The organism is Nocardioides sp. CPCC 205120 (assembly GCF_048654585.1).
GTDB lineage: Bacteria > Actinomycetota > Actinomycetes > Propionibacteriales > Nocardioidaceae > Nocardioides.
This window is the reverse complement of record NZ_JBMCYY010000003.1, coordinates 224921-332137: the sequence shown is the minus strand read 5'-3', so window position 1 is coordinate 332137 and position 107217 is coordinate 224921. Positions and strand designations below refer to the sequence as shown.

Annotated in this window: 126 protein-coding genes, 3 tRNA genes and 1 riboswitch (2 of these 130 only partly in view); of the genes, 76 read left to right on the top strand and 53 right to left on the bottom strand. The window is 74.1% G+C overall.

The window, feature by feature from the left end; translation table 11 throughout:
* From ACOACO_RS17530 to ACOACO_RS17505, 6 genes are all read left to right on the top strand, one after another.
* On the top strand, positions 1–12 hold the 3' portion of the coding sequence (locus tag ACOACO_RS17530; RefSeq protein ID WP_420297575.1) for a DUF1508 domain-containing protein. It extends 183 nt beyond the left edge of the window; 12 of the gene's 195 nt are visible here — the last part of the coding sequence; its start codon lies off the left edge, out of view; the stop codon is at positions 10–12.
* A gap of 203 nt (positions 13–215) precedes the next feature.
* A complete protein-coding gene (locus ACOACO_RS17525) occupies positions 216–524 on the top strand; it encodes a hypothetical protein (RefSeq protein WP_420297574.1) in 309 nt (102 codons plus the stop codon).
* Positions 517–771 (top strand): hypothetical protein, encoded by a 255-nt coding sequence (locus tag ACOACO_RS17520; protein WP_420297573.1) that lies wholly within the window; start codon positions 517–519, stop codon positions 769–771. The genes ACOACO_RS17525 and ACOACO_RS17520 overlap by 8 nt, the downstream gene beginning before the upstream one ends.
* Positions 768–2072: a DNA methyltransferase gene (locus ACOACO_RS17515; protein ID WP_420297572.1), complete on the top strand. Its 1305-nt coding sequence runs from the start codon at positions 768–770 to the stop codon at positions 2070–2072. Before ACOACO_RS17520 ends, ACOACO_RS17515 begins: the two co-directional genes overlap by 4 nt.
* Positions 2069–2743, top strand: coding sequence for a hypothetical protein (locus ACOACO_RS17510; protein WP_420297571.1), 675 nt, complete (start codon positions 2069–2071; stop codon positions 2741–2743). The genes ACOACO_RS17515 and ACOACO_RS17510 overlap by 4 nt, the downstream gene beginning before the upstream one ends.
* Entirely contained in the window at positions 2740–4314 is a 1575-nt protein-coding gene (locus ACOACO_RS17505; RefSeq protein WP_420297570.1) for a hypothetical protein, read from the top strand. The genes ACOACO_RS17510 and ACOACO_RS17505 overlap by 4 nt, the downstream gene beginning before the upstream one ends.
* On the opposite strand, the gene ACOACO_RS17500 is transcribed toward ACOACO_RS17505, so the two are convergent.
* On the bottom strand, positions 4270–4464 hold the full coding sequence (locus tag ACOACO_RS17500) for a hypothetical protein (RefSeq protein WP_420297569.1): 195 nt from the start codon (positions 4462–4464) through the stop codon (positions 4270–4272). The two genes, ACOACO_RS17505 and ACOACO_RS17500, sit on opposite strands and share 45 nt — an antisense overlap.
* Positions 4465–4474: 10 nt before the next feature.
* Complete coding sequence (locus ACOACO_RS17495) at positions 4475–4729, bottom strand: hypothetical protein (RefSeq protein ID WP_420297568.1); 255 nt, start codon at positions 4727–4729, stop codon at positions 4475–4477.
* Positions 4730–4793: 64 nt separating this feature from the next.
* Between ACOACO_RS17495 and ACOACO_RS17490 the strand changes: the two genes are divergently transcribed.
* The 27 genes from ACOACO_RS17490 to ACOACO_RS17360 all read left to right on the top strand — a co-directional run bounded on the left by ACOACO_RS17490 (position 4794) and on the right by ACOACO_RS17360 (position 25679).
* The gene (locus ACOACO_RS17490) at positions 4794–6080 is read left to right on the top strand and encodes a phage portal protein family protein (protein WP_420297567.1); all 1287 of its coding nucleotides are present in this window, start codon (positions 4794–4796) and stop codon (positions 6078–6080) included.
* On the top strand, positions 6077–7423 hold the full coding sequence (locus tag ACOACO_RS17485) for a head maturation protease, ClpP-related (RefSeq protein ID WP_420297566.1): 1347 nt from the start codon (positions 6077–6079) through the stop codon (positions 7421–7423). Before ACOACO_RS17490 ends, ACOACO_RS17485 begins: the two co-directional genes overlap by 4 nt.
* A 1-nt stretch (position 7424) precedes the next feature.
* Complete coding sequence (locus ACOACO_RS17480) at positions 7425–7862, top strand: hypothetical protein (RefSeq protein ID WP_420297565.1); 438 nt, start codon at positions 7425–7427, stop codon at positions 7860–7862.
* A 13-nt stretch (positions 7863–7875) separates the two neighbouring features.
* Positions 7876–8808 (top strand): hypothetical protein, encoded by a 933-nt coding sequence (locus ACOACO_RS17475; protein WP_420297564.1) that lies wholly within the window; start codon positions 7876–7878, stop codon positions 8806–8808.
* Positions 8805–9371 carry a hypothetical protein gene (locus ACOACO_RS17470; RefSeq protein WP_420297563.1) on the top strand — a complete coding sequence of 189 codons (567 nt, stop codon included), beginning with the start codon at positions 8805–8807 and terminating at the stop codon, positions 9369–9371. The genes ACOACO_RS17475 and ACOACO_RS17470 overlap by 4 nt, the downstream gene beginning before the upstream one ends.
* On the top strand, positions 9368–9601 hold the full coding sequence (locus ACOACO_RS17465) for a hypothetical protein (RefSeq protein WP_420297562.1): 234 nt from the start codon (positions 9368–9370) through the stop codon (positions 9599–9601). Before ACOACO_RS17470 ends, ACOACO_RS17465 begins: the two co-directional genes overlap by 4 nt.
* Positions 9594–10061 (top strand): hypothetical protein, encoded by a 468-nt coding sequence (locus tag ACOACO_RS17460; RefSeq protein ID WP_420297561.1) that lies wholly within the window; start codon positions 9594–9596, stop codon positions 10059–10061. Before ACOACO_RS17465 ends, ACOACO_RS17460 begins: the two co-directional genes overlap by 8 nt.
* Positions 10058–10489 carry a hypothetical protein gene (locus ACOACO_RS17455; protein ID WP_420297560.1) on the top strand — a complete coding sequence of 144 codons (432 nt, stop codon included), beginning with the start codon at positions 10058–10060 and terminating at the stop codon, positions 10487–10489. Before ACOACO_RS17460 ends, ACOACO_RS17455 begins: the two co-directional genes overlap by 4 nt.
* Positions 10489–11055: a hypothetical protein gene (locus ACOACO_RS17450; RefSeq protein WP_420297559.1), complete on the top strand. Its 567-nt coding sequence runs from the start codon at positions 10489–10491 to the stop codon at positions 11053–11055. Before ACOACO_RS17455 ends, ACOACO_RS17450 begins: the two co-directional genes overlap by 1 nt.
* Positions 11055–12164 (top strand): hypothetical protein, encoded by a 1110-nt coding sequence (locus ACOACO_RS17445; protein ID WP_420297558.1) that lies wholly within the window; start codon positions 11055–11057, stop codon positions 12162–12164. The genes ACOACO_RS17450 and ACOACO_RS17445 overlap by 1 nt, the downstream gene beginning before the upstream one ends.
* Positions 12165–12166: 2 nt before the next feature.
* Positions 12167–12574: a hypothetical protein gene (locus tag ACOACO_RS17440; RefSeq protein ID WP_420297557.1), complete on the top strand. Its 408-nt coding sequence runs from the start codon at positions 12167–12169 to the stop codon at positions 12572–12574.
* A 2-nt stretch (positions 12575–12576) separates the two neighbouring features.
* Entirely contained in the window at positions 12577–13113 is a 537-nt protein-coding gene (locus tag ACOACO_RS17435; protein WP_420297556.1) for a hypothetical protein, read from the top strand.
* A gap of 17 nt (positions 13114–13130) precedes the next feature.
* Entirely contained in the window at positions 13131–13391 is a 261-nt protein-coding gene (locus tag ACOACO_RS17430; RefSeq protein ID WP_420297555.1) for a hypothetical protein, read from the top strand.
* Positions 13392–13406: 15 nt separating this feature from the next.
* A complete protein-coding gene (locus ACOACO_RS17425) occupies positions 13407–15635 on the top strand; it encodes a hypothetical protein (RefSeq protein ID WP_420297554.1) in 2229 nt (742 codons plus the stop codon).
* Entirely contained in the window at positions 15632–16135 is a 504-nt protein-coding gene (locus tag ACOACO_RS17420) for a hypothetical protein (RefSeq protein WP_420297553.1), read from the top strand. Before ACOACO_RS17425 ends, ACOACO_RS17420 begins: the two co-directional genes overlap by 4 nt.
* The gene (locus ACOACO_RS17415) at positions 16132–17433 is read left to right on the top strand and encodes a C40 family peptidase (protein WP_420297552.1); all 1302 of its coding nucleotides are present in this window, start codon (positions 16132–16134) and stop codon (positions 17431–17433) included. The genes ACOACO_RS17420 and ACOACO_RS17415 overlap by 4 nt, the downstream gene beginning before the upstream one ends.
* Positions 17430–17705, top strand: coding sequence for a hypothetical protein (locus ACOACO_RS17410; protein WP_420297551.1), 276 nt, complete (start codon positions 17430–17432; stop codon positions 17703–17705). Before ACOACO_RS17415 ends, ACOACO_RS17410 begins: the two co-directional genes overlap by 4 nt.
* A gap of 13 nt (positions 17706–17718) precedes the next feature.
* Complete coding sequence (locus tag ACOACO_RS17405; RefSeq protein WP_420297550.1) at positions 17719–18057, top strand: GPW/gp25 family protein; 339 nt, start codon at positions 17719–17721, stop codon at positions 18055–18057.
* 1 nt (position 18058) lies between these two features.
* On the top strand, positions 18059–19228 hold the full coding sequence (locus ACOACO_RS17400) for a baseplate J/gp47 family protein (protein ID WP_420297549.1): 1170 nt from the start codon (positions 18059–18061) through the stop codon (positions 19226–19228).
* A complete protein-coding gene (locus ACOACO_RS17395) occupies positions 19225–19848 on the top strand; it encodes a hypothetical protein (protein WP_420297548.1) in 624 nt (207 codons plus the stop codon). Before ACOACO_RS17400 ends, ACOACO_RS17395 begins: the two co-directional genes overlap by 4 nt.
* Complete coding sequence (locus ACOACO_RS17390; protein WP_420297547.1) at positions 19848–22166, top strand: hypothetical protein; 2319 nt, start codon at positions 19848–19850, stop codon at positions 22164–22166. Before ACOACO_RS17395 ends, ACOACO_RS17390 begins: the two co-directional genes overlap by 1 nt.
* A 26-nt stretch (positions 22167–22192) precedes the next feature.
* Positions 22193–22687 carry an acyltransferase gene (locus ACOACO_RS17385; protein ID WP_420297546.1) on the top strand — a complete coding sequence of 165 codons (495 nt, stop codon included), beginning with the start codon at positions 22193–22195 and terminating at the stop codon, positions 22685–22687.
* A 185-nt stretch (positions 22688–22872) separates the two neighbouring features.
* The gene (locus ACOACO_RS17380) at positions 22873–23373 is read left to right on the top strand and encodes a hypothetical protein (RefSeq protein ID WP_420297545.1); all 501 of its coding nucleotides are present in this window, start codon (positions 22873–22875) and stop codon (positions 23371–23373) included.
* Positions 23357–23812 (top strand): hypothetical protein, encoded by a 456-nt coding sequence (locus tag ACOACO_RS17375; protein ID WP_420297544.1) that lies wholly within the window; start codon positions 23357–23359, stop codon positions 23810–23812. Before ACOACO_RS17380 ends, ACOACO_RS17375 begins: the two co-directional genes overlap by 17 nt.
* Before the next feature lie 75 nt (positions 23813–23887).
* Complete coding sequence (locus ACOACO_RS17370; protein WP_420297543.1) at positions 23888–24685, top strand: peptidoglycan recognition family protein; 798 nt, start codon at positions 23888–23890, stop codon at positions 24683–24685.
* A gap of 5 nt (positions 24686–24690) precedes the next feature.
* Complete coding sequence (locus ACOACO_RS17365; protein WP_420297542.1) at positions 24691–24945, top strand: hypothetical protein; 255 nt, start codon at positions 24691–24693, stop codon at positions 24943–24945.
* Between the two features lie 104 nt (positions 24946–25049).
* Positions 25050–25679 carry an SEC-C metal-binding domain-containing protein gene (locus ACOACO_RS17360; RefSeq protein WP_420297541.1) on the top strand — a complete coding sequence of 210 codons (630 nt, stop codon included), beginning with the start codon at positions 25050–25052 and terminating at the stop codon, positions 25677–25679.
* On the opposite strand, the gene ACOACO_RS17355 is transcribed toward ACOACO_RS17360, so the two are convergent.
* A complete protein-coding gene (locus ACOACO_RS17355) occupies positions 25659–25943 on the bottom strand; it encodes a hypothetical protein (RefSeq protein ID WP_420297540.1) in 285 nt (94 codons plus the stop codon). The two genes, ACOACO_RS17360 and ACOACO_RS17355, sit on opposite strands and share 21 nt — an antisense overlap.
* A 52-nt stretch (positions 25944–25995) precedes the next feature.
* Between ACOACO_RS17355 and ACOACO_RS17350 the strand changes: the two genes are divergently transcribed.
* Positions 25996–26271: a DUF3263 domain-containing protein gene (locus ACOACO_RS17350; protein ID WP_420297539.1), complete on the top strand. Its 276-nt coding sequence runs from the start codon at positions 25996–25998 to the stop codon at positions 26269–26271.
* A gap of 11 nt (positions 26272–26282) precedes the next feature.
* Here the strand turns inward: ACOACO_RS17350 and ACOACO_RS17345 are convergent, their stop codons facing one another.
* Together ACOACO_RS17345 and ACOACO_RS17340 are read right to left on the bottom strand one after the other, a co-directional pair.
* Complete coding sequence (locus ACOACO_RS17345; RefSeq protein WP_420297538.1) at positions 26283–26516, bottom strand: hypothetical protein; 234 nt, start codon at positions 26514–26516, stop codon at positions 26283–26285.
* Between the two features lie 74 nt (positions 26517–26590).
* Positions 26591–27844, bottom strand: a complete 1254-nt coding sequence (locus ACOACO_RS17340; protein WP_420297537.1) for a tyrosine-type recombinase/integrase — start codon at positions 27842–27844, stop codon at positions 26591–26593.
* Positions 27845–28134: 290 nt separating this feature from the next.
* On the opposite strand from ACOACO_RS17340, the gene ACOACO_RS17335 reads away from it, so the two are divergent.
* Together ACOACO_RS17335 and ACOACO_RS17330 are read left to right on the top strand one after the other, a co-directional pair.
* The gene (locus tag ACOACO_RS17335) at positions 28135–28647 is read left to right on the top strand and encodes a hypothetical protein (RefSeq protein WP_420297536.1); all 513 of its coding nucleotides are present in this window, start codon (positions 28135–28137) and stop codon (positions 28645–28647) included.
* Between the two features lie 207 nt (positions 28648–28854).
* Positions 28855–29403, top strand: coding sequence for a hypothetical protein (locus ACOACO_RS17330; protein WP_420297535.1), 549 nt, complete (start codon positions 28855–28857; stop codon positions 29401–29403).
* Here the strand turns inward: ACOACO_RS17330 and ACOACO_RS17325 are convergent.
* Genes ACOACO_RS17325 through ACOACO_RS17315 form a run of 3 tightly spaced genes read right to left on the bottom strand, consistent with a single transcriptional unit; the run spans position 29393 to position 30509 of the window.
* Complete coding sequence (locus ACOACO_RS17325; protein ID WP_420297534.1) at positions 29393–29779, bottom strand: hypothetical protein; 387 nt, start codon at positions 29777–29779, stop codon at positions 29393–29395. The two genes, ACOACO_RS17330 and ACOACO_RS17325, sit on opposite strands and share 11 nt — an antisense overlap.
* Positions 29776–30195: an ATP-binding protein gene (locus ACOACO_RS17320; RefSeq protein ID WP_420297533.1), complete on the bottom strand. Its 420-nt coding sequence runs from the start codon at positions 30193–30195 to the stop codon at positions 29776–29778. The genes ACOACO_RS17325 and ACOACO_RS17320 overlap by 4 nt, the downstream gene beginning before the upstream one ends.
* Positions 30196–30203: 8 nt before the next feature.
* Positions 30204–30509 carry an STAS domain-containing protein gene (locus tag ACOACO_RS17315; RefSeq protein ID WP_420297532.1) on the bottom strand — a complete coding sequence of 102 codons (306 nt, stop codon included), beginning with the start codon at positions 30507–30509 and terminating at the stop codon, positions 30204–30206.
* 413 nt (positions 30510–30922) lie between these two features.
* Here ACOACO_RS17315 and ACOACO_RS17310 point away from each other — a divergent pair, with 413 nt between their 5' ends.
* From ACOACO_RS17310 to ACOACO_RS17290, 5 genes are all read left to right on the top strand, one after another.
* The gene (locus tag ACOACO_RS17310) at positions 30923–31429 is read left to right on the top strand and encodes a hypothetical protein (RefSeq protein WP_420297531.1); all 507 of its coding nucleotides are present in this window, start codon (positions 30923–30925) and stop codon (positions 31427–31429) included.
* Between the two features lie 119 nt (positions 31430–31548).
* A complete protein-coding gene (locus tag ACOACO_RS17305) occupies positions 31549–32229 on the top strand; it encodes a hypothetical protein (protein ID WP_420297530.1) in 681 nt (226 codons plus the stop codon).
* A 103-nt stretch (positions 32230–32332) separates the two neighbouring features.
* Positions 32333–32749 carry a hypothetical protein gene (locus ACOACO_RS17300; RefSeq protein WP_420297529.1) on the top strand — a complete coding sequence of 139 codons (417 nt, stop codon included), beginning with the start codon at positions 32333–32335 and terminating at the stop codon, positions 32747–32749.
* Positions 32750–32790: 41 nt separating this feature from the next.
* Positions 32791–33162, top strand: coding sequence for a hypothetical protein (locus ACOACO_RS17295; protein WP_420297785.1), 372 nt, complete (start codon positions 32791–32793; stop codon positions 33160–33162).
* The gene (locus ACOACO_RS17290) at positions 33159–34760 is read left to right on the top strand and encodes a class I SAM-dependent methyltransferase (RefSeq protein ID WP_420297528.1); all 1602 of its coding nucleotides are present in this window, start codon (positions 33159–33161) and stop codon (positions 34758–34760) included. Before ACOACO_RS17295 ends, ACOACO_RS17290 begins: the two co-directional genes overlap by 4 nt.
* 127 nt (positions 34761–34887) lie before the next feature.
* On the opposite strand, the gene ACOACO_RS17285 is transcribed toward ACOACO_RS17290, so the two are convergent.
* Positions 34888–34963, bottom strand: a tRNA-Lys gene (locus ACOACO_RS17285).
* A gap of 212 nt (positions 34964–35175) precedes the next feature.
* On the opposite strand from ACOACO_RS17285, the gene ACOACO_RS17280 reads away from it, so the two are divergent.
* Both ACOACO_RS17280 and ACOACO_RS17275 read left to right on the top strand, forming a co-directional pair.
* On the top strand, positions 35176–37293 hold the full coding sequence (locus ACOACO_RS17280) for a PAS domain-containing sensor histidine kinase (RefSeq protein WP_420297527.1): 2118 nt from the start codon (positions 35176–35178) through the stop codon (positions 37291–37293).
* Between the two features lie 53 nt (positions 37294–37346).
* Complete coding sequence (locus ACOACO_RS17275; RefSeq protein WP_420297526.1) at positions 37347–40118, top strand: GNAT family N-acetyltransferase; 2772 nt, start codon at positions 37347–37349, stop codon at positions 40116–40118.
* Positions 40119–40186: 68 nt separating this feature from the next.
* On the opposite strand, the gene ACOACO_RS17270 is transcribed toward ACOACO_RS17275, so the two are convergent.
* Both ACOACO_RS17270 and orn read right to left on the bottom strand, forming a co-directional pair.
* Positions 40187–40262 (bottom strand) — tRNA-His (locus ACOACO_RS17270).
* A gap of 55 nt (positions 40263–40317) precedes the next feature.
* A complete protein-coding gene (gene orn, locus ACOACO_RS17265) occupies positions 40318–40965 on the bottom strand; it encodes an oligoribonuclease (RefSeq protein ID WP_420297525.1) in 648 nt (215 codons plus the stop codon).
* Positions 40966–41097: 132 nt separating this feature from the next.
* On the opposite strand from orn, the gene ACOACO_RS17260 reads away from it, so the two are divergent.
* The gene (locus tag ACOACO_RS17260) at positions 41098–41949 is read left to right on the top strand and encodes a DsbA family protein (protein ID WP_420297524.1); all 852 of its coding nucleotides are present in this window, start codon (positions 41098–41100) and stop codon (positions 41947–41949) included.
* A 60-nt stretch (positions 41950–42009) separates the two neighbouring features.
* On the opposite strand, the gene ACOACO_RS17255 is transcribed toward ACOACO_RS17260, so the two are convergent.
* The 5 genes from ACOACO_RS17255 to ACOACO_RS17235 are packed head-to-tail and all read right to left on the bottom strand — an operon-like array spanning position 42010 to position 45639.
* Complete coding sequence (locus ACOACO_RS17255) at positions 42010–42510, bottom strand: aminoacyl-tRNA deacylase (protein ID WP_420297523.1); 501 nt, start codon at positions 42508–42510, stop codon at positions 42010–42012.
* Positions 42507–43571: an LLM class flavin-dependent oxidoreductase gene (locus tag ACOACO_RS17250; protein WP_420297522.1), complete on the bottom strand. Its 1065-nt coding sequence runs from the start codon at positions 43569–43571 to the stop codon at positions 42507–42509. The genes ACOACO_RS17255 and ACOACO_RS17250 overlap by 4 nt, the downstream gene beginning before the upstream one ends.
* A 3-nt stretch (positions 43572–43574) precedes the next feature.
* Positions 43575–44438, bottom strand: coding sequence for an aldo/keto reductase (locus tag ACOACO_RS17245; protein ID WP_420297521.1), 864 nt, complete (start codon positions 44436–44438; stop codon positions 43575–43577).
* 32 nt (positions 44439–44470) lie between these two features.
* Complete coding sequence (locus tag ACOACO_RS17240; protein ID WP_420297520.1) at positions 44471–44764, bottom strand: hypothetical protein; 294 nt, start codon at positions 44762–44764, stop codon at positions 44471–44473.
* On the bottom strand, positions 44761–45639 hold the full coding sequence (locus tag ACOACO_RS17235) for a hypothetical protein (protein ID WP_420297519.1): 879 nt from the start codon (positions 45637–45639) through the stop codon (positions 44761–44763). The genes ACOACO_RS17240 and ACOACO_RS17235 overlap by 4 nt, the downstream gene beginning before the upstream one ends.
* Positions 45640–45642: 3 nt before the next feature.
* Here ACOACO_RS17235 and ACOACO_RS17230 point away from each other — a divergent pair, with 3 nt between their 5' ends.
* Positions 45643–45930 (top strand): PqqD family protein, encoded by a 288-nt coding sequence (locus ACOACO_RS17230; protein ID WP_420297518.1) that lies wholly within the window; start codon positions 45643–45645, stop codon positions 45928–45930.
* A gap of 40 nt (positions 45931–45970) precedes the next feature.
* On the opposite strand, the gene ACOACO_RS17225 is transcribed toward ACOACO_RS17230, so the two are convergent.
* A complete protein-coding gene (locus ACOACO_RS17225) occupies positions 45971–46534 on the bottom strand; it encodes a hypothetical protein (RefSeq protein ID WP_420297517.1) in 564 nt (187 codons plus the stop codon).
* Positions 46535–46647: 113 nt separating this feature from the next.
* Here ACOACO_RS17225 and ACOACO_RS17220 point away from each other — a divergent pair, with 113 nt between their 5' ends.
* A complete protein-coding gene (locus ACOACO_RS17220) occupies positions 46648–48105 on the top strand; it encodes a polysaccharide biosynthesis tyrosine autokinase (RefSeq protein ID WP_420297516.1) in 1458 nt (485 codons plus the stop codon).
* 24 nt (positions 48106–48129) lie between these two features.
* On the opposite strand, the gene ACOACO_RS17215 is transcribed toward ACOACO_RS17220, so the two are convergent.
* Positions 48130–48429 (bottom strand): GroES family chaperonin, encoded by a 300-nt coding sequence (locus tag ACOACO_RS17215; RefSeq protein WP_420297784.1) that lies wholly within the window; start codon positions 48427–48429, stop codon positions 48130–48132.
* 47 nt (positions 48430–48476) lie between these two features.
* On the bottom strand, positions 48477–48725 hold the full coding sequence (locus ACOACO_RS17210; RefSeq protein WP_420297515.1) for a DUF3618 domain-containing protein: 249 nt from the start codon (positions 48723–48725) through the stop codon (positions 48477–48479).
* A 140-nt stretch (positions 48726–48865) separates the two neighbouring features.
* On the opposite strand from ACOACO_RS17210, the gene bcp reads away from it, so the two are divergent.
* Entirely contained in the window at positions 48866–49348 is a 483-nt protein-coding gene (bcp, locus tag ACOACO_RS17205) for a thioredoxin-dependent thiol peroxidase (protein ID WP_420297514.1), read from the top strand.
* A 56-nt stretch (positions 49349–49404) separates the two neighbouring features.
* A tRNA-Leu gene (locus ACOACO_RS17200) sits at positions 49405–49486 on the top strand.
* Positions 49487–49489: 3 nt separating this feature from the next.
* Here ACOACO_RS17200 and ACOACO_RS17195 read toward each other — a convergent pair.
* A complete protein-coding gene (locus ACOACO_RS17195; protein WP_420297783.1) occupies positions 49490–50044 on the bottom strand; it encodes a non-canonical purine NTP pyrophosphatase in 555 nt (184 codons plus the stop codon).
* 50 nt (positions 50045–50094) lie between these two features.
* Positions 50095–50841 carry a ribonuclease PH gene (gene rph / locus ACOACO_RS17190; protein ID WP_420297513.1) on the bottom strand — a complete coding sequence of 249 codons (747 nt, stop codon included), beginning with the start codon at positions 50839–50841 and terminating at the stop codon, positions 50095–50097.
* A 65-nt stretch (positions 50842–50906) separates the two neighbouring features.
* Between rph and ACOACO_RS17185 the strand changes: the two genes are divergently transcribed.
* Both ACOACO_RS17185 and map read left to right on the top strand, forming a co-directional pair.
* Positions 50907–51356 carry a hypothetical protein gene (locus ACOACO_RS17185; protein ID WP_420297512.1) on the top strand — a complete coding sequence of 150 codons (450 nt, stop codon included), beginning with the start codon at positions 50907–50909 and terminating at the stop codon, positions 51354–51356.
* On the top strand, positions 51353–52120 hold the full coding sequence (map, locus tag ACOACO_RS17180) for a type I methionyl aminopeptidase (RefSeq protein ID WP_420297511.1): 768 nt from the start codon (positions 51353–51355) through the stop codon (positions 52118–52120). The genes ACOACO_RS17185 and map overlap by 4 nt, the downstream gene beginning before the upstream one ends.
* On the opposite strand, the gene ACOACO_RS17175 is transcribed toward map, so the two are convergent.
* From ACOACO_RS17175 to ACOACO_RS17165, 3 genes are all read right to left on the bottom strand, one after another.
* Positions 52046–52966: an SGNH/GDSL hydrolase family protein gene (locus ACOACO_RS17175; RefSeq protein ID WP_420297510.1), complete on the bottom strand. Its 921-nt coding sequence runs from the start codon at positions 52964–52966 to the stop codon at positions 52046–52048. The two genes, map and ACOACO_RS17175, sit on opposite strands and share 75 nt — an antisense overlap.
* Before the next feature lie 123 nt (positions 52967–53089).
* The gene (locus ACOACO_RS17170) at positions 53090–53881 is read right to left on the bottom strand and encodes an ABC transporter permease (protein WP_420297509.1); all 792 of its coding nucleotides are present in this window, start codon (positions 53879–53881) and stop codon (positions 53090–53092) included.
* A complete protein-coding gene (locus tag ACOACO_RS17165; RefSeq protein WP_420297508.1) occupies positions 53878–54792 on the bottom strand; it encodes an ABC transporter ATP-binding protein in 915 nt (304 codons plus the stop codon). Before ACOACO_RS17165 ends, ACOACO_RS17170 begins: the two co-directional genes overlap by 4 nt.
* A 130-nt stretch (positions 54793–54922) precedes the next feature.
* On the opposite strand from ACOACO_RS17165, the gene ACOACO_RS17160 reads away from it, so the two are divergent.
* The 4 genes from ACOACO_RS17160 (at position 54923) to ACOACO_RS17145 (ending at position 57488) form a co-directional block, all read left to right on the top strand.
* Entirely contained in the window at positions 54923–56074 is a 1152-nt protein-coding gene (locus ACOACO_RS17160) for a sensor histidine kinase (protein WP_420297507.1), read from the top strand.
* The gene (locus tag ACOACO_RS17155) at positions 56053–56727 is read left to right on the top strand and encodes a response regulator (RefSeq protein WP_420297506.1); all 675 of its coding nucleotides are present in this window, start codon (positions 56053–56055) and stop codon (positions 56725–56727) included. Before ACOACO_RS17160 ends, ACOACO_RS17155 begins: the two co-directional genes overlap by 22 nt.
* A 138-nt stretch (positions 56728–56865) precedes the next feature.
* Positions 56866–57240, top strand: a complete 375-nt coding sequence (locus tag ACOACO_RS17150) for a DUF1622 domain-containing protein (RefSeq protein ID WP_420297505.1) — start codon at positions 56866–56868, stop codon at positions 57238–57240.
* Positions 57237–57488 carry a hypothetical protein gene (locus tag ACOACO_RS17145; RefSeq protein WP_420297504.1) on the top strand — a complete coding sequence of 84 codons (252 nt, stop codon included), beginning with the start codon at positions 57237–57239 and terminating at the stop codon, positions 57486–57488. Before ACOACO_RS17150 ends, ACOACO_RS17145 begins: the two co-directional genes overlap by 4 nt.
* A gap of 77 nt (positions 57489–57565) precedes the next feature.
* Here ACOACO_RS17145 and ACOACO_RS17140 read toward each other — a convergent pair whose 3' ends face one another.
* The 5 genes from ACOACO_RS17140 to ACOACO_RS17120 all read right to left on the bottom strand — a co-directional run bounded on the left by ACOACO_RS17140 (position 57566) and on the right by ACOACO_RS17120 (position 61711).
* Positions 57566–58345, bottom strand: a complete 780-nt coding sequence (locus ACOACO_RS17140; protein WP_420297503.1) for an MBL fold metallo-hydrolase — start codon at positions 58343–58345, stop codon at positions 57566–57568.
* The gene (gene murI, locus ACOACO_RS17135; RefSeq protein WP_420297502.1) at positions 58342–59154 is read right to left on the bottom strand and encodes a glutamate racemase; all 813 of its coding nucleotides are present in this window, start codon (positions 59152–59154) and stop codon (positions 58342–58344) included. Before murI ends, ACOACO_RS17140 begins: the two co-directional genes overlap by 4 nt.
* Before the next feature lie 106 nt (positions 59155–59260).
* Entirely contained in the window at positions 59261–60121 is an 861-nt protein-coding gene (locus tag ACOACO_RS17130) for a DUF3152 domain-containing protein (RefSeq protein ID WP_420297501.1), read from the bottom strand.
* A 53-nt stretch (positions 60122–60174) separates the two neighbouring features.
* Positions 60175–61122 (bottom strand): PLP-dependent cysteine synthase family protein, encoded by a 948-nt coding sequence (locus ACOACO_RS17125; RefSeq protein WP_420297500.1) that lies wholly within the window; start codon positions 61120–61122, stop codon positions 60175–60177.
* A gap of 16 nt (positions 61123–61138) precedes the next feature.
* Positions 61139–61711: a nuclease gene (locus tag ACOACO_RS17120; protein ID WP_420297499.1), complete on the bottom strand. Its 573-nt coding sequence runs from the start codon at positions 61709–61711 to the stop codon at positions 61139–61141.
* Between the two features lie 115 nt (positions 61712–61826).
* Here ACOACO_RS17120 and ACOACO_RS17115 point away from each other — a divergent pair, with 115 nt between their 5' ends.
* From ACOACO_RS17115 to ACOACO_RS17100, 4 genes are read left to right on the top strand one after another with little or no spacing between them, the layout of a single operon-like run.
* Positions 61827–62852 (top strand): ABC transporter ATP-binding protein, encoded by a 1026-nt coding sequence (locus ACOACO_RS17115; protein WP_420297498.1) that lies wholly within the window; start codon positions 61827–61829, stop codon positions 62850–62852.
* Positions 62849–63634: an ABC transporter permease gene (locus ACOACO_RS17110; RefSeq protein WP_420297497.1), complete on the top strand. Its 786-nt coding sequence runs from the start codon at positions 62849–62851 to the stop codon at positions 63632–63634. Before ACOACO_RS17115 ends, ACOACO_RS17110 begins: the two co-directional genes overlap by 4 nt.
* Positions 63635–63683: 49 nt before the next feature.
* Entirely contained in the window at positions 63684–64985 is a 1302-nt protein-coding gene (locus ACOACO_RS17105) for a sensor histidine kinase (protein WP_420297496.1), read from the top strand.
* Positions 64982–65605 (top strand): response regulator, encoded by a 624-nt coding sequence (locus ACOACO_RS17100; protein ID WP_420297495.1) that lies wholly within the window; start codon positions 64982–64984, stop codon positions 65603–65605. Before ACOACO_RS17105 ends, ACOACO_RS17100 begins: the two co-directional genes overlap by 4 nt.
* 75 nt (positions 65606–65680) lie before the next feature.
* Here the strand turns inward: ACOACO_RS17100 and ACOACO_RS17095 are convergent, their stop codons facing one another.
* Both ACOACO_RS17095 and ACOACO_RS17090 read right to left on the bottom strand, forming a co-directional pair.
* Entirely contained in the window at positions 65681–65968 is a 288-nt protein-coding gene (locus tag ACOACO_RS17095) for a MoaD/ThiS family protein (protein WP_277500587.1), read from the bottom strand.
* On the bottom strand, positions 65968–66429 hold the full coding sequence (locus tag ACOACO_RS17090; RefSeq protein ID WP_420297494.1) for a Mov34/MPN/PAD-1 family protein: 462 nt from the start codon (positions 66427–66429) through the stop codon (positions 65968–65970). Before ACOACO_RS17090 ends, ACOACO_RS17095 begins: the two co-directional genes overlap by 1 nt.
* 86 nt (positions 66430–66515) lie before the next feature.
* Between ACOACO_RS17090 and ACOACO_RS17085 the strand changes: the two genes are divergently transcribed.
* Entirely contained in the window at positions 66516–67415 is a 900-nt protein-coding gene (locus tag ACOACO_RS17085; protein WP_420297493.1) for a dihydrodipicolinate synthase family protein, read from the top strand.
* 296 nt (positions 67416–67711) lie between these two features.
* A riboswitch (guanidine-III (ykkC-III) riboswitch) is annotated at positions 67712–67781 on the top strand.
* A gap of 10 nt (positions 67782–67791) precedes the next feature.
* Entirely contained in the window at positions 67792–68106 is a 315-nt protein-coding gene (locus ACOACO_RS17080; RefSeq protein WP_420297492.1) for a DMT family transporter, read from the top strand.
* Between the two features lie 5 nt (positions 68107–68111).
* Here the strand turns inward: ACOACO_RS17080 and ACOACO_RS17075 are convergent, their stop codons facing one another.
* The 5 genes from ACOACO_RS17075 to clpS all read right to left on the bottom strand — a co-directional run bounded on the left by ACOACO_RS17075 (position 68112) and on the right by clpS (position 70749).
* Positions 68112–68630: a GNAT family N-acetyltransferase gene (locus tag ACOACO_RS17075; RefSeq protein ID WP_420297491.1), complete on the bottom strand. Its 519-nt coding sequence runs from the start codon at positions 68628–68630 to the stop codon at positions 68112–68114.
* Positions 68630–69121 (bottom strand): NUDIX hydrolase, encoded by a 492-nt coding sequence (locus tag ACOACO_RS17070; RefSeq protein ID WP_420297490.1) that lies wholly within the window; start codon positions 69119–69121, stop codon positions 68630–68632. The genes ACOACO_RS17075 and ACOACO_RS17070 overlap by 1 nt, the downstream gene beginning before the upstream one ends.
* A 139-nt stretch (positions 69122–69260) precedes the next feature.
* Entirely contained in the window at positions 69261–69824 is a 564-nt protein-coding gene (locus tag ACOACO_RS17065) for a hypothetical protein (protein WP_420297489.1), read from the bottom strand.
* Between the two features lie 47 nt (positions 69825–69871).
* Positions 69872–70456 (bottom strand): DUF2017 domain-containing protein, encoded by a 585-nt coding sequence (locus ACOACO_RS17060; RefSeq protein WP_420297488.1) that lies wholly within the window; start codon positions 70454–70456, stop codon positions 69872–69874.
* The gene (clpS, locus tag ACOACO_RS17055; protein ID WP_420297487.1) at positions 70453–70749 is read right to left on the bottom strand and encodes an ATP-dependent Clp protease adapter ClpS; all 297 of its coding nucleotides are present in this window, start codon (positions 70747–70749) and stop codon (positions 70453–70455) included. The genes ACOACO_RS17060 and clpS overlap by 4 nt, the downstream gene beginning before the upstream one ends.
* 92 nt (positions 70750–70841) lie before the next feature.
* On the opposite strand from clpS, the gene ACOACO_RS17050 reads away from it, so the two are divergent.
* From ACOACO_RS17050 to ACOACO_RS17040, 3 genes are read left to right on the top strand one after another with little or no spacing between them, the layout of a single operon-like run.
* Entirely contained in the window at positions 70842–72149 is a 1308-nt protein-coding gene (locus ACOACO_RS17050; protein ID WP_420297782.1) for a nicotinate phosphoribosyltransferase, read from the top strand.
* Positions 72150–72188: 39 nt separating this feature from the next.
* Entirely contained in the window at positions 72189–72743 is a 555-nt protein-coding gene (locus ACOACO_RS17045; protein WP_420297486.1) for an isochorismatase family protein, read from the top strand.
* Positions 72736–73536, top strand: coding sequence for an enoyl-CoA hydratase-related protein (locus ACOACO_RS17040; RefSeq protein ID WP_420297485.1), 801 nt, complete (start codon positions 72736–72738; stop codon positions 73534–73536). Before ACOACO_RS17045 ends, ACOACO_RS17040 begins: the two co-directional genes overlap by 8 nt.
* Positions 73537–73809: 273 nt before the next feature.
* Here ACOACO_RS17040 and ACOACO_RS17035 read toward each other — a convergent pair whose 3' ends face one another.
* Both ACOACO_RS17035 and ACOACO_RS17030 read right to left on the bottom strand, forming a co-directional pair.
* Positions 73810–74661 carry a hypothetical protein gene (locus ACOACO_RS17035; protein WP_420297484.1) on the bottom strand — a complete coding sequence of 284 codons (852 nt, stop codon included), beginning with the start codon at positions 74659–74661 and terminating at the stop codon, positions 73810–73812.
* Between the two features lie 160 nt (positions 74662–74821).
* Entirely contained in the window at positions 74822–79798 is a 4977-nt protein-coding gene (locus ACOACO_RS17030; protein ID WP_420297483.1) for an NAD-glutamate dehydrogenase, read from the bottom strand.
* 145 nt (positions 79799–79943) lie between these two features.
* Here ACOACO_RS17030 and ACOACO_RS17025 point away from each other — a divergent pair, with 145 nt between their 5' ends.
* Positions 79944–80414, top strand: a complete 471-nt coding sequence (locus tag ACOACO_RS17025; protein WP_420297482.1) for a DUF2505 domain-containing protein — start codon at positions 79944–79946, stop codon at positions 80412–80414.
* A gap of 98 nt (positions 80415–80512) precedes the next feature.
* Here the strand turns inward: ACOACO_RS17025 and pruA are convergent, their stop codons facing one another.
* The 3 genes from pruA to ACOACO_RS17010 all read right to left on the bottom strand — a co-directional run bounded on the left by pruA (position 80513) and on the right by ACOACO_RS17010 (position 84188).
* On the bottom strand, positions 80513–82138 hold the full coding sequence (gene pruA / locus ACOACO_RS17020; RefSeq protein WP_420297481.1) for an L-glutamate gamma-semialdehyde dehydrogenase: 1626 nt from the start codon (positions 82136–82138) through the stop codon (positions 80513–80515).
* 77 nt (positions 82139–82215) lie between these two features.
* Positions 82216–82680: a DUF6912 family protein gene (locus tag ACOACO_RS17015; protein ID WP_420297480.1), complete on the bottom strand. Its 465-nt coding sequence runs from the start codon at positions 82678–82680 to the stop codon at positions 82216–82218.
* Positions 82677–84188 carry a wax ester/triacylglycerol synthase family O-acyltransferase gene (locus ACOACO_RS17010; RefSeq protein WP_420297479.1) on the bottom strand — a complete coding sequence of 504 codons (1512 nt, stop codon included), beginning with the start codon at positions 84186–84188 and terminating at the stop codon, positions 82677–82679. The genes ACOACO_RS17015 and ACOACO_RS17010 overlap by 4 nt, the downstream gene beginning before the upstream one ends.
* Positions 84189–84336: 148 nt before the next feature.
* On the opposite strand from ACOACO_RS17010, the gene ACOACO_RS17005 reads away from it, so the two are divergent.
* Positions 84337–84780 (top strand): hypothetical protein, encoded by a 444-nt coding sequence (locus ACOACO_RS17005; RefSeq protein WP_420297478.1) that lies wholly within the window; start codon positions 84337–84339, stop codon positions 84778–84780.
* On the top strand, positions 84777–86144 hold the full coding sequence (locus tag ACOACO_RS17000; protein ID WP_420297477.1) for a hypothetical protein: 1368 nt from the start codon (positions 84777–84779) through the stop codon (positions 86142–86144). The genes ACOACO_RS17005 and ACOACO_RS17000 overlap by 4 nt, the downstream gene beginning before the upstream one ends.
* On the opposite strand, the gene ACOACO_RS16995 is transcribed toward ACOACO_RS17000, so the two are convergent.
* From ACOACO_RS16995 to ACOACO_RS16985, 3 genes are all read right to left on the bottom strand, one after another.
* A complete protein-coding gene (locus tag ACOACO_RS16995; protein WP_420297476.1) occupies positions 86107–87459 on the bottom strand; it encodes an AAA family ATPase in 1353 nt (450 codons plus the stop codon). The genes ACOACO_RS17000 and ACOACO_RS16995 overlap by 38 nt on opposite strands.
* A gap of 3 nt (positions 87460–87462) precedes the next feature.
* Complete coding sequence (locus ACOACO_RS16990; RefSeq protein ID WP_420297475.1) at positions 87463–88116, bottom strand: hypothetical protein; 654 nt, start codon at positions 88114–88116, stop codon at positions 87463–87465.
* A gap of 498 nt (positions 88117–88614) precedes the next feature.
* A complete protein-coding gene (locus ACOACO_RS16985) occupies positions 88615–89238 on the bottom strand; it encodes a manganese efflux pump MntP family protein (RefSeq protein WP_420297474.1) in 624 nt (207 codons plus the stop codon).
* 309 nt (positions 89239–89547) lie between these two features.
* On the opposite strand from ACOACO_RS16985, the gene ACOACO_RS16980 reads away from it, so the two are divergent.
* Together ACOACO_RS16980 and ACOACO_RS16975 are read left to right on the top strand one after the other, a co-directional pair.
* Entirely contained in the window at positions 89548–90723 is a 1176-nt protein-coding gene (locus ACOACO_RS16980) for an acyl-CoA dehydrogenase family protein (RefSeq protein ID WP_420297473.1), read from the top strand.
* A gap of 22 nt (positions 90724–90745) precedes the next feature.
* Positions 90746–91897 carry an acyl-CoA dehydrogenase family protein gene (locus tag ACOACO_RS16975; protein ID WP_420297472.1) on the top strand — a complete coding sequence of 384 codons (1152 nt, stop codon included), beginning with the start codon at positions 90746–90748 and terminating at the stop codon, positions 91895–91897.
* 94 nt (positions 91898–91991) lie between these two features.
* Here the strand turns inward: ACOACO_RS16975 and ACOACO_RS16970 are convergent, their stop codons facing one another.
* Both ACOACO_RS16970 and pdxH read right to left on the bottom strand, forming a co-directional pair.
* Positions 91992–93602 carry a GAF domain-containing protein gene (locus tag ACOACO_RS16970; RefSeq protein ID WP_420297471.1) on the bottom strand — a complete coding sequence of 537 codons (1611 nt, stop codon included), beginning with the start codon at positions 93600–93602 and terminating at the stop codon, positions 91992–91994.
* A 399-nt stretch (positions 93603–94001) separates the two neighbouring features.
* Positions 94002–94652: a pyridoxamine 5'-phosphate oxidase gene (gene pdxH, locus ACOACO_RS16965; protein WP_420297470.1), complete on the bottom strand. Its 651-nt coding sequence runs from the start codon at positions 94650–94652 to the stop codon at positions 94002–94004.
* Positions 94653–94792: 140 nt separating this feature from the next.
* Here pdxH and ACOACO_RS16960 point away from each other — a divergent pair, with 140 nt between their 5' ends.
* The gene (locus ACOACO_RS16960; protein WP_420297469.1) at positions 94793–95896 is read left to right on the top strand and encodes a citrate synthase 2; all 1104 of its coding nucleotides are present in this window, start codon (positions 94793–94795) and stop codon (positions 95894–95896) included.
* Between the two features lie 107 nt (positions 95897–96003).
* Here ACOACO_RS16960 and ACOACO_RS16955 read toward each other — a convergent pair whose 3' ends face one another.
* The gene (locus ACOACO_RS16955; RefSeq protein ID WP_420297468.1) at positions 96004–96588 is read right to left on the bottom strand and encodes a hypothetical protein; all 585 of its coding nucleotides are present in this window, start codon (positions 96586–96588) and stop codon (positions 96004–96006) included.
* Between the two features lie 116 nt (positions 96589–96704).
* Between ACOACO_RS16955 and ACOACO_RS16950 the strand changes: the two genes are divergently transcribed.
* Positions 96705–97382, top strand: coding sequence for a hypothetical protein (locus tag ACOACO_RS16950; RefSeq protein WP_420297467.1), 678 nt, complete (start codon positions 96705–96707; stop codon positions 97380–97382).
* Positions 97383–97389: 7 nt separating this feature from the next.
* Here ACOACO_RS16950 and ACOACO_RS16945 read toward each other — a convergent pair whose 3' ends face one another.
* Positions 97390–98025 carry a hypothetical protein gene (locus ACOACO_RS16945; RefSeq protein ID WP_420297466.1) on the bottom strand — a complete coding sequence of 212 codons (636 nt, stop codon included), beginning with the start codon at positions 98023–98025 and terminating at the stop codon, positions 97390–97392.
* A 4-nt stretch (positions 98026–98029) separates the two neighbouring features.
* A complete protein-coding gene (locus tag ACOACO_RS16940) occupies positions 98030–98542 on the bottom strand; it encodes a GNAT family N-acetyltransferase (protein WP_420297465.1) in 513 nt (170 codons plus the stop codon).
* 49 nt (positions 98543–98591) lie between these two features.
* Here ACOACO_RS16940 and serC point away from each other — a divergent pair, with 49 nt between their 5' ends.
* A complete protein-coding gene (gene serC, locus ACOACO_RS16935; RefSeq protein WP_420297464.1) occupies positions 98592–99725 on the top strand; it encodes a phosphoserine transaminase in 1134 nt (377 codons plus the stop codon).
* Positions 99726–99780: 55 nt separating this feature from the next.
* On the opposite strand, the gene ACOACO_RS16930 is transcribed toward serC, so the two are convergent.
* Complete coding sequence (locus tag ACOACO_RS16930) at positions 99781–100920, bottom strand: TDT family transporter (protein WP_420297463.1); 1140 nt, start codon at positions 100918–100920, stop codon at positions 99781–99783.
* Positions 100921–101011: 91 nt separating this feature from the next.
* Here ACOACO_RS16930 and ACOACO_RS16925 point away from each other — a divergent pair, with 91 nt between their 5' ends.
* From ACOACO_RS16925 to ACOACO_RS16915, 3 genes are all read left to right on the top strand, one after another.
* A complete protein-coding gene (locus ACOACO_RS16925) occupies positions 101012–101941 on the top strand; it encodes a LysR family transcriptional regulator (RefSeq protein ID WP_420297462.1) in 930 nt (309 codons plus the stop codon).
* A 40-nt stretch (positions 101942–101981) separates the two neighbouring features.
* Positions 101982–102995 (top strand): GlxA family transcriptional regulator, encoded by a 1014-nt coding sequence (locus ACOACO_RS16920; protein WP_420297461.1) that lies wholly within the window; start codon positions 101982–101984, stop codon positions 102993–102995.
* A gap of 90 nt (positions 102996–103085) precedes the next feature.
* A complete protein-coding gene (locus tag ACOACO_RS16915; RefSeq protein WP_420297460.1) occupies positions 103086–103724 on the top strand; it encodes an HD domain-containing protein in 639 nt (212 codons plus the stop codon).
* A 109-nt stretch (positions 103725–103833) separates the two neighbouring features.
* Here the strand turns inward: ACOACO_RS16915 and ACOACO_RS16910 are convergent, their stop codons facing one another.
* On the bottom strand, positions 103834–104253 hold the full coding sequence (locus tag ACOACO_RS16910) for a MarR family winged helix-turn-helix transcriptional regulator (protein ID WP_420297459.1): 420 nt from the start codon (positions 104251–104253) through the stop codon (positions 103834–103836).
* A gap of 61 nt (positions 104254–104314) precedes the next feature.
* Here ACOACO_RS16910 and ACOACO_RS16905 point away from each other — a divergent pair, with 61 nt between their 5' ends.
* The gene (locus ACOACO_RS16905; protein WP_420297458.1) at positions 104315–104965 is read left to right on the top strand and encodes an MBL fold metallo-hydrolase; all 651 of its coding nucleotides are present in this window, start codon (positions 104315–104317) and stop codon (positions 104963–104965) included.
* A gap of 147 nt (positions 104966–105112) precedes the next feature.
* Here the strand turns inward: ACOACO_RS16905 and ACOACO_RS16900 are convergent, their stop codons facing one another.
* Positions 105113–106393 carry a DUF3500 domain-containing protein gene (locus tag ACOACO_RS16900; RefSeq protein WP_420297457.1) on the bottom strand — a complete coding sequence of 427 codons (1281 nt, stop codon included), beginning with the start codon at positions 106391–106393 and terminating at the stop codon, positions 105113–105115.
* Positions 106394–106468: 75 nt separating this feature from the next.
* Positions 106469–106750, bottom strand: coding sequence for a hypothetical protein (locus ACOACO_RS16895; protein WP_420297456.1), 282 nt, complete (start codon positions 106748–106750; stop codon positions 106469–106471).
* A gap of 307 nt (positions 106751–107057) precedes the next feature.
* On the opposite strand from ACOACO_RS16895, the gene ACOACO_RS16890 reads away from it, so the two are divergent.
* Positions 107058–107217 carry the 5' portion of a hypothetical protein gene (locus ACOACO_RS16890; RefSeq protein WP_420297455.1) on the top strand. 149 nt of this gene lie beyond the right edge of the window, so only the first 160 of its 309 coding nucleotides appear in the window; its start codon is at positions 107058–107060; its stop codon lies off the right edge, out of view.

Below are 107217 nucleotides of genomic sequence, written 5' to 3'. Positions count from 1 at the left end.
CTCGACAAGTAGCCCCCAGCCTTGACAGTAGGGCTCGTTCTGAGCCACCCTCCTGTCAACATCACCTGACTTGCACCCGAACCCCGCTGGCCACTGGCCCGCGGGGTTCGCTGCATCTAGACCGCGTGGGGGCATGGGGCCATCCGCGCAGGACGCCGGTCGGCCCGGGCATCCCCCGTCCCGGGCCGACTGGTTCGTCGAGGAGGTGGTGCCTCGTGACCACCGCTCCGCTCGGCCCGCTCGAGGAGATCGACGAGGCCCTGGCCCACGCCGCGGCCAGTCGGCTCATCGCGGCCGCCAGCGGCGCGCTGAGCGCCCTCGCGGCCGTTTCGTCGTACCTCGACGGGCTGCTCGACCTGCGCCTCGCGTGCGCCGCTGGGAAAAATCCGGCGGTGCCCGGCGCTCTGCCTGACACCTCGCAGGGTCTCTCTCCCCGTCAGGGGGGCGGAGTTTCCGGGCCCGGGGCCGCGGCCGCCGGCGGTGCCGCCGAGGCCGGCGCTGTGGCGGTGGTCCCGGGTGCCTGACAACCCCCGCGGGTGGGAGCATCAGCAGGTCCGCGCGCGCCTCCTCCCGGACGCCTACGGCACGCCGTGCCCGCGCTGTGGCAAGCCGATGCTGAAGGGCCAGGACCTCGACCTCGGGCACACCGTCGACGTCGCCGACGGCGCGACCGGCCCGGGCGACCGCATCGAGCACACGTCGTGCAACCGATCGGATGGCGCGACCGCGCAGCAGCGGCGCTCGCAGTTCAACCCCTCGAGGGAGTGGTGAGCGTGCTGCTCGAGCAGCGCTACGAGCTCGCCGCCGTAACCGACCTGCGGCCGCACCCGGACAACGCGCGCCGCGGCGACCTCGAGGTCATCGACGGCAGCATCGAGCACAACGGGTTCTTCGGCGCGCTCGTCGCCCAGCGCTCGACGGGCCACGTGCTCGTCGGCAACCACCGACTCCGCGCGGCGATCGCGCGCGGCGCCGAGGTCATCCCGGTGCTGTGGGTCGACGTCGACGACGACCACGCGCGGCGCATCCTGCTCGTCGACAACCGCGCCAACGACGTCGCCGGCTACGACGGGGCCGCGCTGGCCGAGCTGCTCGAGGCGGTGCTCGAGACCGACGCTGGCCTCGCCGGCACGGGGTACGACGAGGCGGTCGTCGCCGAGATCCTCGCCGCGGCGCAGCCGACCGAGGCGCGCACGGACGTCGACGACGTGCCGGACGTGCCGGCCCAGGAGATCTCCAAGCGCGGCGACGTGTGGCTGCTCGGCCCGCACCGCCTGGTGTGCGGCAGCGCGACCGACGTTGACGACGTGCGCAGCGCGCTCGGCGACCGGGCCGCCGACCTGCTGGTGACGGACCCGCCGTACGGCGTGAAGTACCAGGGCGGCACCGCGGCGAAGCTGAAGATCGCGAACGACGACCTCGAGGCCGCCGCGCTGCGCGCCGACCTGCTCGCGCCGGCATTCGCCGCGGCGCAGCAGGTGCTCCGCCCGGGCGCCGGCTTCTACGTGTTCGCACCGTCGGGCGCGCTCGAGACGACCTTCCGTCTGGCGCTCGACGACGCCGGCCTGCAGATGCGCCAGCAGTTGGTGTGGGTGAAGGACCGGTTCGTCCTCGGCCGCTCCGACTACCACGGCCAGCACGAGACGATCCTGTACGGCTGGCAGCTCGAGGGCGAGCCGGCCGTCCCGCCGCACTTCGACGCCGGGCACGAGACGCTGCTCTACGGCTGGCAGGGCGGCGCGGCGCACCGCTGGGAGGGCGGCCGCAAGCAGTCGACGGTGTGGGAGCACGCGCGACCCGCGCGCTCCGACGTGCACCCGACGATGAAGCCGGTCGACCTCGTGCAGCGCGCGATCGAGAACAGCACCGGCGCCGGCCAGGTCGTGCTCGACGTGTTCGCCGGCTCCGGCTCCACGCTCATCGCCTGCCACCACGCCGCCCGCGTCGCCGCGCTCGTCGAGCTGGACCCGAAGTACGTCGACGTCATCTGTCGGCGCTACGAGGAACACACCGGGCTCTTGCCCGTCCTCGAGGCCACAGGTGACGAGGTCACCTTCCTCGAGGTGGCGTGACCACCGGCAACGGATCCCGGAAGGCCCGCGAGGCCGAGCGCGACGCGAAGGTCCTCGAGCTGCGGCGCGCCGGCCTGGGATTCGACACCATCGCCAAGCAGCTCCGGTTCCGCGACGCCGCCGGCGCCCATGCGGCGTACGAGCGGGCCCTGGCCGAGGCGGTGCCGCTGACCATCGACGACCGCCGGCGCCTCGAGCTGGAGCGCCTCGAGCGGCTGCAGACGCCGCTGTGGCCCAAGGCCATGAAGGGCGACCTCGCTGCGGTCGCCGAGCTCGGCCGCCTGGCGCGCGAGCGCATGGCCATCTCGCGCACCGACCCCCTGCCGCAGGACGTCGACCGGAAGCCCGGGCCGATCGAGGCCGCCACCCGCGAGGAGTGCGAGCGCCTCGCCAAGAACGCACCCGCCCTCGCCGCGGCCGCCCTCACGCTGGCCCGCTGCGTCGACGACGCCGGCGGCGACGCCGGCGCTACCGCGACCGCCGCCCGCGAGCTGCGCATGACCATGAGCCAGCTGCGCGGCCTCGCCGGGTACGCGCCCGCCGCCCAGAGGCCCGCCCCCGCCGACGGCGAGGACCCCGACGGCGGGGGTGGTACCAAGGGCAAGGTCGTCCCGGAGACCAAGCTCGACGAGTTGCGTCGCCGAGCGCAGGAGCGCCAGGAGCGCGGGTGAGCGCCGCCCTCGCCCCGATCGAGGTCATCCACGGCTCGCAGGAGCCGACCCACCGCTGCGACGTCAAGTACGACCACTCCTTCGGCGACCTTGCCATCGAGCTCGCCGAGAGCGCCGGCCTGCAGCTCGACCAGTGGCAGCAGGACCTGCTCGTCGCAGGCCTCGGCCAGGTCGACGGCCACGACGCCGCAGGCAACCCGGCACAGCGCTGGGCGGCCTTCGAGGTCGGCGTCGAGCTGTCCCGGCAGAACGGCAAGAGCGTCGTGTTCGAGGCCCGGGTGCTCGCCGGGCTCTTCCTGCTGCGCGAGCAGCTGATCATCTACTCCGCCCACGAGGGCGAGACCGCGATCGGCGCCTTCAACCGCATCGAGGCCCTGATCAAGGCCAACCCCGAGCTGCACGCCGAGGTGAAGAACGACGGCCGCTCGAGCGGCTTCCGGCGCACCAACGGTCAGAACTCCATCACCCTGACCACCGGCCAGGTCGTGAAGTTCCGCACCCGGACCAAGGGCGGCGGCCGCGGCCTCTCCGGCGACTGCGTCATCCTCGACGAGGCGCAGGACCTCCAGGACGACCACATCGCCGCGCTCTTCCCCGTGCTGTCCGCGCGGCCCAACCCGCAGCTCTGGTACGGCGGGTCAGCCGGCACGAAGAAGAGCACCGTGCAGGCCCGGCTCGTGCGCCGCGCCGAGCGCAGGTCGCCCCGGCTCGTGTACTGGCGCTGGGCGTCCCCCGACCACGTCGACCTCAGCGACCCGCACGCGATCGCGCGCGTTAACCCCGCCGTCGGGAAGCGGCAGAGCATGGAGTTCCTCATGAACGAACTGGAGGCTCTCGGACCCACCAAGTTCGGGCAGGAGCGGATGGGGATCGGCGACTACCCGCGCGAAGAGGGCGAGGACTGGGTCGTGCCCCGCGTGCGGTGGGACCGCGCCGGCGACCCGCAGTCGGAGATCGAAGGGCCGATCGTGTTCGTGCCCGAGGTGAAGTGGGACCGCACCCGCACGAGCATCAACGTCGCCGGCCGCCGCCGTGACGGGCGGATCCACATCGAGTGCATCGCGAGCGCTCCCGGGTCGCACTGGGCCGCGGCCGAGATCGCCCGGCTGCGGGCCAAGCACGAGACCCTCGCGGTGGCGCTCAACCCGGCCGGCGCCTCGAACGCCCTCGTCGGCCCGCTTAGCGACCTGGGCGTCGAGGTCGACCACCTCATCAGCGCCTCCGACGCCGGAGATGCCTACGCGCTGATGTACGACGGGCTCATGGGCGACGAGGACGTCACCTCGGACGCCAAGCCCGACGTCGTCCACCGCACGTCGACGATCCTGACGTCGGCCATGGCGGCAGCCGAGGTCCGCACCTCGAGCGCAACGGGCGCCACCAGCTGGCGCGTGACGACCGGCGCCGACTCCACCGCCATCATCGGCTGCAGCTACGCCGCGCTCGTGCTGCAGCTGCTCGAGAAGCCGAAGCCGCCCGGGCTGTCCCCGGTGGCGGTCAGCGACACCGACACCCCGGCCGAGCCGTCAGGCGCCGTCGGCGGGTTCAACCCGCTCACCGCTCGCTTCTGACCAGCCCGCCGCGACGTAGTCCTGCAGGGCGGCCACGATCACCGCCGACACGGTCAGGCCCTCGCTCTTCGCCTTCGCCTGAGCGGCGGTCCACAGGTCGTCGGGCACGCGCACGTTGCGTGAGGGCGTCTTCGGCTGGTTGGGCGACACCCGCGCATTCTCACCCCTGCGGCTCGGGTGCTTCGCCGTCAGCCTCCTCGAGGCGGGTCGCCACCTGGCCGTGCACCCGCGCGGTGATCTCGTGCAGCTCGGCTCGAGCATCGTTCCCGACGCGCAGTTGCCACTTCGCAGCCTCGCGGTGCAGGTCCCGCGCCAGCTCGTGCGCCTCCTGCGTCGACGTCGATGACGCGCTCTCCGACGCCAGCTCGGCGTCGTACGTCCGCCGGTCAGCGGTGCTCCGCTCGCTCGCCGTCACCGAGCCTCCTCAGCCCACAGGTGTAGGTACACCGCGCCACGGTACGACGAAGGGAGGCCCCAGCATGGTCGACACCACCGACGCCCCACCGCCCGCCGAGCCGCCGATCTCGCCCGTCTCCGTGCGCGAACGCGGGTACGCCAGCGACGCGTCCGGCTTCTGGTCCGTGATGGCCGAGGAGGAGACCCCCGACCTCGCCTGGCCGGCCAACATCCGGGTGTACGACCGGATGCGCAGCCAGGACGCCCAGGTCTCCTCGGTGCTGCGCGCGGTCACCTCGCCGATCCAGCGCACCCAGTGGTACATCGACGGCACCGACGTCGACGAAGAGGTCGTCGAGTTCGTCGCCGGCGAACTCGGGCTCCCCATCCACGGCCGCGACGCCGGCCCCGAGGCACGCACCGCGCGGCTCCGCGGCCGCGACCGCTTCTCCTGGAACAGCCACCTCCGCCTCGCTCTCACCTTCCTCGTGTTCGGCCACGCCTACTTCGAGCAGGTCTACCGCTGGGACGAGCCGCTGCAGCGCTGGCGCCTGCGCAAGCTCGCCTTCCGCCCGGCCCGCACCATCTCCAAGTTCAACGTCGAGCGCGACGGCGGGCTTCGCTCGATCGAGCAGGCCGCCAACGCCGACCTGATCATCACCGGCCCCCTCGCCGTCGGCCCGACCGAGCTCAAGATCAACCGGCTCGTCGCCTACGTCCTCGACCGCGAGGGCGGCAACTGGGCCGGCCGCTCACTGCTCCGGCCCGCCTACAAGAACTGGCTGCTGAAGGACCACGGGCTGCGCAGCTGGTCGGTCGGCGTCGACCGGCAGTCCAGCGGCCTGCCCGTCTACGAGGCTGGTGCGGATGAGACCAGCCTCGACGCCGGCCGCAACATCGCCAGCCGAGCCCGCGCCGGCGACAACGCCGGCGTGGCCATCCCGAACGGCGCCAACTTCACCCTGCAGGGCGTCCAGGGCTCGACGATCGACCCGGCGGCGTTCGTGCGCTACCAGGACGAGCAGATCGCCCGCGCGGTGCTCGCGCACTTCCTCAACCTCGGCACGCAGACCGGCTCGTGGGCGCTCGGCTCGACGTTCGCCGACTTCTTCACCCTCTCCCTGCAGGCGGTCGCCGAGGAGATCCGCGACACCGCCACCGCCCACGTCATCGAGGACCTGGTCGACCACAACTTCGGACGGTCCGTGGCCGCGCCCCGGCTCGTGTTCGACGAGATCGGCTCACGCGGGGGCATCCAGGACGAGCTCGCGGCCGTCCGGAAGGCCGCCGGCCTTGAGAGCGACGAGGACCTCGCTCGCTTCGTGCGTGAGCGCGTAGGCACCACCGGACCCGCCCAGGAGGCATCGTGACCAAGAAGAGCCCCACCACGCCGCCGACCCCGCCCGAGCCCCCGGCCGCCGCGCAGCTGCCGACCCCGCTCACCCCCGCGCAGGTACGCGCCGAGGCGACCATGCTCGCCGGCGCGCAGTCGCTCGTCGCCCGCGCGGCCCTCGAGGACGACGACACCGGCACGGAGACCGAGACCGGCGCCGTCGGCGAGCTGTGGCTCTACGGCGTCGTCGGCGGCTGGTGGCGCGGGTTCGACGCCGAGTCCGTCTCCGGCGCGCTCCGCAAGCTCGGCGACGTCGACACCCTCGTCGTGCGGATCCACTCCCCGGGCGGTCTGGCCGGCGACGGCGTCGCCATCGGCAACCTGCTGCGCAACTTCGACGCCACCGTCGTCGTGGTCGTCGACGGCCTCGCTGCGTCCGCCGCGTCGGTCATCGCGATCGCCGGCGACGTCGTCGTCATGTGCCCGGGCTCGCAGATGATGCTTCACGACGCCTCGACCGGCTGCTGGGGCAACGCGGGCGAGCTGCGCCAGGCCGCCGACTGGATCGACTCGCAGAGCGAGAACTACGCCGGCGTCTACGCCTTCAAGGCCGGCGGCACGTCCGCGACCTGGCGCGAGGTGATGCTCGCAAACAACGGCACCGGCACCTGGTACACCGCCGACGGCGCCGTCGCCGCCGGGCTGGCCGACGAGGTCGGCACCCGCACCGCGCGCAGCTCGCCGCCCACCGCGCCCGACGACGACTTCGAGGACGACGACGACATGTGGGCCAAGGTCCTCCACGACGTCGAGCTCCTCGAGCGGCACGTCCCTGCCGCCGCCCGCCTCGCCTGGCGCGCCGGCGCGAGCGCCGCCACCGGCGCCCCCAAGCCCCCGACCGCGTCCGCGGGAGGGTCCATCCCCACCACTCACGAGAGGAGCCAGCCCGTGGCGTTCAGCGACGAGCAGGTCACCCAGATGAGGCAGCACCTCGGACTCTCCGAGGACGCGGACGAGGCGGCCATCCTGGCGGCCCTCACCACGGCTGCCAACGCGCGCACGGTCCCCGAGGGGTTCGTGACCGTCCCGAAGGAGGACTGGGAGGAGACGCGCGCGGCCGCGAGCCGCGGCAGCGCCGCCGCCGAGCAGCTCCGCCTGTCCGAGCGCAAGGCGTTCCTCGACGCCAACCGCACGAAGTTCGCTGCCGGTTCCCGGGCCGCCTGGGAGAAGCAGTACGACGTCGACCCCGAGGGCACCAAGGCGCACTTCGCGTCCATCACCGAGGACCTCGTCCCCGTCACCGAGCTCGGTCACGGCGACGACGCCGCCGCGGAGGCCTCGGCCGCCGAGGCCGAGGTCGACAAGAACTGGAGGTTCTGACATGTCCGGCATCCCGCAGGTCCGCAAGACCGGGCCCCGCACCTACGTCCCCGCCGAGCTCATCCTCGGCGGGCAGGTCGTCGAGGCCCGCGCCGCCGGCCGCATCGGCCCCGCCGGTGCCGGCTCGGTGAAGACCCTCGGCGTGGCCGTCACGGACGCGATCAACCCCGAGGGCATCGCCACCGAGCCGACCATCGCGAATGGCCGGACGGTCCTCAACGCCGCGCCGCTGCCGACCGTCGTGGCCGTCGCCGACTCCGGCATCGAGGTGCCGGTCAAGTACGCGGCCGCGGCCGCGTTCGGGGACCGCCTCAAGGCGGCCGCCGCTGGCGCCGTCACGCCCATGCTCGCCGAGGACGACCCCCGGTCGTACGTCGGCAAGTGCACCCAGCCCGCCGGCGTCGCCGCGGGCTCCATCGGCCTCGTCACGACGGCCTGAGAGGAGAACGGACATGGTCGGAATCGTCTCCGCCACCGACGGGCCCGCCACCACGGTCAACGACCTGGTCGGTGCGCCCATGGTGATCCCCAAGCGGGTCATCAACCTGCTCGCGAACCAGTGGGTGGAGGACGTGCTCCTCCGCGACGCCGGGCCGAACACCAACGGTCTCGTGGGCTACAGCGAGTCCACCCCGCTCTACCTCGACTCCGAGGTGGAGGACGTCGCCGAGTTCGGCGAGATCCCCGTCGGGGCGGGCCAGATCGGTCTGCCGCGCATCGCCGTCGGCACGAAGAAGGGCCTCGGCATCCGCGTCTCGAAGGAGATGCGCGACGAGAACAAGCTCGACGACGTGAACCGCCAGATCACCCAGCTGGTCAACACGATGCTGCGCGCCAGCAACCGCGCGCTGCGGGCGCTGCTCGAGAACCCGGCGATCCCCACCATCGCCGCGGGCGCCGCGTGGGACACCGCCAGCGGCCGGCCCCGCCGGGACCTCGCGAACGCGCAGGAGGTGATCGCGGCGCAGCGTCCCGACGGTGCGCTGGCCGACGACGCCAACTTCGAGTTCGAGGCCGACACGGTCGTGCTCCCCGGGCAGATCACGCCCATCCTGATGGACAACGAGAACTTCCTCGCGGTCTACAAGGACGGGCTGTCCACCGAGGACATCCGCTACACCGGCAAGCTGCCCCGCGAGGTCATGGGCATGCTCGGCCTGCGCCCGCGCGGGTTCGCCACCAACAAGGTGCTCGTCGTCGAGCGCGGGACCGTCGGGTTCCGCTCCGACACCCGCGCCCTGCAGGCGACCGGCCTCTACCCGGAGGGCAACGGCCCCAACGGCGGCCCGACCGAGACGTGGCGCAGCGACGTCACCCGCAAGCGCGTCCTGGGCATCGACCAGCCCAAGGCCGCCTGCTGGATCTCCGGGGTGGTCACGCCGTGACCGACCTCAACGACATCAAGGCCGGCGAGTACGTCCTCGTCGCCCTGCGCTGGGACGAGATCACCAGCGAGCCGGGCAGGCCGCTTGACTTCACCCGGCACCGCCAGGGCGACACGGTGACGCTCAACGTCGGCGACGCGAAGCGGCTGTGGGCGGCCGGCGCCATCCGCAAGCCCGGCGAGAAGTCCGACCAGGGCCCCTCCACCGGGCCCAGCGTCGCGCCCGGCAGGTCGACGACGGAGCCGAGTTCGACGCCGAAGCAGACGCCGGCGAAGAAGGTCGCGGCGCAGAAGGTGGCCGACCGGGCCACCCCGCCCGCCGACGGCTCCACCCAGGAGCCCACCGCGGACGAGAAGGCCGACGCCGTCCTGGCCGACCCGTCCTCGTCGAGCGTCAAGGACGTCCTCGCGGCGCTCGAGCACCGCGGGAACGACGCCGACGCCGCGGCGAAGGTGCTCGAGCTCGAGCAGGCCGGCCAGAAGCGGCCCATGCTCGTGAAGGGCCTCGAGAAGATCCTCAACCCCTCCGGGGACGGGGACCAGGGCGGGGGTGACGCGTCGTGACGCTCGCCGCCACCACCCTCACCTACGTCCGCACCGTCGACGGCGGCACGGTCGCGCTCGAGGAGGGCGCGGCCGTGCCGGTCGAGGCGGACGAGGCGCACGTGCGCCAGCTGGCCGAGCGCGGCGCGCTCGCCGAGCAGACGCCCATCGTCCGGCCGCCGGCGCCCCAGCCGCCGACCACCCGGGCGACGGGCAAGGGCAAGACGACGGACGGCGCCACGGGTGCCTGACGAGGCCGTCACCGGGCTCGCGAGCGAGGTGAAGCGGGAGCGGATCCACTCGCTCCTCCTCGCCCGCGTCCCGAGCATCCTGCAGGAGGGCCACGAGCACGCGGCCCTCCTGCAGGAGCACCTGCGCTCGGTCACCTCCGAGGTCGTCGCCGTCGTCGGCCGCAACCCCGCCGAGGGTCTCCTGCGCGACCTCGCGATCACCGCGATCGCGTACGGCGTCGCAGCCGAGATCGAGTTCGCGCTGTTCCCCGAGCAGCAGCTCGGCGAGGACGCCCGCGGCCGCGAGCTCCGCAGGCGCTACGACACCTTCCTGACGCGCCTCGCCGCGGCCGCCGCAGCCGCGGCCCCCGCCGACCCGGACGCGCCCCTCACCTCGCCGCTCAGCCCCACAGGTAGCTTCCCCGCCCCGTCGCCGTACCCCGACCCGGCCGAGCCGGCCCGCCGGTGGTGGTCGTGGTGAAGCTCGGCATCGAGCTCGACGGCCGCCAGGCCACCGAGCTGCTCCACGGGATCGTCGAGCGCATCGAGGACGACGACAACCTCCTGCGCGCCATGGCGCCCGAGCTCGTCGCCTACGAGGCCGAGACGTTCGCGACCCAAGGCCACGGCGTCTGGGCGCCCCTGCGGCCCTCCACCGTCCGCGCGAAGGGATCCCCGCGGCCCCTCGTGCACACCGGCGCGCTGCTGAAGGACCTCACCGAGGAGCGCAACGTCCGCATGACCGGCGACACTGTCAGCCTCGTCACGAGCCACCCCGCGGCCCGTGCGCTCGCCGGCGGCGACCGCCGCCGCGACGTCCCGCCCCGTCACCCGTCACCGGCCCCCGCGCAGCGCGACGTCGACGGCTGGGCCCAGCGGCTCCTCGACAACTTCCTCGGGGAGGACTGATGGCCCGCCTCGTCACCGCCGACGACCTGTGCGTCGGCGTGCAGACCGTCCTGACCGACCACCTCGAGCACCTCGTCGAGCAGCTCGGCTGGCACGAGGGCGACAAGCCCCTTCTGCCCGTTACGACGTGGACGCAGCTGCCCACCCGGGAAGCCCTCACCACCGCCACCTTCCCCGCCGGCGCGATCGACAGCCCCGGCCTGGCCAGCACGCCCAGCCGACGCGGCCGCGGTGGCGTCGACGCCACCTGGCGCATCGGCGTGGGCGTCTACGACCGCGGGGCCGACCACGGCGACACCGCCGGCCGCGTGCGTCGCTGGGCCGCGGCCGTGCGCGCCTGCGTGCTGCAGCACCCCACCCTCGACGGGACCGCTTCGAGCGCCACCTGGGTGGGCGAGGAGTACGCCGAGATCCCGCTGCGGCAGGCCGCGCGCACCATCGGCGGCTGCGCCGTCGCGTTCGACGTCACCGCGACCAACGTCGTCGACGTCGACGACCTCCCCACCCGCCTCGTCGAGTCCACCCACCTGACCGTCTCCGGTCGCCTACCCGCAGGGAGCCAGTGATGTCCGCACCACAGATCGTCGTCACCGTCACCGGGGCGCTCGCGCGCCGCGGTACCGAGACGCCCACCGGAACCGCGTTCCTCGTCTACGCCGGCGCGACCGGGCCGACGGAGCCGGTCCGCTGCTACTCCTCGGCCGAGGCCGTCGCGGCCGAGGTCCCCGCCCCGATCGCGGCGTACGTCGACGACGTCCTGCGCCTCGGTGCGCCGAGCGTCTACGTCGTGCGCGCGGCCGCGGCCGACGCGGCCGCCGTCACCCAGCCCGAGTGGGCCACCGCGCTCGCCACCCTCAGCGGCGGATTCGGCGTCGGCCAGGTCCTCATCCCCGGCGTGGCCACCGCGGCCGCGCACGGGGCGCTGCTCGCCCACGCGGCAGCGACCGGCCGGACCGTCCTCCTCGACGCCGCCAAGGACGCGGCCGCGGCCTCGCTCGCCACCACGGCCGCCGGCCTCGCCGCCGCGGAAGGCGCGGACCGCGCCGGCCTCATCGCGCCCTGGGTCGAGATGCCCGGTCCCGCGGGCACCACCCGGGAGGTGCCGGGCTCCGTGGTCGCCGCCGGCCTCGCAGCGCGCGGCGACGCGGCCGTGGGTCACGCCAACCACGCGCCCGCCGGCGACCAGGGCCGCGGCGCCGGCACCGTCACCGCCGGCCGGGCCGTCACCGTCGCCTACACCGGCGCGGAGCGCGACACCCTGCACGACGCCGGCGTCTCGGTGATCCGCCTCATCGGCGGCGTCCCCACCCTCTACGGCTGGGTCGCGCTCAGCGACGACGCCACCTGGCGGCAGCTGTCGGCCGGCCGCATGGCCATGCAGCTGCAGAGCGGGCTCACCGGCGTCGCCGGCAAGTTCCTGTTCCGCCAGCTCGACGGCCGCGGGCTGCTGTACCGCGAGCTCGAGGGCGCGCTGCGCGGCTACCTAGCCCCGATCGCCGCGACCGACGCCCTGTGGGGCCCGGTCGCCGACGCGTTCGACGTCGACGTCGAGGGCGTCAACACCCCCACCACGGCGGCCGCCGGCGAGCTGCACGCCGCCGTCGCGGTCGCCCTCACCCCCCACACCGAGCGCGTCGTCATCAACGTCGTCACCTCGATCGCCGAAGGAGCCTGAGCATGAGCACCGCCAGCCAGTACGACGTCACCGTCGTCGTCGACCAGGAGCCCCTCGGGCCCTTCGACACCTCGAGCGGCATGGAGACCACCGCCGAGGTCAACAAGCGCCGCCAAGGCGGCATGCGCGGAGAGAAGGCCTACCCCGCCCACGCCACCCACGGCGACGCCACCGTCGGCCGCGTCTACGAGCGCGAGCGCGACCACGAGCTCGCCCGCAAGCTGCGGGGCAAGGTCGGGTGGGCCAAGGTCACCATCAGCCGCCAGCCCCTCGGCGACGACGGCGTCGCCTGGGGCACGCCGATCGTGTCGACCGGCACCCTCAGCGGCGTCACCATCCCCGAGACCGACGCCGAGTCCGACGACGTCGGCATGCTCGAGCTCACCGTCGTCGTCACGGAGGTGATCTGACGATGAGCGAGCACGAGCAGCCCGGCGAGGGCCTCAGCGTCCCGCGCGCCACGTCGTACGCCCCGGACGTCCCCGCCGCCTCCGACACCCCGCTGGAGGCCGTGCGCGGCCGCCTGCGGGACCGCCGGGCCAAGGCCGCCGACGGCCTCCAGCTCGACCTCCCCGTGCCGCGCCTCGAGCCGCCCATCTACGTGCGGTACCGGCCGGTCAGCAACCGCGAGATCAAGGAGGTCAACGCCCGGTACGCGAAGTCGAAGGACAAGGACCGCGAGGTCCTCGTCAACGCCTCGCTCCTGGCGCGCGCCTGCCTCGGGATCTTCGAGGAGGTCGAGGGCGAGCTCGTCTCGCCGCTCGACGGCGGCCCGGACTTCCCGAAGTTCGACGAGGCCATGGCCGCCGAGCTCGGCAGCAACAGCACGGTCGCCACCGAGGTCGTCCGCGCGCTCTTCCTCACCGACGGCGACATCATCTCCCAGGCCACGCAGGTCGCGCAGTGGTCCGGGTACGCCGACGAGCAGATCGAGCGCGAGGGAAACTGATCGAGGGCGACCCCGTCGTGCGCACGGCGGCGGTCGCCCTCCTCAACGGCTGGGCCGACCCGATGCGCCTCATGCGCCTGAGCCCGGACGACTGGCTGATCGCCAGCTCCGTGGTCATGGAGGCCCAGCGGCTCCGCACCGAGCGCGATCGCGCCCTGGCCGACTACGTCGCCGCCCACACCGCCCGGCAGACCGCGCGCCCCATCGTCAAGGCGCTCGCCCGGGTCAACAAGACGCTCGTCCAGGCCCTGCGCGCCCTCGCCGGCCCGCACGGCTGACCGGGAGGAGGTGCCATGCCCAACGGTGACATCGGTCTCCGGCTCTCCGTCGCCGGCCGCCGCGCGGCCGCGGCCGCGCTGCAGGGCGTCGAGGCCGGCATCAACACCGCCGAGCGGGCTGCGCAGCGCGGCTCGCGCGGCTTCGACCGCATGGGGTCCTCGGTCGCCGGCGTCGCCAAGCTGGGCGGGAAGACCCTCGTCGCCGGCCTCGCCGCCGGCACCGCGGCCATGGCCGGGTTCGCCGTGTGGACCGCGAAGGGCGCCGAGTCGCTCATGCGGATCCAGCGCATCGGCGCTCAGACCGACAACGTCATCCGCTCGACCGGCGGCGCCGCGAACGTCACCCGTGAGCAGATCGACGGCCTCGCAGGTCAGATCGAGGGCCTCACCGGCATCGAGGCGGAGTCGATCACCGAGGGCCAGAACCTCCTGCTGACCTTCACCAACATCCGCAACGGCACGAAGGAGGCCGACCGGATCTTCGACCAGGCCACCTCGACGCTCGTCGACATGTCGGTGGCCATGGGCAACGATCCGGCCGGCGCCGCGATCCAGCTCGGCAAGGCGCTCAACGACCCGATCAGAGGCATCTCCGCCCTGTCCCGGGTCGGCGTCGCGTTCACCGCCCAGCAGAAGGAGCAGATCACCGCGCTCACCGAGGCCGGCGACGTCATGGGCGCGCAGAAGATCATCCTCGCCGAGCTCAACAAGGAGTTCGGCGGCAGCGCGGAGGCGTTCGGCTCCACCGACATCGGCAAGATCGAGCGGTTCAAGCACGCCTGGGGCACCCTGCAGGAGACCATCGCCGGCGGCTTCGCGCCGTACCTCGGCCGGGTCGCCGACTGGCTGGTCAACAAGGGCGTGCCCGGCCTCGACGCGTGGGGCGCCTCCTTCAGCCAGAACGTCGTGCCGCAGATCCAGGCGGCCGCCGGCGTCACCCGCGAGCTGTGGGACGTCCTGCGCGCCGACGGCGTGCCCGGGGTCATCGCCCGCCTCGACGAGCTCACCGGCGCCGAGGGCCGTCTCGTCGCCGCGAGCGACTACCTGCGCGGGATCTTCGACGACCTGGTCACCATCGTCGTCGACGGCGTCGTGCCCGCCGTGGTCGACCTCGCCACCGGTGGCGCCGGCATCGGCGCGCTGTTCAACGACTGGGTCGACCCGCTCAGCGTGGTGCAGGGCAGCCTCGGCTGGCTCGCCGACCACACCGGCGTCGTCAGCACCGTGATCGTCACGCTGGCCACCGCGCTGACCATCGCCAAGGTCGCGACCATCGGCTTCGCGATCGCGCACGGCATCGCCTCCGCCGCGACCACCGTGCGCATCGGCACCACCGCCGCGCTGACCGGCGCCATCGCGCTCAACACCGGCGCCGAGATGACCAACCGGCAGGCGGCGATCGCCAACGGCATCATCCGCGCCCGCTCCATCGTCATGACCATCGCGCACACCACCGCCGTGGTGGCGAGCACCGTGGCCACCCGCACCGCGGCCGCGGGCCAGTGGCTCCTCAACGCCGCGCTCACCGCGAACCCGATCGGTCTGGTCGTCGCCGCCCTCGCCATCCTCGTCGGCGGCCTCGTGTTCGCCTACCAGAAGAGCGAGACCTTCAGGAACGTCGTCGACGGCGCCTTCGCCGTCGTGCGCATCGGCGCCGGCCTCCTCCGCGACGGAGTGTCCTCGGCCCTCGGGTGGGTCGTCGACAAGTTCAACGCCGCGAAGGGCGCCGCCGAGACTGCCGGAACCCTGATCCGCACCACCTGGGACGGCATGGTCACCTTCTTCGCCGGGCTGCCCGATCGGATCGGAGACGCCGTCTCGGGCATGTTCGACGGCGTCAAGGACGCCTTCCGCAGCGCCATCAACTGGGTCATCGACAAGTGGAACGGGCTGGCCGACACGATGTCGGTCAACATCCCCGGCGTCGGCGACGTCGGCCTGCCGCGCCTCGACCACCTCGAGGGCCGCGAGGACGGCGGGCCGGTCAACGCGGGCCTGCCGTACATCGTCGGCGAGCGCCGCCCGGAGCTCTTCATCCCCGACCGCCCCGGGTTCGTCATGCCTCGCGTGCCCGACATGGACGACGTCGACCAGTGGGTCGCCGACCAGTTCGGCGACGACGTCGACGTCCAGGTCGGCCCCGGCGCCGGCGGGCGGACCGTCGTCCAGCTGGTGCTGCCCGATGGCCGTGTCCTGGTCGAGTTCATCCTCGAGGAGCTCGAGCGGAAGATGGCCCGCGGATGACGACCGTCGACCCACGGGTCATCATCAAGGCGGTCAACCCCGGCGGGGCCCGTCTCGGGTTCGACCTGGTCGGCGCCGAGACGCGCGCCGGCGGCGCCGGCGGCTGGGAGGCGCTCGCCCGCCCCCGCCGTACCGCCACCGTCGAGTGGGCCGGCGTGCCGCCGCTGACGCTCACGCTGCCGCTCATGCTCAGCGGAGCGCAGCAGTCCGGGCCTCCGACGTCGATCGAGGCGCCGCTGCGGATCCTCGAGGACGTCTGGTGCAAGCCGCACCCCCGCACCCGGCGCCCGCCCATCCTGCAGGTCACCGGGCTGCCCTGGGGCGTGTGGCGGCACCTGTGGGTCATCAACGACGCCATCGGCTACGGCGACGTGATGCGCGGCGACAACGGCCACCGGGTCCAGGTCGAGTTCACCCTGTCGCTCCTCGAGTACGTCGCACCCAGCGTGCTGCGCCGGCCCACCGCCCGCGCCCGCGCCAACCGCTCGAGCAGCCGATGACGATCGCCGGCATCGACCCCGAGCCCCTGCAGTTGCAGCTCATCTCGCCCACCCTCGGCAGCGGCCTCGACATCTCCCAGGCCCTCGTCGCCCGGCCGACCGTCACCCGCACCATGGCCGGCGTCTCCACTTTCGACCTCAGCGTCACCGACGCCGACCGGCACATCCTGAGGGCACGCGAGCTGTCACACCGGCTGTGGGCGATCGTCGCCAACCTGCACTGGGAGCTCGTGCGGATCTCGAAGAGCGGCGACCGGCTCAGCCTCACCTTCGAGGACGCGGTCGTCGCCGAGCTGCGCCGCCAGACCAGCCGACTCACCATCGCCGCTGGCTCCACCACCCGCGCCGGCATCGCCGCGATGCTCGCCGGCGAGATCGACGTCCCGTACGCCGCGCAGCCGACCACCGCCCGGGTCGTCACCGCGATCGAGCGCTCCACCTCCGGGCAGGAGTCCAACAGCTGGGAGGTCCTCGGCTCCGACGTCGCCGACCCCGTGCGGTGGCGTCGCTTCTCCGACGGCCGCCGGCTCATCGTCGGCGGCGACGACTGGCTGCTCCGACGCTCTCCGGCGATCCACCTGACCGAGCACACCGGCCCCGTAGGCGCCGTCAACTTCGACCTCGACCAGGGCCGGCGCGCCGAGACCGCCACCGTCGACGTCGACCTCGAGGCCTTCGCGATCGACCCGGGCATCCCCGCGGTGTGCTTCGACTACGGCCCGGCACGCGGCACCTGGCTCGTCGAGGAGGTCCGCCAGGAGCTGGGCGCCTCCCGCGGCACGGTGAAGCTCACCCGCGGCCGCCGCGCCCTCCCTGAGCCCACCCGGCCGGCCGGTGGCAGCGGCGACGCGGGCGTCACCGGGTTCGTGCCCCGCGCGACCACCACCACCAAGTCCGCCGGCACCGCCGGCAGCTCCGCGAACGCCGCCCGTGAGCGGATGGTGCAGTACGCGCTGAAGCAGAAGGGCAAGCGGTACGTGTGGGGCGCCTCGGGCCCCAACTCCTTCGACTGCTCCGGGCTCGTGCAGGAGGCCACCCGGCACGCCGGCCGCGTGCTCGCGAAGCCGTCAGCGTCGCAGTGGACGACCGTGAAGCGCCGCGGCCGCGTCATCAGCGTCAAGGAGGCGTACCGCACCCGCGGCGCGCTGCTCTTCCGCGTCGGCCTCGGCGGCACGAACCACATCGCCATCTCGCTGGGCGACGGGTCGACCATCGAGGCGATGGGCTCGGCGTACGGCGTCGTGGTCGCCCGCGGCGCCGCCTCGAGGCGCTGGACCGGCGCGGGGATCTGGATTTGAGCGACCTCCTCCGCCAGCTCGCCTCCGGCCGGCCCCCGTCGATCGAGCGGCCGCCCTCGACGGGCGTCGTCGTGCGCTCCGACAGGTCCGGCGTCTGGGTCGCCCGCATCGACGACGACACCCGCGATCCGATCGGCCCCTGCCGCGGCGGCCGCCGGTACGGCGCCGGCGGCGTGCTCGAGCGGCTCCCCGTTGGCACCCCGGTCCTCCTCGTCTGGACCGACGAGCGGCCCTGGATCGCCGCCCACGACCTCCTCGACCCCTCCGACTAGGAAGAAGGTGAAGATGGCACAGCACCTCGCACTGCCCCTGCAGCTGCGCGGCTCCCGCCTCGCTGCCCTGCAGCAGGACAGCGCCCTCGAGGTCTCGCAGTCCGTCGCGCTGCTCGTCTCGACCCGTCCGGGCGAGCGCCGCAGCGTCCCCGAGTACGGCGTCAGCGACCCGATCTTTGGAGGCCTCGACGCCGGCGAGGTGACCGACGCCGTTCTCGAGTGGGAGGAGCGCGTCGACCCGGTCCACGTCGACGACGTCGCCACCGCGATCGTGCAGACCGGTCGGGTGTGGATCGAGCAGATCCTCCCGAGCGACGTCGTGTGGCCCGCGGCCGCGGGGGAGGTGGCCTGAGATGGCCTGGGAGCCCCCCGAGCTCGAGACCGACCCGGACGCCGCGACCGTCCGCATCCTGCAGGGCATGGCCGAGCGGATGCCCGGTTGGGTGCCCGTCGACGGCGCCCCCGAGGTCGCCCTGGCACAGGAGATCGGCCGCGAGACCGCCAACGTCGCACAGCTGGTCAGCACCTTCATGGACCTCGCGATCGCCGGCATCGGCGAGACCGTGTTCGGTGTCGTCCCGTACGCCGCGCAGCCGGCCACCCTGGAGGTGCTGCTCTACTCCGGCGGTCCGTACGGCCGGGTCGTGCCAGCTGGCTTCACCGTCGTCGGACGGAACCCTGTTGGTGAGGACGTCGCGTTCGTGACGACCGAGGACCACCAGCAGGACGTCGTCGTCGAGATCGTCACCATGACCGCGCTCGAGCCGGGCGCCCACGCGAACGGCGTCCCGGCCGACGACCAGCTGCGCATCGTCACCGCCAGCGACATCATCACCGGGGCGGCCGTGAACGAGCTCGGCGTGGCGACCGGAGGCGTCGACGAGGAGCCCCTCGAGGCGTACCTGACCCGGCTCCGCGACTACCTGCAGCTGCTCCACCCCGCCGGCGTCATCGGCCGCGACCTCGCCACCCTGCTGCGCGTCACCCTCCCCGGCGTGCACCGCGCGATCGCCATCGACGGCTGGAACGCCGAGCTCGGCACCGGCGGCCATGAGCGCACCGTCACCGTGTGGGCGGTCGACGAGCTTGGCTCAGCCGTCGAAGCCTCCGACCTCGAGGAGCACCTCGAGCCGTACCGCGAGACCAACCTGGTGCTCTACGGCGCCGAGCCGACCTACACCCCGCTCGTCATCGAGTTCCAGGGAACCGCCGTGCCCGGAGCCGACCCCGAGCTGGTGCGCGCGAACGTCGTCGCGGCGATCGCGCATCACCTCGACCCCGGCCGCTGGGGGGCGACCACCGACGAGCCCCGGGCGTGGACGCCCACGCCGGACGTCAACTACCTCCGCCTCGCCGGCGCCGCGGGCAGCGTGGCCGGCCTCCGCAGCCTCGACGGGCTACTACTGGGGATCGCTGGCGGCCCTCCGCCCGGCACCGACAGCGTGCGGCTCCCGGGAGCCATGCCGCTGCCGGCCCCAACCTTCGGGATGACCCCGACCACCATCACCGGGACCATCGCGTGAGCACCACACTGCGTACCCGGGTCCTCGATGCACTCGGTCCCGCGTTCCGTGAACGCGCCGGCGACCAGGTCGACGAGCTCGTCGACGGCCTGATCACCGCGCTCGTCGACGTCGACGCCCTCGCCCAGCCTGCCGCCGGCGGCTGGCCGACTGCCTTCGACCTGGCCACCACTCCGCAGCCAGCGTGGCTCGGACAGGCGACCGGCACATCCGTGCCGTCCGGCCTCCCCGCCGAGGCCCAGCGCGCACTCGTGCGGGACCGGTCCGGCAGCCGCCGCGGCACCCCGGCCGCACTGCGCGCCGCCGTCGCCGCCGAGCTCGTCGGCACGCGTCGCGTCACCCTCCTCGAGCGCTGGAACGGGGACCCCTGGGCGTTGGAGGTCCACACGTACGCCGCCGAGACACCCTCGGTCGACCAAGTGGCTGTCGCCCTGGGCACGCAGACACCTGTCGGCGTGCGCGTTCACCACCAGGTCCTCGACGGCGCCACCTACGACCACATCGCCGCCGAGCACGGCACCTACGCCGACGTCCTCGCGGACTTCACCGCGTACGACGCCGGCGTCATCGACGGCTCCACCCTGCTCAACCACGTGCCCGAACCAGGAACGGAGGCCTGATGGCCCGCACCACCTCACCCCGCGGCTTCAACTACCCCGAGCCCAGCACCGGCCCGGGAACCGGCGAGCCCGCCAACGTCCCCGCCGACCTGCAGACGCTGGTCAACGGCCTCGAAAGGTACTTCGACGAGGGCCTGCCCGCCGAGCTGCCGGACGTCACGTCTCCGATCGGCGCCGCCCTACGCGCAACCATCGCGTCGCGAATGACGGGCGCTCTAGTGGATGCGTTCGGGGCCGACCCGACCGGAGCCACCGACTCAACAGCCGCGTTCGTCGCCGCCCTCGCGTCGATGCCCACCACCGTCGTCCACAACGGCACCGCGAGCAAGACCTACCCGGTCGGTCGGCTCATGCTTGGCCACGGCAAGTACCGACTCGACGGGGACGTCGGCAACGTCGGCCCTTGGGTCGACGTGCTCGGCCCCGGCCACAACTCCTGCACCCTCGACTACCGCGGCAACGGGTCCTGCATCCGCGCGTGGAACGAGGTCGACCCCCGCTACCCGTCGAACACCTTCGACGTCATGTTCGACCAGGACAAGCCCCATGGCATCGGTGGGCGCTTCAACGGCTACACCATCGACGGCACCAACGCCGGCGCCGGCGCCAAGGGCCTCCACGTCGGCGACTTCGAGGGCGGCAACCTCGGACCCGAGCTGTTCATCAAGCACTTCAACAAGACCGGCTCCGTCGGCATCCACTTCGACAACCGCATCTCCTGGTCGGAAAACTGGCGCGGGTCCGCGTCGCTGCTCGACTGCAAGACCCACGTCCTGTTCTCGAAGTCCTCGATGTCGTACAACCACCTCGACTTCAAGATCTACGCCCGTCACAACCAGGACGGCATCGTCTTCACCGAGGGCGCCGCCTACTACAACGGCACCCTCAAAGCCACGGCGAACTTCGAGGTCGCCCCCACCGGCACCACCAACAACGCGGCCTACCTGACCATCGGCACCGGCCAGGACGACCCGGGCGTGCCCTCCCACGTCGGGTCCTGGCTGAAGAACACCCACCTCACGCTCCAGGGCGAGTGCGTCCGCACCGAGGTCAGCACCCAGAGCGCCGCCGTGCCCGCCGGCTGCCCCACCACTGTGCGCTTCGGCGACCTGACCAAGGACAAGCTCGACGGCTGCACCGGCATCATGAGCTTCGGCGGTCAGACGTGGAAGCAGTCGAACTGGGTCAGCAGCCTCGACAACCACCTGTCGTTCGACGGTGTGATCGCGGGCGACCAGACGCTGAACCCGGGCGTCCCATTCATGACGAACCCGTTCCCGGTCCGGGCACCCATCCTGCCGGTCTCCACCGTGCCCCGAACACTGAAGCGAGGCCACTACTACTCAGCGTCCTCGACCATCGACCTGCAGTCCGGCGACTACTTCGACCTCGGCGAGCTCGCGGCCGACGTCACGCTCATCTTCGGTAACCCCATCGCGAACGCACCCCGCCGCATCCTGATCCGCGCCCAGCAGGGGTCCCTCTTCCGCAACATCACCTGGCCCTCGGCGACGTCGCCGTCCATCAGCGCGCCCGTCGTCTACTGGGAGGGCGGGGTGCCGCCGATGCTCACCCGCGTCGGTGGCGCGATCGACGCGTTCGAGCTGTGGACCATTGACGGCGCGCGGTGGCACGGCCGTCAGCGGCCCGCGTTCGCCCTGCCGCCTCGCCTTCCCGTGGCCGCGTACCGCGGCCGCGCGGCGGCGAGCACGGCGACGGTCAACGTGACCCCGAGCGGGGAGGTGCCGGTCGGGCAGACGCTCGTCGCCTTCGTCGCGACGACGGCGGCCGGCGCGACCGCCACCCCCACCGTGACCGACGCGAAGGGCAACACGTGGACGGTCGACGCGACGACCGGCACCGACGGCGCGCGCGTCTGGGTCGCGCGAGCCGTCGTCACCTCCGCGCTGGCGACGACCGACGCCGTGACCGTCACGTGGAGCGCAGCGGTCGCCTCGCACGTCACGCTGATCGCGGTCACCAACCTCGGCGCGGCGCCCAAACTGGACCGCGTCGCCACCGTCGACCAGGCCGCCGCGAGCGCGTTCGTCGAGATCGCGCCGCCCGGCCCGACTCGACGTCCGGCGCAGATCGCGCTCGCCTTCGTCGCGACCTCGGGTGGCGGCACGCAGTGGACGGCATCTGGCGACAACCCGGTGCCGCTGGGGGCGTGGTCGCAGTCCACCGCGGGCGCAACCTCCGAGACGGGGCAGGCCGCCTGGCTCTCCCTTCCCGGGGCGGGTATCGAGCCGCAGGTCCGGCTCACCCCGGCTGCTGCACGCCGGTCCACCGCAGTGCTGGTGATCTACTCCGCGTGACCTCGCGAGCGCGTAGGTTCCTCCGCATGGAGCAGCGCTCAGCCAACCGTGCATGGAACCTGCTGGTCAACGGGCTGGCGGCGTCGCCCCACCTCACCGAGGAGCGACGCCGCCGCCTGTACCGGCGCGGAGGCATCGACCTGACCCGCGGCAGCATCCGCCCCGGCTGCTGGTTCTTCAGCTCGAGCGTCACCTTCGGGTCAGGCGGCATGGTGAACACGGGCTGCGTCTTCGAGAACCGCGAGCAGGTCACCGTGGGCGACGGCGTCTACTTCGGGCCGCAGGTGCTCGTCGGCACGTCCACCCACCAGGTCGGCGGCCCTGAGCAGCGGGCTGGCGACTACGCGGGGGCGCCCGTCGTCATCGAGGACGGCTGCTGGATCGGCGCTCGCGCGACCATCTTGCCGGGCGTGACCATTGCCCGGGGCTGCGTCATCGCAGCCGGGGCAGTCGTGACTACGAGCACCGAACCTGACGGCCTGTACGCCGGCGTCCCGGCCGTGCGCAAGGGCGACCTCTAGCACCACTCCACCCGCTCGCCTCAAAGCCCGCCCCGCATCCCCGCGCGGCGGGTTTTTTCGTGCCCGCCGGCACACCCCCGAGCCGCGCTATCTGCACGGTTGGTCCCGGCACAGCCCCCATCTCGACGGCCGCCCGGGCAGCACAGACGGGCGGTCGCTCCCGTCTCATCACCAGGAGGACCGCCATGCAGCCATGGCAGGTAGCCCGTCTCACCCGGATCGACGTCGTACGCCTCACCTGGCTCCTCTTCGCCCTCGCCCTGGTCCGCGGGTTCGACTACGTCACCGGTGACGACGCCCGCCTCGCCCAGCCGCCACCCGAGCCGCTGGGCACGGTGCTCGGCTACTCGCCCCGCAGCGCCCTGGTCGGCGTCGAGGCCGCCTTCCCGCTGTGGATCTGGGGCGCCCTCATCCTGCTCGCCGTCTCGCTTCTGGCGGTCGGTCTGCTCGGGAGGTGGCACCGCTACGTGTGGCTCGGCCACGTCGTGCTGTCCGCGGCCTACACCGGGCTCGCCATCGGCCTCGCGTACGGCTACTTCGAACGTCCCTGGCTCGACGGCATCCGCAGCGCTTCCGGCCTCGTCCTCCCCGCCTGCCTCCACACCCTGCTGTGGTGGCGGATGGGACCGAAGCCCATCGACCTCGAGATCGAAGAGGGAGGTGCCCGTGGTGCAGGGACTGCCTGACGTCAGCGGCGAGCGCATCGTCATCTACGCGGCCATCGGCGTCGTGCTGCTCCTGGCGCTGGCCACCGCCACCGACAAGGGGCTGGGCCCGATCACCCGCTGGTGGTTCAGCTTCGCCCGCGACCGCCGTGCGGCGGCGGCCGAGCTCCGGGCCGCCGACTACAACGAGCTGATGGTGCAGGTGCGCAACCTCCGCGCGCAGCTGACGTACACGCGCACCGAGCACAACCGCCAGATGGACGGCCAGCGCCGCGCGCACGACGAGCAGCTCGCCGAGGTGCGACACGAGGTCGCCGTCCTCCGCGCCGAGATCGGCCGGCGCGACCGGCTCGTGATGAGCCACATGCGCTGGGACCGGGAGGCCGCCCGCGTGGCCGCCGCCGCGGGCAACCCGCTCGAACCGCCGCCCGCGCTTTGGCCCGGCGCTGACACCACTTGACCGCCCACCCCCGAGCCCGCCTCGCAACAGCGAGGCGGGCTCTGTCGTACCCACCCACCGCCCAGGAGGCACCACGTGACCCGCTACTCCCGCGCCGACTGGCGCGCCGACCGGCCCACCGGCAGCCACGCCCTCGTCCCCAGCCAGGTCGTCGGCGTCGCCCTGCACTGGCCCGCCATGGGCAAGAAGCGCCTCGTCACCCGCGACGAGATCGCCCAGGCCCTCCGCGGCTGGCAGGACTTTCACCAGGGCAAGGGCTGGTCCGACATCGGCTACCAGGTCGCCGTCGACCAGAACGGCAACCGGTGGGACCTCCGCGGCCTCCGCGCCCGCTCCGGCGCGAACGGCACCAACGCCCTCAACCGCCGCTACGTCGCCGTTCTCCTCATCCTCGGCGAGGGCGAGCAGCCCACCGAGCAGATGCTCCGCGAGGTCCGCACGCTGCTCGGCGACATCCGCGACCTCTACCCCGGCGCGGTCTCCGTCGTCGGCCACGGCGACATCCGCCCTGGCGGCACCGCCTGTCCCGGTCCCGTCGTCGGCAAGCTCATCGACGCCGGCGCGTTCTACCCCACCGCGAGCACGGCCTACGTCCGCCAGACCGGGCCCAAGGTCCGCGCCGCGTTCGAGCGTCTCTACGCCACCGAGCAGCAGCGCAACGCCGCGCCGACCGGGATGAAGCGCCTGCGGCTCGGGCTGTGGCTGCGCATCGTCCAGTGGCGCTCCGAGCTCACTGTCGCCCAGTTGCGCGCCTTGCGCGCCGACTTCTCCGCCGACCTCGCCTACGCCATCCGGCGCGGCATGAAGAAGACCACGCTCGCGCTCGAGGCGCGCGTGCGTTACATCGATCGCCTCCTCACGAAGAAGGGCTGACCACCATGGCCGAGCACCGCGCCGACCGCGCCGACGCCACCACCCGCTCCGCGCGCACCCTCGCCCAGGGCCTCGCCGTCGACGTCCTCGTCGCCGTCGCCGTCGCGCTCCTGGCGTGGCTCCCCGACGCCGACATCACCACCACCGAGGCGTGGCTCGTGCTGGGCACCGCCGTCGCGAAGAGCGGCCTCACCGCGGTGGCGTCGTACGTCGCGCGCCTGGCAGTGCCGCCGGCCGCCGAGGAGCCGCTCGAGCACTGACCGGACTACAGCCCGCAGCGCCCCCGTCATCCCCCACGCAGGGGGTGACGGGGGCGTTCGTAGTTCATGGGACCTACGGCCAGACTGCCCGTAGCGTGCTCGCTATGAGCCCCCTGATGCCCGCTCGCTGTCAAGACTGCGGTCACGCGTTCTCTCCACCGCTCATCCACATCGAAGACTCCGTCCGGATCACCCTGAGCGACGTCGGCACCGTGTGTCCGCGCTGCGGTGGACCGGCCAACGTGATCGAAGGCACTGTCACCGTGGCCAACGGCGGCATCGAGTTGCTGCAGGGACCGCAGTGGTCGCAGGACCTCATCGACGAGTTGCGCCTCACACTTGTTCGGATCGTCACCGACCGCCCGGTGGATCCGATCGCTGTCCTGCGTGAGACGGCTCCCTCGCTGGCGAGCGAGGTGGAAGCCGCCACCGAGGGTTGGACCCGCGACCAGAAAATCGACCTTCTCTTCAAAGTCCTCATGGCAATTCTGGCGGCAGTCACGGCCGGGGCAGCCGTGACCACCGCCGTGCGCGCAGGACAGGGGAGCACCGACACACCGGACCTGCGTCAACAGGTGGTGGACATCCTTCGCTCTGCGCAGCTGCACGGCTCGCCGCCGACGGCCGCCCCGCTGCCCGGCCGCAACGAGCAATGTTGGTGCGGGTCGCAGCGCAAGTACAAGAAGTGCCACGGAGCGTGGCAACCGCCGGACTCAGGTGAGACCGCTGAATGACCCTCCGTCGCCAATCGGCTTCACCCACGAGAAGTCCGTCGGCGCCGTCGGCCCGTCCACCTCCCGGATGCACGCCGCCGGCAACCAGTCGAGCTTCAAGCGGGGAGATGAACCGTGGGCCCGGGCGCCGACCTCCACCCACAGCACGAAGCCGTACCAGCCGTCGGCGCGGTGGGCCCACATCATCAGCAGCCCGTGTCGGGCGGTGTCGATGCCCCAGCGCGCTGTGGGGTCGACCCACGCGTGCTTCGCTCTCGGCACCATAGCGAGCAGGGTAGAACGTATGTTCGAGCCATGCATCCGGGAGGATGGCTGCATGGACCAGGTCGACCATCCGTCCGTCGACGACCAGCCGCTCACCGATCGCCAGGTGCGGATGCTCGCGCTCGAGCAGCGCTGGTGGAAGTACGCCGGCGCCAAGGAGGCAACGATCCTCGACGAGTTCGACGTGTCGCCGGCCCGGTACTACCAGGAGCTCGACGCGCTGATCGACCTCCCCGCCGCCCTCGAGGCGGAGCCCACCCTGGTGCGCCGGCTGCAGCGGCTGCGCGACGCGCGTCGGCGCCAGCGGACCCCTCGGCCCGTCACCTAACCGCCTCGGCGTCAGACCCCGAGCACATGCGTCGAGTGCAGCAGGATGTAGCCACAGTTCTGGCAGACCAGCGCAACCGCCGGGACGATGGACTCGTTGAACTCCGGCGCCTTCGACGAATCGGTGAACGAGAGCGCGGCGTACTCCTCCAGCATCAGCCAGGTGTTCGTGTTGCAACGGTCGCAGGGGCCAAGGGCGCCCTTAGCCTCGAGAGCCGCGATCATCTTCGGCTTGTCAATCTCCATGGATCCTCCGCAGTTCGTTGGATTGAGGGTCGACATGTTAGTGGTGCGCCTCACACGCCCGCAGCCAGTTCCCGTTAGCCCCAGAGGGCGGAGCCCATCTTCATGGCTGCGTCACGGCGCATGTCCTCGAGCACGTGGGTGTAGCGGTCGACCATGGCTCGCTGCGACCAGCCGAAGATGTCCATGAGTGTGCGGGGGTCCACGCCCTGGGCGAGCAGGAGTGTCGCGGCGGTGTGCCGCGCGTCGTGGACCCGGGCATCACGCACGCCGGCGGCGGCGATGAGGTCCTTCCACTCCTGCCAGTCGGCCCGCGGGTCGATTGGCAGGCCGAGCGGTGTGGTGAACACGAGGTCCCACTCGTTGCCCACCCACTTGTCGCCGGCCGCCAGGCGCTCGCGGCGCTGCTGGGCGCGACGCGCCTTGAACTGCGCGATCAGCTCCTCGGGCAGTGCACCGTCGCGGTCGCCGGCCCGAGACTTCACCGGCCCGAGGACGAGTCCCTTGCCGGTCACTCGGGACAGCGCTCGGTGGACGCGGTAGCGGCCCTCGTCGAGGTTGAGGTCGGCCCAGGTGATGCCGAGCGCCTCTCCCTGGCGCCAGCCGAGCGCGAAGGCCGCCGACCAGCGCGACCCCAGGCGCAGCTCGCGGGCCGCCTCGAGGATCTTCTTCGCCTCCTCCAGCGTGTACGGCTCCACCTCAGCTGGCGCGGGCTGGGGTGCGTCGATGAGGGTCGCGACGTTGCGGCTCACCAGGCCACGCCGGTTCGCGATCTTCAGGGCGCGGGACAGGATGCGGTGGGCCTGGTTCGCGGTCGCCGGCGACAGCGGCTTGCGGTCCTTGTCCGACGCGAGAGGCGCCCCGACCTCGACGAGCTCGTGCCAGGCCGTCTCGACGTGCTCCGGGCGGAGCTTGTCGAGCCGGTGGTGCCCCAGGAGCGGCACGATGTACTGGGTGACCGACGTGCGGTAGCCACGTAGCGTCGAGGGCCGCACCTTCCGTGCCGCGATCTCCTCGAGGTAGTGCTCCATCCACTTCGCGACCGTGAGCGACGGGCCGGCCGCCAGCGTGCCTGCGTCGGCGAGCTCGATGGCCTTGCGGACCTTCGCGGCCGCGGCGGACTTGGTCGGCGCCGACACCTTCTTGCGCACCGGCTTCCCGTCGCGCCACCCGACGACCACGGACCCGACCCAGGGGCCCGAGCACCGGTGCGCTAGCCGCTCGTGCTTCGGCTTGCCGTTCTTCCCGGCGACCTCGATCGCCGGCGGGCAGTTGGCGCCGTGGCGCTGGTACAGCGAGCCGTCGCCGTCGGACCGCTTCGTCGATGCCATCGGTGGGGCCTCCGGGGCGGCGTCGGGCTGCTACCTGGGAGCAGCGCTGGGAGCAGCCCGCGACCGGGACTGACTCGAACTGTCGTTCGAGAGTAGCGTCTGACCTGCTGTTTGTCGCCACTGTCGGGCACTGTCTGAGCGGGTGGGCTGACTTCTAATCCGCCGGTCACAGGTTCGAATCCTGTCGGGGGCACCGCGCTCGACCCGGCGTCCGTCGACCCCCACGCAGGGTGGCGGGGGACCTTCGTCGTTCCCGGGACGCGGCACTCGCCGCCGTGGGATCGTGCTCCGTGACCTCGACGCCCACTCGCCGCACCGTCCTCCGCGCCACCGCGTGGACGGCCCCCGTCGTCGCGGTCGCCGCGGCCGCCCCCGCCTTCGCGGCCAGCACCGCGCCCACTGGGATCGCGCTGCGAGCCACCAACAACGCAACGGCGTTGACAAGCCGCTCGCGCCGGGTGACGTTCAACGTCACCAACCCGACCGCGTCGCCGATCGTCGCCACCATCTCGATCCCCGCAGTCGGACCGGGTGCGGCGAACCCCTACGCCTATGACCCTGAGTCCGGCTGGGTCCTCGGCACCGGTCCCGGCAGCTACACGCTCACGAACACGATCGCCCCCATGAGCGACACCCCATCGACGTACTTCGAGTGGTACTCCGACTCGACCACGCGCGAGACGGTCACGATCACGGCCTCCGCGAACTTCCAGTCGGCCGCCGTCACCGTGACGCTGCCGTTCGACGTGCCCAACGCGGTGGCCCGCCGCATCCCCAGCAGCGACGCCGGCCTCCTGCGCTGACCCCGCCAGTCGTCCTGCCCGCCCGGCCGGCTCTACTCCCGGATGATGGAGTAGACGAAGTGCCCCTCCGGGACCTGAGCCCGCGCGGCGTCGCGCGCCTCGACGTACAGCGCTCCGGTCGTCCCGCGTCCGTCGCCTCCCACGCAGGGGTGCCTGGCCCTTCGTTGTTCCCGGGACGCGGCACCTTCCGCCGTGGGATCGTGCTCCGTGACCTCGACGCCCTCTCGCCGCACCGTCCTCCGCGCCACCGCCTGGACGGCCCCCGTGGTCGCGGTCGCCGCGACCGCTCCCGCCTTCGCCGCCAGCACCGCACCCACCGGGTTCCGCATCAACGCGACGCCTTCTCGCAGGTACTCCTTCGAGAACGACGTGCGCGAGCTGGCCATCGGGGCAAGCAACCCCACAGCTGCTCCCCTCACCGTCACCGTGTTCATCGACGCGAACACCGTCGGGGGCGGCAGCGAGCCCTACCCCTACAACGTTTGGTGGGAGTCTTGGACCTGGAACGGCCACGACCCCGCCTCGGACACCTACAGCCTGTCCACCACGGTGGCGCCCTCGGCGGACTCGCCGACCTTCTACTTCGCCTGGTCTTGGTACAACCCCGAGCCGAGGAACGTCGCGCTGACCGCGACCGCGCCCGGCCTCGATGTCGCCACCCTCGTTGTGCCCCTGCGGTTCGACCAGCCCCTCCCGGCCGCTCGTCGCGTGCCCTCAACCTCGGTCCCGTCGGGCAGCCTGCAGCTCAACCGCTGACGCCCGCGTCGGCCGGTCGGCCCCCGTCATCCCCCTCACACGGGGGTGGCGGGGGCCCTTCGTCGTGGCCGACGTCGACCAGCAGGCGGTCAAGGGCCTTGCGCATTGCTGCTTGCCGGCGCTCCGCCGCGCGCGCGTCGCGTTCGCGGGTCGACCTTGCAACCACGACGTGCACCTGCACTGTGCTGTCGGCGTCGAGGCCGAACACCAACGTCCGCACGTTCCAGCCGAGTCGACGGCCGGCGACCCTGCCTGCGGCACGGATCGCCTCGACACGCACGCTGTCGCCGACGGGCACCGCGACGCTGTACTCGTGATCCAGCTGGAGCGCCGCAACCACCTCCGCGACGAGCTCCAGCCGGGCGGCGTCCGTCACCGGGTCGTGATCCGGGCAGTCACCTTCGTCGTGCCAGCGTCGGAGTCGCGCTCCACGCCCCACTTCTCGCTGATCGCGTGGACCATCATCAGCCCCCGGCCCCGTGGGGAGCCCGGGTCGAACTCGTCGGGCGCCTCGTGGGAGAACGCCGGCCCGCTCGTGGAGTCGGTCACCGTCACCTCGACGTGGTCGCGGCGGACCAGCCACCCGATCTGGATGGTCCCCAACGCGCTCGGCTGGCCGTGGTCGACCGCGTTCTCGACCAGCTCGCCGGCGACGATCAGCACGTCGGCAAGCGCCATCTCGGGCAGGTCCGCGCCGTCGGGGCCCAGGGCGGCGCGCAGCACGTCGCGAGCCTCGCGCCCGGCACCGCGTCCGTGCGCCAGGTCGACGGTCTCTGCGAGTCGCTCAGCCATGCGCATGCTCACCTGACGACCTCGTGCGGGACACCGCAGACCTCCAGAACCCGCTTGGGCACGGTCTCGGCGCGGGCAGCGAGGGTCACCGCGGCGCCGTTGCGCGCGGCCAGCGCTCGAGCGCGAAGAAGAGTGCCGACGATCGAGCTGGGCAGGAAGGTCACGGCGCTCAGGTCGATGAACACGTCGCGCTCGTGCCCACCGCTGGCCTGGCTGATGGAATCGAGAAGGTCTGCGTCGTGGTGCGCCTCGATGTCGCCGGCCAGCGTGAGGCGCCCGGGCGCGGCGTCGAAGTCCAGGGCATCGGGGTGCACCTCAGCAGCGTACGAATCCCGTGCAACCCCACACCCACCGGGGAAGGCGCAGAGCCCCCTTCTTGGGTCCGCCTCCTAGCGTTGCGATGCCGTACCGGTCCCGCTGCTCCTCTGCTGCAGCTGGGTCACGTTGAACGGCCCGGACCGGGAGCCTCTGCTCGACCCCCGGCCCGGGCCTACAGCGCTGGTTCCCACGACGCCCGAGGGTTAGTCGTCGTCGCGCGCCTCGACGTACAGCGCTCCGGTCGTCGCGCGCGCCCCGAAGGCGGGATCGGCCTCCTGGTCCGCCGGTCGCAGGTTCGCATCCTGTCGGGGCACCGCGCTCGACCCGGCGTCCGTCGACCCCCACGCAGGGGCGGCGGGCCCTTCGTCGTTCCCGGGACGCGGCACCCGCCGCCGTGGGACCGTGCTCCGTGACCTCGACGCCCACTCGCCGCACCGTCCTGCGCGCCACCGCCTGGACGGCTCCCGTCGTCGCGGTCGCCGCGACCGCCCCCGCGTTCGCCGCCAGCACCGCGAACACCTTCCGCATCAACACCGCACCCAGCTCGCTGGACAGCAGCAACGGGGTCAAGGGCCTGGAGATCGGGGTCCACAACCCGACGTCGTCCCCCCTGTCCGTCACGGTGTTCGTCCCCTACTCGACGGACCCGCGCCCGTACTCGGCCAGCCCGCGATCCTGGACCTTCGACAGCTCCAGCGATGCCTACTTGCTGACCACGGTGGTCCCGGCCCTCTCGGACTCGAGCACCTTCTTCTTCGGGTGGTACTCGGAGACCCCGACGGCCAAGGACGTCACGCTCACCGCGTCCGCGACGGGCCTCGACCCCGCCAGCACCGTCGTCACGCTCCGCTTCGACCAGCCCCTCCCGGCCGCCCGCCGCGCACCCTCCACGGGCGTGATCCGGCTCGACGGCTGAGCCCGCCCGCCCGTCGGGACCGGCGGTCGGCGCGGAGGTTTGACGGAGCCCACCCGAAGGTAGGGAGGGGGGCGGCGTCGCGGGACGTGACGCCGTACCCGAGCAGAGAGAGACACCCCATGCGCAAGCGCCAGAAGTTCGCCTCCGTCGCCGTGGCCGCCGTCCTCGCGGCCTCCCTGACCGCCTGCGGCGGTGACGACGAGTCGAGCGACGACGCCGAGAGCTCCGAGTCGAGCAGCACCGACGACGCGTCGGAGGAGCCCACCGACGAGGAGTCGTCCGAGGACGAGGAGTCCGAGGACTCCGACTCCGACTCCGGCAGCGGCTCGTCCGGCGGCGGCTCGTTCGACGGCGAGCTCACCGAGCCCGGCACCGAGCTGGCGCTCGGTGACACCGCGACGGTCCCGATGTCCTACGCGGGCGAGGACGGCGTCATCGAGGTCACCGTGACCGAGATCCGCGAGGGCGACCCGGCCGACCTCGCCGACGTCGAGAACTCCGAGGGCATGACGCCCTGGCACATCACCTACGAGATCGCCGGCGTCGAGAACGCCGAGGCGATCGGCGGCATGCTGCTGAGCCTCGACGGCCTCACCGCCTCGGGCGACTCCGCGGCCCAGCTCATCAGCTTCTCCGGCGGCATCGGCGGCTGCGACTCCGAGTCGGCCGAGTCCGACTGGGACGGCTCGTCCTTCGAGACCTGCAACACCGTGGTCTCGGCGGAGCCGGTCACCCAGGCCGCGTACGGCGAGGGCGACGACTACAGCCTCATCCTCGGCACGCCCGTCGTCTGGGAGTGAGCACGGGGCGGCCCGTCCGCCCGCAGGAAGCACGACGTACGACGCGACGCCCCGGGACCCGACCCCGGGGCGTCGTCTTGTCCCCAGGGGCACGATCGGGTGCATGGACATCGACCACACCCGACCCGACGGCGTCGACGACGCCACCGTGGAGGCCCTCGGCAAGCTGTCCGAGGCCCTCGAGGCCGTGGAGGAGGCGCGCGGTCACCTCTACGCCTTCCACCGCCGCTGCGGCACGGCCGACCTGACGCTGGGCGACGCCGTCGACCAGCTCCGGGCCGCGGGCCACACCGAGCTCGCCGACCGGCTGGACCGGGAGATGGTGGGGCGCAACATCATCCACGGCCGCTGGTCCTTCCAGGTGGTCGAGGACTACGACGACGGTTACTACGCGACGTTCAAGCGGCTCGAGAAGGACGCGCGCGACGCCCTGCTCGAGGGCCGTCGGCACGTCTACGAGTCGGAGATGAAGGAGGGGCGGCGCACCCACGGCGAGCCGGGGCACGAGTACCGCCCGTGAGCGCCCTGCGCACGGCGGCCCGGCTGCTGCTCGGCTCGGCGATGGTGGGCGCGGGCGTCGCCCACCTCACCGTCGCCCGCGACGAGTTCCAGGCGCAGGTGCCGGCGTGGGTGCCGGTGGACGAGGACCTCGTGGTCGTCGGGTCCGGGGTCGTCGAGATCGGCCTGGGGGCCGCCCTCGTCCTGGCGCCGCCGGGCCGGCGCCGCCTCGTCGGCGGGCTGCTCGCGGCCTTCTTCGTCGCGATCTTCCCCGGCAACGTGGCGCAGTACGTCGAGGGCACCGACGCCTTCGGGCTGACGAGCGACCGGGCCCGCCTCGTGCGCCTGCTCCTCCAGCCGCTGCTCGTGCTGTGGGCCCTGTGGGTGGGCGGGTGGCTGCGCCGCGGGTCCGCCCGGCAGGATGAGCGTCCGTGACGTTCACCGAGGTCCTGTTCCCCGGGCGGCACCACGCCGTCACCGCGTTCCAGATCGACTACCTGCGCCGCCTGCTGGCGGGCGGGGGCCGGCACGCCGACGGCCGCCCCGTCGAGCTCGCCCCCGACGCGGTCGTGGTCTGGCCCGTCACCTCGGCCACCCACGCCTGGACGCGACGCAACCCGCTCCCGGGCCACCGCCGCGAGGCGCTGGTCGAGCGCGTGTCCGCCGCCGCCGGGCTGCCGAGCCTCGTCGTACCGGTCCCCGACGTGCCGCAGCACCCCCGCTTCGCGGCGCTCGTCGTCACGACGGTGGCCACCGCGCTCCCCCACCGCCCGGCGCCCGCGCCCGGGCACACGCTCGTGGCCTGCTCGACGCCGGCCGTCGCGGACTCCTACCGCCAGCTGGGCTTCACCGTCGTCGGGGTGGAGGACGCCGTCGAGGAGGCGCCGGAGGACCAGCCCGGCCGCCCCTGGGAGGTCGTGCAGCGCCTCGCCCACGGCGACGAGTCGTGGCGCCTGCTGGCCCACCCGGAGACCGTCGCCTTCTACGAGCGGTACGGCGTGCCCGACCTCGTCGTCGACCTGTTCTCCGACCCGGTGGTCTCCAGCGAGGGCGACCTGACCACGACGCGGGACTACCGCACGTACGCCGCCTCGTTCGAGACCGCGTCGGCCCGCAAGTTCGAGCAGGTCGGGCCGCTCCTGCAGCCCGGTCGCGTCGTCGACGTGGGCTGCGCGACCGGCGGGCTGCTGGAGCAGGTCGCGGCCGACCCGCGCTTCGAGGAGTCCGACCTCTTCGGCGTCGACGTCGCGCGCCCGCTGCTCGAGGAGGCCGAGCACAAGAAGGCCACCGGGGTCTTCGCGAACCCCAACATCTGGTTCGTGCGCGCCAACATCCTCAGCGGGCCCGTCATGCCGGCCCGCTCCGTCGACTCGACCGTCACCGTCGCGCTCACCCACGAGCTGTTCTCGTACGGCGCGGGCCGCGCCGACGTCGAGGCGTTCGCCCGCCGCGTGCACGAGCACACCCGCGTCGGCGGCGTCTGGGTGAACTCCGACGTGCTCGGCCCCGCCGAGCCCGACCGCGAGGTCCTGCTGCGGCTGCGCTCCGACGACGGCGCGACCCCGGAGCAGGCCCGGACCGACCTCGACGACCTCCCGGCCGAGGAGGTCGCGACGTACGTCGGGAGCCTGTCCACCGCCGGGCGGATGGTGCAGTTCGCCCACGACTTCCCGCGCCTGTCGGGCTCCGGCTTCACGGCCGGTCGCGAGCCGCTCGACGTGGAGCCCGACGGCACCGCCACGTGGCGGCTGAGGCTCGGGGACGCGATGGAGTTCCTGACGACGAAGGACTACGCCGACAACTGGCTCAGCGAGTGCCACGAGCAGTTCTGCGGGCTCTCGATGGCCGACTGGCGCGACCTGCTCACCGACGCCGGGTTCGAGCTCGACCCGGGCCACGGGGCGTGGCGCAACGACTGGATCGTCGAGCACCGGTTCGCCCCCGTCGCCGAGCTGCTCGAGCCCGCCACGGGCGAGGCGCTGCCGTGGCCCGACACCCACGTGCTGAGCGTCGCGCGGCGCCCGCCGGGCTGAGGCGGGCGCGGCCGCGGGCGCCCCGAGCGGGCGCCCGCACCCCGCCCGGAGGGCCCGTGCTGGGCCCTCGCTGGGCCCGGGAACGCCGAAGGCCCTCCCCGCTGCTGCGGTGGAGGGCCTCCGGTGGTGGTACGGCATCAGGGACTCGAACCCCGAACCCGCTGATTAAGAGTCAGCTGCTCTGCCAATTGAGCTAATGCCGCGCGGTGAAGCGGGTAGAACTGTACCTGCGAGTGACGAGGGAGCAAAATCGGTCCCTCACCCGCCCGGCACCGCCGCAGGTCGCGACGGGCCCCGGCGGTCGACGTCGGGCCACGTTCTGGTCGCACGGCCTGTCACCGCAGCGCCCAGCGGTCACAATGGCGCGGGTGGCCGACCGACCGGGCGGTCGGGACGGCGGGGACGGGAGGGTCGAGTGGGCACGGACGAGCACGTCACGACGCGCCCCGCGGCGCCCGCGTGGCTGCCCGCCGCCGTGCTCGTGGCAGCCCTCGTCGTCGGCGTCCTCGTCGTCCAGCTCGCCCACTCCTGGGTGGAGGCGTTCAGCGTCTCCCCCGTCGGCCTCGTCACGGGCGCGGCGCTGATCGCCCCCCGCTGGTGGCGGCTGCCGGTCGTCGTGGGCGGCGGCCTGGTCGTCGCGGCCACCCTCACCTCCGTCGACGCCCAGGACTCGACCGTCCTGGGGATGGCCCTCAGCGCCGTCCTCCAGGCCGCCACCGGTGTGCTCCTGCTCGGCCGCACCCGGCACGGGGGGCGCGCCGCGCTGCGCACCCAGCGCGACCTGGGGCACTGGCTCGCCGCGGGGTTGGTCGGCCCGCTCCTCGGCGTCGCAGCACTGGCCGGCGTGCTGGTGGCGGACGACCGCGAGCCCGCCCTCAGCACGCTGGCGCTCCTGCTGGTCGCCGCCGTGCTGTCCCAGCTGCTCCTCGTGCTCCTCTTCCTCGACCTCGGCGGCTCCCCCCGCCCGGCCAGCGACCCGGAGCGGGCCGCCCAGTGGGGGGCCGTCCTCGCCTCCACCGTGACGGTCTTCTCGCTGCAGACCGACGTCGCGTGGGCCTTCGTCGTCGTGCCCCTGCTCACCTGGGGGGCGCTGCGGCTGCGCCTGCGCGAGATGGTGCTGCAGCTGCTCGGCCTCAGCACCACGGTGCTGGCCCTGGCCGCGATCGGCATCGGCCCCTTCGGCCTGGCCCACACCGGTGACGCCGTCGTCGAGGCCACGCAGCTGCTCCTGTTCCTCCTCAGCGGCGTGCTCCTCGTGGTGCCCTACGCGCTGGTGGCGCAGCAGCTGCGCGAGCGCTCGGCCGAGGCCCACCGCGAGCGCGAGCTCGTCGGCCGGATCATGGCCTCGGCCACCCGGACCGCGATCATCGGCACCGACCGCGCGGGCCGCATCACGCTCTTCAACGTGGGCGCGGAGACGCTGCTGGGCTACACCGCCGAGGAGATGCTCGGCCGCTCCCCCGAGGTGCTCGTGCCCCGCGCCGAGCTGCAGAGCCAGGCCGACGCGGCCGGTGCGGCACCCCAGTTCGTGCGCGTGGCGCGCGCCCTCTCCAAGCAGACCAGCGAGCCGCGCGACTGGCGCCTGCGTCGCAAGTCGGGCGAGGTGCGCACCCACTCCCTCACCATCACGCCGATGAGCGACGAGAAGGGCGCGACCGTCGGCTACGTGTGCACGTCGGAGGACGTCACCTCCCGCGTCCAGCGCCAGGACGCCCTCCTCACGGCCCTGCTGACCGAGCGGGAGGCGGTCCAGCGCCTCGAGCAGGCCGACCGCATGAAGGACGCGCTGGTCTCGACGGTCAGCCACGAGCTGCGCACGCCGCTGACGAGCATCCTCGGCTACGCCACGATGCTGGCCGACGGCGACTTCGGCGACCTGCCCGCGCCGGTGGGCCAGACGATGGAGCGCATCCTCAACAACGGCGAGCGGCTGCGCTCGCTCGTCGAGGACCTCCTGGTGCTCTCCCGGGTCAACGCCGGGGCCCTCGAGCTCGACGCGCGGCCGACGGACGTGCGCGACGTGGTGCGCTCGGCGTACGACGTCGTCACCCCCTCGCTGCAGCGCCGCGAGCTCGACGTCCGTCTCGACCTCCCGGAGGACGCCGCCGTCGTCGACGGCGACGCGGGCATGCTGGAGCGGGTGGTGCTCAACCTCCTCACCAACGCCGTGAAGTTCACGCCCGACGGCGGCCGGGTCGACGTGTCGGTCAGGCTCGAGCCCGACGAGGTCGTGCTCGAGGTCAGCGACACCGGCATGGGGATCCCCGTCGAGGAGCAGGACCAGCTCTTCACCCAGTTCTTCCGCTCGTCGATCGCGAAGCGCGAGGCCGTCCAGGGCACCGGGCTGGGCCTGTCGATCGCGCGCGCCATCGTCGACCAGCACGGCGGGGTCATCGGCGCCACGTCCGAGCCGGGGACCGGGTCGACGTTCCTCGTCGTGCTGCCGCGCCTCGCCGCGCCGGTGCCGAACGCCGAGCCCGGCGCACGGGTCGACACGGTGCGGCCGGTCGACGCCCTCGGCACGAGAGGTTAGGGTCGCCTAAGTCGTCCCGTGCGGGGCGACGCGCACGGACGAGGAGGCGACGGGTGGAGCGGCTCGAGCGCGACGCCCACGGCATCCCCCACCTCACCGCCGACTCCCTCACCGGCTTGGCGCGCCTGCACGGCGTCGCCACCGCGCAGGACCGCACCTGGCAGCTCGAGCTCCTCCGTCGCCGCGCCACCGGCACCGTCGCCGCCCTCGTCGGCCCGGCGGGCACCGCGTGGGACACGCTGGCGCGACGCGCCGACCTGCCCGCCCTGGCCCGCCGCGCGTTCGACGACCTCGACGCCCCCACGCGCGACTTCCTCGCCGCCTACGCCACCGGCGTCACGTCGGCGCTGCGCGACGACACCCCCGAGCTGCTGGCGCTCGACGCCGCCCCCGGCCCCTGGGAGCCCTGGACGCCGGTCGCCGCCCTGCTGGGCCACAACGTCCTCTTCGGCACGTTCCCGCAGAAGCTGTGGCGCCAGCGGGTCGTGGACGCGCTGGGCGAGGAGGGGGCCCGCCTGCTGTCCGCCGAGGGCGTGGCGACCTCCGGCAGCAACGCGTGGGCGGTCGGCGGAGCACGCACGGCGTCGGGCCTCCCCCTCGTCGGCGGCGACCCGCACCGCGTCATCGAGGCCCCGGGCGTCTACCAGCAGGTGCGGCTCGTCCTCGACGGCGGGTCCGACGCGGCCGGGTTCGAGGCGGCCGGGTTCGACGTGGCCGGGTTCGACGTGGCCGGGTTCGCCTTCGTCGGCGTCCCCGGGGTGCAGCACTTCGCGCACGCCGGGGAGGTCGCGTGGGCGATCACGAACGCCATGGCCGACACCGAGGACCTGTACGCCGAGTCGTTGCGGCGCCGCGGCCCGCACGTCGAGGCCCGCGGCACGGACGGCTGGGAGCCGGTGCGGGTACGGCGGGAGTCGATCGAGGTCCGCGGAGGCGACCCGGCGGAGGTCGAGGTGGTGACGACGGCCCGGGGTGTCGTCGTCCACGAGGGGCCGGCCGCGGAGGGCGACGACGGCTGGACGACCGTCGCGGCCACGAGCCTGCGCACCGCCCCGTGGGTCGCGGGCCGGTGCGGCCTCGACGCGCTCCTGCCCCTGCTGCGGGCCCGCACCGTCGACGACGTCGACCGCGCCCTCGACGCCTGGGTGCTGCCCGTCAACAACGTCGTGGTCGCCGACGCGCGCGGCGCCGTGCGCTACCGCGTGGCCGGGCTCGTCCCGCGCCGCCCCGACCGCCACCGCCGCGGCGTCGTGCCCGCGTCGCAGGCGGGACCCGACGGCGGGTGGAACGGGTGGCTGAGCGACCTGCCCCGCCACGACGTGCCGTCCGGCGGCCAGGTCGTCACCGCCAACGAGCGCCGCGGCCCGGAGAGCGAGCCGATCGGGGCGTCGTTCGCGCCGCCCCACCGGGCGCGGCGCATCACGCAGCTGCTCGACGGGCGCACCGGGCTCGACGCCGACGACTTCGCGGCCGTGCACCGCGACACCCTGCTGCTCGCCGCCGCCCGCACACAGGCGGTGCTGGCCGCGCTCCCCGAGCCCGGCCCGGCCGGGGTGCCGGTGCGCGCCGCCGTCCTGGCGTGGGACGGCCACGCCGACGCGGGGTCGACCGGCGCGGCCGCGTTCGCCGCCTGGCGCTCCGCCCTCGTGCGGCTCCTGGTGGCCGAGCCGGTGTTCGACGCGCTGCGCGACCCCACCACGTACGGCGGGGAGCTCGCGCCGTACCAGTCCCTCACCGCCCGCCTCGCCCTCGCGCTCGACACCCTGCTGGAGGCCGACCGCCCGTTCGGCGTCGACGTCGCCGCGCTGGCCGTGCGGGCGTTCGAGGACGCCGCGGGCCACCCGGCCACATGGGGCGAGACCCACGTGCTCGACCCCGCGCACGGCTTCGAGCTGCTCGGCGTCGACCTCGACGCGCACCCGGTGCCGCTGGTGACGCCGCGCGTGGCCCTCTCGGGCGACGGCGACACGGTGCGGTGCACGGGCTCGCTGCCGGGCACCACCGACGCGAGCTGGCGCGGGTCGGTCGCGCGCTACGTGTGGGACCTCGCCGACCGCGGCCGCGGGGGCTGGGTCGTGCCGCTCGGGGCCTCCGGGCACCCCGGCCCCCACTCCCACGACCAGCTCGACCTCTGGGTGCGGGGCGAGCTGCTGCCCTGCCCCCCCGACCCGCGCCACCCACCGTCCCGAGGAGGACGCATGACCGCGCCCCAGCCCGAGCCACGGCCCGATGCCCCGTCCCCGGCTCGCCCGGTGCTCCACGAGCGGCGGGTGCCCGGCCTGGGCCACCTCACCCTCGCCGAGCTCGACCCGGCCACCGAGGCCGAGGTCGTGCACGCGTGGACGCGGGAGGAGCGCGCCCGCTTCTGGATGATGGGCGACAAGTCGCTCGAGGAGGTCCGCGACATCTACGCCTGGATCGACGAGCAGCCCACCCACGCGGCGTACCTCGTGCGTCTCGACGGCGAGCCGGCCGCCCTGTTCCAGACCTACGACCCGCGGGCGGAGGAGGTCGGTGACCTCTACGACGTCCGGCCCGGCGACGTCGGCGTCCACCTCATGACGGGGCCGCCCACCACGTCCCGGCCGGGCTTCACCCTGCAGGTGGCGGCGCTCGCCCTCGGCACGTGCTTCGCCGACCCGGCGGTGACGCGGGTGCTCACCGAGCCCGACGCCCGCAACGCGAAGGTGCAGGCCCGGCTCGACGCGATGGGAGCCACCCGTGGGCCGGAGGTCCGGCTCAGCACGAAGCCGGCCGTGCTGCGCTTCGTCGACCGCTCGACGTACGACGCCCTCGTCGCCGCGCTGGTCGACGCGCGGGGCTGAGGCCCGCGCGGGGGGACCGGGAAAAGGCCGGAGCCCCCGGCGCACGAGGCGCCGGGGGCTCCGGACGGTGGGGTGAGTAACGGGACTTGAACCCGCGGCCCCCTGGACCACAACCAGGTGCTCTACCAGCTGAGCTATACCCACCACGACCACGCGCACGGCTTGCACCGCGACGGGCCGGGAAGAAGTGTAGCGGCACTCAGGGGGTGCTCGGACCACCCGGGTCGGCGACGGGGGCGTGGAGGCCGGTGAGGGAGCCGCCGTGGCGCTTCGCGATCTCCTGGGCCTGGGCCGACGTGGGGCCCGGCGACGGCACGAAGACGGCCTCGCGGTAGTAGCGGAGCTCCTCGATGCTCTCCTGGATGTCGGCCAGCGCCCGGTGGTTCCCCCGCTTGGTCGGGGCCTGGTAGTAGGCCCGCGGGAACCAGCGGCGCGACAGCTCCTTGATCGAGGAGACGTCGACGATGCGGTAGTGCAGGAACCCCTCGAGCTGCGGCATGTCCCGCGCGAGGAACGACCGGTCGGTGGCGACGGTGTTGCCGGCGAGCGGCGGGCGGCTGCCGTCGGGGCAGTGCTGGCGCACGTAGGCGAGGACCTCCGCCTCGGCCTCCGCCAGCGGGAGCCCGCCCTCGAGCTTCTCGAGCAGGCCGGACTTGCCGTGCATGTCGCGCACGAAGTCGCCCATCTGCTCGAGCGCCTCCGCCGGGGGCTTGACGATGATGTCGACACCTTCCCCGAGCACGTTGAGCTCGAAGTCGGTGACGAGCGCCGCCACCTCGATGAGGGCGTCGGCCCCCAGGTCGAGGCCGGTCATCTCGCAGTCGATCCACACCAGTCGGTCCGTCACGACGGACCACCCTACCGATGCACCGGCGGGCCCGCGTCGCCACCGACGAGACCGGCTCAGGATGGGCTCAGGGAACCTCCCTAGGGTGGTGCGTCGCCACCACAGGTCACGAGGGAGACGAGGTCGACGAGGATGGGCAAGCCGGCGAGCAGCTCGACGGAGGGCGCGGCGTCGCGCGCGGCGAGGGCGGCCGCCGCCCGCCGCGAGGCGCAGCGCAAGGAGCGCCTGCGGGAGATCGGCATCGTGGGCGCCGTCGTGGGCGTGGTAGCCGCGGTCATCCTCGCGGTGGTGCTCCTCACCGGGGGCGACGACGGGGACGGCGGCGACGCGACCGCCCCGGGCGTCGGCAGCTCCTCCGGCCCGTCGAGCACCTCGAGCGACGCCGGGGCGAGCGGTGCACCGGGCGCCGGTGACGGCACGAGCTCGCTCACCGGCGAGGTGACCGAGGACTACGGGATCGCGTTCGGCGACCCCGAGGCCGAGCACCGGGTCGTCATCTACGAGGACTTCCTCTGCCCCTTCTGCGGCCGACTCGAGCGGGAGACGAACGACGACCTCACCCAGCTCGTCGACTCCGGCCAGGTCGTCGTCGAGTACCGCGCGTTCAACCTGCTGAGCCGCGTCGGCGACTACTCCGAGCGCGCCGCGAACGCTTTCGCGGTCGTGATGGACACCGCCGGCCCCGACGCCGCCAAGGCGTTCCACGACCTGCTCTTCGCCAACCAGCCCGCCGAGAGCGGCGCGCTGCCCGACGACGACTGGCTCGTGGACATGGCGGTCGCCGCCGGCGCGGACGAGGAGGCCGTGCGCGGCCCGATCGAGGACCTCGCGTACGGCGACTGGGTCGCCGCGGCCACGGACGCGGCGACGGACAACGGTGTGCGGGAGACGCCCACCGTGCGCATCAACGGGGAGGACGTGGACGGACGCACCGTGGCCGAACTGACCGACGCGACCTTCGCGGCCGTGGGTGGTCGCCCCTGAGCGCGACGTACGACGCACCCGGCGCCCGGTCGACCCCTGCGGTCGGCCGGGCGTCGGCGTTCAGGACGGCGAGGCGTCGGTGACGTCGGCGACCGTGGCGTCGAGCGCGCCGAGCATGGCCTCCGCGTCGACCGTCAGGCCCACGCCGTGCTCGCCGCCGCCGAGGGAGACGGCGCCGCCGCGGACCCGCTCGTCCGCGACGACGGACCAGGGCCCGTGGGGGCCGGGGCGCGCGCCGAAGGGCGTGATGGTGCCGCGCTCGTAGCCCGTCGCGGCCAGCGCCTCGGAGGCCGGGGGCATCGAGAGCCGCGTGACGCCGAGCAGCGCCCGCAGGCGGGGCCAGGCGATCGTGCGGTCGCCGGGCACCAGCACGAGCAGGTAGTCGTCCTCGCCCCGCCGCACGACCATCGTCTTCACGAGACGGTCGGGGCCGACGCCGCGGGCGGCCGCGGCCTCCGCCAGCGAGCGCACCGGGCCGTGGCGAGTGACCGTCACCTCGAGGCCGAGCGCCTGCGCCGCGGCGAGCGCGCGCTCCGCGCCGCCCGGGCCCGCCGCACTCACCCGGGGAACCCCGTGACGCCGTCGCCGCCGCCCGGTGCCCAGCCCAGCGCCGGGCCCAGCGAGCCCGCGAGGTCGGTGAGCACCTGCACCTGGTCGTCGAAGGAGAAGGTGAAGGGCAGCGCGACGACGACCTCGTCGACCGCCCGGAACCCGGCGTGCGCGCGCAGCGCGGCCACCAGCTCGTCGGTGGTGCCGACCAGGTCAGGCGCGAACAACATCCGCGCCGGGCCCTGCGGCTCGCGGGTGCGGGGCAGGCGGGACGCGGCGTACTCCTCGTAGCGCCGCCGCTGCTCGGGCGTCGCGCTGTCCGTCGGGATGACGACGAGGCCCTGCGAGACCCGGGCCCGGCCGGGGTCGGGGTGCGCCGCGCGGAAGGCGTCCACCTGGGCGCGCTGCACGCGGGCGAAGTCGGTGTCGTCGCCCTCGGCCCGCACCACGCTGCTGGTGAGGAACCCCAGGCCCTGCTCCCCCGCCCACGTGGCGGAGCGGAGCGAGCCCCCGCCGTACCAGACCCGGTCGGCGAGGCCCGGCACGTGCGGCTGCACCCGCTCGGAGAACTCCTCGATGCCCTGCCTGCCGCTGAACGTGCTCGCCGGCTCGCCGCGCAGCAGGCGCAGGAGCCGCAGCACCCGCTCGTAGGTGAAGTCCTCGACGTCGGCCGAGTCGGGGTAGAGCGAGTGGCGCACGTGCTCCCACTGCATCGGCGGCCCGACGCTGACGCCCGGCTGCAGGCGCCCGCCCGAGAGCACGTCGACGGTGGCGAGGTCCTCCGCGAGGCGCAGCGGGTTCTCCCAGCCCAGCGGCGTGACGGCCGTGCCGAGCCCGATGCGGGTGGTGCGCTGGCTCGCGGCCGCGAGGAAGGTGAGCGGGGAGGAGATGCCGTGCTGCAGGTGCCGGTGGCGCACGTGGGCGCTGTCGAACCCCAGCTCCTCGCCCAGCTCGACGAGCCGCAACGTGGCCTCGTGGCCCGGGCGGGGGTCGGCGGGGTCGAACAGCCCGATGGTCAGGAACCCCAGGCGGCGCAGCGGGCGCTGCGCGTCACCGCCGCCCGGCCCGCTCACGCCTCAGCGCACCGCGTCGAGGGCGGCGAACTCGTCGTCGCTCAGGTCGATGCCCGCGGCGGCGACGTTGGACTCGAGGTGGTCCACGCTCTTCGTGCCGGGGATGGGCAGCACCGCCGGGGAGCGGCGCAGCAGCCAGGCCAGCGCGAGCTGGGCGGGCTCGGCGCCGTGGTCGGCGGCGGCCTGGGCGAGCGGGCCGTCCTGCTTCGACAGCTCGCCCGTGGCCAGCGGGAACCAGGGGATGAAGCCGATCCCCTCGGCCTCGCAGTAGTCGAGCAGCGGCTCGGCGTCGCGCGTCGTGAGGTTGAACAGGTTCTGCACCGTCGCGATCTCGGTGACCGCCCGGGCCTCCTCCACCTGCGCGATGGAGACCTCGGAGAGCCCGACGTGGCGCACCTTGCCCTCCTCGCGCAGCTTCGCGAGCTCGCCGACCTGGTCCTCCAGCGGGTACGCCGGGTCCACCCGGTGCAGCTGGAACAGGTCGATGGCCTCCACGCCGAGACGGCGCAGGCTCAGCTCGCACTGCTGACGCAGGTACGACGGGTGGCCCAGCGGCACCCACGCGTCCGGACCGGTGCGCAGCAGGCCGGCCTTCGTCGCGATCACGACGTCGTCGGCGTAGGGGCGCAGCGCCTCCGCGATGAGCTCCTCCGCCACGGTCGGGCCGTAGGAGTCGGCGGTGTCGAACAGGGTGACGCCGAGCTCGACGGCGCGGCGCAGCACGGCCAGCGCGCCCTCCCGGTCGGCCGGCGGCCCCCAGACCCCCGGACCGGTCAGCTGCATCGCGCCGTACCCCAGCCGCACGACGGGCAGGTCGCCCCCGATGCGGTAGGAACCGGACGCCTGGGCGGGCTTCGCGTCAGTCACGCCGACCACCCTGCCACCGCGGTCAAGAGACGTCACGTGCCCCGCGGGGAGCCGTCCGCGACCTCCACCACGCCCTGCTCGGCGAGCTCGTGGAGGGCGGCGAGGGTGCCGCCCAGCGCGTCCCCGTCCGGCGGGGCGCCGAAGCGCTCCACGAGACCGGTCGCGACCGTCGGGACCGGCACCCACCCGTCCTCGCCCACGAGCTCGACCAGCGCGCCGGCCAGCGGGGACAGCACGAGCACGGTCGCGTCCACCATCACGGCGCACTCCTCGTCGCCGGGGTAGACGTCCCGCACCCGCCCGGTACGGCGGACCCGCCCGCTCACCGCGCGTCCTCCCCGCACCAGGCGTCGAGCAGCGGCGCCAGGGTCGCCGCCTCCCGGTAGCGGACCCGGCGCAGGCCGCCGGCCCGCTCCACCACCGCGGCGAGGCGGTGCAGCGGGCGCGGCGTGCGCGCCAGGTAGGACGTCTGCCCGGCCAGCTCGGCCAGCGCGCGCACCACGGTGACCTCCTCGACCTCGGGCACGTCGGGGCCCTCGGGGTCGCGCTCGAGCACGGCGAGCGCGCCGACGACCGGCGCCGCCGGCGGCCGGGCGAGGCCGAGCGTGTCCGGCGCGACCTGGTCCTTCAGCACGGCGCCCGGCGCGGGGATCACCGACAGCGGCTTCGGGTAGGCCAGCACGCGGCCGTCGGCGTCCACCCCGGCGGTCTCGTCGCTGAGGTAGCCCCAGCGGGCGCCGAGGGTGCGGGTCGTCGTCGTCTTGCCGGTGCCCGACGGGGCGACGAGCACGGCGACGCGGCCGGTGGTCGGGTGCGCGAGCGCGCAGGCGTGCAGCAGCACCAGCTCTCCCGCGCGCGCCTCGAGCAGGCGCTGGGTCACCGCCGGCGACAGGTGGTGCAGGAGCGTCGGCAGGTCGGTGGCCGCCGTCGCGCCCCGCCCCCGGGCCGCCACGACCACCTCGGGGCGCGGGTCGAGCACCACCTCGAGGTCGGGTGCACTGCCACCGGCACCGGCGGCGTGGTCCGGCTCGGCGGGCACGCGGCAGCGGGCCCACGCCTGCTCGACGGCGGCGTGCAGCGCGTCGCGGTGCGCGCCGCCCAGCCGCAGCCGCAGCGTCGCCCCGAGCCCCGCCACGACCACGTCCTGCCCCGGGTCCGCCCCCGGGTCCTCCCCCGGGACGTCCCCGGCTGGCACCATCACCGCGTGCACCTCGCCGACACGACGACCCTCGCCCGCAACCCGGCGACCGTCTCCGCCCGCATCGAGGAGACCGTGGTGCTGCTCGACGAGCAGCGGGAGCACCTCGAGCTCGAGGGCGTGGGGATCACGGTCTGGGAGGCGCTGGCCGCGCCCACCACCGTGGGCGCGCTGGTGCGGCTGCTCGCCGAGGAGTACGACGCGGACCCCGCCACCGTGCGGCACGACGTCGCGCCGTTCCTGGGCGAGCTCGTGCGCCGGGGCGTCGTGCAGGCGGACCCGGACCGGGTCTGAGCCCGGAGCCGGGCCCGGAGCCGGGCCCGGTAGCGCCCCCTCACGCCGTGCCGCCCGCGCGGAGCACCCGCCGTACCAGCGTGGCGACCGGGGGCACGGTGGCCGCCAGCTGGTCGGCGACAGCGGCGTGGACGCCGGCGTCGCGGCCCATCGGGTCCGGCACGTCGAGGTCCTGCTGGGCGACGGCGACGCGGCGGCCCGAGAGCGACCGCACGACCCGTCGTACCCCGTCGGCGGGGGCGGGCTCACCCACCTCGGCCTCGAGGGCGGCGAGCTCACGCAGGGTGAAGGCCCGGTGGAGGACGGCCGGGGCGGTGGCGACGGTGGCGGTGCGCACGTCCCGCGTCGCCGCGAGCACGAGGTCGGCGGCCCCCAGCAGGTCCGCCGTGGCCCGCCGCGAGCGGAAGCCGGCCGGGTCCCCGCCCAGCCGCGCCAGCTCGGCGGCGGCCAGGGCGTGCATCTCCCACCCGTCCTGGGCCCCCACGCCGACACTGCCGAGCGTCACGGTGCCCGCGGCCACCTCGGGGGCCAGCTCACGGGCCAGGAGGCGCTCGGCGAGGGGGGAGCGGCAGATGTTGCCGACGCAGGCGACGAGGATGTGCACGGGCGCAACGTTCGCACGACACTCGCCCGTTCTGCTGCGGAAGCGCGGCGACGCAGTGGACCATCGTCCGGTGGCACCGCCGGGGTCGCGCCACCGGACACGGAAGGTCATGGATGTCACTCGCTGACTACCTGCTCGCGCTGCGCAACCACTGGGTGGGAGCGGTCGCCCTCAGCCTCGTCGGGCTGTGCGCGGCGCTGGCGTACTCGTTGAGCCAACCGGCGGTCTACGCCGCCGACGCCAACGGGTTCGTCACTACCGGGGCCGGGGCCGGGTCGGGTGACAACGTCGCCCTCGGCTCGGTGGGCGACGCGCTGTCGAAGTCGCGGGCGAAGTCGTACGTCGACGTGGCGACGAGCCGCGCGACGGCGCAGCGGGTCATCGACCAGCTCGACCTCGACGCCTCCCCCAGCGGTCTCATCGGCCAGATCGAGGTGGAGCAGCCGGTCGACACGGTGCTGCTGAAGATCACCGCCCGGGCGTCCTCCCCCGAGCTCGCCCAGGGCCTCGCCGACGCGTGGGTGACCGCCCTGGCCGCCGAGGTCGAGGAGATCGAGAACCCCGACGCGGTCCCCGACGCCCAGGTGCCCGAGGTGCGCTCCATCGAGTCGGCGGCGCTGCCGTCGTCGCCCATCTCGCCGCAGCCGATGCGCGACGGCGCGCTCGGCCTCCTCGTGGGCATCCTCCTCGGGGTCGCGTACGCCGCGCTCCGCTCCCAGCTCGACCGCCGGCTGCGCACGACGCAGGAGGTCGAGCGGAAGTTCGGGGTCTCGGTCGTGGGCGCCGTGCCCGCCACCCGCGGGCTCGAGCACGAGCGGGGCGAGCCGGCCGAGCTGGCCGTCGCGGCCAGCGACGAGGCGGCCTCCTTCGCGGCCGCAGAGGCGTTCCGCAAGCTGCGCACCAACCTGTCCTACATGGACGTCGACGACCCGCCGCGCACCATCGTCGTCACCAGCTCGCAGCCCTCCGACGGCAAGTCGACGGTGTCGACCAACCTGGCGGCGGCCATCGCGACCTCCGGCCAGCCGGTCATCCTCGTCGACGCCGACCTGCGCCGTCCCGTCGTCGCCGCCACCCTCGGTCTCGTCGAGGGAGCCGGGCTCACTGACGTGCTCATCGGCCGCGTCGAGCTCGAGGACGTCCTGCAGGAGCACCCGCAGGTGCCGGGCCTGTTCGTGCTCGCCGCCGGCGGCACGCCGCCCAACCCGAGCGAGATGCTGGGCTCCCGCACGATGCGCACGCTGCTGGAGCAGATGGCGCGCGAGCACATGGTCGTGCTCGACGCGCCGCCCCTGCTCCCCGTCACCGACGCCGCGGTGCTCTCGACCCTCGCGGACGGCGCGCTCGTCGTCGTCTCCCACGGCCGCACCCTCGACGGCGAGCTCGAGAGCTCGCTGGCGAACCTGGCGGCCGTCAAGGGTCGGGTGCTGGGCGTCGTCTTCAACCGCGTGCCGCGGCGCAACTCCGCCGGGGGCTACTACGGCACCTACTACGGGCGGGACGACGCGACGGGCGGCCGCCGCCGCAGGGACCGGCGGGGTCGCTGGGGCCGGCGCGGGCCGAGGAAGTAGGGGGACCGGCGCGGCCCCAGGGGGTCAGAGGTAGAGGCCGGTGGCGGAGTCGCCGTACCGGGCGGCGGCGACGGCGTGCACGTCGCGCTCGCGCAGCACGACGTACGTCTCGCCGTGCACCTCGACCTCGGCGCGGTCCTCGGGGTCGAAGAGCACGCGGTCCTCGGGCTCCACCGAGCGCACCTGCGGGCCGACGCCCACGACGCGGGACCAGGCCAGGCGGCGTGCGCCCATGGCGGCCGTCGCGGGGATCACGATGCCGCCCGACGAGCGGCGCTCCCCCGCCTCGCGGTCGAGCTCGACGAGGAGCCGGTCGTGGAGCATCTTCACGGGGACGCCGTCCCCGGCCCCCACGCCCGTGAGGGCGCCGGTCACGAGGTGATCTTGCGGACGACCACGATGAACGTGACGAAGCCCGCGACGCCACCGGCGACCTTGAGGATGTTGTCGGTGCGGGGGGCACCGGTCTCGGCGTCCACGAAGTAGCCCTTGACCGTCGCCACCTCGCGGCGCGCGATCGTCTTCGGGCTGGTGCGGTAGAGCAGCTGGTCGATGGTCGTCGCGAGACGCTCGCGCGTCTGCTCGATCTCGTTCTCGAGCGAGCCGAGGTCGTTGCTCACGTGCACACCCCTTGGGGACAGAAGGACGGTCGGGGCGCAACGTTACCCGTCCCGCGGCGGGTCCGGCCGACGGGCGCGGGGCGACCGCGCTCGACTAGGTTGGGCGTCCCCGCCGGTTCCCTCGAGAGGTTGCGTGCCCGATGACCCAGACCCGTCTCGCCGTGGGCGACGTCGCCCCCGACTTCACCCTCCCCAGCGACACGGGCGAGGAGGTCACCCTGTCGTCGCTGCGCGGGCGCAAGGTCGTCGTCTACTTCTACCCGGCCGCGATGACGCCCGGCTGCACCACGCAGGCGTGCGACTTCAGCGACTCCCTCGACGCGCTGCGCGCGGAGGGCTACGAGGTGCTCGGCATCTCCCCCGACGCCCCGGAGAAGCTCGCGAAGTTCCGCGAGCGCGACCACCTCACCATCACGCTGCTCTCCGACCCCGACAAGACCGTGCTCACGCAGTGGGGCGCCTTCGGCGAGAAGAAGAACTACGGCAAGGTCGTGCAGGGCGTCATCCGCTCCACGATCGTGGTCGACGCCGACGGTCGCGTCGCGCACGCGGCGTACAACGTGCGCGCCACCGGCCACGTCGCCAAGCTGCGCCGCGACCTGGGGCTGGCCTCCGCCTCCTGAGGCGCGCCGAGCGCGCCGGGCACCGACCGGCGGGGACCTAGACTCCCCGCTGGCCGGCCGGAGTGGTGGAACTGGCAGACACGCAGGTTTTAGGTACCTGTGCCCCAGGGCGTGCGGGTTCGAGTCCCGCCTCCGGCACCCTCAGGCGAGGAGCGCGGCGACCTGCGGCGCGATCTCCCGCATCGCCTTGCCGCGGTGCGAGATGGCGTCCTTCTCCTCGCGGCCCAGCTCCGCCGTCGTGAGCCCGGGACGGTCGTCGGCGACGAAGAGCACGTCGTACCCGAACCCGCCCTCGCCGCGCACCTCCCGCGCGACGCGGCCGTCCATGCGGCCCTCGACGACGAGCTCGCCGCCGGGGTGGACGAAGGCGACGGCGCAGGCGAAGTGCGCGGTACGGCGCTCGTCCGGCACGTCGGCGAGCTGGGCCAGCAGGAGCTCGTTGTTGCGCGCGTCGCTCTTGGGCGGGCCGGACCAGCGGGCCGACAGCACGCCGGGCATGCCGTTGAGCGCGTCGACGCAGATGCCGGAGTCGTCGGCCACGCTCGGCAGGCCGGTGGCGGCCAGGCCGGCGCGGGCCTTGAGCAGCGCGTTGCCGGTGAAGGTCGGCTGGTCCTCCACCGGCTCGTCGTAGGGCTCCACGTCGTCGAGGCCCAGCACGCGCACGCCGGGCAGGTGCGCGGCGAGGATGCGCTCCATCTCGGCGAGCTTGCCGCGGTTGCGGGAGGCGAGGAAGACGGCGGGGACGCTCACGACGACAGCGCCTCGGTCTGCAGGCGAGTCAGGTCGGTGCAGCCCTTCTCGGCGAGCCCCAGCAGCGCGTCGAGCTCGGAGCGCACGAACGGGGCGCCCTCGGCGGTGCCCTGCACCTCGACGAACGCGCCCGTGCCCGTCATGACCACGTTCATGTCGGTCTCGGCCCGCACGTCCTCGACGTAGGGCAGGTCGAGGCGCGGCACGCCGTCGATGATGCCGACCGACACGGCCGCGACCGAGCCCGTGAGGGGCTCGCCCTTCAGCGCGCCCGTGGAGCGGAGGTGCGCGACGGCGTCGGCGAGCGCGACGTACGCGCCCGTGATGGCCGCCGTGCGGGTGCCACCGTCGGCCTGCAGCACGTCGCAGTCGAGCTGGATCGTGTTCTCCCCCAGCGCCTCGTAGTCGACGACCGCGCGCAGCGAGCGGCCGATGAGGCGGGAGATCTCGTGCGTGCGCCCGCCGATGCGGCCCTTCACCGACTCGCGGTCCGAGCGGGTGTGGGTGGAGCCGGGGAGCATGGCGTACTCCGCCGTCACCCAGCCCAGCCCCGAGCCCTTGCGCCAGCGCGGCACGCCCTCCGACGCCGACGCGACGCAGAGCACCTTGGTGCGGCCGAACTCGACGAGCACCGAGCCCGCGGCGTGGTCGAGCCAGTTCCGGGTGATCCGCACCGGGCGCAGCTCGTCGTCGGCGCGCCCGTCGGGTCGCGGGGTCGGGGTCGCGGAGGCGGGGGTGGTCATGGCGACGAGCGTAGGCGGAGCGGGCGCCGACCGCCGACGCGGCCTCGCGCCGTACCCTGGTGCCCGTGCCCCGCCCGTCCGCCCCTGCCGAGCCGCGCCCGTCGCGGCGCCAGGTCGGGCTCACCGTGGCGGGCGTGGCGCTCGTCGCGGTCGTGCTGCTGCTCGACCTGAACGAGGGCTTCGCGGAGCGCCGGACGGTGGGCATCGTGCTCGCCATCGTCGGGGCCGGGCTCGTCGCCGGCGTCATCTACTCGTTCTGGGGCGCGGCTCCCGTGCGCACCATCCGGATGCACGCGGCCCTCCTGGCCGCGATGGTCGGCGGCGCGACGGTGACCGCCGCGGCCACCTCGGCCGCCGAGGACGACGCCACCACCGTGTTCGCCAACGAGGTGCTCGGCGCGATCGGCCTCGCCGGTCTCGCCGTCGCCGTCGCCGGGCTGCTCGCCCAGGCGCGGGCGGCCGGGGCGCCGCCGACGCCGGGCGCACCCGCACGAGGAAGAGGGACCACCCGATGATCGAGCTGCTCACCCCCCGCCAGGTCGACGAGATGCGCCCCGCGGGCCGGTTCGTCGCCGAGGTGCTGACCCGTCTCGTCGAGGCCGCCGACGTCGGCGTCAACCTGCTCGAGCTCGACGCCCTGGCCCACGACATGATCCGCGCGCGCGGCGCCGAGAGCTGCTACATCGACTACGCGCCCTCGTTCGGCCGCGGCCCGTTCGGCAAGGTGCTGTGCACCTCGGTGAACGACGCGGTGCTGCACGGCCTGCCGCACGACTACGCGCTGGCCGACGGCGACCTCGTCAGCTTCGACTTCGCCGTCTCCGTCGACGGCTGGGTGTGCGACTCCGCGGTCAGCACGATCGTGGGCACGCCGCGCGCGGAGGACCAGCGCCTCATCCGCACGACCGAGGACGCGCTCGCCGCCGCCATCGAGGTCGCGCGCCCCGGCAACCGGGTCGGGGACATCGGCCACGCGATCGGCGAGGTGGCCCGCGCGGCCGGCTACTCGGTGAACACCCAGTTCGGCGGCCACGGCGTCGGCCGCACCATGCACGGCGAGCCCCACGTGCCCAACGACGGACGCCCCGGCCGCGGCTTCAAGCTGCGCCCCGGGCTCGTCATCGCCATCGAGCCGTGGCTGCTCGAGACGACCGACGAGATCAAGATGGCCGACGACGGCTGGACGATCCTGTCCCAGGACGGCTCACGCGGGGCCCACAGCGAGCACACCATCGCCATCACCCACGGCGACCCCGTCGTGATGACCGCCCGCGACTGAGCGGCGCCGCACCACCGGGCGCAGCGTGCGGGCCTCCGCCCACGCGGCCCGCGCCGCCCACGGCCCCAGGTCGCGCGCCCGCCGACCGACCCACGGCGCCCCCTCGGTGACCATCCAGGCCAGGTCGGTGCGCCAGCTCGGCACGTAGGTGCCGTCCGGCTCCGCCGCGGGCGGTACGACGGACATCCCCGCCGCCGCGAGCTCCTCGGCGAACGCCCGGGCCAGGGCGCGGTGCCCGCGCTCGGAGGGGTGGAGCCGGTCCACCGACCAGCAGTCGCGGCGCCGCACGTCGGCGCAGGTCGCGAGGTCGACCCGCACCCCGCCGTACCGCGCGTGCACCTCGTCGTAGACGGCGTTGACGACCTCGATGCGGCGCAGCATCGGGCGGCGCAGCAGCTGGGGCAGGCCCAGCACCTCGCCGTGGTCGTGGAAGCGCACCGTCAGGAGCAGCGCGCCGTCGGCGGTCAGTCGCCCGGCCGCGCCCAGGAGGTCGGCGCGCAGCGCGTCGGGGTCCCACGACGAGCGCATCGTGTCGTTGAGGCCGACGACGAGGGAGACGAGGTCAGGGCGGTGGTCGACGGCGTCGTCGAGCTGGCGCTCCACCACGTCCCGGGCGGTCGCACCGGAGACGGCCAGGTTGCAGAACGACACGTCGTACGACGTCTCGAGCGCCCGCGCGAGCAGCACGGCCCAGCCGCGCCAGGTGCCGTCGCGCCCGGTGGCCCCGGCGCCGAGGCCCCCGGGGTTGCCGGGGACGGGATCACCCACGCCCACCGTCGTGCTGTCGCCGACGGCGGCGAATCGGAGGTAGCTGCGGACCCGGCTCGTCGCACCCTGGACGGTCACGGAAGACGAGCGTGGCGGCGCAGCGAGAACGCTGCGCCGCCACGCGGGTGACGGGTCGGGCAGGACTCGGTGAACACTCCCCCGCGGCCTCCACGAAGGCCCGCCCGACCGGTCAGGCCGAGGTCACTTGACCTCGGCGCGCAGCACCCGGGTGATGCCGAGCACCAGGGGCAGCACGAACCAGATCGCGCCCGAGACGAGCAGATGGCCCCACTCGACGCCGTCGAAGCCGTTGGCCAGCGGCGCCTGGGCGGACACGAAGTCGATCCACGGGACGATGTCGGCGAACCAGTCGAAGTAGAACCCGGCGAGGTTGAGCAGGCCCGGGATCACGGTGAAGTAGGCGAAGAACACGACGATCGCCGCAGGCGTGTTGAGCAGCAGCGTGCCGAGCGCGAAGCCCACGAGCAGGCCGAGGACCTGCGCGATGGTGAACGCCGCGATGCCCTCGAGGTTGGGGTCCCAGTCGACGTCGGCGCCGAGCATCGCGGCGAAGCCCGACATGACGGCGCCGATGGCGACCGCCACCACGATGGACAGCACTGCGGCGAGGACGGCGGCGACGAGCTTGGCGGCCACCACCCGCTCGCGGTGCGGCTCGAGGGTGAACGTCGTCATGTTGGTGCGCTGCGACCACTCGCTGGTGACGGCCAGGATGGCCAGCACCGGCAGGAGGATGCCGGTGACGCCGCCGGCCACGCTGGTGAAGTCGAAGAACGCCACCTGGTCGTTGCGCACGGCCCACGCGAAGACAGCGCTGCCCAGCAGGACCAGGGCCAGCATGATGATCAGCAGCCAGCGACCCGAACGGGTGTCGACCAGCTTGCGCAGCTCCACCGCGACCAGGCGGGTGAACGGGGTCCGCGGGGTGCTCGCGACGTCGAACGTCGCGGGGCTGTGGGTGGTGGTGCTCATGCCGGGACTCCTTCGGTCTTCGACTCGCGCTGCGTGTCGGCGGTCAGCTGGAGGAACAGGTCCTCGAGGCCGGCGCCGTCGGCCGCCCGCAGCTCGAGGAGGGCGACGCCGGTCTCCAGGGAGGTCTGGCCGACGACCTGCGGGTCGGCGTCGGCGATGATGCCGAGGCCCTTGGCGTCGGGGCGCACGGCGACGCCCTTGGCCTGCAGCGCCGGCGCGAGGCGGGCGTCGTCGACCGAGCGGGCGAAGGTGCCCGTCGAGGTCAGCAGCTCCGCCTTCGTGCCGGACGCGACGATCCGGCCGTGGCCGATGACGAGCATCGTGTCGGCGATCTGCTCCACCTCGTGGAGCAGGTGGCTGGACAGGAGCACGGCGCCGCCGCGCTCGGCGTACCCGCGGAGCAGGCCGCGCATCCACCGGATGCCGGCGGGGTCGAGGCCGTTGGCGGGCTCGTCGAGGATGAGCACCTGGGGGTCGCCGAGCAGGGCGTGCGCGATGCCGAGGCGCTGGCGCATGCCGAGGGAGTAGTTGCGGATCCGGCGCTTCGACTCGGCGTCGGTGAGGCTGACCAGCTCGAGCATCTCGTCGACGCGCGAGGCGGGCAGGCCCATCGTCTTGGCGCCGAGCGTGAGGACCTCGCGGCCCGTGCGGCCGGCGTGCTGGGCCGAGGCGTCGAGCAGGATCCCGACGTGGCGGCCGGGGTTGGGGATCTGGCGGTAGTCGTGCCCGCCGATCGTCGCGACGCCGCGGTCGGCGCGGGTGAGCCCGGCCAGGATGCGCATGGTGGTCGTCTTGCCGGCACCGTTCGGCCCGAGGAATCCCGTGACCTCACCGGGTCGCGCCACGAAGCTGACGTCGTTCACGGCGGTGAACCCGCCGTACGTCTTCGTGAGTCCTTCGACTGTGATCATGCGGCCACACTGACGCACCCCGCGCCCCCGCGGCATCGGTCGCGAGGCCACCGCCTGCCGACCAAAGTAGGGGTCGGCCCGGGACGCGGGGCAGGGGCGCCGAGGACCCGTCGCGCCCTAGCCTGGGCCGGTGCCGCCCTCCGACGACTTCCAGCCGCGACTCGGCGTGTGGGGGCACGCCTGGCGGACGCTGGTGGTGCTGCTGATCAGCGTCCTGGTGTCCTTCGAGACCTACCCGGTGCTGTGGCAGCACCACCGCTGGTGGATCGCGGCCGACGTCGCGCTCGGGGTCGTCGCGCTGGTGGCGGTGCACTGGCGACGCCGGTGGCCGCTGGGCGTCGCGCTCGGCACCATCGCGCTCGCGACCATCTCGACGGCCGCGGCGGGTCCGTCCCTGCTGGCGCTGGTCTCGCTGGCGACGCGGCGCGTCTACTGGCAGGTCGCCCTCGGGGGCGTGGCGAGCGTGGCGTCGGCCGAGGTGTTCTACCGGGTCGTGCCGAGCACGAACCAGGACCCCGCCTGGGTGACCTTCACCGCGAACGTCGCGGTGGTGCTGGCCCTCCTGGCCTGGGGCCTGTTCATCGGCTCGCGCCGCGAGCTGCTGTGGACGCTGCGGCAGCGCGCCGAGCGGGCCGAGAGCGAGCAGGAGCTGCGCACCGGCAAGGCCCGTGCCGAGGAGCGGGCGCGGATCGCCCGCGAGATGCACGACGTGCTCGCCCACCGCATCAGCCAGGTGTCGATGCACGCCGGCGCGCTGTCGTTCCGCACCGACCTCGACGCCGACGCGCTGCGCACCGGGATCGGGGAGGTGCAGGTGCAGGCCAACCTGGCGCTCGACGACCTCCGCGGCGTGCTGGGCGTGCTGCGCGACCCCGTCACCGGGGAGGTGACGCACCGCCCGCAGCCGACGTACGACGACCTCGGCCCCCTCGTCGCGGCCTCGGTCGCCGCGGGGGCCCGGGTCGAGCTGGTCGACGAGCTGCCCTCCGCACCGCCGGTCGCGATCGGCCGCACGCTCTACCGTCTCGTGCAGGAGGGGATCACGAACGCCCACAAGCACGCCCCGGGCGCCCTGCTCACCGTCGAGATCACCGGCACGCCCGACGACGGGGTCGAGGTGCGGCTGCGCAACCCCTTCGGCTTCGGCAGCCCGGCCACCCCCGGTGCCGGTCTCGGCCTTGTCGGGCTCTCCGAGCGCGTGGAGCTCGCCGGCGGGCACCTGGTGCACGGCCGGGAGGGGGGCGCCTTCCTCGTCCACGCATGGCTACCGTGGTCCCCGTGACCTCACCCGTTCGTGTGCTCGTCGTCGACGACGACCCGCTCGTCCGATCCGCCCTCGGGCTCATGCTCGGCGGCCAGCCCGACGTCGAGGTGGTCGGCGAGGCCCGTGACGGGCGCGAGGGCACCGCGATGGCGGCGTCGCTGCGGCCCGACGTGATCCTCATGGACATCCGGATGCCCGAGGTCGACGGTCTCGAGGCGACCACCGCCATCCACTCCCGGCCGGACCCGCCCCGCGTCATCGTGCTGACCACCTTCGACGCCGACGACTACGTGCTCGGCGCGCTCGCCGCGGGCGCGGACGGCTTCCTGCTCAAGGACACTCCCCCGGCCCACATCCTGGCCGCGATCCGCCGCGTCGCCGAGGGCGAGCCGATGCTGTCCCCGTCCGTCACCCAGACCCTCATCCGTCGCGTGCGCCAGCACACCGACCCCAAGGCCGCCGACGCCGAGCGCCGCCTCGCCACCCTCACCGACCGCGAGCGCGAGGTCGCCGTGGCGGTCGGCCGCGGCCTGTCGAACGCCGACATCGCCGCCGAGCTGTACCTGTCGGTGCCGACCGTGAAGGCCCACGTCTCCCGCCTCTTCGACAAGCTCGGCGCCACCAACCGCGTCCAGATCGCCATCTGCGTCCACGACGCCGGCCTGGTCTGAGGCCGGCACGGATCGCGGCGATCGCGCTCCGACACGCCGCAGGGAGGGCCCTCGGGCGGCTGATCGCCGCGATCCGTGCCGCGGCCACCTCGACCACCGGCGGCGTCTCGGCGGGGGGCGGGCGGGTACTGGCGCCGGGTGAGCACCGCCGCCTTCGACGTCCTCCCCGAGGAGCACCTGCACGCCGCCGTCGACCTGCTCGTGCGTCTGGTCGAGGCCGCCGGAGCCGCCGTCATCTTCATCGGGGCCGTGATCGCCGTGATCCAGTTCCTGCGGGTGCTGCCCCGGCGCGACCCGCGCGAGTTCACGCGCGTGCGCCTGACCCTCGGCCGGTTCCTCGCGCTCGGGCTCGAGTTCCAGCTCGCCTCCGACGTGCTGCGCACCGCCATCGCCCCGTCGTTCGAGGTGCTCGGGCAACTGGCCGCCGTCGCCGCCATCCGGACCGCGCTCAACTTCTTCCTGGCCCGCGAGATCCGCGAGGAGCAGGAGCAGGTCGAGGCCCCGCCCCCGTGACCACCGTGCTGCTGACGGCCGCGGCCCTCACGGCGCTCGCCGCCGTCGCGGGCGGGGTGCTCGCCGCGGTGGCGACACGACGGGTCGGCGACGCCGTGGCGCTGCTGGTCGACCTGCTCGTCGCCGCCGCGCTGCTGCGCCTGACCGCGCAGCAGGACTGGCCGACCATCGGGGTGACGGGCGTGCTCGTGGCGCTGCGGTACGGCGTGGGGCGCCGGCTGGCGGGGCGTGGTTTCGAGGGGCGCTAGCGCGCCCACCTCAACCACCGGCGCGAGGCGCTAGCGCGCCCACCTCCACCACCGGCGCGAGGCGCTAGCGCGGAACGTCAGACGTCGTACGTGGCGCCGGCTACGGCGACGGAGGTCGGGCCGTCGTACCGCGCGACGGCCTCGGTGCGGGCGTCGTCCGGGTCGAACCACGCCGGGATGTGCGTCAGCACGAGCCGGCCCACGCCGCCGCGGGTGGCGAGGTCGCCCGCGTCGGTGCCGGTCAGGTGCACGCCGGGCGGGTTCTCGTCGCACTCGCGGAACGCGGCCTCGGCGAGCAGCAGGTCGACGCCGGCGGCCGCGCGGTCGAGGCCGAGGCAGGGGGCGGTGTCGCCGGAGTACGTCAGCGTCCGGCCGTCGGCGCTCACGCGCAGCGCGTAGGCCGCCACCGGGTGGAACACCTCGAACGGCTGGACGCTGAACGGGCCGATCTCGATCGCGCGCTGCTCCACGGCGTACTCGGAGAAGTCGAACTCCTCGTGCATGCCCGGGTCGAGGGGCAGGTCGTACGCCGTCGCCATCCGGTCCGCGGTGCCCTCCGGGCCCCACACGGGGATGCGCGGCTGGTGGCCGGCGGGGTGGTACTTGCGCAGCACGTAGTAGCCGCACAGGTCGAGGCAGTGGTCGGGGTGCAGGTGGCTCACGAAGACCGCGTCGATGCTCAGCGGGTCCGCGTGGTTGTGCAGCGCGCCGAGCGCACCGTTGCCGAGGTCGAGCAGGATCCGCCAGGTGCGCGTGCCGCCGTCGCCGTCCGGGCCGTCGGCCTCGAGCAGGTAGCAGCTCGCGGGCGACCGAGGCCCCGGGTAGGAGCCGGCGCAGCCGACGACCGTGAGCCTCATGCCGGACCTCCCGCGAACTGGCTCGCGAACGCGAGCTCGGGGCCGAGGAAGCGCCGGCCGATGCGCTGGAACTCGCCGGGCTCGCCCGTGGTGACGAACTCGTACGTCGCCTCGCCCGCGGCCCGCATGAGACCGCCCGTGGCGAGCATCTGGTAGACCGCCTTGGCGCTCTCCTCCGCACTGCTCACCAGCGTCACGCCGTCGCCCATGACGTAGGAGATGACGCCGGTCAGCAGCGGGTAGTGCGTGCAGCCGAGCACGAGGGTGTCGACGTCGGCGGCGATGAGGGGGTCGAGGTAGGAGTGCGCGGCCTCGAGCAGCTCGGGCCCCGAGGTCACGCCCTGCTCGACGAAGTCGACGAACCGCGGGCAGGCCTGCGTGACGAGCTCGACCTGGGGGGCGGCGGCGAAGGCGTCGTCGTAGGCCATCGACGTGGCGGTCGCCTGGGTGCAGATCACGCCGATCCGCCCCGAGCGGGTGGCCGCGACGGCGCGGCGGGTGGCCGGGTAGATGACCTCGACGACGGGCACGTCGTACCGCTCCCGGGCGTCGCGCAGCATCGCCGCGCTCGCGGAGTTGCAGGCGATGACGATCGCCTTGACCCCGCGGGCGACGAGGTGGTCGAGGCACTCCAGCGCGTACTCGCGGACCTCGCCGATCGGCTTGGGGCCGTAGGGCTGGCGGGCGGTGTCACCGAGGTAGACGATCGACTCGTGGGGCAGCTGGTCGATGACCGAGCGCGCGACGGTCAGGCCGCCGAACCCGGAGTCGAAGATGCCGATCGGTGCGTCGGCGAGGTCGTCCACCACAACGGGCCAATCTAGAGGTTACGAGCACGTGAAGCGACGCAGCGGCGGTGTCGTCACTCTCACGGCCGTGAGACGCGTCGCGCGCGTCCACCGGCGTCGCCCGGGCTCAGCGCTCGCCGGGCAGCGGCCAGGGGTTGAAGCGGCAGCCGTTCAGCCCCTTCGACTGCTGCATCATCACCGGCGCGCGGTTGCCCGGCGCGGAGCACCCGACGTGCCCGCGGCCCAGGAAGTGCCCGACCTCGTGGTTGACGACCATGTGGCGGTAGTCGCGCAGCGTGCCCCGGGCGGCGTTCCACGACGGCGACGCCTGCATCCAGCGCGTGTAGTTGATGATCACGTTGCGCCCGACGCGGCAGCTCCACTGCGTGCTGCACTCGCTGGAGTAGCGCGGCAGGCGGTCGGCGGTGGCGAGCACGAGGGTGAAGCTCGAGGGCGCCCCGCTGGCGGTGCGCTGGAAGTGGGTGCCGCCGGCCCGCCAGCCGCGGGGGTCGGCGAGCGTCTCGCCGGACTGCACGCCGAACTCCTCGACCCGGAACCCGGGGATGCTGCCGTCGACGCGCACGTCGTACGTCACCGTCCGGCGGCGCGGGGTGGCGTCGCCGACGACGGGCGTGGGCTGCGAGAGGTGGCGCGAGCTGGCGTAGCCCGCGCGGCCGACCGTCACGACGTACCGGATGCGGTGCCCCACGTCCTCGTGGGTGACGCGGTACGTCGAGCCCGTCGCGCCCGGGATCGGGGTGTAGTCGCGGTGCCACTGCACCTGCCCGGTCGTCGCGCGCGGCGTGCGCCAGGCGACGACGGCGGTGAGGGTGCCCTCGTAGCGGGCGGTCCCGCGGATCGTGTCCGGCCCCTGCGGGGTCAGCGTGGCCGCCGCGGCGGACGCCTGCACCCCCGGTACCGCGGACGGCAGCGTCGGGGTGCCGCTCGCCCCCGCCGGCGGCGCGACGGCCAGGCCGACCCCGGCCACGGCCGTCACCAACCAGGCGCCGAGACGCCCTCCGCGCACTCGCGGTCCCCCGTTCACGCCCACAGCTGCCCCTCCAGACGGTCCTCTGCCTCGTCGACGGTGCCCTCGTAGGCGCCGGTCGACAGGTACTTCCACCCACCGTCGCACACGACGAAGGCGATGTCAGCACGTTCCCCGGCCTTCACGGCCTTGGCCGCCTGGCCGAGCGCGGCGTGCAGGATCGCGCCCGTCGAGACGCCGGCGAAGATGCCCTCGAGCTCGAGCAGCTCCCGCACCCGGCGCACCGCGTCGCGGGGGCCGACCGAGAAGCGGGCGTCGATCAGGTCGGCGTCGTACAGCTCGGGCACGAAGCCCTCGTCGAGGTTGCGCAGCCCGTAGACGAGCTCGCCGTAGCGCGGCTCGGCCGCCACGATCCGCACCTCGGGCTTGGCCCGGCGGAAGAAGCGGGAGACGCCCATGAGGGTGCCGGTCGTGCCGAGCCCGGCGACGAAGTGGGTGATCTCGGGGAGGTCGGCCAGGATCTCCGGGCCGGTGCCCTCCTCGTGCGCGAGCGCGTTGGCGGGGTTGCCGTACTGGTAGAGCATCACCCAGTCCGGGTGCTCCTCGGCCATGCCCTTCGCGACGCGCACCGCCTCGTTCGAGCCGCCGGCCGCGGGCGAGGAGTAGATCTCCGCGCCCCACATGCGCAGCAGCTGGCGCCGCTCCTGCGAGGTGTTCTCCGGCATGACGCACACGAGCCGGTAGCCCTTGAGCTTCGCGGCCATGGCCAGCGAGATGCCGGTGTTGCCCGACGTGGGCTCGAGGATCGTGCAGCCGGGGCGCAGCAGGCCGTCGGCCTCCGCCTGCTCGATCATCCGCAGCGCGGGGCGGTCCTTGATCGAGCCGGTCGGGTTGCGGTCCTCCAGCTTCGCCCAGATGCGCACGTCGGGGCTCGGCGAGAGGCGCGGCAGACCCACGAGCGGGGTGTTGCCGACGGAGGCGACCAGGTCGTCGTAGCGCATGGTCGCCATCCTCCCATCACCGCAGGAACTGCTCCGGGTCGAACTCCTCCAGCGGGATGATCCGCACCCGCGGGAGCGGCACGTTGAAGGCGCGCACGTCGTCCTCGAGGTCGTGGATCCGCACGCCCATGTTGGTGAAGCCGGCGTTCGCGTACTCCCGCAGCGCCAGCAGCCCCACGCGGCGGTCGGGGTGGTCGACGAGCGGGCGGAGGTCGTCGAGGAAGTCGCCGTCGTGGCTGACGAGCAGCACGTCGGCGTCGTGGGACAGCACCGCCTGCAGCGTCCGCTGGATACCGAGGTCGACGACCTTCTGGTCGCCGCGGCCGGCCAGCGGTACGGGGCGGTAGCCGAGCGCCAGCAGCGCCTGCACGAACGCGCTCGGCAGCGAGCCGCCGCTCGCGTTGAGGAAGAACAGACCGGTGACCGGCTGGTCCCACAGCTGCTCGGCGTACGCCGTCACGCGCTCCCAGCGGGGCCGCTCCTCGGGCGTCGGGCGACGACCCAGGAGCGAGTTGCCCAGCGTGGCGTCGATGTTCTCGCCGTCGACGAGGACGAACGTGCGCCGCTGCGGCGCCACCAGCTCGGTCATGGGCGGCACTCTACGCACCGGGCAGGGACGCAGCCCGCCATCCTCCGATCGGCTGATGCCGACCGGAGCCCGTCCGCCGATGTGCCACGGCGGCCGGGCCACGAGGGTGGTGGGCATGATCGAGGTGCAGGACCTGCGCAAGCAGTACGGCGGGAGGCTCGCCGTCGCCGACGTGTCGTTCCGGGTCGCCGAGGGCGAGATCTTCGGCGTGCTGGGCCCCAACGGGGCGGGCAAGACCACCACCGTCGAGTGCATCGCGGGCCTCCGTGTCGGGGACGCCGGGTCGGTGCGCGTGGCCGGGCTCGACCCCTGGACGGACCGGGCCGGGGTGACGCGGGTGCTGGGCGTGCAGCTGCAGGAGAGCCGGCTGCAGCCCAAGCTGCGCGTGGCTGAGGCCGTGGAGCTGTACGCGTCGTTCTACGCCGACCCGGCCGACGGCCACGAGCTGCTGACGCGGCTCGGCCTCGCCGACCACCTCGACCAGGCGTACGGGAGGCTCAGCGGCGGCCAGCAGCAGCGGCTGGCCGTCGCGCTCGCGCTCGTCGGCCGGCCCCGCGTGGTGATCCTCGACGAGCTGACCACCGGCCTCGACCCGCGCGCCCGGCGCGAGGTCTGGGACCTGGTGCGCGAGGTCCGCTCCTCCGGCGTCACCGTCCTGCTGGTCACCCACTCCATGGAGGAGGCCGAGCACCTCTGCGACCGCATCGCCATCATCGACGGCGGTCACGTCGTCGCGCTGGACACGCCCGCCGGGCTCGCCGGCCGGCCCGACGGTGGCAGGGCGGCGGCCGGCAGGGCGGACCGCGGTAGCGCGGACGGCGCCGAGGTCACCGCCGCTGCGGCCACCGCCGTCGTCATGAGCTTCGTGCCCGACGGGACGCTCGCGACCGACGCGCTGCGCACCCTGCCCGGCGCCACGGGGGTGCGCCGGGAGGACGACCGGGTCGTGCTCACGGGGGACGACGCCACGGTGCTCGCCGCGCTCGACCACCTGCGCGCGGCCGGTGTGCGCCCCGGCCACCTGCGCGTGGCCGAGCCCGGGACGCGGCGCCGCAGCCTGGACGAGGCCTACCTGAGCCTCACCGGCGGACGCGCCACCGCGACCGCCGCGACGGACGCGTCGAGAGGCAGGACCCGATGAGCACCGCTCCCACCGCCCGCAGCGACGGCGGCGCAGCGCCGCGGAGCCGCCGACGCGGGGTCACGGCGACCGAGCTGCGACTGTTCGTCCGCGACCCCGGGACCACCTTCTGGATCCTGGGGTTCCCGACCGCGCTGCTGTGCATCCTGGGCGCCATCCCCAGCTTCCGCGAGCCGAACGCCGACCAGGGCGGCCAGAGCGTCGTGGACCTCTACGTGCCCGTCGTGGTGCTGCTGACGGTGATCGTGGCGTCGGTGCAGTCGATGCCCGCCACGCTCAGCACCTACCGCGAGCAGGGCATCCTCCGGCGGCTGCGGGCCACGCCCGTCAGCCCGGCCGCGCTGCTCCGCGCGCAGGTGGTGCTGCACCTCTCCGCTGTCGCGGTCGGAGCGGCGACGGCCGTGGCGGTCGCGCGCCTCGTCCTCGACGTGCCGCTGCCGCAGCACCTCGCCGGCTGGCTCCTCGCGCTCGTCCTGGCCGCCGCCGCCGCGTTCGCCCTCGGCGCCCTCGTCTCCGCCGTGGCCCCGACCGCCCGGGTCAGCCAGACGATCGGCACCCTCGTCTTCTTCCCGCTCATGTTCACCGCGGGCGTCTGGCTGCCGGTGCAGACGATGCCCGGCCTGCTGCAGGACGTCGTGCTGCTGACCCCGCTGGGCGCCGCGGCGCGGGGGCTCAACGACGCGGCGACCGGCAGCTGGCCGCAGCTGGTCGACCTGGCGGTGACGGGCGGCTGGGCCGTCGTGCTCACCGCGCTCGCCGTGCGGTGCTTCCGGTGGGAGTGACGGGTCGCCCCACTCCCCCGGCGGGGCGCCGCGTGGGAGGCTGCGGCTCGTGAGCACGACCCTCGTCACGCTGGCACCGGGCTGGGACCGCTGGTTCCGCGTGCTGCCGATGGCGCTGCTCGCCGGCGGCCTCGGGATCGGCTTCGCCACCCAGGGCTTCATCGGGGGCGGGGCGCCGGCGTACGCGGGCCTGGCCGGGCTGGGCGCCGTGAGCGCCGTCTGGATCTGGTGGTGGACCCTCAGCCCGGCCCACCGCGACGACGCGCCCTCCGACGGCGCCGTCTACTGGTGGGGACGCACCGCGCTCGCCTTCGCCCTCACGTGGGTCAACCCCTTCCTCGCCTTCTTCGCGTTCGCGGGCTACACGGACGCGTACGACGTGTTCCGCGGCCGCCGCGCCCTCGTCGCCGTGGGCGCCACCGCGGTCACGATGGCCGGGTCCCAGGCGGGTGGCCTGCCGCTGTCGACGTCCGCCGAGTGGGGGGTCTTCGTCGTGCTCGTGCTGGTGAACGCCGCCATCGCGACCGTCTTCTCCCACTTCCACACCTCCGTCACGCGGATCAGCGACCAGCGGGGAGAGCAGGTCACCGAGCTCGCCCGGCTGAACGCGGAGCTCTCCGCGGCGCTGCGGCGCAACGTCGAGCTCTCCGAGCAGGTGGCCGCGGTGGCCCGGGAGTCGGGGGTGCAGGCGGAGCGGCAGCGCCTGGCCCGCGAGATCCACGACACCGTCGCCCAGGGCCTCGCCGGGGTGGTCACCCAGCTGCAGGCGGCCGAGGACGACCCCGACCCGACGTCGGCAGCCCGTCACCGCGCCCGCGCCGAGCAGCTGGCCCGGGAGTCCCTCGCGGAGGCGCGGCGCTCGGTGCAGGCGCTCGCACCGGCGACCCTCGAGGACAGCACGCTGCCCGCGGCGCTCGACGGGCTGGTGAGCCGGTGGTCGGCGACGCACGACGTCGCGGCCGGCCTCGTCATCTCGGGCGAGCCCCGCGCGCTGCACCCGGAGGTCGAGGCCACCGTGGTCCGGGTCGCCCAGGAGGCGCTCGCCAACGTCGGCCGGCACGCCCGGGCCGGTCGGGTCGGCGTGACCCTGACCTACACCGACACCGAGGTCATCGTCGACGTCCGCGACGACGGCGTCGGCTTCGTGGTCGACGCCGAGCGGCCGCCCACGTCCTTCGGGCTGCGCGGCATGCGCCAGCGCGCCGAGCGGGTGGCGGGCCGGCTCGACGTGGAGTCGGAGCCCGGCGGCGGCACGGCGGTCTCCGCCCAGCTGCCGGCCGTGTGGGCCGGGGTGGTCGCCGAGCCCGCGCCCCGCCGTACCGGTGTGGAGCCCGCGGCGGCAGCCCGGTGATCTCGATCATCGTGGTCGACGACCACCCGGTGGTGCGGGACGGCATCCGCAGCATGCTCGCCGGGGTCGCGGACTTCGAGGTCGTCGCCGAGGCCGGCGATGGCGTGGCCGCGGTCGACCTCGCGGCCGCGCACGACCCCGACGTGGTGGTCATCGACCTGCGGATGCCCGGGGGCGGGGGCGTCGACGCGATCCGGGCGATGCGCCGGCGCGGGCTGCGCGCCCGGGTGCTGGTGCTGACGACCTACGACACCGACTCCGACACGGTCGCGGCGATCGAGGCGGGCGCGACGGGCTACCTCCTCAAGGACGCGCCGAGCAGCCAGCTGTTCGACGCCGTGCGCGCCACGGCGGCGGGCGAGTCCGTGTTGTCCCCGGCGGTCGCGGCCCGGCTGCTCTCCCACGTCCGCTCCCCGCAGCGCACCGCCCAGCTCAGCGCCCGCGAGCGCGAGGTGCTGGTCCTGGTCGCCCGCGGCACGTCGAACAAGCTCATCGCCCGCGAGCTGTTCGTGTCCGAGGCGACCGTCAAGACGCACCTGTCCCACGTCTACGAGAAGCTCGGCGTCACCGACCGCGCGGCCGCGGTGGCGACGGCGTACGACCTCGGCATCCTCGGCTAGCCGGGCAGCGACGAGGGGGCCGTCGGACCACGTGGTCCGACGGCCCCCTCGGGCGGTGCGTGGTGTCGCGGCGGGTCAGCAGCCCCCGGCGACGGCCGGCAGGACGACGACCTGGTCGCCGTCGGACAGACCGGCCTCGAGGCCGCCGATGAAGCGCACGTCCTCGTCGTTGATGTAGACGTTGACGAAGCGACGCAGGTCGGCGTCGTCGCCGTCACCGTCGACGAGGCGACCCCGGATGCCGGGGTGGTTCGCCTCGAGGTCGTCGATGAGCGCGGCGAGGGTGTCGCCGTTGGCGGACACGGCCTTCTCACCGTTGGTGTAGGTCCGCAGGATCGTCGGGATCCGCACCTCGATGGCCATCAGGACTCACTTCCACTGTCGGGGACTGTCGGGGCTGGTAGCTGCTCGACGACGTCGACCTCTTCCTCGGTCACCTCGCCGTCGACGATTCTGTAGGACCTGAACTCCACAGGTCCCTCGTTGTTCCCGTGCTCTCGCGTGCTGACGAGCACGTAGTGCGCGCCGGGCTCGCTGGCGAGCCCGATGTCGGTGCGGCTGGGGTACGCCTCCGTCGCCGTGTGCGAGTGGTAGACGACCACCGGCTCCTCGTCGCGGTCGTCCATCTCGCGGTAGAGCGCGAGCAGGTCGAGCGAGTCGAACTCGTAGAACGTCGGGCTCCCCGCCGCGTTCACCATCTCCACCAGGCGCTCCGGGCGGTCGGACCCGACGGGTCCGGCGACGACGCCGCACGCCTCGTCGGGGTGGTCCCGCTTGGCGTGGGCGACGATGGCGTCGCGCGTCGCGCGGTCGATCCTCAGCACGCGGCCCAGGGTACGGCGCCCCGCACCGCCCGCCCGCCGCCGCCACCATGCGGACCGGCCGGCCGCCCGAACGGCAGGATGGGGCCGTGAGCACCCTGACCGGCCTCGGCGCGTTCCCCCTCTCCCCCGTGCACGACGACGCCCTCGACCTGGCCGCGTTCCGCCGGCTGGTCGAGCGGGCGGCGGCGGCCGGCGCCGACTCGGTCGCCGCGCTGGGCTCCACCGGCTCCTACGCCTACCTCGACCGCGACGAGCGTCGCCGGGTGGCCCGCGCCGCCGTCGAGGCCGCCGGGGACACGCCGGTCGTCGTCGGCGTCGGCGCCCTGCGCACCTCGTGGGCGCGGTCACTCGCCGACGACGCGCAGGAGGCGGGGGCGAGCGCCGTCCTCCTCGCCCCGGTCTCCTACCAGCCGCTGACCGACGACGACGTGCTCGGCCTCTTCGAGGACGTCACCGCCGGTCTGTCGGTGCCGCTGGTGGTCTACGACAACCCCACGACGACGCGCTTCACGTTCGGCGACGACCTGCTCGCCGCGGTCGCCGCCCTGCCGCAGGTCGGCTCGGTCAAGATCCCCGGTGTGCCGACCGACCCGGCGCAGGCCCGGGCCCGCGTCGACGCGCTGCGCGCCCTGCTGCCCGCCCACGTGAGCATCGGCGTCTCGGGCGACGCGCTCGGCGTGGCCGGCCTGCTGGCCGGCTGCGACGCCTGGTACTCCGTCGTCGGCGGGCTGCTGCCGGAGCTCGCGGTCGGGCTGACCCGCGCGGCCCGGGCCGGCGACGCGACCACGGCCGAGGCCGGCGCCGCCCGCCTCGCACCGTTGTGGGCGCTGTTCGCGGCGCACGGGAGCCTGCGGGTCACCGCCGCGATGGCCGAGCACCTCGGGCTCGTCACCGCGCCCTCGCTGCCGCGGCCGCTGCGGGGCCTCGGCGACGCCGACCGGGCCCGGGTCGCCCGGGTCACCGACGAGCTCGGGCTCGCCGACTGACCGGCTGACCGGCTGACCGGCCCCGGGCCGGCGGCGCTCAGCCGATCGCGGCGTTGATCTCGTCGGCGATCCGCTGCACCGACGTGCGGTTCTTCCGGCCGCCGAGGAGAGCCTCGGGCCGGGCGCCACGGCGGCCCCGGGTCGCGACGATGCGAGGAGGCCGCTCCGACCACCCGTGCGGGGCGCGGAAGGTGCGGACGGACTCGTTCGCGGGGTACTGAGCGAGACCACGGTCGCGGGCTGGTCAGGTGCGTCACCACCACTGGAACCGCCGCCGGCGGTGTGCCACCGTGGGCGACGAGCCCGCGCCAGGTCGGGCTCCCGGACGAGGGGCGCCGTACCCGGTCGACGACAAGACGGCCCGTGGAGGCCTGTCGTGTCCTGGTTCCTGCTCGTCCTGTCCGGTGTCCTCGAGGCCGTGTGGGCGACCGCCCTCGGTCGCTCGGAGGGCTTCTCCCGCCTCGTGCCCACCGTCGTGTTCGGCGGCGCGCTCGTCGCCTCGATGGCCGGGCTCGCCCTCGCGATGCGCGACCTGCCGGTGGGCACGGCGTACGCCGTGTGGGTGGGCATCGGCGCCACCCTCACCGTCGTCTGGGCGATGGCCACGGGGACCGAGCCGTTCTCGCCGGCGAAGGCGTTGTTCCTCGTGATGATCGTCGGCGGCGTGGTGGGGCTGAAGCTGGCCCACTGAGGGCTCTACGGGACCGGAGCCGCCCACACCTCGGCGGTGCTGCGCACCGACCCGGACTCGTACGGCGAGGTCCGCCCGGTCGGCTCGAACCCCAGGCGCCGCCAGAACGGGCCGGCCGCGGCCGCGTTCGTGGCGACCACGGCGAGCTGGATCCTCGAGACCTCCGGCCACCCGCGGACCCGCGCCGCCACGGCGTCGAAGGCGCGCCGCCCGAGGCCACTGCCGTGGAGCCCGCCGTCGGTGACCAGCAGCCCGACGTGGGCGCTCTCCGGTGACGGCCAGCCCCGCAGCAGGTCCGCGAACCCGAGGAGCCGGCGCGGGTCGTCGTCGGCCCACAGGCCGACGGCGTGCTTCCGGTCGGCCGGCAGCCCGGGCGGGGCCGCGGTGAGCACGGCGTCCGCGTCGTCCTCCCCCGGTGGGCGGCCGGAGACGCGCTGCGAGAAGTCCGGCACGGAGGCGAGGAGCCGCGCCAGGGCAGCGACGTCGCGGGGGTCCGACCGGTCGAGGTCGCGCACGAGGGGCATCAGCGCACGAAGCGGGCGGCGACCTCGTCGGCCAGAGCCGCGTCGATCCGGCCCCGCATCTCCGCGCTCAGCGGCGGGAGGGCGTCGAGGGTGAACCAACCGACGTCGCTCGACTCGTCGTCGGCGACGTGCGCCTCCCCCTCGAGCCACGTGCACGCGAACGTCAGGTCGAGGTAGCGCGTGCGGTCCCCGTTCGGGTAGGTGACGAGGTCGGTCGTCGCGACGGACGCGAGCCGGTCGACGCGGATGGTCACGCCGGCCTCTTCGAGCGCCTCGCGCCGGGCGGCCACGGCCGGCTCCTCACCGGGGTCGATGATGCCCGTCACCGGGGTCCAGTCGCCGTTGTCGGCGCGCCGCACGAGCAGCAGCTCGACCGCACCCGGCGGCCCGTCCGGGGCCGGGCGGGTGACGACGGCGGTGGCGGCGGGGAGCCAGAGCTCGTCGGTGCCGACCTTGCGGCGCAGCGCGACGATGAAGTCCGGGATGGGCACGGGGCGATCCTCGCAGACGGGCGCGGTCGAGGCCCCCGGGCGATGGTTGTCCCTGCAACCCGCCACTTCCGGTGGGAAGTTTCGCACCGGAAGTGGCGGGTTCCCCGGTGCACCGGGGAACCCGCCACCCCCCGACGACTCAGCCGCAGGCGAAGGAAGCGGTCACGGCGAGCGTCTCGTCGGGGACCTCCATCTGGATCAGCTCCGCCTCGACCTCCGCGCCCGTGCCGTCGGCCTGGGCGACGAGGCCCGGCTCGCCAGGTGTGGAGACGAAGGAGCCGGCGCCGGTGTCGACGATGACGCCGGCGTCGAAGCCTTCGCCGGCGGCGTACACGGTCACGACGTACCCGTCCGGCGACGTGGTCTGGTAGGTGGCGGTGGGGCCGTAGTCGCCCTGCGCGGAGACCGCGCCCTCGCCCTCCCAGGTGGCGCTGACGGCGCCCTCGAGGGTGACGGTCGCGGGGCAGGCGGCGCCCTCGACGCCGGGCAGGGGCTCGCCGGTGGAGACCGACTCGGGCGGCACGACGACGGGCGGCTCGCTGCTCGTGGGCTCCGCCGACGCCGACCCCGACGCGTCGGCCGAGGCCGTGGTGGAGCTGGACGACCCGCCGTCGGCGTCGTCGTCGCTGCCGCCCCCGCAGGCGGCGAGGGGCGCGAGGGCCAGGGCGAGCACCGTCACCGAGATCGAACGCTGAGCACGCATGCCCTCCATTCGAGCACGCGGGTCCGAACGTGTCGAACGAACCGCGGTCAGCGGCTGAGCGCCCCGACCAGGGTCTCCTGGAGGTAGCCGACCCACTCGAAGATGTCGTGCGCCTGGGCCCGCGGGTCGTCGTCGGGCAGCGCCATCCAGCGCGCCTCGTCGCCGTCCTCGATGCCGAGGCGGGTGGCCAGCGCGAGGCGGATGTCGGTGAAGGAGCGCATCCACGTCTCTGCGACGGGCTCCTCGAGCTCGACGTCGATCATCAGGCCGTCCTCGGTGAGCTCGTCGGGCAGGCCCGCCTCCTCGAGGTCCTCGATGATCCGGCAGGCGGCGGCCGTCTTGCCGTCGCGCAGCGCACCCTCGGTGTAGCGGCGGAACTCGCCCGCCGCCTCCTCGTCGCCGGGGTACGCCGTGGGGAACAGCCGGGCGAGCACCGGGTCCTCCGGGGCCACCGTGGGGCCGGAGAAGTCGAGCATCGCCTCGAGGGGGTCGAGGTCGTCGCGCGGCTCGGCGGCCTCGTTGCGCAGCAGCTCGACGAGCTGGCCGGCCAGCGAGCGGAGCAGGTCCGCCTCGAACCCGGTGAAGTTGGCGATGATCCGGCGGCTGCGGCGGTGGCGGGTGAAGCCGCTCACTCCGCGCGCTCCATCGTGGCCCACAGCCCGTACTCGTGGAGGGCCTGCACGTCGCGCTCCATCTCCTCGCGCGACCCGGTGGACACGACGCTCTTGCCGTCGTTGTGCACCTCGAGCATCAGCTGCTCCGAGTGCGACTTCGAGTAGCCGAAGTACTTCTGGAAGACGTACGTCACGTAGCTCATCAGGTTGACCGGGTCGTCCCAGACGATCGTGACCCAGGGGGTCGCCGGGAAGGACGACTCCTCGGGGATGAGCGTCGGCTCGACCTCGACGGGGCTGGCAGCAGACACGTCCCCATCGTGGCACAGACCCGGCGAGGCCCGGAGCGGCCGTGTGCGCCGTACCCCTTGCCCCCGTGGCCGACCCGGTTTATATTGTCAGCATGACTATTACTCAGTCGGGCTCGACGGCGCTCCTCACGGACCACTACGAGCTGACGATGCTGCAGGCGGCACTGGCGTCCGGCACCGCCCAGCGGCGCTCGGTCTTCGAGCTCTTCGGGCGCAAGCTGCCCGAGGGCCGGCGCTACGGCGTCGTCGCCGGCGTGGACCGTGCGCTCGACGCGATCGAGCGCTTCCGCTTCGACGACGCCACCCTCGGCTTCCTGTCCGACGCGCGCGTCGTGGACGACACGACGCTGGCCTGGCTCGCCGACTACCGCTTCTCGGGCGACGTGCGGGGCTACGGCGAGGGCGAGGTCTACTTCCCCGGCTCCCCGCTGGTGGTCGTCGAGTCGACGTTCGCCGAGGCCGTGCTGCTGGAGACGGTGCTCCTGTCGATCTACAACCACGACTCGGCCATCGCGAGCGCCGCGTCGCGCATGACGTTCGCCGCCGACGGGCGCCCGTGCATCGACATGGGCTCGCGCCGCACCCACGAGGAGGCCGCGGTGGCCGCGGCGCGGGCGGCGTACGTCGCGGGATTCGACGCCACGAGCAACCTCGCGGCCCGCGCCCGGTACGGCGTGCCCTCGACCGGCACCAGCGCGCACGCCTTCACCCTGCTGCACGACACGGAGGAGGACGCGTTCCGGGCGCAGGTGACGAGCCTCGGCGTCGGCACCTCCCTGCTCGTCGACACCTACGACGTCGCCGAGGCCGTGCGCCTCGCCGTCGAGGTGGCCGGCCCCGAGCTGGGCGCGGTGCGCCTCGACTCGGGCGACCTCGGCCTGCTCGCGCAGGACGTGCGCCGCCAGCTCGACTCCCTCGGCGCCACCGGCACGCGGATCATCGTCACCAGCGACCTCGACGAGTACGCGATCGCGGCGCTCGCCGCCGCCCCCGTCGACGGGTACGGCGTGGGCACCCGCCTCGTCACCGGCTCGGGCCACCCCACGAGCGCCTTCGTCTACAAGCTCGTCGCCCGCGAGGACGCCGACGGCCGGATGCGGCCCGTCGCCAAGCGGAGCACGAACAAGGCGTCGGTCGGCGGGGACAAGCAGCCGGCGCGCCGGCTCGCGGAGGGCACCGCGGTCGCCGAGGTCATCGGCGTCGACCGCACGCCCACCCCCGAGCCCGGCACCGCCGACCGCCCGCTGCACCGCACGCTCGTCCACGCCGGCGAGGTCGTGGGGCGCGAGACCCTCGACGACGCCCGCGCCCGGCACCAGGCGGCGCGCGCCGAGCTGCCGATGGCCGCACGGTCGATGGCCCGCGGCGAGCCGGTCGTGCCGACCGTCTACGAGAACTGACCCACCCACCCGGCACCACGCACCTGAGAGGCTGATCCCATGACCCGCGCACTGATCGTCGTCGACGTCCAGAACGACTTCTGCGAGGGCGGCTCGCTCGCCGTCGCCGGCGGGGCCCGCGTCGCCGCGGAGGTGAGCGCGCTGCTCGCCGGTCCCCACGACTACGCCCACGTCGTCGCCACGAAGGACCACCACGTCGACCCGGGCAGCCACTGGTCGGAGAACCCCGACTTCGTCGACTCCTGGCCCGTCCACTGCGAGGTCGGCACGCCGGGCGAGGAGTTCCACCCGGCGCTCGACACCTCCTCGATCGAGGCGGTCTTCCTCAAGGGCGAGTTCGAGGCGGCGTACTCGGGCTTCGAGGGCGCGGCCTCCGACGGCTCCTCGCTCGCCGCGTGGCTGCGCGAGCGCGGCGTCGACGAGGTCGACGTCTGCGGCATCGCCTCCGACCACTGCGTGCGCGCGACCGTGCTCGACGCGCTGGGCGAGGGCTTCACGGTGCGGGTGCTCACCCACCTCGCGGTGGGCGTCGCCCCGGAGAGCACCGAGGCCGCGTACGCCGCGATGCGCGACGGCGGGGCGCAGCTTGTCTGAGGCACCCGCCTTCGCGCTCACCGTGCCCGGCGTCGAGATCACCCTCGACGCCGGGCTGCTGCGGGTCGTGCTCGACCATCCGGAGCGCTACAACGCGCTCGACGGCGCCATGATCGAGGCCTGCGCGGGGACGCTGGAGCGCTGCTACGGCCGCGCGGACGTGCGGGCCGTCGTGCTCACCGGCCGGGGACGGGCGTTCTGCTCGGGCGCCGCGCTGGAGGGCGACTCGCCCGTCGAGGCGTTCGACGACCAGGCCGTGGAGCGCGCCAACCGGCTGGTCCGGGCCGTCGTGGCGCTCGACAAGCCGGTGGTGGCGGCGGTCAACGGCGTCGCCGCGGGCGTCGGCTGCTCGCTGGCGCTGGCCGCCGACCTGCAGGTCGTCTCGGCCGCGGCGTCGTTCGCGCTGACCTTCACCCGCATCGGCCTCATGCCCGACGGCGGCTCGACGGCCACCGTCGCCGCGGCCGTCGGCCGGGCCCACGCCATGCGCATGACGCTGCTCGGTGAGCGGCTCCCCGCGGCCGACGCCCACGCCGCCGGTCTCGTCAGCCACCTCGTCGACCCCGACGGGTTCGACGCCGAGGTCGACCGCGTCGTCGCGACCCTGCTCGCCGGCCCGCCGCTCGCCCTGACCGCCACCAAGAAGGCGGTGAACGCCGCGACCCTGACCCAGCTGGAGGGAGCGCTCGACCGCGAGAACCGCGGCCAGGTCGCGCTCTTCCGCACCACCGACGCCGCCGAGGGCATGCGCGCCTTCGTGGAGAAGCGCACGCCGCGGTTCACCGGCGACTGACCCCCACCTCGTCACCACTCACCCGGCGCGCGCCCCGCAGCGGCGCGGCGTACCGCCGACGAGTGGATGCGTTCGGGCGATCGGCGAGCAGCCGCCGCCACCTCGTCACCACTCCCCCCGCCCGCGGCCCGCAGCGGCGCGGCGTACCCCCGGCGAGTGGATGCGACCGGGCGGGCAGCGCGACCGGCATCGCCACCTCGTCACCACTCCCCCCGCGCGCGGCCCGCAGCGGCGCGGCGTACCCCCGGCGAGTGGATACAACCGGGCGGCGGCTCAGGCGAAGGCGGCGAGGCAGCGGCGGACCCAGGCGCCGTCGTGCATCACCTGCTGCCACGTGAAGCGCAGCACCCGCCACCCGGCGACGGCGAGCACCGTGTGCCGCCAGCAGTCGGAGCGGAACGCGTCGGCATCGCCGTGGTAGGCCCACGACTCCGCCTCGACGGCCAACCGCCGCCCCGCGTCGCCGACGTCAGGGTGCAGCACCCGCCCCTCCACCCGCACGGCGAGCTGCGCGACCGCGTCGAGCCCCACCTCGAGCGCGTGCGCCCGCAGCACCGACTCGAACGGATTCGCCGCGCGGCCGTCGGCGTGGGCCGCGACGCGCCGCAGCTGCCCGGCGCCCCGCCCGCCCACGCGCTCGGTCGCGATCCGCAGCTCGAGGGGCTCGACGTCGCCGTGCCGCAGGGCCGAGTCCGCCACGGCGAGGGCCTCCTCGAACGGCAGGCGCCGCGCGCAGTCGAGGACCGTCCGCAGCGGGCGCGTCACGTCGTCCGGCTCGTCGACGAGGTCGGCACGGTAGGTGTGCGGCGTCCAGACGTCACGGCGCCGGCTGCCCCGCGGCACGGTGAACCACGCGTCCGTCGGCGGACGCGCCACCTCCCACCCGTGCAACACGGCAGCACTGAGGTGCGACGCGACCCCGCCGATGCGCCGGGCCAGCACGAGCGCCTCGTCGGCCTCGGCCACGCGGTAGCGCCCGTGGTCGCAGCGGCTCAGCTCGCCCCGACGGACCGCCTCCCGCAGCGCGTGGCGCGTCACCCGGGGCCGCAGGTCCGCCCAGCGGGCCACCCCGCCGAGGTCGCGCACCGCCTGTGCGGCGGGCACCCGGGGCTGGTCGGCGGTCACCCGGGCATCGTGCCGCGCCGGCGCCCCGGGCCGCGGCGCCCCTCCACAGGTGCCTCGTCGGCGCCCGGACATCACCACTCCCCCCGCGCGCGGCCCGCAGCGGCGCGGCGTACCCCCGGCGAGTGGATGCGACCGGGCGGCGGCGTGACCGGGCGGCCCCTCAGACCCGCGGTGCGCCCCCGGGCACGGCGACGAGGCCGCGCACGACGCGCATGCCGACCGACAGGCGAGCCAGGTCGGGCTCCTCGGCGCAGACCTCCTCGAGCGTGCGGGCGGCGCGGGCCACGACGGTCGCCTGCGTCTCCTCCCAGGCGGCGACGCGCGCCGCGGCGGAGTCGTCGTCGGCGGTCGCCGCGAGCACCTGCGCGGTGAGCAGCGCGTGCACCGAGTGGAGGTCGTCGCGCAGCGCGGCGCGGGCGGTGGCCTGCCAGCGGTCGTTGCGCGGCAGCGCGAGGATCCGCGTGAGCAGCGAGGCGAACCCGAGCCGCTCCCCCAGCGCGAAGTGCACCTTCGCCACCGTCTCGGCCGGCAGGTCGCGGCGGGCGGCGGTCTCGACGATCCCCAGCAGCCCGTACGACGGGGGCAGCGCCGCGATGCGGGCCGCGAGCCCCTCCGGCACGCCGTCCGCGCGCAGGGCGGCGAGCCGCTCGTCGTGCGCCACCGACTCACGTCCGGTCAGCAGCCCCGCGAGGCCCGGGTCGCCCTGCAGCACCTGCTGGATGCGCACGCCGAAGAAGTCGACCGTGCCCTCAGCGTCGGTGTCGGGGCGGCGCAGCACGAGCCACCGGGCGGCGCGCTCGACGAGGGTGCGCAGCTCGATCCGCATGCGGGTCTGCACCGCGGCGTCGAGCTGGTTGTCCTGGCTCGCGATCTCCTCGCGCAGCGCGGCGGCGCCATAGATCTCGTCGGCCACGAAGCTGGCGCGCGCCAGCTCGGCCGCGCTCGCCCCGGTCTCGTCGGCCAGGCGCGGCCAGAACGTCATCCCGGCCGTGTTGACGAGCCGGTTGACGACCTGGGTGACGACGATCTCGCGGCGCAGCGGGTGGTCGTCCATCCGCTCGCGGAACCGGTGCCGCATCGGGGTCGGGAAGTAGGCGTAGAGCTCGCCCCGCAGGTAGGGGTCGTCCGGCAGGTCGGTCGCCAGCAGCTCGTCGGCCAGCACGATCTTGGTCCAGCTGAGCAGCACCGAGAGCTCCGGCAGGGTGAGGCCCTGGCCGGCCTCGAGGCGCCGGCGCACCTCCGCGCTCGTCGGCAGGTCCTCCAGCCGGCGGTCGAGGTGGCCCTCCGCCTCGAGGCGGCGCATCCACCGCTCGTGCACGTGCAGCAGCGCCGGGGCGTTGGCCGCGGCGTTGGCCAGCGCGAGGTTCTGGTCGTAGTTGTCGGCCAGCACCAGCTCGGCGACCTCGTCGGTCATCGAGGCGAGCAGCTCGTTGCGCTGCTTGCCGGTCAGGTCCCCGGCCGCGACCAGGCGGTCGAGCAGGATCTTGATGTTGACCTCGCGGTCGGAGGTGTCGACGCCCGCGGAGTTGTCGATGAAGTCGGTGTTGAGCCGGCCGCCCGCGGCGGCGTACTCGATGCGCCCCGCCTGGGTGAGGCCGAGGTTGCCGCCCTCCCCGACGACCCGGGCGCGCAGCTCGCGGCCGTCGACGCGGATGGCGTCGTTGGCCTTGTCGCCCGCGTCCGCGTGGGTCTGCGTCGAGGCCTTCACGTAGGTGCCGATGCCGCCGTTCCACAGCAGGTCGACGGGCGCCTGCAGGATGGCGCGCATCAGCTCGTTCGGCGCGAGCCGGGTGACGTCGTCGCCGAGGCCGAGCACGCGGCGTACCGGCGCTGAGATCGGCACCGACTTCGCCGAGCGGGGGTGCACGCCGCCGCCCTCGGAGATCAGCGAGCGGTCGTAGTCGCGCCACGACGAGCGGGGCAGCCGGAAGAGCCGCTCCCGCTCGGCGAACGAGGCCGCCGCGTCGGGGTCGGGGTCGGGGTCGAGGAAGATGTCGCGGTGGTCGAACGCGGCCACGAGCCGGATGTGCGGCGAGCAGAGCATGCCGTTGCCGAACACGTCGCCCGACATGTCGCCGATGCCGACCACGGTGAACGGCTCGCGCTGGGTGTCGAGGCCCAGCTCGCGGAAGTGGCGCCGCACCGAGACCCAGGCGCCGCGCGCGGTGATGCCCATCGCCTTGTGGTCGTAGCCCACCGACCCGCCCGACGCGAAGGCGTCACCGAGCCAGTAGCCGTAGTCGGCCGACAGCGCGTTCGCGATGTCGGAGAACGTGGCGGTGCCCTTGTCGGCGGCCACGACGAGGTAGGTGTCGTCGCCGTCGTGGCGCACCACCCGCTGCGGCGGCACGACCGCGCCGTCGACCAGGTTGTCGGTGACGTCGAGCAGGCCCGAGACGAACGTCCGGTACGCCGCCACTCCCTCCGCCAGCCACGCCTCCCGATCCGCGGGGTCGGGGAGCTGCTTGGCGTAGAACCCGCCCTTCGCGCCCACCGGGACGATGACGGTGTTCTTCACCATCTGCGCCTTGACGAGGCCGAGCACCTCGGTGCGGAAGTCGTCGCGCCGGTCCGACCAGCGCAGGCCGCCGCGGGCCACCGCGCCGAATCGCAGGTGCACGCCCTCGACGCGCGGGGAGTAGACGAAGATCTCGAACGCCGGCCGGGGCGCGGGCAGGTCCGGGATCGCCGACGGCTGCAGCTTGAGCGAGAGGTGCGAGCGCACGCCCCCGGCGTCGGGGTGCTGGTAGAAGTTCGTGCGCAACGTGGCCCGCACGTGGGTGAGGTACGAGCGCAGGATGCGGTCGTGGTCGAGGCTGACGACCTGCTCCAGCGCGCCCGTGACCTCGTCGACGAGCTGCTGCTCGGCGGCCTCGCGACCACCCGCCCCCGTGGTCGCCAGGTCGGGGTCGAAGCGCGTCTCGAACAGCCGCACCAGCAGGCGGGTGATGTCGACGTTCGCGGCCAGCGCGTCCGCCATCGAGGTCGTCGAGAACGGCGAGCTGCCCTGGCGCATGTAGCGGCCGTAGGCGCGCAGCACCGTGACCTGACGCCACGTCAGCCCCGCCCGCAGCACGAGCGCGTTGAACCGGTCGACCTCGCTGTGGCCGGCCCACACCGCCCGCAGGGCGTCGGCGAACAGCTCGCGCTGGTCGGGTCCGGCCTGGGCCTCGGTGCGCAGCGCGAACTCGTAGACGAACGTCGGCTGGTCGAGGTGCTCCAGCTCGTAGGGGCGCTCGTCGAGCACCTCGACGCCCATCGACGAGATCATCGGCAGCACGGTGGAGAGCGAGAGCGCCGGGCCGACGCGGAAGATCTTGAGCATGCCCTCGCCGGCGGACGCGTCGACCGGCTGGTGCAGGGCGACGTCGAAGCCGCCGCGCGGGCCGGTCGCGGCCCGCACCGCCTCGAGTCGGCCGATGTCGGAGGCCGCCGTGCGGGCGTCGAAGTCCTCCTTGTAGGCCTCCGGGAACGCGCCGAGGTAGCGGCGCCCGAGCCGCGCCCCGTCGACCTCGCCGTGCTCGGCGAGCAGCGCGGCGTGCAGGTCGTCGCGCCACGAGCGGGCGACCTCGTCGAAGCGGTGCTCCAGCTCGGCGACGAACTCCCGGTCGGCCTCCCGGATGCTGAGCCCCTCCTGGGGGCGCACCACGAAGTGCACCCGCACCATCGCGGAGTCCGACAGCTGCACCGCGAACTCGACGGCCGAGGAGTCCAGCCGCTGGCGCAGCACCTCGGCGAACCGCTCGCGCACCGCGGTGCTGTAGCGGTCGTGCGGCAGGTAGACGAGCACCGACAGGTAGCGCCCGTAGGTGTCGCGCCGCACGAAGAGCCGCAGCTGGCGGCGCCGCTCGCGGGCGAACATGACGGCCTGCGCGATCGGCGCCAGGTCCTCCGTGGGGGTCTGGAAGAGCTCGTCGCGCGGGAAGTTCTCCAGCGTGTCGAGCAGCGCCTTGCCGGCGTGGCTGCGCTGGTCGAAGCCCAGCTGCTCGCGCACCGCCTCGGCCTTCTCGCGCAGCAGCGGGATGCGGGTCAGCGACTCCGTGTAGGCCGCCGAGGAGAACAGGCCGAGCAGGCGGCGCTCGCCGGTCACGTTGCCGTCGGCGTCGAACGTCTTCACGCCCACGTAGTCGAGGTGCACCGGCCGGTGCACGGTGGCGCGGCGGTTGGCCTTGGCGAGCACGAGGAGCACGGGCTCGCGCATCCGGTCGCGCACCTCGGCGGTGACCCGGGGTGCGTCGGAGCCGGCCGGCGGCACACCGGGGCGGTCGTCGCGCAGCAGCCCGAGCCCGGTGCCGGGGACGGCGGCCAGCTCGTCGCCGTCGGCCCCCTCCCGCAGCACGTACTCGCGGTAGCCGAGGAACGTGAAGTGGTCGTCGGCGATCCACTCCAGCAGGTCAGCGCCCTGCCGCACCTCCGGGTCGGGTACGCCGGCCGCGACCTCGGCGGGCCGCTCCCGCAGGTCGGTGGCCACCGCCGCCACGGCGTCCTTCATCTGCTGCCAGTCCTCGACGGCGACCCGCACGTCGGCCAGCACCTGGTGGACGCCCGCCTCGATGACGGCGGCCGTGCCGTCGTCGCCGTCGGTGCCCAGGCGGCCGATCTCGACGTGGATCCACGACTCGCGCATCGCGGTCTGGTCGGCGTGGTCCTCGGCCTGCACCGAGCCCTCGGCGATCGGGCCGACCGCGAGCAGCGTGCCGGCGGCGTCGCGCCGTACCCGCAGCTGGGGGTGGAGCACGGCGTGGACGTCGCAGCCGAGCCGGTCGAGCAGCATCGTCACGGAGTCGACGAGGAACGGCATGTCGTCGGTGACCACCTCGACGACGGAGTGGCCGCCGGCCGTCCAGCCGTCGTCGGCGACCGACGGCGTCAGCACCCGGGTCAGCACCTCGCCCGGCGCGCGGTGCTCGGCGAGGCGGCGGTGGGAGGCGGCGGCGCCGTAGAGGTCCACGGGGGTGCGGTCGAGGATGTCCTCGGGGGCCACGTGGCGGTAGTACGCCGACAGCACGGCCTCCGGGTCGGCATCACCCTCGGGGCCGGCCAGCGAGCCGTTGCGGCCCCGTGCCAGCGCGGCGGCGTCCGCCACCAGATCGGCCTTGCTGCGGTCCAGGTTCCTGCCGTCCAGCGTCGTCGCCACCCTCCCGACCCTAGGGGTCGCCCGGTGCCGCAACAACCCGACTCCCGGGGGTGCGCCATGATGATCGGCGGCGGGGCCCGGCGCCCCGTCGACCAGCACCCCGCACCGGGCCACCGCCCGTGCCGAGTCGGACGGAGATCCCCCCATGTCCAAGCGCGTCACCCACGAACTGACCTACGACGCCCCCCTCGCCGACGTGCGCGCGATGCTCCTCGACGAGGACTTCCGCACCGCCGTCGCCAAGGAGCAGCGGGCGCTGCGCTCGACGGTCTCGGTCGAGGGCGAGGCCGTGCGCTTCGAGACCGTCCAGCCCGCCGCCGGCATCCCGTCGTTCGCGAAGAAGTTCGTCGGCGACGAGATCGTCGTCGTGCAGCAGGAGACCTGGGGCGCCACGAAGGCCGACATCCACGTCACCATCCCCGGCAAGCCGGGCGAGATGAAGGGCACGGCCACGCTGCGCGAGACCGGCACCGGCACGACCGAGACGGTCGACCTCGAGGTGAAGGTGTCCATCCCGCTCGTCGGCGGCAAGATCGAGGGCCTCATCGCCGACATGCTCGTCAAGGCGCTGAAGGCCGAGAACCGCGCCGGCCGCGCCTGGCTCGCGAAGGCCTGACGCCTACGCACCTGGAACGCACCCGCGGGGCGGCACCGGTCCGGTGCCGCCCCGCGGCGCGTCGGGGCACGTCGGGGCACGCGTGCCCCTGCCGGGCGTCAGCCCATGTGCGGGTAGCGGTGCTCGTGCGGCGGCACGAACGTCTCCTTGATGGAGCGCGGGCTCGTCCAGCGCAGCAGGTTCGACGCGGCGCCGGCCTTGTCGTTGGTGCCCGAGGCGCGCCCGCCGCCGAACGGCTGCTGGCCCACGACGGCGCCGGTCGGCTTGTCGTTGACGTAGAAGTTGCCGGCCGCGAACCGCAGCTCCTCGGCCGCCCACGCCACGACCCGCTGGTCGCGCGCGAAGACCGCACCCGTCAGCGCGAACGGCGACGCGGACTCCAGCTGGCGCGTCACCTTCTCGAAGTCGGCGTCGTCGAAGACGTGCACGGCGAGGATCGGCCCGAAGTACTCCGTCGAGAACATCTCGTCGGTCGGGTCGCCGCCCTCCACGACGGTGGGGCGCACGAACCAGCCGACGCTGTCGTCGCACTCGCCGCCGGCGAGGATGTCGAGGCCGTCGGTCGCGCGGGCCCGCTCGATGGCGGCCACGTGCTTGGCGTAGGCCCGGTCGTCGATGACGGCGCCGAGGAAGTTCGACAGGTCCGTCGGGTCGCCCATCGCCAGGGCGTCGACGTCCGCGACGAGCTGCTCGCGGATCTGCTCCCACACCGAGCGCGCGACGTAGGCCCGCGAGGCGGCGGAGCACTTCTGGCCCTGGTACTCGAACGCGCCGCGCACCAGCGCGACCCGCACGGCGTCGGGGTCGGCCGAGGGGTGCGCCAGCACGAAGTCCTTGCCGCCGGTCTCGCCGACGAGGCGCGGGTAGCCCCGGTAGCCCGACAGGTTCTCCCCCACCGTGCGCCACAGGTGCTGGAAGGTCGGGGTGGAGCCGGTGAAGTGGATGCCCGCCAGGTCGGGGTGCGGCAGCAGCACCTCGGACGGCTCGACGCCGTCGCCCGGCAGCATCGAGATGACGCCCGGCGGCAGGCCCGCCTCGGTCAGCAGCTCCATCGTCAGCGACGCCGCGAGCTGCTGCGTGGGCGACGGCTTCCAGATGACCGTGTTGCCCATGAGCGCCGGCGCGGTCGGCAGGTTGCCCGCGATGGCGGTGAAGTTGAACGGCGTGATGGCGTAGACGAAGCCCTCGAGCGGCCGGTGGTCGGTGCGGTTCCAGATGCCCGGCGCGTTGCGGATCGGCTGCTCGGCGAGGATCTGGCGCCCGTAGTGGACGTTGAACCGCCAGAAGTCGATGAGCTCGCAGGCCGCGTCGATCTCGGCCTGGAACGCCGTCTTCGACTGGCCCAGCACGGTGGCGGCGTTGAGGCGCTGGCGCCACGGGCCGGCGAGCAGCTCGGCGGCGCGCAGCAGCACCGCGGCGCGGTCGTCGTAGCTCAGCGCGCGCCACCCCGGCGCGGCCGCGCGGGCCGCGTCGACAGCGTCCTGCGCGTCCTTGCGGGTGGAGGAGCGGAAGGTGCCGAGCACCCGCTGGTGGGCGTGGGGCTCGACCACGGCGACCTCGGCACCGCCGCCGGCCCGCCAGTCCCCGACGTACGCCGGCAGGTCGCGCGGGGCGCCCCGGAGCACCTCTACCTGCTCGAGCAGCGCCAGCCGCTCGGCGCTGCCGGGGGCGTAGGTCAGGTTCGGCTCGTTGACCGGTGCGGGGGGCAGCGTGATCGCGTCCATGCGCTCGATCGTGTCAGGCGGCGCCGACGGCCTCAACCGGCCCCGCCCCGGGCCGCTCGCCGACGGCTCCCCCTCGCTCAGAGGAGGTTGCGGATCTCCTGCGTGGCGAACCACGCGAGGTCGTGGTCGAGCTCGACCCCGTCGACGGAGTCGGGCAGCTCCTCGCCCGACAGGTACGCCGCGAGCGCGGCCGGCGGGAGGTCCACGACGTCGACGTGGGCGGAGGCGATCCGCTTCCACGGCACGTCGGCCTCCACCTCGACGAGGGTGGGCTCGGCCTCGTCGTCGAGCGGGCGGACCTGCGGCACGTCGGCGGCGAGCACGAGCCGCCGGGGCTGGTCGTCCTCGGTGCGGCGGGCCAGCGACTCCGTGCCGGCCGCGGCCTGCGCGGCGTACTCCCACTCCTCGGTCGAGCCGTCGGGCCACGCCTCCTCGAGCGCGCCCGTCACCGTGTGGGCGCGGAACGGGCCGGCGAGCCGGCCCTCGGCGACGACGCGGGCGAGCTCGGAGGAGGTGAGGGGCACGAAGACGCGGGTCGTCACGGGGTGGCTCCTGGGCCGTCGGCCGGACCGGTGGCGGGTCCGTTGGCGGGGCGGGGGCCGCTGCGACCGCGCGGCGCGCGGGGGCGGGTGTCGCTGGCGGTGTCGACCAGCTCGTCGAGGGCGTCGCGCAGGCACTGGGCGAAGATGTCGAGGTCGTCGATGGCGTCGCGGTCGCCGGTCACGCCGTAGTAGACGTTCCCGTCGTACGACGTGACACCGATCCCCAGCGCGTGCCGCGGCAGCAGCGGCGGCACCGGGTAGGTCGCGACCATGCGGGCGCCCGCGGCGTACAGCGGGAACTGCGGCCCGGGCACGTTGGTGACGGTGAGCTGGAAGCGCCGGGTGCCGAGCTCGTCCAGCGCCACCCGCGTGCCGAGGGCGTGGAACGTCGTGGGCGCGAAGCCGGCGATGCCCGCCAGGCGGTTCGCCGCCACGGCGCGGCCCGTCTCGCCGTGGGCCTTGAACGAGTACGACACCTGGTGCAGGCGCACGACGGGGCTGGCCTCGCCCACGGGGAGGTCGACGAGGTGGCCCTGGATCTGGGTGCCCAGCGAGGTGGCCTCGAGCTCGTCGTCGATGACCGACATGGGCACGAGCGCGCGGACCTTGCTCTGCGGGCCGATCCGCTGGTCGCGGGCCATCAGCCAGTTGCGCAGGCCGCCCGCCACCGTGGCGAGCACGACGTCGTTGACCGTGCCGCCGTGCACCTCCCGCACCCGGCGGTGGTCGGCCAGCGAGGTGCGCACCCCGGTGACGCGGCGCTGCTGCGACAGCGCGGCCGGGGTGATCGGCGACTCGCTCACCGGGGGCTGCACGGCCAGCGGGCCGCCCAGCGGCGCGAGCGGGCCCGCCAGCGCGGTGAGGCGACGGCGTACGCCGAGGGTGCGGCGGGCCACGGACTGGCCGAGGACCCGGCTGTTGACGAGCAGCGTGGAGGGCTCGGTGAGGGTGTCGCGCACCGCGTCGGCGACGAGGCCCGGGTTGGTCGGCCGGGGGGCCGGCTCCCACTCGTCGGGCTCCATCACCTTCGGCGTGGCCGAGACGTCGAGGAGCACCTGGCCGAGGTCGACCGTCTCGCGGCCGTCGACCAGGATCTGGTGGGACTTCGACAGCACGGCCACCCGGCCGTCCTCGAGCCCCTCGATGAAGTAGACCTCCCACAGCGGCCGCGTGCGGTCGAGCGGGCGCGACACGATGCGGGCCACGAGCTCGAGCAGCTGCTCCAGCGTGCCCGGGCGCGGGATCGCCGAGCGGCGCACGTGGTAGGCGAGGTCGAAGCGCAGGTCGTCGCTCCACACGGGCGTGGAGAGGTGGCCGGGGACCGTCAGCAGCCGCTGGCGGTAGCGGGGCACGAACGTGATGCGGTCGCCGATGAGGGCGACGAGGCGCTCGTGGTCGAAGCCGGACTCGCCCGGGTCGAAGATCTCGAGCGTCGCGTTGTGCAACGGCGACGTCGTGGAGTCGGTCGCCAGGATCGCCATGTCCCGGGAGCGCAGCCGCTCGCCCATCCCCCACCTCGCTCCCGCTCGACGCTGTACGTAACCTCGACGTGGATCATGTCATCCGCCCCCTACCGACACAGCCCCCTGCCGTGCCCGGGGGGCCGCCGGACCGGGCCGGCACCGTGTCGTCGTACCAGAGGAGAAGAGAGTCACCGTGTTCCGTCGCGCCCTGCGCCCGCTCACCACCGTCGCCGTCGCCGCCACCCTGGTCGTGACCGCCTCCGCCTGCGGGGGGACCGCCGACGAGGCCGGTCCGGAGGAGTCGACGTCGTCGAGCGGCTCGACCTCGGGCGGCGCCACCTCGGGCAGCGCGACGCCGGAGCCCGGCGTCGAGCCCGTGATGATCGACGTCGTCGTGGACGGTGACTCGGTCTCCCCGAACGCGAGCCGTGTCGAGGCCGCGGTCGGCCAGCCGATCGTGTTCCGCGTCTCCACCGACGTGCCGGCCGAGATCCACGGCCACACCGACCCCGAGTTCACGATCGACGCGCAGCCCGGCACCAGCGAGCACACCGTGACCATCGACCGGGCCGGCAGCTACGACGTCGAGCTGCACGACCCCGAGCGCCTGCTCGTGCGCGTCGACGTCCGCCCGTGACCCCGGACCCCGCCGACCAGGTCACCCTCGCCCACAGCGGGCTCGGCAACGCCGCCGACCTGCCGATCCCGCTCGAGGCGGTCGTCATCGGCTCGGTCGTGGCGCTGGCGGCGTCGTTCCTGGTGCTGGCGGTCGCGTGGCGCAGGCCGCGGTACGACGGGCCCGAGCCCGGCACGACGCGCATGCGGCCCTGGGCGCCGGGGGCGGTACGCCGGATCGGCGCCGTCGTCGACCACCCCGTCACGCGGGTGCTCGCCCGCCTGCTCGGGGCGGCGTTCTTCGGCTACATGATGTTCGCGCTCGTGGCCGGTCCCGACTACGCGACGAACCCCGGCCTCGGCATGTTCTACGTGCTGCTGTGGGTCGGCATCGTGCCGGCGTCGCTGTTCCTGGGCCGCTTCTACCGGGCCGTGAGCCCGGTGCGCACCATCAACGCCGGGCTGTCCCGGCTGGCCGGCACCGACCCCGAGCACGGGCTGCGCGACCTGCCGTCCTGGGTGGGCTACTGGCCGGCGGCGATCGGGCTCTACGCCTTCGTGTGGCTCGAGCTGGTCAGCACCAACGGCGTCGAGACGAGCGCCGTGCGGCTGTGGCTGGCGGCGTACTTCGCGCTGATGCTCGTCGGCGGCGCCGTCTTCGGCAACGTCTTCTACGAGCGCTGCGACCCGTTCGAGGCCTACTCGACGCTGGTCGCGCACGTGTCGGTCTGGGGCCGCGACGCCGACGGCACGCTGGTGGCGCGCAGCCCGCTCGCGAACCTGGCGACGCTGCGGCCCGCCGCCGGGCTGGTGGCGCTGGTGGCGGTGCTGTTCGGCAGCACGGCGTACGACTCCTTCCGCGAGTCGCTGCCGTTCGTGCGGTTCGTCAACACGAGCACGCTGGACTCCGACCTCATCCTCAACGTCACGCTGATCGGCGTCGTCGCGATCGTCGGCCTGCTGCTGACGCTGGCGTCCGTGGCCGTGCCGGCGCGCGAGGGCATCGGGCGCCGGGAGCTGCCGTCGCTGATGGCGCACTCGATCGCGCCGATCATCGTGGGGTACGTCGGGGCGCACTACCTGACCTACCTGCTCGAGTTCGGCCAGCAGGTCGTCATCTACATGAGCGACCCGCTCGCGCGGGGCTCGAACTGGCTGGGGACGGCGGACCTGCAGCCGTCGTACTTCCTCTCCGACAACATCGGGCTGCTCGCGTTCGTGCAGGTCTCCGGCGTGGTGGTCGGGCACATCGTGGCCGCGGTGGCGGCGCACGACCGGTCCCTGTCGGTGCTCCCGCGCCAGCACCAGCTGCTGGGTCAGCTGCCGATGCTGGGCGTGATGATCGCGTTCACCGGCGGCGGGCTCTACCTCCTCTTCGCCTCCTGACGGGCACCGCGGCCCCGGGTACGACGCCCGCGGCCGCGGCGGTCACGGCCCGGGCCAGCGGCCCGTCGCCCACGTCGAGCAGGGAGCGTCCCGTCACCAGCGCCCGGTCGGTGGCGGCGCGGTCGTCGGGCAGGAAGTGCAGCGACGCGGGCCGCACGAAGTCGGCGAGCATCGAGGTCACCTCGCGCTCCGACCAGCCGAGCGTGGACCGCATGCGGTTGACGACGACGTGCACCTCGCCGCGCCCCAGCTCGCGCAGGTCGGCCAGGCCGCGGGCGAGGCGGGTGAGCCCCACGGGGTCGGCCGTGCCGACCACCACGACCTCGTCGGCGATCTCGACCGCCGTGGTCGTCAGCTCGTTGCGGGCCGGGCCGACGGCGAACCCGCCGTCGTCGTGGTCGAGCGCGAAGCCGGTGTCGAGCACGACGTGACCCACCTCGCGGGCCAGGTCGACGAGCTGCTCCAGCGCCCCGGCGTCCACCTCCGCCCAGCGGTCGGCCCGCGGGAGGCCCGTGACCACGTGGAGGTGCCGGTCGAGCGACCGCACGGTGCCGAGCCAGCGCTCCTCGAGGTCGCCGGCGCCTGCGTGACGGGCCACGGCCAGCAGGCCCGAGACCTCGTCGAGCACGCCGAGGTGCTGGGCGACGGTGCCGCCCCACGGGTCGGCGTCGACGAGCAGGGTGGGCTCGCCCCGGTGGGCCAGCGCGGCCGCCAGGGCCGTGGCCACCGTCGTGCGCCCCGGCGCACCGGCCGGGCCCCAGACGGCGACGACCCGGCGCCGGGTGGCGGTCGTCTCGGGGGCGGGGTCCGGCGGGGCCTGGTCGTGGGGGCCGGGCGGGGCGAGCTGGGCAGCGGCCTGGGTGGAGGTCGAGGTGGGGTCGGCGGGCCGGTACGGCGACGCGGGCGGCGCCACGGGGCTCTGGCCGGGGCCGGGGGTACGCCGTACCGCCGTCGGGTCGGGCGGCGCGAGCACGGCCGCCACGAGGGCCGGGCCGTCGTCGGCCGGGACGAGGGAGCGGACGCCGAGGCGGGCCGCGCGGGCCCGCACCGTGTCGGGGCCACCCGTCTGGTGGGGCTCGACGACACCGACGGTGCGCACGCCGTGGCGCCGCAGGTGCTCGACCGCCGCGCCGTCGAGGCCGGGCGCCTCGAGGCCGACGAGGGCGACGTCGGCCTGGCCGAGCGTGGCGGAGGCGAGGAGGTCGTTGACGTCGACGCAGCGCCGGAGCACGGCGACGTCGTTGCGGTCGGCGAGCGCCGTGAGGGCGCCCTGCTCCCAGGCGGCGCCCGAGCCGACGACGAGGACGCAGATCACGGCTCAGCCCCGCTGGGCGACCGTGACGGTGCCGCTCGTCATGGCGGCGAGGGCGGGCCCGATGGCGTCGTGCTGGTCCTCCGGGACGGCGAGCACCAGCTGGCGGTCGGCGAGGCTGCCGATGCCGTCCTGCCCCGAGGGGGCCTCGACGACCCGGACCTCCTCGAGCAGCAGCACCGCGCCCGGCGCCGACGGGTCCGCGGCGCCCGTGCCCTGCTGGCCCTGCTGGCCCTGGCCGGGCTGGGTGGTCGTCGAGGTGCCGGTCGCGTCGATGGCCACCTCGGCGCCGGCCGCCCAGACGTCGACCACGCTGCCGGCGACGACACCGGGCGGCACGCGGGTCGCCTCGACCGCGACGGGCACGTGGCGCAGCCCCTCGTCCTCCCCCTCCCCCAGCGCCGCGGCGGGCAGCAGCTCACCGGCGCCGACGTCGCGGGTCAGTCGCGCGCCGTCCTCGGGCGCCTCGGAGGCGCGGAGGTAGGAGTCGAGCGACTCCCCGTCGCGGAAGCGCACGCGCACGGCCACGAGGTCGGCGCTCGAGAGCGTCGCCCCCGCCACGAGGTCGGCGTCGGCCGCCCAGACCTCGACCGTGTCGTCGGCCGAGCCGAGCACCCGCGCGCCCACCACGACGGAGACGGCGACGATGAGCAACCCCACCCACAGCCGCGGATCGCGCCAACCCGGCGCGGTCGCACGCGTCGCCCGCTGGGGAGGGACGGTCCCGAGATGTCCACTCACGCGGACATCATCACCACAACAGGCCCGTCCTCGCACGAGTCGATCCACAGGGTGGTGCGAGAGGGCGCGAGACGCTCACGTGCGTGACAAGTTCCGGGGGCGGGTGGGGGCTGGGGCCGTGGTTTCGAGGGCCGCCGGGGCGGCCACCTCAACCACCGGAGCGGGCCGCCGGGGCGGCCACCTCAACCACCGGAGCGGGCCGCTGGGGCGGCCACCTCAACCACCGGAGCGGGCCGCCACCGCCGGTGGTTGAGGTGGGTGCGCTAGCACCCCTCGAAACCACCACCCGGGTGGTTGAGGTGGGTGCGCCAGCACCCCTCGAAACCACCCGGGTCCGAGCGTGGTTTCGAGGGCCGCTGGGGCGGCCACCTCAACCACCGGAACAACGCGGCCACCTCGAACCACCGGGCCGCGGGGTCAGCCCAGGACGCCGAGGTGGTCGAGCAGGATGCGCAGGCCGATCAGCACGAGGATGACGCCGCCGACGAGCTCGGCCCAGGTGCCGAGGCGCTCGCCGACGCGGGAGCCGATGAAGACGGCGGCCAGCGACAGCGCGAAGGTGACGACGCCGATGATCACGACCGCCTCCATGACGGCCGCGACGCCCATGTCGAGCACGCCGAAGGTGACGCCGACGGCGGCGGCGTCGATCGACGTGGCCACGGCCAGGGGGATCACGAGGGCGAGCGTCAGCGGGGCGTACGCGGCGACGCCGCCTCCCGTCGTACCCGTGGCAGCGACCGCGCCGCCGGGCTCGTCCTCGTCGTCGTCGGAGAACGACTCCTTGATCATCAGCCCGCCGAGGACGGCCAGCAGGACGAACGCGATCCAGGGGGCGACGGCGCTCACGACGCCGGCGAACCAGAACGACAGCACCCAGCCGCCGAGCGGCATCACGGCCTGGAACAGGCCGAACGCCCCGGCCAGGAAGAGCGCGTCGCGCCAGCGGGGTCGGTACATCCGCAGGCCCTGCGCGACGGACACGGCGACGGCGTCCATGGCGAGGGCGAAGGCGAGCACGATGAGTTCGGCGATGGCCACCGAGGGGTTCCTCTCGTCGGGCTGGTCGAGGATCCGGGTACGCCGAGGCCTCGACCAGCATCAGCTGGTCGAAGGTCTCGTCCACCACCGGTTCCCCGCGTCCTGCGACGCGGGAGACCTCGGGCGGGACGGCCGGGTGACCACGTCGCCGCGGGCACCAGCATGTCGACCGTCCCTGCCGACGCGAGTCGGCCGGGCTACTCCCCTTCGACCCCGAACCCTAGGTCATCGCCGTAGTGTCGCAGCGAGCGGCTACGGTGAGCGCGATCACAGGCGGAGGGGACCCCGCGAGGGGTGGAGGAGGAACGCATGCGGTTGCACCTGACGGAGGAGGACGCGGCGTTCCGCGCCGAGCTCCGGGAGTTCTTCACGACGCAGGTCGACGAGGACATTCGCACGGCGATCCGCGACCGTGCCCACCTGACCCAGGAGCAGATCGTGCGCAGCCACCGCACGCTGCACGCGGCCGGCCTCGCCGTGCCGCACTGGCCGGAGGAATGGGGCGGCCGCGGCTGGAGCTCGCTGCGCCGCCACCTGTGGCACGAGGAGATGCAGCGCGCCTGCGTCCCGCCTCCGCTGGCCTTCAACACCTCGATGATCGGCCCGGTCATCGCCCAGTTCGGCAGCCAGGAGCAGAAGGAGCGCTTCCTGCCGGCCACGGCGAACCTCGACATCTGGTGGAGCCAGGGCTTCTCCGAGCCCAACGCCGGCTCCGACCTCGCCTCGCTGCGCACCTCCGCGGTGCTCGACGGCGACACGTGGGTCGTCAACGGCCAGAAGACGTGGACCACCCTGGGGCAGTACGGCGACTGGATCTTCACCCTCGTGCGCACCGACCCGACCGTGAAGAAGCAGGCGGGCATCTCGATGCTGCTCATCGACATGACGAGCCCCGGCGTCGAGGTCCGCCCGATCGAGCTCATCGACGGCAGCCACGAAGTCAACGAGGTCTGGTTCACCGACGTGCGCGTGCCCTCGGAGAACATGGTGGGCGAGGTCAACTCGGGCTGGACGCAGGCGAAGTTCCTGCTCGGCAACGAGCGCGTCGGCGTCGCCCCGGTGGGCGCCACCAAGCGGCTCCTCGCCCAGATCAAGGAGTGGGCGACCACGGTCTCCTCCCCCCACGGCACCCTGCTCGACGACCCGTTCGTCGCCGCCCGCATCGCCGAGCTCGAGAACGAGCTGACCGCCCTCGAGCTCACCGCGCTGCGCGTGGTCGCGCACTCGGCCGACGGCCGCCCGCACCCCGCCTCCTCGGTGCTCAAGCTGAAGGGCAGCGAGCTGCAGCAGGCGGTCTCCGAGCTCGCCATCGACGTCGCCGGCCCGGGCGCCCTGGCCTCCGGCGCCGACGACGAGACCAGCGACCTGCCCGCCTGGCAGCGGCGCGGCACCCCGGCGTACCTGAACCTGCGGAAGGCCTCCATCTACGGCGGCTCCAACGAGGTCCAGCGCCAGATCATCGCCGGCACCATCCTCGGGCTCTGACCCGCACGCGAGAGGACGAGACGTGGACTTCACCTACGACGAGGAGCAGGTCGCGCTGCGCGAGGCGGTGCGAGGGCTCCTCGGCCGGGCGTACGGCGACTTCGAGAACCGGCGCCGCGCCGTCGCGGGCGACCCGGGGTACGACGCGACGACCTGGGGCCGGATGGCCGAGATGGGGCTGCTGGCGCTGCCCTTCGCCGAGGACGACGGCGGCGTCGGGGCCGGCCCGATCGAGGTCGGCGTGGTGGCCGAGGAGATCGGCCGGGTGCTCGCGCCCGAGCCCTACCTCGCGGCCGTCGTGCTGGCGGGCGGCCTGGTCGCCGCGGTCGGCAGCGACGAGCAGCGCGCCGAGATCATCGGCGGCCTGGCCTCCGGCGAGCTCGTGCCCGCCCTGGCCCACGCCGAGCCGGCCGCCCGCTGGACCGACGAGGCCACCGCCGTCACCGCGCAGCAGTCGGGCGACGCCTGGACCCTGAGCGGGGTGAAGGAGCCGGTGCCGTTCGGCGCCTCCGCCGACCTCCTCCTCGTGACCGCGGCCCTGCCGGGCGGCGGCACCGGCGTGTTCGTCGTCGACCCGTCGGCCGACGGCGTCACCCGCGACGGGTACCGCACGCCCGACGGCGGCCGCGCCGCCCGGGTGCGCCTCGAGGGCGCGACGGGTACGCCGCTGGGCGAGGCCGGCGTCGACCGCACGGCCGCCGTCGCCGCGGCCCACGACGCCACCCGGGTCGCGGCCGCGCAGCAGGCGGTCGGGGCGATGCAGGTCGCGCTCGAGACGACGGCGGGGTACCTGAAGAGCCGCGAGCAGTTCGGCGTGCCGCTCAAGACGTTCCAGGCGCTCACCTTCCGCGCCGCGGACATGTACGTCGCGCTCGAGCTGGCACGCAGCCTCGCGCTCTGGGCGACGATGGTGCACGCCGACCCCGACGCCACCGCCGAGGAGAAGGCCGACGCCGCCCGCCGGGCCTGGGCCCAGACCTCCGGGGCCGGGCGCCACCTGGGCCAGGAGGCCATCCAGCTGCACGGCGGCATCGCCATGACGGCGGAGTACTCCACGGGCACCTACACGGCCCACCTCACGGCGCTCGACCACCTGCTGGGCGACGCCCGGCACCACCTCGGCCTGCTGGCGCTCGACGTCGCCGGCCACGGCGAGGTCGACCCGCTCCGCTGAACCACCCGCTCCGGTAGCCACCGATTCGTGGTGGCAGCGCCAGGCTTTCCGCGGCGCTGCCGCCACGAACTGCGTCCGGGCGGCAGTGGGCCGCTCAGCGCGGCAGCGGCACGACCCACTCCAGCAGCGTCCCGCCGCCCCGCTCGCTCATCACCCGCGCGGTGCCGCCGAGCGCCTCGGCGCGGCGCCGCACGTTGACGAGCCCGCTCTCGACCGCGTCGTCGAAGCCGACGCCGTCGTCGAGCAGGCGCAGCGCCACGATGTCGTCGTCGGCCTGCAGGTCGATCGTCACCGCGCTCGCCCCGGCGTGCCGCACCACGTTCGACAGGCCCTCGCGCAACGTCGCGAGCAGCTGGTCGGACTCGCGGGCCGGGACCGTCGTGTCGACGGGGCCGCGGACGTGCACCTCGGGGGTGAAGCCGAGCGCGTCGGCGTACTCGGCGGCGAGCTGCAGCACCTCGGCGCGCAGGGAGGTGCCCTGCAGCCGGCTGAGCTCGAAGATGGTCGTGCGGATGTCGCGGATCGTCTGGTCGAGGTCGCGCACCGCCGCGTCGAAGCGGGGGCGCGCGTCCGGCACGACCTGGCCCCGCAGGCCCTGCAGCTGCAGGCCGGTGGCGAAGATGCGCTGGATGACGACGTCGTGCAGGTCGCGGGCGATGCGGTCGCGGTCGGCGAGCACCATCAGCTCCTGGCGCTCCCCCACCGCGCGGATGCGGTCGATCGACGAGACGGCCTGCGACACGAACGACTCCAGCAGGTCGAGCTCCTCCTGCACGGGTGCGCGGTCCCCCGGTCGCAGCGCCACGCCCAGCACCAGCGGCTCGGCGATCTCGGAGCGGAACGGCACCAGCACGACCTCCGTGGTGCCCACGCGGGCCACGACGGAGCGGCGCGACCGGGTGGCGGCGTGCACGGCCTCGAAGACCGCGGCGCCGGGCGCCAGGTGCTCCGCGGGCACGAGGTGCTCCGTGCTCGACACGTCGTCCTCGGCCACCACGACGACGGAGTCCGCGACGAGCCGCACGAGCACCACCGACCGGGCGCGCAGCACCCAGCTGACCAGCTCGGTGACGTGCGCCAGGGCCGCCTCGGCCTCGATCGGGGGCTGCAGCAGCTCGGCGAGGCGCTGCGAGACCGTCAGCCACTCCGAGCGCCGCTCCGCCCGCTGCCGTGCCCCGGCGACCTCGAGCACGTGGGCGGCGCGGTCGGCCAGCCAGGCGAGCACCCGCTCGTCGTCCGCGGTGAACGGCTCCCGGTCGTCCTCGTCGCCGAGGTAGAGCATCCCCAGGCGGCGCCCGCGACGGTCGATCCCGACGCCGAGGAACCGCTCGATCGGCGGGTGACCGGGCGGGAAGAGGGTGGCCGACGGGTGGGCCGTGACGTCCTCGAGGCGCATCGGCCCCTCGGAGCGCAACAGGCTGCCGATGACCCCGCGACCGACGGGCAGGTCGCCGATCCGCTCCCGCTCCGGCTCGTCGAGGCCGTGCACGTGGAAGTCGCTGAGCCGGCCGTCGACGTCGAGCACGGTGAGGACGCCGTACCGGGCACCGATCAGCTCGCACGCGCCGACGACGACGTCCTGCAGCAGCACCGGGACCTCGCCGTCGTCGGTGAGCCGCTCGAGCAGGTCGAGGACGTACGGCAGCCGGTCGACGCCGACGATGCCGGTGATCGAGCGCGGGGTGGAGCCGGGGCTCGAGACCATGCCCGCCACCCTAGGTCGTGGGGCCGCACGCCGGGGCGCCCTGCCGCGCTGCCGGGTCGGTGCTGCGGGGGAAATAGGACGACCCGCAGGCGTGGCCCCTCGTGGGGGACCGTCTCCAGTAGGACAAGGTCTGGAGCGCCTGCGGGCCGGGTGACTGCCCTGTAGTGCCAGCGGCTGCGACGCCGCCGACTGCGTTCGCACCGACCGACACCTCGTCGACCGGGTCACGCAACTGGTGCGGAGCTGCTAGCGAGCAGCCACCTCACGCGTCCTGGAAGAACTCATTCTCCGGACCACCTCCTTTCCCGTGTGCCCCAGAACGTACGCCGGTGCCCGGGGGGTCTCAAGGGGTTTTCCGGCCCGTTCGCCGAGGGCGATCAGACGGCGACCAGACGGGGGTCACGGCGCCAGGCGCCGCACGGTCCAGCCGTCGCCGGAGCGCTCGTAGACGAGGCGGTCGTGCATCCGCCCGGTGCGGCCCTGCCAGAACTCGACGGCGTCGGGCACCACGTCGTACCCGCCCCAGCCGGGGGGCGCGGGCACGTCGTCGGTGTCCGCGAAGCGGCGCTCGGCCTCCTCGTAGGCCGCCGTCAGCTCGTCGCGGGAGGCGACCTCGGCGGACTGGTGCGAGGCCCACGCGCCGATGCGGGAGCCGCGGGGCCGGCGGGCGAAGTACTCCTCGACGTCCGCCCGCGGCACGGGTACGGCGTGCCCGTCGACCCGCACCTGCCGCTCCAGCTGGTGCCAGGGGAACAGCAGCGCGCAGCGGGGCTCGGCCGCGAGCCCGCGGCCCTTGCGGGAGCCCGTGTGGGTGAAGAAGCGGAAGCCGTGCGGGCCGAAGCCCTTGAGCAGCACGAAGCGCGACGACGGCGCGCCGTCGGGGTCGACGGTCGACACGACCATGGCGTTGGGCTCCCCGATCGCGGCGGAGGCGGCGTCGTCGTACCAGCGGGAGAACATCGACACGGGGTCCGGCGTCAGGTCGCCCTCGGCGAGCCCGCCGCTCGCGTAGTCCTCGCGCAGGTCGGCCAGGTCCCTCTCGTCGCTCATGCCCGCCACGGTACGGCGGACCACCGCTCGGACGCCCCCGTGGCGGGGCCGCGGAGCGCGCGGGCACAATGCGACGCGGCACACACGCCGCAGCACCGAGACGTGAAACGCGAGAACCGCGCCGACGAAGGAGTCGCCCCATGACCGAGGTCCACCACGGCTTGGAAGGCGTCGTCGCCTTCGAGACCGAGATCGCCGAGCCCGACAAGGAGGGCTCCGCGCTCCGGTACCGCGGGGTCGACATCGAGGACATCGTCGGCCGCGTGCCGTTCGAGAACGTGTGGGGCCTGCTCATCGACGGCGCCTACACCCCCGGCCTGCCGCCGGCGGAGGCCTACAACCTGCCGGTGCACACGGGCGACGTGCGCGTCGACGTGCAGGCGGCCATCGCGATGCTCGCGCCGGCGTTCGGCTTCGGCCAGACCTACGACATCAGCGACGAGCAGGCGCGGGACGACCTGGCGCGGGTGGCGGTCATGGTGCTGTCGTACGCCGCGCAGTCGGCGCGCGGGCTGCACCAGCCCGTCGTGCCCCAGAAGGCCGTCGACGAGGGCGCGACCCTGGCCGAGAAGTTCCTCATCCGCTGGAAGGGCGAGGCCGACCCGGCGCACGTCAAGGCGATCGACGCCTACTGGTCGTCCGCGGCGGAGCACGGCATGAACGCCTCGACGTTCACCGCCCGCGTCATCACCTCGACGGGCGCCGACGTGGCGGCCGCGTTCTCCGGCGCGATCGGCGCGATGAGCGGCCCGCTGCACGGCGGCGCCCCCTCCCGGGTGCTCGGCATGATCGAGCAGGTGGAGCGCCGCGGGGACGCGCGCGCCTACGTCAAGGAGCTGCTCGACGGCGGCGAGCGCCTCATGGGCTTCGGCCACCGCGTCTACCGTGCCGAGGACCCCCGCGCGCGGGTGCTGCGTCGTACCGCCCGCGAGCTCGACGCCCCGCGCTACGAGGTCGCCGAGGCCCTGGAGCAGGCGGCGCTGGCCGAGCTGCGCGAGCGTCGTCCCGACCGCGTGCTGGAGACGAACGTCGAGTTCTGGGCCGCGATCGTGCTCGACTTCGCCGAGGTGCCGGCGCCGATGTTCACGTCGATGTTCACCTGCGCCCGCACGGGCGGCTGGTCGGCGCACATCCTGGAGCAGAAGCGCACGGGCCGCCTGATCCGCCCGTCCGCGGTCTACACGGGCCCCTCCGCCCGCCCCGCCGACGCGGTGGACGGCTGGCAGGAGGCCTGGGGCGCCTGAGCCCTCTCCCCTCCTTCAGGAGCGGGTACGACGACGGGCGGGCCGGCAGCGATCGCTGCGGGCCCGCCCGTCCGTCGTACCGGGGCCTCAGCCCGTCGGTGGGCGGCTCAGCCGGTGTACCAGCTCGTGAGGCCGCGCGCGCCGGCCCAGCTGAGCGAGACGTGCACGTGGTCGACGTGGCGCAGCGTCGGCGAGCAGCCCGCGACGGTCGTGCAGTTCGCGTGCAGGTAGGGCTTCACCTGGAAGCCGTTCCAGGCCGACCAGATGCGGTCGTTCCAGATGACGTACATGACGCCCTGGCGCCGCGCGCGGGCCGCGACGGCGCCCGAGGAGTCGGTGGCCTGCAGCTCGGCGAGGAAGCGGTAGAACGCCTGGCGCTGGTTGGCGTTGCGGGCGTCGAGGTTCCAGTCGAGCGCGCGGCTCTCCTTGTGCTCCGAGCGACCGCCCGAGCTGCAGGCGCGGGTGATGCCGATGATGCGGCCGCCGTAGCGGGCGGTCAGCTGGCTCGAGTACGCCTGCATGCCGGGCATGATCCGCGACGTGCAGCCGGTCTGCGGCTCGTAGCGGGCGAAGGGGTCGACGGGCGAGGCGGCGCGGGCGTCGGCCGTCGTCGGCTGGGGGCCGATGACGGCGACGAGGGCGAGCAGGACGGCGCCGACGATCGTGAGCAGGCGCGGGTGACGCAGGGTCATGGGGGATCTCCTCCGGGTGGGACCGGGATAGACGTCGGCCCGACGGATCGCGACCTGAGCACCCGTTCGGGTGGTTTCCGGCGAGCCGGGCGTCCGCTCCGGCTAACCTGCGCGGCGTGAGTGCTCCGACCTGGACCCGGGAGGCCTCCGTGCGGGCCGTGTGGGCCCGCACCGGCGAGTCGGCCGAGTGGATCGCCGCCCGGCTCGACGACCTGGTCCGGCGGGCGAGCGCCCTGACCGGTGTGCAGGAGTGGCGCCTGTCCGACGACTCCGCGTGGCGGGGCGACCCCACCGAGCTCGCGGCCCTCGTGCGGCGCCACCCGGCAGGGGCCGACCCGGCCGAGGGCTTCGTGCTGTCCGTCGCCGGGACCGGCCCCGACGAGGTCCACCTGAACCTGCTCGTGAGCGCCGGCGCCACGCACGTCGGTAGCCGCGAGCCGGCGCACCACCTCCTCCTGAGCACGCGCCCGCTGGGCGAGCACGGGCTCGACGTCGCCGTCGGCGACGGGCTGTGCCGAGCGGTCGCGGAGGCGTGGGAGCCCGCGGCGGTGAAGCTCACCAGCCGCGAGGTCAACCGCACCGCACGGCGTGGGGGGTGGCTGGCGCCGGTCGGTCACCGGGTGTGGCTCCACCGCGACGTCGCACCCCACGTCACCCCGGCCGCGAGCGTCACCGCGGAGGCCGTCGGGCAGGGCACGCTGCTCGCCGTCCCCGACGACTGGGAGGCACCGCAGGTGGTCGAGGCCGTCCTCGCGACCTACGAGGCCTCGGGCGTCGACACCATCCCCCACTGAGGGCCCCTCAGCCCTCCGCCGCCCCCGGATGCGGTACGACGCGCGTCGTCGCCGCGAGGTAGGCCCGGCCGCGCGGGGAGAGGTCGTAGCCCACGTCGAAGCTCTGCGTGAGCCCGAGCCCCTTGAGCTTGCGGACGTCGATCTTGAACGGGTCGCGCTCGCGCCCGACCTCCGCGGCGAGGTCGGGGGCGCGGGTGTGGGGGCGGCGGCGTACCAGGTCGAGGGTCTGCATCGTCCACGGCCCGTGGCTGCTGGCGCGGTCGAGCCGCTCGAGGCGGCGGTCGATGTCGGCGACGTCCTCGGCGGTGAGGTCGGCGGACTCGCGCAGCGCGATGCGGGGGTCCTCCCCCGCCCACTCCACGCCGACGCGGTAGACGGCGGGTTCGCCGGCCCCGGGGCGGGCGGCCTCCTCGACGGGTCGCAGGCGGCGGCGCAGCTCGTCGGGGTCGCGGAAGCCGGCGGCGCGGGCCTCGTCGGGGGTGATCACGTCCTCGTCGACGACGTCGACGCTGGTGACCCGCACGACGCCGGCGGAGGTGCGGAACTGCGAGCCGACGCGCACGTCGGGGCGCGCCCACCGGCGGAACGCGAGCGTCACCGAGCCGTCGGCGACGCCCTGGGCGACCTTCGGCGGGAGGCGCACGGGTTCAGCCCGCCTGCTCCAGCGGGCGCAGCCGCCGGCCGAGGTGCACCGACTCCGGGGCGCACTTGTAGTGCCCGTACGGCGTGACGGGGCCGTAGCCCGCCGCCGTGTAGAGCGCGATCGCGGTCGGCTGCATCGTGCCGGTCTCGAGCACGAGGGAGTCGAACCCGGCGGCGACGGCGTCGCGCTCGAGGTGGGCGAGCATCTGCTTGGACAGCCCGCGGCCGCGGTGGGAGGGCACGACGTACATGCGCTTGATCTCGGCGATCCGCCCCAACCCCGGCTCGTCGAGGTCGAGGTGGGAGCGCCAGGCGCCGGTGGCGACGGGCACCTGGGCGCCGTCCTCCTCGACGTACCCGACGAAGAAGCTGCCGGTCGGCGGCTCGAACATCTCGGGCTCGAGCGGGGTCTCGTCGGGGCCGCCGTAGAGGGCGCGGTACTCGTCCTGCACCTGGTCGATCAGCTGCCGCGCGTGCTCGTGGCCGTAGCCCACCCGCTCGACCCGCAGACCGCTCATCCCTCGTCCTCCTCGCCGTCCCCGATCCCGCCGGTGGGAGACTAGCCGGGTGACCCGCGCGCTCGAGATCCCCGCCGACCTGCTGCCCGCCGACGGACGTTTCGGCTCCGGCCCGTCGAAGGTGGCGCAGTCGTCGCTCGACGCGCTGGCGGCGTCGGGGCGCTCGCTGATGGGTACGTCGCACCGCCAGGCCCCGGTCAAGGACCTGGTCGCGCGAGTGCAGGACGGGCTCGCCGACCTGTTCACGCTGCCCGACGGCTACCGGGTGGTGCTGGGCCTGGGCGGGTCGACGGCGTTCTGGGACGTCGCGACGTTCTCGCTGGTGCGCGAGCGCAGCGCGCACGGCGTCTTCGGCGAGTTCGGCGGCAAGTTCGCCACCGCCAGCGCCGACGCGCCGTGGCTGGCCGATCCGGTCGTCGCGCGCGCCGAGCCGGGCTCGCTGGCGGTGCCCGAGGCGGTCGCCGGCGTCGACTTCTACGCGTGGCCGCACAACGAGACCTCGACGGGCGTCATGGCGCCGGTACGCCGCGTGCCCGGCGCCGACGCGGACGCGCTCGTCGTCGTCGACGGCACCTCGGCCGCTGGCGGCGCGGCCGTGGACCTGCGCGAGACGGACGTCTACTACTTCGCGCCGCAGAAGGGCTTCGCCGCCGACGGCGGCCTGTGGTTCGCGCTGATGTCGCCCGCCGCGCTCGCGCGGGTCGACGAGGTCAAGGCGTCGGGGCGCTTCATCCCGGCGTTCCTCGACCTGGCGACCGCGGTCGAGAACTCGGCGAAGCAGCAGACGCTCAACACCCCGGCGATCGCGACGCTGTTCCTCATGGAGCGCCAGCTCGCCTGGATGCTCGCCGAGGGCGGGCTCGACGCGATGGCGGCGCGCACCGCCGCGTCCTCGGCCGCGCTCTACGGCTGGGCCGAGGCGTCGTCGTACGCCACCCCGTTCGTCACCGACCCGGCGATCCGCTCGCAGGTCGTCGGCACGATCGATCTGGCGGCGTCGGGTTCGGAGGCCGTCGACGCGGCCCAGGTCGCGACGGTGCTGCGCGCCAACGGCGTCGTCGACGTCGACCCCTACCGCAAGCTGGGCCGCAACCAGCTGCGCGTCGCGATGTTCCCGGCGATCGACCCCGGTGACGTCGAGGCGCTGACGCGCTGCGTCGACTGGGTCGTCGAGCGCATCTGAGGTCCCGGCCGGCCCGCCCGTTGACGCCTGCCTCCACCTGCCCCGCCCGGCCCGGTCACCCGGGCGCCCGCAGGAGCCGGCCCGTGGTGGCGCCTCGCACCGTGCGTGCCGCCACCGTGGCCCACGCGCCGAGGAGGGCGAGGTAGAAGGCGACCGCGGCGACCGCGAGGAAGTGCGCGCCGGTGGTGACGGCCAGCGCCGACGTCCCCGTGACGACGGTGCCCACCGGGAAGGTGAAGGACCACCACGTCATCGTGAACGGCAGGCCCGAGCGTGCGGCGCGGAGCGTGACGGCGGTCGCCAGGGCGACCCACAGCAGGGCGAACCCCCACACGGGCGCACCGTAGACGAGGCCCACGGCCTCGAAGGCCTCGCCGTACGGCGCTGGGTACACCTGCAGCGCCGTCGCCCCGAGCGTGTGCGCCGCGGTGATCGACTGGCCGAGCGGGCCGAGCACGATCCAGAGCGTCGGCACGGCCGCTGCCGCCCCGACCTTGTGGTGCACCAAGCGGCTCCAGATCGTCGTGATCACGACCAGGCTGGCGATCAGGGTGAGCCCGAACATCATCGAGCACGCCAGCTGCAGGGACAGCTGCCACTGGCCGACGGGCAGGTGGGGCAGCAGGAGAGGGCCGGTGGCTGCGCTGACCATGGGCGGCACGACCGGCATGAGCCAGCCGCCGAAGGCCGCGTCCGGGGTCACGGCATGACGGGTGAAGGCCCGGTACGGGACGACCACCGCGGTGAGGAGACCGAGCAGCGTGCCGGCGCTCCACAGCACGGCGTCGACGCCGATCGCGGCGGCCCGACCGACGAGGGGTTGACCGACCAGCAGGGCACCCGCCCCGACGGTCATCAGCGCCATGGCCGGCGCGCCGTAGAAGTGCGCCATCACCGGGTCGTCGAGGTGCTCCCGCGCGGTGCGCGGGTGGCGCGCCCAGTGGATCGCGGTCGCCGTGCCGACCGCGACGAGCAGGAGCACCGCGAGCGCCCACACGATGCGGGCGAAGACCTCCAGCCCCGCGACCTCGACCGGGAGCGTCGCCGCCGCGTTCGCGACGATGCCGGTCCCCATCACCGACGCGAACCAGTTGGGCCCGACGTACCCGAAGACGGGTTGGCCGTGCAGCTCGGACAGGAGGCGACTGCGGACCCTCCGGGGCAGCTCGGTGGTGGTGGCGGCTCGCGTGGTCATGCGTCCACCCTGGAAGTCCCCGTCCGGGGCCGGTAGCCCGTGCGGCGTTGTGCCCCCACAAGCCGACCTTGTGACCGCGTACCGTTACGCCGTGTCCTCCCGTCACCTGCCCGACCTCGATGGACTACGGCTGCTGGTGGGCATCGCCCGGCACGGCAGCATCGGCGGCACCGCGCGAGCGGCCGGCATCAGCCAGCAGGCGGCCTCCGAGCGGCTGCGGGCGATGGAGGCCCTCACCGGCCTCACGCTCGTCCGGCGCGGGGCGCGTGGGTCGGAGCTCACCCAGGCCGGCGTCGTCGTGGCGGAGTGGGCCTCGCGGCTGCTCGACGTGGCCGACGAGGTGGGGGTCGCCATCGAGGGACTGCGCGGCGACCGTGGCCGGGAGCTCTCCGTCTGGGCGAGCATGACGATCGCCGAGAGCCTCCTCCCCCGGTGGCTGGTGCTGCTCCGCCAACGGCAGCAGGGGGAGGGGCATCGTCCCGCGGCGGTCAGCCTGACCGCTGTGAACAGCCGCGAGGTCGTCACCGGCGTCCGCGAGGGCGCGGCCGACGTGGGCTTCGTCGAGGGGGTCGACGCGCCGACCGGGGTGCGGTCGGTGACGGTCGCCGAGGACGACCTCGTCCTGGTCACGTCCGCCGGCTCGCCGCTCGCTCGTCGACGGACCCCCCTGACCCCGGTCGAGGTCGCTGGGCTCGCGCTGACCAGCCGCGAGCACGGCTCGGGAACCCGCGAGGTCCTGGAGATCGCCCTCGCCCGGCACGGCCTGGCTCCCGTCGAGCCGGAGGTGGAGCTCACCACCGCCACGGCCGTCCGTGAGGCGGTCATCGCCGGCAGCGGGCCGGCGTTCCTGAGCCGCCGCGTCGTCGCGCGCGACGTCGAGTCCGGCAGCCTGGACGTGGTAGCGGTCCGGGACCTGGACCTGCGGCGGTTCTTCCGTGCCGTCTGGGTCGGCAGCAAGAACCCGCCGCCCGGCGCGGTGCGCGACCTCGTGGCGATCGCGCGCACCTCGAGCGCCACCTAGGCCGGCGACGCCGGCCCGCAGCCGCGGGCACAATGACGCCATGAGGGCGGCCCGCTCAGACCCGCAGGACGACGTCGTCTTCATCGTCTTCGACGGCATGAAGATGCTCGACGTCACCGGCCCGGCGGAGGTCTTCGCCGAGGCCAACCGGCTCGGGGCCACCTACCGTCTCTCGTACGTCTCGGTCGACGGCGCGCCCGTGACGACGTCCGTCGGCACCCTGTTCCCCGTCGACGGGGACAGCGGCGCGCTGCCGACGGGCGGCACCGCGGTCGTCTCCGGCGGGGACGTGCTGGTCGGCACGCCGATCCCGCCCGGTCTCACCGACATGGTGCGGACGCTGGGGGGACGGGCGCACCGCATCGTGTCGATCTGCACGGGCTCGTTCATCCTGGCGGCGGCCGGTCTCCTCGACGGCCGGCGGGCGACGACGCACTGGCGCCACGCCGATCTCCTGGCTCGCGCCTACCCACGTGTCGCCGTCGAGGCGGACGCCCTGTTCGTGCGGGACGGCGACACGTTCACCTCGGCGGGGGTCTCCGCAGGCATCGACCTCGCCCTGGCGCTGGTCGAGGAGGACCACGGGGCGGACCTCGCTCGTGAGGTCGCGCGCGACCTGGTGGTCTTCATGCAACGTCCCGGCGGCCAGTCCCAGTTCTCCGCGCCCCTGCAGATCCGTCCGCCCAGGACCCCGCAGCTGCGCGCCGTGCTCGAGCTGGTCAACGCGCAACCCGCGCTCGCCCACACGGCCACGTCCATGGCGCGGGAGGCCGGGGTGAGCCCGCGCCACCTCTCGCGCTTGTTCGCCGCCGAGCTGCAGACGACGCCGGCGAAGTTCGTCGAGCGAGCGCGGATCAGCCACGCCCAGGTCATGCTCGACGCGGGCCACCCGGTGGAGGAGACGGCGCGCCATGCCGGGTTCGGGAGCACGGAGACGATGCGGCGGGCCTTCCTCGCCAGACTGGGGGTCACCCCCAGCGACTACCGGTCGCGCTTCGCGACGACCCGCACCTCGCGCCGAGGAGCGGACCGGATGTCCGGATCCGAGGGCTGACGGTCCGTCCTCGTCCGGACGTCACCGGCCGGCACGGGTCCACGATCGGACGGTCCCGGGCGCACGGCCCGGTCTCTTGGAGGAGGAAGCATGACTGCGACGATCGCGGGGATCCAGGTCCCCGACAGCCCGATGGCCAGGGAGGCGACGAGCCTCGTCCGCGAGGCGGCCGACGACGTGCTCTTCGACCACTCGCGGAGGGTCTTCCTCTGGGGCAGCCTCAAGGCACGCGCGCGCGGCATCGCGGTCGATCCCGAGCTCGCCTACGTCGGTGGACTCTTCCACGACCTCGGTCTCACCGAGACCTACCGGACGAAGCACCAGCGCTTCGAGATCGACGGCGCCGACGCGGCTCGCTCGTTCCTTCTCGACCACGGCCGCTCCGCCGCGGAGGCGCAGGAGGTGTGGCTCGCCATCGCCCTCCACACCACCCCCGAGGTCCCGCTCGGGCTGCCGGGGAACGTGGCCGTGGTGACGCTCGGCGTCGAGACCGACGTCCTCGGCCTGGACCTCCACGAGATCACCGACGACGAGCGGGAGGCGGTGACCGCTGCCCACCCGCGCCCCGACTTCAAGCGCCGGATCCTCCAGCACTTCTACGACGGCATGGCCGACCGCCCCGACACGACCTTCGGGACGATGAACGACGACGTGCTGGCCCACTTCGACGCGACCTTCGAGCGCGGCGACTTCGTCGGCGTGATCCTCGGCAGCTCCTGGCCCGAGTAGGTCCCGTCCCCGGTCGTCGCGCCCGCCACGCACGGCTCGACCCACCTGGCACGAGGCCACGCTCGTGCCAGGTGGGCCGCGGGGGCCGCGGGGGCCGTCGCCGACCGGTTCAGAGTCGCGCGGCGAGCCGTTGGAGGAGGTCCGGGACGCGCGCCAGGAGGGCTTGCTCGTCCGCATCGAGCTCGGTGGCGATGGCTGTCGCGAGGAGCGAACGCCGGCGCCCGAGCTCGTCTCGCAGGGTGCGGTGTCCCTCGTCGGTCAGTCCCACCAGGCGCGCGCGCCGGTCCCGGGGGTCCGGCGTGCGCTCGACCAGGCCCGCGCGTTCGAGCTCCACCACAGCGGTCTGCATCGACTGGTGCCTGACCTTGCGACGTTGGGCGAGCTCGGCCACGGTCAGGCTCCCCTCGCGCAGCAGGAACCCCAACGTCTGAGACTGGGCCTCCGGCATGGCGTCGGCGTGAGCACGGCTCGCTCGGACGAGCGCGCCGATCGACGCACGCAGCCGTTCCCCCAGGTCGTCGTCGTCCACGGAGGCAGTGTAACGAACGAAACACAGTCAATCTGTACAGGTCACCTGTATGCTTTGGCTCATGACCACCACCGAGCTCACCAAGTACGCGCACGCCTGCCTGACCTTGTCCCGCGGAGGACGGACCCTTCTCCTCGACCCCGGCGTCTTCACCCCGGAGGCTTCCGCGCTCCTGGGCGTGGCCGACGCGGTGCTCGTGACGCACGACCACCCCGACCACCTCGACGTCGACGCCGTGACCACCGCCCTCCGTGCCCGTCCCCGGCTACGCCTCCACGGTCCTGCGGCGCTCGCGGCGTCCCTGGACGACGACCTCGTCGACCGCCTGACCGTCGTGCAGCCGGGCGAGCGCCTCGACGTCGCCGGCTTCGACGTCCGGGTCTTCGGGGGCGACCACGCCCCCATCCACCAGGACATGCCGCCGATGGCCAACGTCGGATTCCTGATCGAGGGCGTCTGCCACCCGGGCGACTCCTACGAGCACCCGCCCGAGCAGGTGGACACCCTGCTCCTGCCCACTAGCGGTCCCTGGACCTCGGTCGGGCAGGCCGTGGACTTCGTCCGAGCCGTGGCACCGCGCAGGACGATCCAGATCCACGACGGCATGCTGAACGACGTGGGCCGCGGCTCCGTCGCGGGGTTCCTCGGAGCGGAGGGTCTGACCGGGGTCCCGCTGCTGACGCTGTCGTCCGGCGAGACCGTCAGCGTCTGAGGTCGGCCTGCGGGTCCGCACCTGCGCCCGAACGCGGACGCGGCGGGTTTCGGAGCACTGGATCGCCGTCACCCCTGAACGCGCGCGACGCAGCCGCCCACCCCGGGCGGGGCGAGCGGCTGCGTCGCGGACGAGGTACGGCGGGACTCAGCTGTCCTGCGTCGGGGCACCCTCGGGCGGCGTGCCGCCACCGGGGGGCGTGCCGCCGCCCATGCCGCCGCCCATGCCCGTCGACTCCTGCTGGGTGGCGCTGCCGGCGTAGTCGTTGGTCGGGTCGCGGTAGATGGTGTGGACGTGGCCCCAGCCCGACGTGGTGACGCCGTCGACGTCGGCGCCGGCGGAGCCCTGCTGGGCGGCAAACTCGACGTACGCCTTCGGGCCGGAGATCTGGAAGTAGATGCCGTCGCCCTGCGTCATGTCGTAGACGGTGGCGCCCGACCAGTTCACGTAGGTCTCGTCGAGGGTCGCCTCGATCTCGGCGAGCGCGGTCGCGGTGGTCTCCTCGTCGGCGAGGCCGACCCAGTTGGCGATGACGTCGAGCAGCAGCTGCTTCTGCTCGTCGGTGAGGTCGGCGCCGGAGAGGCCGGTGCCGGTGGGGTAGCTGCAGGTGCTGCCGGGCGCGCACACCATCGCGGCGAGCGACTCGCCCTGGTAGAGCGCGGCCTGCTGCTCCTCGGTGAGGCTGTCGTAGAACGCGAACGCGGTCTCGTAGATCGTCCCGAACGGCTGCACCTCCTCGCCGTCCTCGTTCGTGTACACCGCCGGCTGCACCCCGAGGTGGGTGGGCGCGAACGTGATGGCGTCGGTGCTGCCGTCGAGGGTGGCGTTGATGCCGAGGTGGTGGCCGCCGAACTGCACCTCGAAGGCGCTGGTGTCGGACGGCTCGCCGAACAGCGCGATGTAGTACTGCCCCAGCGACTCCTCGGTGCTGCTGCTGTTGTCGAGGAGGTACTGGTCGCCCGCCATGATCCCGGTGACCGTCGCGTAGCCCTCGTCGCTGAGCAGGGCCTCGAGCACCTCCATCGCCGCGACCTGCTGCTCCTCGGTGAGGTCGGCCAGGTTGAGGCCGGCGCGCTCGACGAAGGTGACCGGGAAGTTCGACCACGACGTCGTCTTGGTCTCGTCGTCGTAGTCGTAGAGCACCTGCTCGCGCTGCTCCTCGGACAGCGTCGCGAGGAACGCCTCAGCGGCCGCGGCGGTGTCGGTGATCGTCGCGGCGGTCGTCGTGGCGTCGACGGTCGACGTCGTACCGGCGACCGCAGCCGCCGAGGACGCAGCGGACGACGTGCCCGTCGCGGACGAGGTGGTGCCGCCGGCGCACCCGCTGAGGGTGAGGCCGATCGAGAGGGTGGCGGCCGCGATCCAGCGGGCGGTACGGCGGGGGCGCGGGGCGGCGGTCGCGCCGCCGGGTCGGGTGTTCTCGCTCATGACGGGGACGTTAGGAACCGAGCCTGTTCGTTCCCTGTGCGTCGTCTTTGCGTCCGCCACGAGCCCCGGCTCAGCTCAGTCGTCGGGCACAAAGTCCACCTCGATCAACGCGGCGGACGCCTCGAACCAGAGCGACGCCCCGGTGAGGACGAGCCAGAACGTCCACGCGTCGTCCCAGTCGAACAGCCCGACTTGCCACCGATCGCCGTCCTCCCCGTCGAGCCCGTCCGACAGGTCGCGCCACGCCCGGATGTGCACGTCCTCGAAGGTGTAGGTCACCCCCCGGGCCCCCGTCCGCCAGGCGGGATCGATCTCGAACTTCAGGGTCAGCCGCCCTGCGGACGGCTCGAACCGCACCTCCGTGCATCGAGCTTCGTGAAGTCGTACGTACGTTCCGGGCCGTGGCTCGAACTCGTAGAGGGAGTCGCCCCGGACGTCGGTCGCGTCCCACGCGATCCCCGCGACTTCTGCGCGCTCCCCGGTCCTCTTCCTCACCGGCACCGCTGGCCCGCCGAGGAGGAGGCCGTCCTTCAACTGGCGGGGTCCTGCCGCGAACCGGGGCCATCTGAGTCTGGGCATCACGAATCTCCTCCGCTCCGGGCCGCAGCCCGCCCTCCGCTCGGAGAACCGAGCAGGCTAGCCCACGCGGCGCTAGCCTGCGGCGATGCGGGCCGTCAGCGTCGTCCACGTCATGGCGGAGTACATCGCCTCGCCCCTCTGGGACCGCACCCCGGGCGGCCCGGGCGGCGACATCGAGCTCGACGAGCTGCCGATCAGTTCCGACCTCGCCGCCGCCCTCGAGGCGTGGAACGACGAGTTCAGCG

Excerpts from the sequence above, each read along its gene's own strand:
- ACOACO_RS17490 (WP_420297567.1), top strand. The coding sequence starts at position 4,794 with ATGGTCGACACCACCGACGCCCCACCGCCCGCCGAGCCGCCGATCTCG.
- ACOACO_RS17480 (WP_420297565.1), top strand. The coding sequence starts at position 7,425 with ATGTCCGGCATCCCGCAGGTCCGCAAGACCGGGCCCCGCACCTACGTC.
- ACOACO_RS17475 (WP_420297564.1), top strand. The coding sequence starts at position 7,876 with ATGGTCGGAATCGTCTCCGCCACCGACGGGCCCGCCACCACGGTCAAC.
- ACOACO_RS17450 (WP_420297559.1), top strand. The coding sequence starts at position 10,489 with ATGGCCCGCCTCGTCACCGCCGACGACCTGTGCGTCGGCGTGCAGACC.
- ACOACO_RS17445 (WP_420297558.1), top strand. The coding sequence starts at position 11,055 with ATGTCCGCACCACAGATCGTCGTCACCGTCACCGGGGCGCTCGCGCGC.
- ACOACO_RS17440 (WP_420297557.1), top strand. The coding sequence starts at position 12,167 with ATGAGCACCGCCAGCCAGTACGACGTCACCGTCGTCGTCGACCAGGAG.
- ACOACO_RS17435 (WP_420297556.1), top strand. The coding sequence starts at position 12,577 with ATGAGCGAGCACGAGCAGCCCGGCGAGGGCCTCAGCGTCCCGCGCGCC.
- ACOACO_RS17425 (WP_420297554.1), top strand. The coding sequence starts at position 13,407 with ATGCCCAACGGTGACATCGGTCTCCGGCTCTCCGTCGCCGGCCGCCGC.
- ACOACO_RS17420 (WP_420297553.1), top strand. The coding sequence starts at position 15,632 with ATGACGACCGTCGACCCACGGGTCATCATCAAGGCGGTCAACCCCGGC.
- ACOACO_RS17415 (WP_420297552.1), top strand. The coding sequence starts at position 16,132 with ATGACGATCGCCGGCATCGACCCCGAGCCCCTGCAGTTGCAGCTCATC.
- ACOACO_RS17405 (WP_420297550.1), top strand. The coding sequence starts at position 17,719 with ATGGCACAGCACCTCGCACTGCCCCTGCAGCTGCGCGGCTCCCGCCTC.
- ACOACO_RS17400 (WP_420297549.1), top strand. The coding sequence starts at position 18,059 with ATGGCCTGGGAGCCCCCCGAGCTCGAGACCGACCCGGACGCCGCGACC.
- ACOACO_RS17390 (WP_420297547.1), top strand. The coding sequence starts at position 19,848 with ATGGCCCGCACCACCTCACCCCGCGGCTTCAACTACCCCGAGCCCAGC.
- ACOACO_RS17385 (WP_420297546.1), top strand. The coding sequence starts at position 22,193 with ATGGAGCAGCGCTCAGCCAACCGTGCATGGAACCTGCTGGTCAACGGG.
- ACOACO_RS17380 (WP_420297545.1), top strand. The coding sequence starts at position 22,873 with ATGCAGCCATGGCAGGTAGCCCGTCTCACCCGGATCGACGTCGTACGC.
- ACOACO_RS17365 (WP_420297542.1), top strand. The coding sequence starts at position 24,691 with ATGGCCGAGCACCGCGCCGACCGCGCCGACGCCACCACCCGCTCCGCG.
- ACOACO_RS17360 (WP_420297541.1), top strand. The coding sequence starts at position 25,050 with ATGAGCCCCCTGATGCCCGCTCGCTGTCAAGACTGCGGTCACGCGTTC.
- ACOACO_RS17355 (WP_420297540.1), bottom strand. The coding sequence starts at position 25,943 with ATGGTGCCGAGAGCGAAGCACGCGTGGGTCGACCCCACAGCGCGCTGG.
- ACOACO_RS17350 (WP_420297539.1), top strand. The coding sequence starts at position 25,996 with ATGGACCAGGTCGACCATCCGTCCGTCGACGACCAGCCGCTCACCGAT.
- ACOACO_RS17345 (WP_420297538.1), bottom strand. The coding sequence starts at position 26,516 with ATGGAGATTGACAAGCCGAAGATGATCGCGGCTCTCGAGGCTAAGGGC.
- ACOACO_RS17340 (WP_420297537.1), bottom strand. The coding sequence starts at position 27,844 with ATGGCATCGACGAAGCGGTCCGACGGCGACGGCTCGCTGTACCAGCGC.
- ACOACO_RS17320 (WP_420297533.1), bottom strand. The coding sequence starts at position 30,195 with ATGGCTGAGCGACTCGCAGAGACCGTCGACCTGGCGCACGGACGCGGT.
- ACOACO_RS17305 (WP_420297530.1), top strand. The coding sequence starts at position 31,549 with ATGCGCAAGCGCCAGAAGTTCGCCTCCGTCGCCGTGGCCGCCGTCCTC.
- ACOACO_RS17300 (WP_420297529.1), top strand. The coding sequence starts at position 32,333 with ATGGACATCGACCACACCCGACCCGACGGCGTCGACGACGCCACCGTG.
- ACOACO_RS17295 (WP_420297785.1), top strand. The coding sequence starts at position 32,791 with ATGGTGGGCGCGGGCGTCGCCCACCTCACCGTCGCCCGCGACGAGTTC.
- ACOACO_RS17260 (WP_420297524.1), top strand. The coding sequence starts at position 41,098 with ATGGGCAAGCCGGCGAGCAGCTCGACGGAGGGCGCGGCGTCGCGCGCG.
- ACOACO_RS17220 (WP_420297516.1), top strand. The coding sequence starts at position 46,648 with ATGTCACTCGCTGACTACCTGCTCGCGCTGCGCAACCACTGGGTGGGA.
- ACOACO_RS17215 (WP_420297784.1), bottom strand. The coding sequence starts at position 48,429 with ATGCTCCACGACCGGCTCCTCGTCGAGCTCGACCGCGAGGCGGGGGAG.
- bcp (WP_420297514.1), top strand. The coding sequence starts at position 48,866 with ATGACCCAGACCCGTCTCGCCGTGGGCGACGTCGCCCCCGACTTCACC.
- ACOACO_RS17195 (WP_420297783.1), bottom strand. The coding sequence starts at position 50,044 with ATGGAGCGCATCCTCGCCGCGCACCTGCCCGGCGTGCGCGTGCTGGGC.
- rph (WP_420297513.1), bottom strand. The coding sequence starts at position 50,841 with ATGACCACCCCCGCCTCCGCGACCCCGACCCCGCGACCCGACGGGCGC.
- map (WP_420297511.1), top strand. The coding sequence starts at position 51,353 with ATGATCGAGCTGCTCACCCCCCGCCAGGTCGACGAGATGCGCCCCGCG.
- ACOACO_RS17170 (WP_420297509.1), bottom strand. The coding sequence starts at position 53,881 with ATGAGCACCACCACCCACAGCCCCGCGACGTTCGACGTCGCGAGCACC.
- ACOACO_RS17165 (WP_420297508.1), bottom strand. The coding sequence starts at position 54,792 with ATGATCACAGTCGAAGGACTCACGAAGACGTACGGCGGGTTCACCGCC.
- ACOACO_RS17155 (WP_420297506.1), top strand. The coding sequence starts at position 56,053 with ATGGCTACCGTGGTCCCCGTGACCTCACCCGTTCGTGTGCTCGTCGTC.
- ACOACO_RS17140 (WP_420297503.1), bottom strand. The coding sequence starts at position 58,345 with ATGAGGCTCACGGTCGTCGGCTGCGCCGGCTCCTACCCGGGGCCTCGG.
- ACOACO_RS17125 (WP_420297500.1), bottom strand. The coding sequence starts at position 61,122 with ATGCGCTACGACGACCTGGTCGCCTCCGTCGGCAACACCCCGCTCGTG.
- ACOACO_RS17120 (WP_420297499.1), bottom strand. The coding sequence starts at position 61,711 with ATGACCGAGCTGGTGGCGCCGCAGCGGCGCACGTTCGTCCTCGTCGAC.
- ACOACO_RS17115 (WP_420297498.1), top strand. The coding sequence starts at position 61,827 with ATGATCGAGGTGCAGGACCTGCGCAAGCAGTACGGCGGGAGGCTCGCC.
- ACOACO_RS17110 (WP_420297497.1), top strand. The coding sequence starts at position 62,849 with ATGAGCACCGCTCCCACCGCCCGCAGCGACGGCGGCGCAGCGCCGCGG.
- ACOACO_RS17095 (WP_277500587.1), bottom strand. The coding sequence starts at position 65,968 with ATGGCCATCGAGGTGCGGATCCCGACGATCCTGCGGACCTACACCAAC.
- ACOACO_RS17075 (WP_420297491.1), bottom strand. The coding sequence starts at position 68,630 with ATGCCCCTCGTGCGCGACCTCGACCGGTCGGACCCCCGCGACGTCGCT.
- ACOACO_RS17065 (WP_420297489.1), bottom strand. The coding sequence starts at position 69,824 with ATGCGTGCTCAGCGTTCGATCTCGGTGACGGTGCTCGCCCTGGCCCTC.
- ACOACO_RS17050 (WP_420297782.1), top strand. The coding sequence starts at position 70,842 with ATGACTATTACTCAGTCGGGCTCGACGGCGCTCCTCACGGACCACTAC.
- ACOACO_RS17045 (WP_420297486.1), top strand. The coding sequence starts at position 72,189 with ATGACCCGCGCACTGATCGTCGTCGACGTCCAGAACGACTTCTGCGAG.
- ACOACO_RS17025 (WP_420297482.1), top strand. The coding sequence starts at position 79,944 with ATGTCCAAGCGCGTCACCCACGAACTGACCTACGACGCCCCCCTCGCC.
- pruA (WP_420297481.1), bottom strand. The coding sequence starts at position 82,138 with ATGGACGCGATCACGCTGCCCCCCGCACCGGTCAACGAGCCGAACCTG.
- ACOACO_RS17010 (WP_420297479.1), bottom strand. The coding sequence starts at position 84,188 with ATGGGCGAGCGGCTGCGCTCCCGGGACATGGCGATCCTGGCGACCGAC.
- ACOACO_RS16980 (WP_420297473.1), top strand. The coding sequence starts at position 89,548 with ATGCGGTTGCACCTGACGGAGGAGGACGCGGCGTTCCGCGCCGAGCTC.
- ACOACO_RS16970 (WP_420297471.1), bottom strand. The coding sequence starts at position 93,602 with ATGGTCTCGAGCCCCGGCTCCACCCCGCGCTCGATCACCGGCATCGTC.
- pdxH (WP_420297470.1), bottom strand. The coding sequence starts at position 94,652 with ATGAGCGACGAGAGGGACCTGGCCGACCTGCGCGAGGACTACGCGAGC.
- ACOACO_RS16960 (WP_420297469.1), top strand. The coding sequence starts at position 94,793 with ATGACCGAGGTCCACCACGGCTTGGAAGGCGTCGTCGCCTTCGAGACC.
- ACOACO_RS16955 (WP_420297468.1), bottom strand. The coding sequence starts at position 96,588 with ATGACCCTGCGTCACCCGCGCCTGCTCACGATCGTCGGCGCCGTCCTG.
- ACOACO_RS16940 (WP_420297465.1), bottom strand. The coding sequence starts at position 98,542 with ATGAGCGGTCTGCGGGTCGAGCGGGTGGGCTACGGCCACGAGCACGCG.
- ACOACO_RS16930 (WP_420297463.1), bottom strand. The coding sequence starts at position 100,920 with ATGACCACGCGAGCCGCCACCACCACCGAGCTGCCCCGGAGGGTCCGC.
- ACOACO_RS16920 (WP_420297461.1), top strand. The coding sequence starts at position 101,982 with ATGAGGGCGGCCCGCTCAGACCCGCAGGACGACGTCGTCTTCATCGTC.
- ACOACO_RS16915 (WP_420297460.1), top strand. The coding sequence starts at position 103,086 with ATGACTGCGACGATCGCGGGGATCCAGGTCCCCGACAGCCCGATGGCC.
- ACOACO_RS16905 (WP_420297458.1), top strand. The coding sequence starts at position 104,315 with ATGACCACCACCGAGCTCACCAAGTACGCGCACGCCTGCCTGACCTTG.
- ACOACO_RS16900 (WP_420297457.1), bottom strand. The coding sequence starts at position 106,393 with ATGAGCGAGAACACCCGACCCGGCGGCGCGACCGCCGCCCCGCGCCCC.